The following is a 112,840-nucleotide window of genomic DNA, read 5'->3' on the forward strand; positions in this document are numbered from 1 at the left end:
CATGGCGCGCGACATCCAGGAGCGGATCAAGAAGCTCATCATCGATTCCCGGCTGCCCTCCGGGGCCTCGCTCCCCACCGAGCCCGAGCTGATGGAGCGCCTGGGTGTCAGCAGGAACTCCGTGCGGGAAGCGCTGAAGGCGCTCCAGGCCATGGGGATCGTGGAGATCCGGCACGGTTTCGGTACGTACGTCGGGCCGATGTCGGTCGCGCCGATGATCGAGGGCCTCACCTTCCGCACCGTCGCCGGCCACTACCGCGGCGAGGACAGCCTGCTCCAGCTCCTGGAGCTGCGCGAAGCGGTGGAGACCGGGCTGATCGCGCGCCTCGCCGGCCGGGTCCCGAAGGCCGACCTCGCCGAGCTGGACGCCCTGGTGGACCGCATGGACGCCGAGGCCGCCTCCCCGGAACGCGCCGTGCGCGCCGAGACCGACCGCGCGTTTCACGCCGCGCTCTACCGCGGCCTCGGCAACCTCCTCCTCGGCGAGGTCCTCGAGGCGTTCTGGGATGCCTTCCACAAGGTCCGCACCGATCTGGTGGACGTACCGCAGGATCCCAAGGTCACCTGCCGCCAGCACCGCGAGATCCTGGAGGCGGTGCGCTCGGGGGACGCCGTGCGGGCCGAGCAGGCCATACGGGAACACTTCGGCAATATTCGAACGCGTTTGGGCTCACCTGTCCCAACAGACACCTAAAATCGCTCATATGACCGGTAAACGCCTTGTATCGCTCTTGCGATCATGCTGTAGGGCGTAGAACCCTGTCCTGGAGCCAGTGGCTCTCATGAGGCGGACGATTCCGGGCAGTTGGGGGCTCGCGCGGTCCGCGGCGGGGCAGGGATGGGGGTCCCCGTTCATGAAGCGATGTCGAGGGGGGCATCATGCAACCGGAAGGTTGTCGTTCCATGTCTAAGGGGACGGTGGCCTGGCACTGATGCGTTCGTGAGGGTCGAGGGGGATCCGGGGCGGACGGAACGACCTAAGAACACGCGGGCGACCGCGTGCGGGGGGATGACTCATGACGTCGACGCCGACGGGCGCGCGGCAGAACGACCCGTCACACACGAACGGCCCGGCGCGGACGACCGACCCGTCCCAGACGACTCAGCTGCGGGTGCCCTCGCACACGACGGGCGGTTTCCGCCGGATCAAGAAGACCCTGCCGCGGTACGACTACGAGCATTACAGCCGCCTCGCCGGTCCGCTGACCCAGCCCGACCCGGGCAAGCCCTACAAGGTGCGGTACCGCTCGCTGCTCTCGCAGGAGCCGCACAAGGTACGGGCCGCGCTGATGCTGGGCGCGGCCCCTCTGCTCTCACTCGTCCTGCTCGGCTGGCTGCTCCAGCCCGAGCACTGGACGGAGCGGGACTACGTCGCGAACGAGTGGCTGCCGGTACTCGACGTCGTCATGCTCGTCTCGATCGGCCTGATCGAGTTCTTCCGCTGTATGAACGTGCTCTCCAACGCGCACGCGACGCTGGTGGCCCGTGACCCGATACCCGTGGTGCCCGAGACCGGCACCAGGGTCGCCTTCCTCACCTCGTTCGTGCCCGGCAAGGAGCCGATCGAGATGGTGACGAAGACGCTGGAGGCCGCGGTCAAGATCCGTCACCGCGGTCTGATGCACGTCTGGCTCCTCGACGAGGGTGACGACCCGGAGGTCAAGGAGGTCTGCCTGCGGCTCGGCGTCCACCACTTCTCCCGCAAGGGCGTCGCGAAGTGGAACATGGCCAAGGGCCCGCACCGCGCCAAGACCAAGCACGGCAACTACAACGCCTGGCTGGACGCGCACGGCGACGACTACGACTACTTCGCCTCCGTGGACACCGACCACATCCCGATGCCGAACTACCTGGAGCGCATGCTCGGCTTCTTCCGGGACGAGAACGTGGGCTTCGTCATCGGCCCGCAGGTCTACGGCAACTACGACAACTTCGTCACCAAGGCCGCCGAGTCGCAGCAGTTCCTCTTCCACGCGCTGATCCAGCGGGCGGGCAACGCCTACGGCGCGCCGATGTTCGTCGGTACGAGCAACGCCGTGCGCATCAAGGCCCTCAAGCAGATCGGCGGTCTGTACGACTCGATCACCGAGGACATGGCGACGGGCTTCGAGATCCACCGGGCGACGAACCCCACGACCGGCAAGAAGTGGAAGTCGGTCTACACCCCGGACGTGCTCGCGGTCGGCGAGGGCCCCAACGCCTGGACGGACTTCTTCACACAGCAGCTGCGCTGGTCGCGCGGGACGTACGAGACGATCCTCAAGCAGTTCTGGAAGGCACCGTTCTCGCTGCCCCCCGGCCGTCTCTTCAACTACACCATGATGGTCATCTTCTACCCCATGTCCGCCATGAACTGGATCCTGGCCGCGCTGAGCTGCGCGCTGTTCCTGGGTCTCGGGGCGTCCGGCGTGAACATCGACCCGACCATCTGGCTGATGCTGTACGGCAACGCCTCCGCGCTCCAGATCGGCCTCTACATCTGGAACCGCCGGCACAACGTCTCCCCGCACGAGCCCGAGGGCTCCGGCGGTGTGGCGGGCATGGTGATGTCGGCGCTCTCGGCGCCGATCTACGCGCGCTCACTGCTCGACGCCGCCCTGCGCCGCAAGAGCAAGTTCGTGGTGACGCCCAAGGGAGACTCGGCGAGCCCGGACACGCTGTTCGGGACGTTCCGGATCCACCTGTTCTTCATCCTGGTCTTCGGCGGTTCGATGGCCGCCGCCTTCGTGTACGACCACGCCCACCCCGCGATGATCACCTGGGCGACGTTCGCCCTGCTGATCACGGCGGCGCCGATCTTCGCGTGGCGCTGGGGCATGCGACAGGACAGGAAGAAGCCCAAGCCGCCGGTGCCGGACCTGGTGGTTCCGCACCAGCGTGACGCCACCGCGCCACTGCCGCACACCTCGCACTCGCCGCACGCACCGCACGCACCGCAGCACAAGCCCAGCTGGGCGGCGGCGCCCGATCAGACCATGCAAATTTCCCTTGGGGGACGTAAGAAATGAACGACCGTTCCAGCCGCCGCCGCGCCCGCCGCATCGCGATAGGCGCGGCGGTCGTCCTCGCGCTGGCGGGGATGAACGGACCGTGGCTGTGGCGCGTGGGCTCCGAGAAGTACCACGACTACAAGATCAACAGGCCGGAGTACAAGGCGGACAACGGCCACTGGCAAGTCATCGACTTCCCCGAGGAGTACCGCCAGAACACGATCCACGCGGCGCTCCTGCACACGGGCAAGGTGCTGCTGGTCGCCGGGTCGGGCAACAACCAGAAGAACTTCGACAAGAAGAAGTTCGACACCCGCCTGTGGGACCCGGTGAAGGGGACCATCAAGAAGATCCCGACGCCCACCGACCTGTTCTGCACGGGCCACACCCAGCTGGGCAACGGCAATCTGCTCATCGCGGGCGGCACCCAGCGCTACGAGAAGCTGAAGGGCGACATCACCAAGGCCGGCGGCCTGATGATCGTCCACAACGAGGACCCGGACGAGCCGAAGACGATCCCGGCGGGCACGAAGTTCACGGGCAAGAAGAACGGCAAGACGTTCGTCTCCCAGGACAGCGTCCTGGTGGAGAAGGCGAAGAAGGTCTTCGACAAGCAGACCGGCCGGTTCCTGCGCACCGAGCCGGGCCTCGGCCGTGTCTACGTGGAGGCGGCCGAGAGCGGCGCCAAGTACGAGACGGGCACCCAGGACAACTACCGCGTCCAGGGCCTGAAGGGCTCCGACACCCGCAACGTCTACGGCATGGCGCAGAAGCTCGCCCTGGACAAGAAGGACTTCCAGGGGATCAAGGACAGCTTCGAGTTCGACCCGGTCGCCGAGCGGTACATCAAGGTCGACCCGATGAACGAGGCGCGCTGGTACCCCACGCTGACCACGCTCACCGACGGCAGGATCCTCTCCACCTCGGGCCTCGACGAGATCGGCCAGCTGGTGCCGGGCAAGAACGAGGTGTACGACCCGAAGACGAAGAAGTGGACGTACACGAAGGGGATCCGCCAGTTCCCGACGTATCCGGCGATCTTCCAGATGGCCGACGGCAAGCTCTTCTACTCAGGTTCGAACGCGGGCTACGGCCCCGACGACGTGGGCCGCAAGCCCGGCATCTGGGATCTGAGGACCAACAAGTGGCAGGGCATCCCGGGCCTGAGCGACCAGAAGCTCCTGGAGACGTCCGGCACGGTCGAGCTGCCGCCCGCCCAGGACCAGAAGTACATGGTGGTCGGCGGCGGCGGGGTCGGCGAGTCCAAGCAGTCCAGCGAGAAGACCCGCATCGTCGACCTGAAGGCGGACGAGCCGAGGTTCGTCGACGGCCCCCCGCTGGAGAAGGGCACCCGCTACCCGCAGATCTCGACGCTGCCGGACGACACCGTGCTGATCTCCGGCGGCTCCGAGGACTACCGCGGGCGCAGCGACTCCAACATCCACCAGGCGCGGATCTACGACGCCAAGACGGGCGACATGCGGCGGGTGGCCGACCCCGAGGTGGGCCGCAACTACCACTCCGGTTCGATCCTGCTGCCCGACGGCCGCGTGATGTTCTTCGGCTCCGACTCGCTCTACGCCGACAAGGCCAACACCAAGCCGGGCGAGTTCGAGCAGCGCATCGAGATCTACACGCCGCCGTACCTCTTCCACGGCTCGCGGCCGACGCTCGGCAAGGGCCCGAAGACCATCGAGCGGGGCGAGTCGGGGGCCTTCCCGACCAAGCACTCCTCGGCCATCAAGACGGCCCGCCTCATCCGGCCGAGCGCGTCCACGCACGTCACGGACATCGACCAGACGTCGATCGCGCTCGACCTGAAGAAGGAGAAGGGTTCCGTCACCGTGACGGTCCCGAAGAACCGGAGCCTGGTCGAGTCGGGGTGGTACATGCTCTTCGTCACGGACGACCAGGGCACCCCCAGCGAGGCCCGCTGGGTCCACGTGCCGTAGGGACAGCCCCGTAAGGGGCGTCCGGCTACCCCGCGTTCTTGCTACTCCGCGTTCTTGCTACTCCGCGTTCCTGGCGAGGCCCAATGCGTACTCGGGCCACCACTCGCCGGCCTTCGGGCCACCCCGGCACGTGCCGTCCGACTCACCCGGGCGCTTGACCCAGAGATACGCGTCGACCAGCGGATCGTCCGTCTTGGTCGTGGGCGTCTCGCCGAGCGCCCGGCCCGGCGGGTTGCACCAGGGGTCCTTGCCCTTGGTGTACGCGCCGTTGCCGTTGCGCCCGGTGTCGATGACGAACGGCTTGTTGCCGATCTTCGCCGAGAGCTTCTTGCCGAACTCCGTACTGGCCTCGGTGGTCTGGAAGTTCGAGACGTTCACCGAGAAGCCATCGGCCTGCTCGACGCCGGACCGCTTCAGGGGCTCCCAGAGCGAGTCGGGGTTCTGCCAGCCCGCGTTGCCCGCGTCCAGGTACACCTTGGTGTTCTTCAGGGACTTGAGCTTCTCGATGGCGCCCTTGAGCAGGTCGTACCGCTCCTCGTGGAACTGTTCGGGCGTGCAGTTGTCCACCATGTGGAGCACCGCGTCCGGCTCCAGGATCACCGTGGCGCGGCGGTCGCCGATGCCCTTGGCGACCTGGTCGACGAACGTCCGGTACGCGTTGCCGTCGGCCGCGCCGCCGCCCGAGTACTGGCCGCAGTCGCGGTGCGGGATGTTGTAGAGGACCAACAGGGCGTCGCGGTCGGCCTTCTGCGCGGCCTCGGTGAAGCCGCGCGCCTGGTCCTCCGCGTTCTCCGGGACGATCCACTCGGGAACCGGCTGCTCCGCGATCTTCCGGATCAGCTCGGCGTCGTCCTTCTTGCCGTCCTTCTCATAGGCGGCGACCTGCTTGGCCGCGTTCCCCTCCGGGTTGACCCAGTACGGGTCCCGGTCCTTGGGCTGCTGCTTCACCGGCTGACCCGACGTGTCGTCCTCCGCGTCACCGCCGGAGGAGGAGCACCCGGAAAGGAGCAGCGCGGCCCCCGCGAGCGCCACTCCCGTCCTCACCCCCCTGGCCGCGAAACCATGCCCGCGGCCGGTGCCTTTGCGGTACATCCACTCCCCCTTGGGTGCACTGTCCGGATGTCAATCCTGACATACGCCCACCCTGCCCACGAGGGCCGCCCGTCGTGCGGGAGGAGCTGTAGGAGAGCTGTTACCGAGAGGCGTTACCGCACGCCACGGAAGGGTAGGCGCAGGGCGTTTCGGCGAGGCCGGACCGTGTCTTCCTGAGGGCGCTCATTCGTCCTAGAGTCTGCTGTACGGCCCAAGCCCCCGGCCTTCGCAGCCACCCCCTGCACGCGGGATGGCCTGTGAACCTCCCGCGTCGGCGCCGGGTTCCTCCCGCAGCTCGTGCGCACGCGGTCGAGGAACCGGCCCGATCGGCGGCTCCTGGGGGAGCGGGCCGCCGACCGGGCCGGATGCACCGGGCCGGGCCGGTGCCGTGGACCCGCCGAGGGGTGTTGACAGCCCCCCTGACGTGCTGGGACTCTCCGGGACGACAAGTCCATACATCGAGGCGACGGTTGACAGGAACCCGGTGCGAATCCGGGGCGGTCCCGCCACTGTGACCCGTACGCGACCAGCGTGCGCGGAAGTCAGGAACTGAACCGTCGTCCTCCTGCCATGGGGCGTGGAAACCCCAGAAGGAGGCCCACCGGTATGTCCCTGCACTCCGCAGCGCCGCACACCGACACCACGGCGAGCCAGGCCGCCGTGACCCAGACCCGTGACTGGCTGATCGCGTCCGCCGCCGCGATCCTCGCGCTCGTCGCCCTGTACGCCGTGTTCTTCGACAACGGCACGCTGATCTCGGCCACCGGCGACTATCTCCACGAGTTCGCGCACGACGGCCGGCACCTCTTCGGCGCCCCGTGCCACTGACCCGGCGGACGGACATCAGCACCATGCACTCATCCCCCGTACTCCCCCTGCTCGGACGCGGTCTGGTGGCGGGAGGGGCGGCGGGCCTCGCGGCCGGCCTCTTCTCCCTGCTGCTCGCCGAGCCCCTGATGGACCGCGCGATCCGCGCCGAGGAGAAGCGCTCGGCCGCCGAGGAGCACGCCCACGGCGCGGCGCAGGCCGTCCAGCACCACGAGGAGCTGTTCAGCCGCTCCACGCAGCACGGCGGCCTGGTGGTGGCCGCGGTCGTCGCGGGGCTCGCCCTCGGCGTCCTGTTCGCCGTCGCGTACGCGGCGGTGCACCGCCGCGATCCGCGGGCGACGCCATGGCCGCGCGCGCTGGCCTTCTCCGCCGCGGCCTTCCTCGCCGTCTCCCTCCTGCCCGGCCTGCGCTACCCGGCGAACCCGCCGGGCGTCGGCGACGCGGGCACCGTCGGCAACCGCCAGGCGCTGTGGCTCGCCGCCGTCGTCATCGGCGTCCTCGGCATGTTCCTCGTACGCCAGGTGTACGTGCGTCTGGCCGCGCGCCCCGAACCGGTGCGGCACCTCGCGGTGGCCCTCACCGCGGTCGTCGTCCTCGCGGCACTGTTCCTGCTCCCCGACAACCCGGACCCGGTCCCGGTGGACGCGACGCTGCTGTGGAACTTCCGCATGCTGTCGCTCGGTTCGCACGCGCTGCTGTGGGCGGTGTTCGCGGCGGTCTTCGGCGCGCTGGGCCTGCGCGCCGCGCTCGGCCCGACGGCCGCGGCCCGCACCACGGCGCAGGCCTCTACCGCCGCACTCCCGTGAGGTACGCCGAGACGATCACGTTGGCCGTGTAGGCGCGGGCGGCCTTGTCGAAGGTGCCGCCGCAGGTGATGAGGCGCAGTTCGGCGCGGCCCTCCTCGTGGGGGCCGTACGCCTTCTTCGCGTCGAAGCGGTCGCGGGTGACGACCTGGACGTCGTCGACCGTGAACTCCGCGACCGTGCCGTCGTCGCGGCTCACGTCGACCCGCTCGCCGGGGCGCATCGCGCTGAGGTCGTAGAAGACCGCGGGCTTCGTCTCCGTGTCGACGTGGCCGACGAAGAGGGCCGCGCCCGGGGCTCCGGGGCGGGTGCCGCCGCCGTACCAGCCGACGGTGTCCGGCTGCGCGTACGGCGGTGGGTCGATCGCGCCCCCGGCGTCCAGGCCGCGGGCGGTCACGGGGGCCCTGACCTCCAGGGACGGCACGTCGACGCGGTGCGGTCGCGCGGCGCCCAACGGCTCGTGCGCGGGCGGCAGTTCGATGCCGGGGTAACGACCGACCGCCGCCGCGTCGCCGGTCGCGGGCCCGGACATGCCGCCGCGCAGCTCCGCGATCTCGGTGCCCCACAGCCCGAGGCCCGTCAGGAGGGCCACCCAGGCGACGCCGGTCAGCAGACGTCCTGACCCGGGCGGGCGCGCACCGCCGGACACCGTCTCGCCGCGCCCGTCACTCGGAGCGGCGTCGGCGGACGCTGCGGACCGCGACGGCGACCGCCGCGACCCCGGCGAGGACCAGGCCGGTCACGGCGTGCCGGGTACCGGGGCCCGCCTCGTCGGCGCCGGCGGACGCGACCGAGGTGAACTGCGCGGTGCCGCCGCCTCCGGCCCGTACCGGTGAGACCGGCTCCGGGTTGCGCTGGACCACGCGGACCGTGCCGGCGCGCTGGTGGGGGTGGCCGTCGCAGATGACGGTGACGTCGTACGACCCGGAGACCCCGCCCCGGATCTTGGCCTTGCCGTGCAGGGAGTCCTTGCCGCCGTCACGGGCGGTGAGCTGGGCGTCCCCCTCGAAGGCTCCCGCCCCGGCCGACCCGGTGGTGCCCTCGCAACCGGAGACGCTCACTTCCACGGTGGCTCCGGCCGCGGCGCCCGCAGGGGCGACGGTGGCCCGCACGGCCCCGTCCTCATGGGCCCGCGCACCCCCGACGGGTGCGGCGACGGCCATCACGAGGGCCACCGCACCTCCACGAAGAGCAAGGGAACATATACGCATCGTGAACCTCCTGTCTCACGAGCCTCACGCATACGTCCCCATCGCGCATCCTGAAACGGGCCCTGGACCAGCCCTGGACCAGCCCTAGACCCGGTCCACCAGGTCGGCGATCGAGTCCACGACGGTGGAGGGGCGGAACGGGTACTTGTCGATGTCCCGCCGGGTCGTGAGCCCCGTGAGCACCAGGAACGTCTCCATCCCCGCCTCCAGGCCGGCGAGGACGTCCGTGTCCATGCGGTCACCGATCATCGCGCTCGTCTCCGAATGCGCCCCGATCGCGTTCAGCCCCGTCCGCATCATCAGCGGATTCGGCTTCCCCGCGAAGTAGGGGTTCTTGCCGGTCGCCTTGGTGATCAGCGCGGCGACGGCTCCCGTGGCGGGCAGCGGCCCCTCGGTGGAGGGCCCGGTCTCGTCGGGGTTGGTGCAGATGAAGCGGGCGCCGCCGTTGATGAGGCGTACGGCCTTGGTCATCGCCTCGAAGGAGTACGTACGGGTCTCGCCGAGGACCACGTAGTCAGGGTCGTGGTCGGTGAGGACGTATCCGATGTCGTGCAGGGCCGTGGTCAGGCCGGCCTCGCCGATGACGTAGGCCGTGCCGCCGGGCCGCTGGTCGTCGAGGAACTTGGCGGTGGCGAGCGCGGAGGTCCAGATGTTCTCGACGGGCACTTCGAGGCCCATGCGGGTCAGCCGGGCCTGGAGGTCGCGCGCGGTGTAGATGGAGTTGTTGGTGAGCACCAGGAAGGGCTTGCCGGACTCGCGGAGCTTCTTGATGAACGCGTCGGCACCGGGGATCGGGACGCCCTCGTGAATCAGCACGCCGTCCATGTCGGTGAGCCACGATTCAATGGGCTTGCGCTCTGCCATGGGGTGCACTCCTGCGGTGAACGGGTTGGCTGGGGCGCCGGGACAGCGCTGTGCCGACGCCCCCACCCTACTCAGCCGCCCGTCGCCGACTTCCAGTCCTCCACGTACGTCTGGAGGTTCTCGGAGACGTACTCAGGAATGCGCGCGCTCGGGGTGCCAGAGCGGATCCGGCGCCTGACGCCCGGTCGAGCAGGGGGCGGGGGCGGGCCCTGCCCGTGGTCGGAAGTCCGGCAGGTTCGGCGGGTTCGGCGGCCGGGGGCCCGGGTCGAGGGCCGGGGCGAGTCGGGTCAACGGCCGCCGGCACGGAGACGCCGGTAGCGGGCCAGGAGGGCCGCGCCGCCGACGAGGAGGGCACTGGCGACGGCGCCAAGGCCGAGCAGGGTGGCCCCGCCCGTCTGCGCCAGTTGCTCGATCGACTCGGGCCGGCCGGTGCCGGGCGGCCTCTCGGGGGCGTCGGGCGCGATGGCGAAGGCGTAGTCGTTGGAATCGCCGACCCACTCGCCGTCGTCGTCCCTGCGCTGGACGAGCGCGGCGGACGCCACGGCGCGGGTGGGCCGGGTATCGGCGGCGAAGGCGAGCCGGACCTTGACGGTGAGGGTCCTGCCGGGCCCGACCGAGAAGCCGGGGAAGTCGTCGTCGAAGACGCCGATGTGCTCGTCCTGGTCGGTCTTCTCGAACGGCACGGCCCGCCAGCGCGTCCCGTCGTGGAACTCCAGCCGGATCTGCTCCGGCCGCAGCGGCTGCCGCTGGTCGACGAGGACGAGGATCGGATGGATGCCGGCGCAGGGTTCACCGGTAGCGTTGGTGAGGTCGATCGCCCAGTCCTGCGGTCCGGCGCCAGGACGGTAGGCGGCGGGGCCCTCGTGGATCCGGGTGTCGATGGGGAAGGCGGCGCTGTCGGCGGTGGCGCAGGTGGGCGGGTCGAGGGGGGCGGGCCGCTGCTGACGTACTTGCGGGGCGACGGCCGACGGGCGGCCTGGCGCGGCTGCCGCGGCGAGCGTTCCGGTGGCGGCGGAGGCGAAGGTGGCGGGACGTACCTGCGGGGCGACGGCCGACGGACGACCCGGCGCAGGCGCCGCGGCGGGCATGCCGGTCACGGCGGAGGCAAAGGTGGCAGGACGTACCTGTGGGGCGACGGCCGGTGGACGGCCCGGGGCGGCTGCCGCGGCGGGCGTTCCGGTTACGGCGGAGGCGAGGGTGGCTGCAACGGTCGCGGTGGCGACGGCTGCGGTGGCGACTGTGGTGGCGACGCCGAAGGTGGGGGGACTGCGGAATCGCATGGAACACCTTTGCTGGGCTGAACACCGGCCCGGAGGCCGGACCGAGCGCCGAGCGGCCCGAGTTGCGGGCTACCGGCGCGGAGTTGGCGCCACCGACAAGCCGTGGCGGGCGGCGGGCGGGAGGTGACGGTCGTGGCCAGAGACCCTGCCACGCGGACCCGGCCGCGCGGTGGTGCCACCCCCCGGTAGGCCCGATCGGCCGGTCGAGAACCCCACGTTCAGTCGAGATCCGGTCGATTGCGATTGGCGGGGTGCGCGGCGCTCACTCAGCCGTCCGTCAGGCCGCCGATCCCGCCGCCCTCCGAGGCGCCCTCGCTCTCCGAGAAGCGGCGCCCTCTGAGAAGCGGCCATCGTCGACCCCTCCACCGGTGTCTGTCGTGCCGCCCGCAGGGACACCGACCGCGCGGGCACCGTACGCGCGGGCACCTACCCAGGAGCGCCGCCCGCAGGGCCACCACCTACGACGCCGCCGCCGGCGTAGGCACCGACCACAGGGGCGCGCCCGAACAAGGGTGCGAGAACAAGCTGGGCCGCCCCCTCCGCGACAGCGCGCTCCCCTCCCGGGGCGAGGGCGACGGGCACCTCCGTCGCCCCGCCGCCCCGCCGGACGCGCTCGGCGACGACGGCCCCCACACCCCGTACGAACAGTTCATCGGCGGCGAACACCGTCCGGCCGCCGAGCAGCACACGGTCGATGTCGAGCAGCCCCACCAGATTGCCCGCGGCCGTACCGAGGACCCTCGCGGCCTCGTCCAGTTCGCCCCGGGCGACGGCGGCGAGGCACAGCGCCTCGACGCAGCCACGGTCCCCGCACTCGCAGGGCGGGCCGTCCAACTGGAGCACTTGGTGGCCGAATTCGCCCGCGCCGGTACGGGCACCGCGGTGCAGGGCACCACCGAGCACCAGCCCGGCACCGAGGCCGGTCCCCAGGTGCAGATACGCGAAGGAACCCGCGGCGTCGGCGCCCGCGAGGGCCAGGCCGAGGGCGGCGGCGTTGGTGTCCTTGTCCACGACGACGGGCAGCCCGAGCCGCTCCGCCAGCGCGTCCCGCAACGGAAACCCGTCCCACCCGGGGAACCCGGTCACCCGCCGCAGCACCCCGCCCACATGATCGAGGGGCCCGGGCAACGCAACGCCGACCCCAGAGACACCGCCTACGCCAGGACCGCCGGGAACGTACACATCAGGGCCGCCCACGCCAGGTGCCGCCTCCGGAGGACCCGTACGGCCGGCGGTGGTGACGGCCCCCGCCAGAAGCCCCCGCACCTCCCCCGCCGCCGCCTCCACGACCGCCTCCGCGCCCGCGCCGAAGGCGAGGGGAGCGTGGCGTTCGGCGACCACCGTGCCGGTCAGGTCGACGAGGACCGCCGTCAGCTCGTCGCGGTCCAGGTGGAGGCCGACCGCGTGGCCCGCCTCGGGGACCAGGCGCAGGACCGTACGCGGCTTGCCGCCCGTCGAGGCGCGGCGGCCCGCCTCCGCGGCCAGGCCCTCGGCCCGCAGCCGCGCGGTGATCTTGCTGACCGCCTGCGGGGTGAGCCCGGTGCGCTCGGCCAGCTCCAGGCGGCTGATGCCCGCCTCGCCCGCCCCGCGCAGCAGATCGAGCACCAGCGCGGCGTTGTGGCCGCGCGGCGTCGGCAGGTTCGCTCCGGGGTTCGCCCTGTTCACGTACGACTTCACCTGCCCATTGTCCCCTCCGCTTGCACTTTGGCAACACGGTTGCGAAAGTGGATGCATGACTGCGACAGCGACTGACACAGGCACGGGTACGGGCAATGGCACCGGCTCCCCCCTCCGCGTCGGCCTCATCGGGTACGGCCTCGCGGGCTCCGTCTTCCACGCCCCGCTGATCGCCGCGACCGAGGGTCTCGTCCTCGACACGGTCGTGACGTCGAACCCCGAGCGGCAGGCGCAGGCCCGCGCCGAGTTCGGCGACGGCCTGCGCTGCGCCGAGTCGGCCGACGAGCTGTGGGAGCGGGCGGACGAACTGGACCTGATCGTCATCGCCTCCCCGAACAAGACGCACGTACCGCTCGCCACCGCCGCCCTCAAGGCGGGTCTGCCAGTCGTCGTCGACAAGCCGGTCGCGGGCACGGCCGCCGAGGCCCGCGAGCTGGCGGCCCTCGCCGACGAGCGCGGCCTGCTCCTGTCCGTCTTCCAGAACCGCCGCTGGGACAACGACTTCCGCACGCTGCGACAGCTGCTCGCGGACGGCGAGCTGGGCGACGTATGGCGCTTCGAGTCCCGGTTCGAGCGGTGGCGGCCGCGGCCCAAGGGCGGCTGGCGCGAGTCCGGCGACCCGGAAGAGATCGGAGGTCTCCTCTACGACCTGGGCAGCCACGTCGTCGACCAGGCCCTGGTCCTCTTCGGCCCGGCGGTGAGCGTGTACGCCGAGTCGGACGTCCGCAGGCCCGGCGCGGAGGCCGACGACGACACGTTCATCGCGGTCACCCACGCCAACGGCGTCCGCTCGCACCTGTACGTGAGCGCCACCACCGCCCAGCTCGGCCCCCGCTTCCGCGTCCTCGGCTCCCAGGCGGGTTACGTGAAGTACGGCCTCGACCCCCAGGAGGCGGCCCTGCGCGACGGCAGGCGCCCCGCGACGCAGAGCCCCTGGGGCGTGGAGCCCGAGTCGATGTGGGGCCGGGTCGGCTCCGGGGAGTCCCCGCTGACCGGTGGCGGCCGCCCGCTCCCGACGCTGCCGGGCGACTACCCCGCGTACTACGCGGCGGTCGCCGCCGCCCTGCGCGGCACCGGCGAGAACCCCGTCACCGCGCTCCAGGCCGCCGACGCCCTGGACGTCCTGGAGGCGGCGCGCCGCTCGGCCCGCGACGGTGTGGCGGTGACGCTGTGACCACCACCTCTTCCGACGCCCCCGGCGCCCCCACCATCGACGAACTTGAGGAGCAGGAGCGCCGCCTGGTGCTTCCCCGCTTCACGTACGACGACGCGTGGGCGCTCGGCGGCCTCCTGGTGGAGCTGGCCCGCGAGCGCCGCGCCCCGGTGGCGATCGACATCACCCGCAACGGCCAGCAGCTCTTCCACGCCGCGCTGCCCGGCTCGACCCCGGACAACGACGCCTGGACAGCCCGCAAGCGCCGCGTCGTCGAACGCTACGGCTGCTCCTCCTACCTGGTCGGCTCCCGCTTCCGCGCCAAGGGCACGACCTTCGAGGCCTCCTCCCGCCTCGACCCCGACACGTACGCGGCCCACGGCGGCGCGTTCCCGCTCGCGGTCGAGGGCGCGGGGGTCGTCGGGACGGTGGCCGTGTCGGGGTTGCCGCAGGTGGAGGACCATGCGTTGGTGGTTCAGGCGTTGGAGCGGTTCCTCGCCGCCTGAGGCACCCTGGGCCGAAAGGGGGAGCTCATGACCACACAGGTGCGAGTCGGCGTCCAAGCCATCGTCGTACGAGAGGGTCACGTCCTGTTGGGCCTGCGTGCCACCACATTCGGGGCGGGCACGTGGGGACTGCCAGGTGGCCATCTGGACGTGGGCGAGTCTCTCATCGAGGCGGCCCGCAGGGAGTTGAGGGAAGAGACCGGGCTGCACGCGCTCGAAGCCCGCGTGGTCTGCGTCACCGATCCGGAGCCCGCCGCGCACCATCACATGCAGGTCGGGGTCGAGGTCCTTCGGCACAGGGGCGCTGTTCTGGTGCACGAGCCCGAGCGTTGTCTGTGTTGGCACTACTGGCCTCTGGATGCTCTGCCACAGGCGCTTTTCTTACCTTCGGCCGCTGTACTCCGCGCCTTCGTCAGGGGTTCGCTGCACCTCCCCTAGAGCCACGGCAGCGCACCACCCTCACGCGATCGTGGGCCAATGCCGCCAGTTGTCACGCAGGGCCTGCTTGAACTGCTCCTCCCGAGCCTGGAACTGCTTCCAGGTACTGGACAGCTCCCACTGGGTGCGGAACTCCGCCAGGCTCTCCATGTAGTACACGGTGTCCTCGCGGAACATCATTTCTACGGTGCTCAGTCCGCGCCGGGTGCGCAGGCTCGGATTCGTCGTGATGTACGGCTCGAAAAACCCCACGTTCGAGGTGAGGAACGTCGAACCGGGAATATCTATGGGGCTCAGTCGCAGCTCGATGCGCTCTGCGTATCGTTCATGCAGGTGCAGATAGGCTTCGATGACCGGCAGGAAGGAACGCTGGTAATAGTCACTGCACATGACCATGTCCACGAGACTCGCGAACCCGGGCACTCCTTCTCGCCTCTCGGTCGCCCCCGCTGGAGGTTCGAGAAATACGGCCAGATTGCTCCATGGATTGCTGATGATGACGTGAAAGGTGACGTGCCGCTCCAGCGCATCGATGATTCCGGAGTAGAAGCGGTCCAGTTCCTCGAGCAGGTATGAACCCCCGCCGTGGGCGATCAACCGCAAAGTGTGACGCTCCTCCGTGACAGCGCACAATTTCGCTGCGTTGCGCTTGCCGTTCTCCGTGAGGAGGTACAGGCGGTCGAAAGCTGGCCGGAGATCTCGCTTCGGAAGCACCACCCGCAAATCCGCGAGCGCTGCCCATATCGCCGCCGTCTGCGCGTGCTCCCGCCCGAACACCTCCACCGCCAGCTCCTCCGCGCTCTCCAGCAGCGACACGGCACGCTGCCTGCGCGGCAGGCTTCCCGAGCCGCCGCCGGCCGCCTCGAACTCGGCGACCGCCAGGGCGGCCTGGGCCACGACGGTCTCCCGGTGGGCGCCCCCGAGCAGCGCCGACGCGTTCAGCTTGACGATCTCCAGCTCGCACAGTTCCCGTTCGCCGCGCTCCACGTCGTGCGCGGCCGCCGCCGCCGCGAAGCGGGCCGTGGCCAGGGCGCGCCGGGCCGCGACGGCCGTCGGGTGGGCGCCGCCCTTGAGGCGGATGAACCGCTCCACCGACCGTTCGAACGCGTCGGCCGCGCGGACCAGTTCCTCGAAATCCTTGCGCGCGCTCGCCACGTCGAGCCGCACCCAGTCCGCGGTCAGCCGCGCCTCGGGGTCGTCGTCCTCCCAGCGCGTGTCCATCTCGCGGAGCGCCTTGCCGGCCCAGACGTCGGCGTCGTCGAGGTGGCCCATCCGCAGGCTCACCGCGCTCAGGTTGGTGAGGATCCGGCCCCTTTCGGGTACGAGGCTGCCGCGTTCCGCCCGGCCGAGTGCCCGGCACAGGACGAGCCGGGAGCGTTCCAGATCGCCGTGTTCCGCGAGCAGCGAGCCGAGGCCGTCCCAGACAGAGGCCGCGTACACCTGGTGGTCCGCCTCCGACACCTCCATGTGCCGCAGGGTCATATCGGCCACGGAGAGGGAGAGCGTCTTCATGCCGAGCGCCCCGAGGAGCCGCGCGAGATGGGTCAGCTGCTCGGCGCGCAGCTGCTGGCACTCCTCGGCGGGATCGGGTCCCCGGACGTGTTTGACGTGGTCCGCCAGACGGTTCTTGTCCTGCGGCCGCGGGTCGTCGCGCGCCAGGAGCAGCTTCTCCGCGGCGGCTATGGCGTCGTCGAGGTACTGCGTGGTCGTCATGGTCCCTCCCGGGTGCCGCCGGCCCGATCCGCCGGTGGGCGGGGTCAGCGGCGCGTCCAGTGCACTCTCACCACACGGGGGAAGCCCGCCTTGTCGAGGGCGTCCTCCACCGCGGTCCTGATCAGGATCTCCTTCTCCGTCTCGGTGGCCCCTACGGCGAAGGGCCGCACGGCCAGCGGCGGCGCCGGGTCCCCGGCCAGATCCTCGATCCGGAACCGGAAGCGCTTGAACCGCGTGACAGCCTCCCGGACCGTGCCGGCGAAGAGCGTGCCGTCCGGTGCGCGGCCGCCCGCGCGGTGCTGGACGATCAGGCCGAGGACCACCGGCGGCCGGTACGGATCACCGCGCTCCACCGGGCTTCCGGCGAAGAGCGTGCAGTCGTCCGGGACCCAGTCGCAGTCGAGCCGCAGGGCGTTGATCGTCCCTCCCCTGCCCGTGCTGCCGTACACATACGAGACCTCGGCGACGCTGCCGCGCAAGACGTCGTCGCCGTCCGGCAGTTGGTGCGTGGCCTTCCACGGCTCGTGCGGCCTGGCGTCGTCGAAGCAGACACCGGGGAGCTGGACGTCCTCGTCCTTCTGGAAGATGAGCCTCAGCAAGGCTAGGTCGGACGCCCTGTCGTAGTCCTGGACCTCGCCCGTGGCGTCCTTGCCGTCCGGCAGGCCGAGCCTGACCGCCGCCCTGCCCTCCAGCTCGCGCTCCTCCAGGCAGTGCGCCGCGGTGAGGGCGAAGTCCCGGGTGAGCCGCACGCCTGAGCCAAGTCGGCGGTCGTCCCGGAAGATTTCGATGAAGTACTCGTCGTACACCACGGGCCACCCCCCGGTCCGGCCTGCCCGGAGCGAACCCCCGATTTCGCCCGGAAGACGCCATGGTAGCCAGAAAAGGTTGCCGTGAACCGGGGCGGGAAAAGAAGAAACGAATATGCCGGAGGAGAGGCCGGAATTCACTGCCGCCGGTTCGCCTCACGACTGCCGCCGATTCGCCTCACGACTGCCGCCGATTCACCTGACGCAAACGCAGCCTCTCAGGCAACTTCCGTCGCTTCGGCCGCTGTTCTCTGTGCACTTCCGCCCGCAGCAGATCGAGAACGAGCCCGTCGGCCTCCCGCGCCTTGTCCGCCGCCAGCTCGAATTCCACCCACAGCTCGTCGTCCTCGCCGCGCCGCGGATTGTTGCCCCGCTGGGTACGCCAGGCGCCCCACGCCCAGTTCCACTCGTGCCCCGCCTCGAACGTACCCTTGCAGGCGTCCAGCAGCGGGTCGGTGGCGTAGATCTCCAGGCGGGCCAGGAGCGGGACCACGTCGTCGACCACGGCCGCCTCGCCGTCGCGCCGCTCGGGGAAGACGCCGGTGCGCAGAACGGTCTCACGCAGCTCCGCCATCCGTCTGACGACGATCATCACCTCGTCGTAGACCTGCATCCGCCGGTCCCAGACGCGGTTGTCCCGCTCACGCCTGCTCGTGGCCCGCTGGATGAACCAGGCACTGGAGAACGTGGCGAGGGCGCCCAACGCCGTACCGCAGAGGGCGGCTTCGGCCGGGGTCAGTGCCACCACCCCATCATGCCGTGCCGCCGCCCTGCGGGGCCCGCTTAGGCGTCCTTCAACTGCTGCCGCTGCCGCCCCAGCCCCTCGATCTCCAGCTCCACGACGTCCCCCGCCCGCAGATACGGCTTCGGCTCGGGCTGCCCCATGGCCACGCCCGCCGGCGTACCGGTGTTGATGACGTCGCCGGGGTAGAGCGTCATGAACTGGCTTACGTACCGCACCACTTCGGCCACCGGGAAGATCTGCTCGGCGGTCGTTCCGTCCTGCTTCAGCTCGTCGTTGACCCAGAGCTTCAGGGACAGCGCCTGCGGGTCCGGCACCTCGTCGGCGGTGACCAGCCAGGGGCCCAGCGGGTTGAACGTCTCGCAGTTCTTGCCCTTGTCCCAGGTGCCGCCCCGCTCGATCTGATACTCCCGCTCGGACACGTCGTGCGCCACCGCGTACCCCGCGACATGCGCCAGCGCCTCCTCGTGCGACTCCAGATAGCGGGCCCTACGTCCGATGACCACGGCCAGCTCGGCCTCCCAGTCGGTCTTCACCGAGCCGCGCGGCACCAGGACGGTGTCGTCGGGGCCGATCACCGTGTCCGCCGCCTTGAAGAAGATGACGGGTTCGGCGGGCGGCTCCGCGCCCGTCTCGCGGGCGTGGTCGTAGTAGTTGAGCCCGATGCAGACGACCTTGCCGATCCGCGCGACCGGCGGCCCGACGCGCAGGCCGTCGGCCGCGAGAACGGGCAGCTCACCGGAGTCGGCGGCGGCCCGTATCCGGCCGAGCGCGTCCGCGTCGGCGAGCACCGTCCCGTCGATGTCCGTGACGATCCCGGACAGGCCCCGCAGCACCCCTTCGGCGTCGAGCAGCGCCGGGCGCTCGGCCCCGGCCGTACCGACTCGCAGCAGCTTCATGGTCGAACTCCATTCCTTCGGTAGCCCGGCCGATGGGGTGCGGCCATCGGAGGTTTGGTCGATCGTCCAAGGTCGCCGTCCACTCCGCAATACCCCGTTCACGTACTGGACCCTTACTCGGGGGTAGCCAGGGGGTACTCGGGGGCCGTCTCCAGCCACCCGGACGGCTGTCTCCGTCATCCGGCCGCGGACGCGAGGGGCGCCCCGTTCGGCATGTCCCGGTACAGCGCCGCCCGCTCGACCGCGCTCCAGGTCGTGCTGGTCACCACGTACAGCCCGGCGGCGAGCGGCACGAACGCCACGGTGAACAGAGTCATGAACGACATCAGCGGCATGATCTTGGTGATCGCGCCCATGCCCGGCACCTGCTGGTCACCGTTCTGCACCGGCGGGGTGGCCGCGAGCTGCCTCTTGGTGCGCCCGTAGTTGAACGTGGCGACCGCGGCGACGATCACGAAGAGCACCAGGTAGACCAGACCCTGCGCCCCGAAGAGCCCGCCGTCGGCCAGCGCGTCCGCCCACCGGCCGCCGAGCGGCGCGGAGCCGAGGGTGTGGTCGAGCATGCCCCCGGACTCGCCGTCGCCGGAGCCAGAGCCGGAGCTGGAGAAGAGGTGGTAGAGGAGGAAGAAGGCGGGCAGCTGGAAGAGGCTCGGCAGGCACCCGGAGAGCGGCGACACCTTCTCCTCGCGGTGCAGTTCGAGGACCGCCTTCTGGAACCGCTCGGGGTTCTTGCCGTGCTTCTTGCGCAACTCCGCGATCTGCGGCGAGAGCCTGGCGCGCGCCTTCTGACCACGGGCCGAGGCGCGCGAGAGGGGATGGACGAGGAGTCGTACGCAGGCGGTGAAGAGGACGATCGCGGCGGCGGTCGCCGAGCCGTGGAACAGCGGGTCGAGCAGGTCGGCGAGGTGCGCGACCAGGTCCGCGAACACGGACATGAGTGCGGAGATGAGATCGGACATGGAGAAGCCCTCCGAGGGTTCCGTCGTGCCGGGAGAAGAGGTCGACTCGGCGTGCGGAGTCGACTCGGCGTGACGGCCCACGAGGGGCACGGGTACGGGTGTGCGGGTGTGTGCGGGTCCCCTACGCGGCCGTCAGGAGGGGACGGCCGGGCGCTCGGGGGCGCCTGCGGCCCCGGGCGTCGGGGTCGCGCTGGGGCAGGAAGGCGGTGCGCCGTTCACGGTCGCGGATGGCGGTGCGCACGCGGGTGCGGGGCACGGCGGGGGCGCAGCGCGCGGCGATCACGGAGCAGACGGCGAGCGCGGACCCGGCCGCGGCGGTCGCGGCGAGCGCGACGGCGGCGGTGAGGCCGCCGGTGTCGACGAGGACGACCTCGACGAGCAGGAAGAGGAGGAGCAGGGCGGGGCGCGCGGCGGCTTTCCAGCCACGGATCAGATCGTGCACCGTCGGTCCCCCTCTCGCTCCGATTGTCCGGCGCCGTGCGCCACAGCGACACAGCACCACAGCCGCACGCATGGCTCGTACAGCTGACGTCCCGTACAACTCACGGCCCGTACAACTGTACGTACATCTCGTACCGCCCGTTATACAGGATCGGCCGTGTCCGACTGAAGGAGCGGGCGGGGCTCGGCCGACGGCCCGCCCTCGTACTTGAGCCGCATGCCCGCGTGCCCGCACGACCCCCGTACGACAGGCGCGCCCCTCCTCACAATCCACGGCGTACGCGGCACTGACGGAACGAGCCGGGGCCCTCCTGCAAGTGGCCCGCCCAGCAGTACGGTGTCCCGTATGCGCCCCGACAAGCCTGCCGCCGCCGACCACGTCGAAGCCGACCACATCGCCGAAGCCGCGCGCCTGGAACGCACGGCCGGCCTGTACCCGGAGGACGCCGAACAACTGCTCCTCCAGGCCGCCGCCCACCTCGAACTGGCCGGCGCCCGCGACCGCGCGACAGCGCTCTACGACCGCCTCCTGTCCGCGGACGCCGAGCACCCGCCGGCCTCACCGGTTATGATCCGCGCCCTGAAGGCCTCGAACCTGTGGGAGTACGGCCACGAGGCGGAGGCCCGCGCGATCATCGACGGAGTCCGCGCGACGGCTCCGCGGGACCCCGCGCCGTGGGTGATCGTGGCGGAGTCCCTCGAATCGCACGACGAACTGGAACAGGCACACGCCACGTTCACGGAGGCGGCCGCCCTCCTGCTCCCCCCGGAAACACCGGATCCCCCGTACGCGACGCACCCCCTCCTCTTCGGCCGCCACCGCGTACGCCGCATGCTGGGCATGGACCACGACGCATGGGACGCCCTGGCGGACCGGATCTCCACGTCCCCCGTCCCCCTGGACGAACTGCACGACCCGAAGCGGACGTGGTCCCTGGGCTCGGAGAACCCGGCGGAACTCCGCGCGGAGATCACCCGCCTCCAGGCGGAGTTGGGCTCGTACAGGCAGGCCCTGTCCCGCCCCTTCCCGGTGGCGATCCTGCACTGGCCGGCCCCGGAACTGACAGAACTCCTGACGGCGTACCCGTCCCTCACCGCGGAATATCCCTCCCACGAGGAGCACTTGGCGACCATAGAGTCCTCACTGCGCGAACTCTCCGCGTCCGGAACCCCCAACTTGGGCATCGTCACCGGCACAGTCCCGTCCTACGAGGCCTTCGCCGCCTCAGAGGGCACGTCCCCGGAGGAACCGTCCCTGCTTCCCCAGTACGCGACGACGCTGGCGGCGCGCGGGCGGGCGGCGGGGTGGCCGCCGGAGCGGGGGGCGGAGTGCTGGTGCGGTAGCGGGGCCGGCTACGGCGAGTGTCACGGCGCCGGCGCCTGAACTCCTCGGCCCTCACCCCGTCCCTTGGCCGCCCGCCGGCACAATGTCCACGTGCCCGACGCAGCCCCGTCCTCACCTGCCGTCTCCGCCCGCATGAGTCGGCAGAACTCTCGCGACACCGCCCCAGAGGTCGCGGTCCGCCGCCTCCTGCACGCCGCCGGGCTGCGCTACCGCATCAATACCCCGGTGCCCGGCATGCCGCGCCGCACCATCGACATCGCCTTCGGCAAAGCCAAGATCGCCGTCTTCATGGACGGCTGCTTCTGGCACGGCTGCCCGGAGCACGCAACGTGGCCCAAGGTAAACGCGGAGTGGTGGCGACAAAAGCTCGACCGCAACATCGCGCGAGACCTGGAGACGAAAAAACACTTGGCCGAGGCCGGATGGACGGTTCTACGATTCTGGGAGCACGAAGCGCCCGACGAGGTGGCGAAACGGGTGGCTGAGGCCGTCGCGCGGAAGCGCCGGAGCGAGCGACCTCACAGAGGCGAAGGGACGCAGTGAGCAGCTTGAAATTCGTGGACATCTGCTCGGGCGGCGGAGGCATGGCCTTGGGGCTGGAGCAGGCCGGATTCCACCCCGTTCTGCTTCTGGACGACAAACAGGTCACCTGCGAGACGCTCCGCATGAACAGGCCGACCTGGAACGTGCTTCAAACGGATCTCCTGGGTTTCAAGCCGACCGACCACCGGGAGACCTACGACGTGGACCTGCTCTCCGCAGGGCTCCCACGGGTGAAGTCTTCGGCGACCGCCAAGCGCGTGGAGACCGGAAGCGAACTGCGTCTGCTCGAGGCCGCCGTATACCTGGCCCATGCCGTGCAGCCTCGCGCCTTGTTGATCGAAAACGTCCCGGGCCTCGTCGACAGCGAAGCTTTCCAAGCGGTGCGGACCTTCATCCAGAAGGAACTTGAGCATCTCGGATACGGATTTCACTGGTTCATCCTCAACGCTGAGGATTTCGGCGTCCCGCAGGACCGTAAACAAGGCGTACTCATAGCGCTGAAGCGTCAGTACTTCGACAACTTCCGCCGGCCGGCGCCGATCGACGCCCAGCACACGACAGTGGGTCAGGCGCTTCACGCGTCGATGTCCGCTCGGGGCTGGGCCGGGGCCGACGCCTGGGCAGCCCAGGCGGATCACGTCGCACCGACGCTGGTGGGCGGATCAGAGAAACGGGGAGGTGCCGACCTCGGGCTGACCGGGACCAAGAAGGCCTGGGCACGTATGGGCATCAATGGAGCCGCGTTCGCCGACGAGGTGCCCGGACCGGACGGCGTTCAGGAGTCGGACAAGTCCGGCTCCCCCCTGAAGAAGCTCACGGTGGACCAAGCGGCCATCCTTCAAGCCTTTCCCACCGACTGGATCTTCGCCGGGAAGAAGACGGCCCGCTACCGTCAGATCGGCCACGCCTCACCGCCGCCCGTGGGCAAGGCTCTGGGGCTCGCCATCGCCGCGGCCCTGCGGGCCTGATCGCGCACCACTCGTAGCCTTCCTCCCCCCTGCCCCTGAGTGCGCGCGTGAGCACCCCCCAGTCGCTGACTACACTTCGACCCCATGACCTCTGCGCCTCGTCGACCACCCCTGCCCGCGGATTTCCACATCGTGGATCTATTCGCCGGCCCCGGTGGACTCGATGTCGCAGCCACGGTCCTGGGAGTGGAATCCATCGGGGTCGAGTGGGACGAACCGACGCGTGCAACGCGTGCGGCGGCGGGCCTGCGAACCACCAGCGAGAAGGACGTCGCCGAGCTCGGCCCCTGCGATCCCGAGGTGGCGGACGCGAACGTACTCACCGGTGGCCCTCCGTGCCAGACGTTTTCGGTCGCTGGAAACCGCGAGGGGCACCAGGCACTGGAGGTCGTCAAGCGGCTGGCTTCACGTTTGGGCGGCCACGAGAACGCAGCTTCTTTCGAGGCCGCTTGGAAAGAGGTCAAGACCGAGACCGACGCCATGTCGGACGAGCGCACCGGTCTCGTGCTCCAGCCACTCCGCTGGATCATGGAAGCCAAACTCAAGCGCGAGAAGCCGTACGACGTCATCGTCCTGGAGCAGGTGCCGACCGTTCTGCCGGTGTGGAAGCACTACGTCGAAATCCTCAGGGGATCCGACTACTCGGCTGACGCCCACATCCTGCACGCCGAGGAATTCGGTGTACCGCAGACCCGTCGACGTGCCGTACTGATCGCCCGATATGCCCCAGGAAGCGGCAACAAAAGCGTCGAGTTCCCCCGACCGACTCATCAGCGATACCGCCCGGGGGTCGAGCGGCTACCGGAGTTGCAGACCCCTGAACAGAACGCCCAGGAGGCCCTGTTCGGCAGACCTCGTAGCGACGAGCCGATCAAGCGTTGGACGGCAATGCAGGATGTCCTTCACGAGCGGCCCACCGACTTCGAAGTGGTCTCCAACTACGGCTCGGGCGGCGACCCCAAGAAGCGAGGTCGCCGCACCTCGGAGGAACCGGCGGCAACAGTCACCGGCAAGATCCGACGTAACCGGGTATTTCGCCTGAAGAAGACAAGAGCCGGTACCAAGCAGATCGGCGAGGAGTTGGACCGGCTGACTCTCAAGGAAGCCGGCCTTCTGCAATCATTCCCTGCTGCCTATCCGTGGCGATCGACCGATGTCGCCCAACAGATCGGCAACGCCATTCCGCCGCGTCTCTCCCTCCACATCCTGAGCTCTGCCCTCGGCTTCGGGGAGCCGGAGGAGAAGCTGATCACGCGCCTGGAGGAGTGGCAGCCCCCGGCGGTCGACGACCCCGCCGAGAGCGCCTGAGACCGGCACGCCCGATCACGTCAGGCATTCCTGTCGCCGCTCGGCTCCCGCCCACGTACCGGTGCGTCCTCGAAGAGTTCCGCGAAGTAGTCGGCCAGCGCCTCCACCGAGGTGTCCGGGGCCCGCTCCTCATCCGGCCCCTCGGGAAGCGTCTTGTGAGGCACGGGGCCCGCCCATTCCGAAGCATCGATCCACCGCTGCAACGCATGGCCGTCACGCTCCACGTCCGGAGAGATGACGTCGTACATCAAGGTGGCAGCCGATGCATTGATTGCGCCGGCCAGAGCGTTGATCTCACGCCCGTTCCGCACGACGCCGCGGTCTATGAGACGCACCATCGCTTGGGCCGTGGGCCGATGGTCGATGACATCGAGCCGCAACGCGGTGTTGAGCATGTCCTGGTGAGTACAGGCAGTGACTACCGGACCGTAATCGGGACCGTTCCGGAACAGTTCGGCGGCCCACCACAACCGGGCGAACGTCTGAGTGTAGTGAGCGCCACGGAAGCGACCGGTCGCGACACTGGGCAACTTCCCGTCCTCCTTGGGCTCCGACATGTGGCGCCAGACGACGTAGTCGGGGGCGACGCCCAAGGCCAGGTAGTTCCAGAACCTGCGGTCAGCGGCTTCACCGCGGGTGAGCCGGAGTGTCGCATGCAGCCGCGGAGCAATCCATGCGTCCGCTTTCGTCGGCTTGCCGTCGCACCACATGCGCATGGCCTCGTCGACGAGGTCACGCACGGGACCCGACTCCGTCCGGGCACCGTCACGCGGTAGGGGCTCGGCCCTCTTGTTGAGGGCGATGGCGGGTACATCCTCCTTGCCCGTGAGCAACCCTTCGGTGAGGTACTGGGCGGCGTTGAGGTCCGAGAGCCACGCCAGGCGTTCGGGCAGGTACGCCGGTCGGTCGGTCATGAGTCGTTTCCCCGATGGAGGCGGTCCAGGCCGCGAATGGTGGTGGACAGAGCCTTCGGCACCTCGGCCCTACGGGTGGCAGCGAAATGGATACGAGGCTGAAGGTCGATCCATCCCGAGGTCCCGGTGCGGTGCCGGTGAACCTCGCGCAGCGCCTCCTCGCCGGAACGGCCCGGCACGACGTCCGGCAGCATCTCCCGAAGTACCTCACCCCTCCAGTCGTGCGGAAAGAGGGGCGTACCATCTTCCTCGATCTCCAGGTCACCGATCGCCGTATGGAACACCGCGGTCCATACATCCGTGCACATCTGCGCGAGGAGCAGGTCTCGCACGAGTCCCTCGACCGGTGAACCTTCTCCGCCGACGAGATCGGTGATGCCTTCGAAGTCGGTGTTGACGTGCACCGCGGGTAGCTCACCGGAGGTGTCGACGACCCAGGGCACGTCCCGAAATGGGCGCAGCCACTCCGGCCCTTCGCGGAATCCGATCTCGACGACGTCGAGCTCACGCTGTCGTAGGGGCGCCTCGGCCCTCAGGTCGACGACCCATTCCTTTTCCGGCTCCGACGTGGCGATCACCCGCCCCGGCACACCGTCGGCAGTGGCGACCACATGGACGGACAAGACAGCCCGGTCCACATGGTCGAAACGGCACAGCTCCAGGGTTCCGGTCCACTCCCGACCTCCCTCAGTCCTGGAGTCGAGGCGGGCTGACACCCGCGTATTGGTGGCCTTCTCCGTCAGCACCGCGACGACCGACACATCGGACCAATAGCCGTTGGACTCGGTTGCCTTGCCCGGAATGGTGGCCGACAGCTTCAGACGGGCCTTCTCCCAATCGCTCCGCTCCGCCTGTCCCAGGGCAACCACCTGCTCGACCACCGAGAATGCCCTGGTGTCGAGTTCCTCACGGTTCTCACCCGGCCCCTTGAGACTCACCGCAGTCACACGGAGAGACACCACACCGGAGAGCCGCTTGTACGGGTAAGCCCTCATGCCTTGCCCCCTTTGCCGGCGCTGAGCTCGACCACGAGCCCTGTGAGGGTTGCCCGCACCGGATGGGTGGAGACGTCCGTCACCCCTCGGAAGGTGGCACTGCGCGCACCGGGCGCGAAACGCAGCACCCCGTCGACGACTTCGCAGCTACGTACGGCGACGAGTTCGGCCCATGACACAACGGGCCTCGCACCTGACCGCACGTCCAACTTGGCCACAGGCGTGAGCTGCCAGGAGTCACCTCCGGCCGGAACCTTCACCTCGGCCGTGACACACCACGCGCCGTCGTCGTCGATCCGGGCCTCCAGATCGTCCAAGGTCGGCAAACCCGCTGTTTCGTTGCTGCGGGCCTCCTTCCTGCCACCTACGGTGAGGCGCTTACGCAGGCGATCACTCCCACTGCGCCGTTTCTCCTTGGGAAGAGCGACGAGTTCACGCACAGCCTTGTTGGTGTCACGGGTCAAAGCGGCGATCCGACGGTAGGCGGACGGCGAATACCGCATCCGTAGCTCCTCCGTCTGCCCCCACTTGTTGTGCTCGGGGGGCTCGGAGGCTCGCAGGAACGCCTCGGCCTCGTCGGCGAGGCGGACGTCACCTGCGGCCTGTCCTACGAGAAGGACCGCCTGAAACGGGTTGGTGCCCAGCGCCAGGTCAGGGACCCTACTGGTCTTGACCGTCATGCGGTTGCCTCGCATGGCCACCACCGTGTTCGGCCTGCCGTCGGCGTCGTCAGCCTCTGTCACCAGAAGCACCGCCCGGTGCTCGCCCCCGCCAGGCCCCTCCGCCAGGTCAGGCACCTTCAGCGGCACAGTCGTCATAGCCACCTGACCGGACTCGGTCAGACGCTCCACGGTCGTACCGTCCAGAAACGCCTGAAGCGCGCGGGTGCGAGAGGGCTGGGCAACGCGCGGATCGACTCGTTCCTTTTCGATGATCACTTCGCCGTTACGCAGCGTTCGAACGGATACCTCCAGCAGTGGCTCCCCGCTACCTCCAGGGGTCATGGCGGCCCAGAAATTCCGCCCGAGGGCCTGGACGAGTCGCCTGTGCATGATGTGCACACTGTCCGCGTCGTCGCTCGCGTCGTCCTCGGCCGGGCCGGCTTCGGCCAGGCTCGCCACGTCGTGTGCACCAACAATCAGGAACGATGTGCCCGGCTCCGCGCTTTCCCGTGTGAGGTGGAGCCGCTCGACCGTATCCCGATCGGCCCACCACGAACGCGCCACGTTTGCATCACCCAGGTCGGGATCGGGCCGTCCGAACCAGGCGGGCCCGGCGCAAGGCGTACCACCGACCTCACGCCATGGCAGATCGAGTCGTCCGACAAGCCGTCGTTCCGTACGTCCTTCATGCGGTTCCGACAAGGTGGAATTCATGAGCACAAGGCCGAGTCGACTGGTCGCCCACAGTGTCGCCTTGCCGAGGCCGTACGAACCCCCGGCTCCATTCGTCGACTTGTGACTGTCCAGTTGGCGGCGAACGACGGCTGCGAATCGGCCGGTCTCGTAGTCATCGCCGGTCAGCCCGGAAGCGTTGTAGTCGTCGACCCTCAACAGCACCAGTCGGTCGCGCTCCTCCATCTCGCGCAGCCCCGCGGCAATGACCCGCCCGACCTTCTGGTTTTGCGCGGCCGCGACCTGGTAATGCGGCAAGAGATCTTCCCAACGGAGCGCCTCACGAAATCGGGCCAGCCATTCCCCCGTCAATTCATGCAGTGTGTAGTGGACCCGAACCGGCCTAGAATTGGGCAGACGCTCGTCGAGACTGTTCTGGGTGGCCTCTCGAGCCAGGACCTCGACGTCTGCATCGAAAGCGAAGGCCGCAGCATTTCCGAACTCTCGGCCGCCGTCCTGATGCGCCGGCCGGTGGCGCCAACCAACATTCCCGATGTCGTCCCCCTCCGACGTCCCCGCCTCTGCCTCCTCGAGAACGTCGAAGAGCGCTTCGACCTTCACGCGCATGCCGTCATTCGGAACCGAGCGCCCCTCCAGCCAGGAAGAGATGAGGAATTGAGGAACATCGAGCCGCTGCGCGAGCTCGGCCTCATCTGTCCCATGGTGGACCATTTGCTCCTTGAGCCAATGACCGAATGATCCTTCATCCACTGTCATCGCATTGCCCGCTCTCTCCGCATTCCTGGATCCCGCACTCCTGTTCTCTACCGCTGCACGCCCACGACGGGAAGCCCGGCGGTTGGCTCTCCGCACACGCGACGCAAGCCCGTTTCCCAGCGCCTCCCATTCCCGCTGGGCTCTCTTCATCCGCCCGGCCGCACCCGGCTTGTCCGGCTCGAGGCCGAGGGCGATCCGCATGTCCGACAAGCCCCGGACCTCCAACTGTCGGACCCGTTCGCGTGTGACACCGAAAAGTCGACCGACCTCCTCCAGCGTCCACCGCTCTCCGTCCACCAATCCGTAGCGATACATAATCATCAACAGCGTGCGTTCATTCAACACCGACAGCAACGGCCGAAGTTCCTCCAGTGCGATGTACTGCCGCAGCGAATGGTGTGGGGTTGTCGACGCGCCCCGATAGTCGGAGATGGCGGACTCAGGGAAGCCGATTTCGACAAGAGCATCGAGAGACTTCGTGCGTCGCGACAGCTTCAAGCACGAGGCAACCTTTTCATGAGAGAACCCTGTTGCCTTCTGGAGGTCTACGACATCGGGCTCGATCCCCCTGGCCCGCGAATCCCGCTGAACCCGGGTTATCTTTCTGACCGAGTCACGCACGTGTACGGGCAGCCTGATGGCCGCCCCGAAGTCGGCGACCGCTCTGTCCGCCGACTGTCGGATCCAACTCGTCGCATAGGTCGAGAACTTGAACCCCCGCGCGATGTCGAACTTCTCCACGGCTCGAGTCAACCCAATGACCCCGTACTGCGCCAGGTCGTCGAGGTCGAGGTCGTTGCCATGAGCCATGCCCTTCACTACCGAGTAGACGAGCCGCATGTTGTGAGCCACCAACGCCTCATACGCCTTGCGCGCCTCTCCATCTCTCGGCAGGTCGCGCAGATAGCCTGCGGGAATATCTTCCGCGCACGGCAACCCTTCACGAACGAGGAGGAATAGTCCCACCTCCTCCTCGGCTGTAAGAATCCGTCCGTCCGGGTTCCTGTTCCATCGATCTCCGTCCAGTACTCGTCGTGCGGCGGCGCGAGCGCTGTGGTGATCGACCACCACGCGTCCCTCATGGACGCAGTCAACCCCTGGGGCACTTGCAACCACCTCGCCCGAGTCGGCTTCCTCTTCACTTTCGGGCGTTTCGCGAGACGCCCGTTCGAGTAGCCAGCCCTCGGACCTCATCGCGGCAGCGAGTTCACATGTGGTGCGCTCATCGAGCCCCGCCGCAACAGACACTCGCGAGACTGCGATGTCCGGTTCCGCACCCTCCGCCCGGAAACGCCGCAACAGTCGCACGACTCGACCCCAATCGGCCCCGCGGTCCCCACCGTTGTGCGGGGGCCGACCATCCGTGCTCATCTCACCCCTCCGCGCCGACTTCCGTGTTCGTACTCAATTCATATCGCTATCGTGACCTTGTTGCCGCCGCCACGGGGAGAGTTGATGAGAACCATTCCGAGCGAGATCTCACGGAGGACGCGAAGCCGCGCCGAGCGCAGCGTGTTCGCCGCGCTCAAAGCCATTCCCGACAGCGAGAGCGTGGCGCTGCACTCCGTACACCTGCCGGCGCATCGCTACAAGCGCGTCGGCGAGATCGACTTCGTAGTGGTGACACCGCAACTGATCCTGTTCATCGAAGTGAAGGGCGGGCAGATCTCCCACCACGATGGGGAGTGGCGGTTCGGACGAGGGGACGGCACCGCTGATGTCCGCCGCGAAGGCCCCTTCGCACAGGCCAGTTCAGGGATGCACGAGCTGGAGCGCGAACTGCGGCAGGCCGTCGACGGGCTTCGCGCGCGGCGTGCCGTCGGCGGCTATCTGGTCATCACGCCGGATGTCGACCTCCCACCGATGACCGAATATGACCCGGAGCAGTACCTTGGCCAGAGGGCGTACGACGGGGGACGGGGGCTCGAAGCGGCAATCGAGCGTGCCGGTAAGTACTGGCGAAAAAAGGGCCAAAACCGGTCGGCCATCTCCCCAATCCCCGCTGCCCTGCGGAAGGAGATCGTGCGAGCCATGCGGCCGAATTTCGACCTTGTTCCCAACCTTCGCTCGCGCATCACGGATCTCGAGGCCGAGTTCGAACGTCTGACAGCGGAACAGTACGAGAAAATCGATGCGTTGGCCGAGAATCCGCGTCATGTCTGGAGGGGTGGCGCGGGCACAGGCAAGACCTTCCTGGCAGCGGAGGCCGCCCGCCGCAAGTCGGTCAATGGCAGCGTCCTGTTCACCTGTGCCAGTTCCCCCTTGGCCAGGCACGTGGCTCATGTGCTGTCCGATGAACCGGTCACGGTCCTTCCCTACGAACGACTCCACGAGGTGCGTGGGCGTACCTTCGACCACCTGATCGTGGACGAGGCACAGGACCTGATGAACTTCAAGGCGTTGAACGAACTCGACGAGTTGATCGACGGCGGTCTGGAGCGGGGGCACTGGATCTTCATGCTCGACCAGAACAACCAGGTGCTGTCACCGCAGCACTACGACGACGAGGCGTGGGAATACCTCAGAGGCCTGGGGGTGACGAGTCTCGCGCTCGGCCGGAACTGTCGGAACACCGAGCAGATCGTGACCCAGGTCCAAACATATACAGGTGCCGACCTCGGGGTCGCCAAGGCAGGTCAGGGCGAGCACGTGGTGTTTGCCGATGTCCGTTCACGCGTGCACGAAGCCGAGGCCCTGGACGCCTATCTGGACCGGCTGGCCGCCGAGGGGCTCTCCCCCGGCGACATCACCATCCTGTCGTCCACGGGTGACTGGGAGAACTCATCGGCTCGGTTGTCGCGTCGCTCCGGAAGGATCGAGCCCTACTCCGACCTAGTAGGTACCGGAGCCCCGCGCAGGAGGATCACGTGGTCATCGGTGGCTGATTTCAAAGGGCTCGAGAATCAGGCCGTCTGTGTCATCGACATGGAGCCCGAGGCGCTGGCGGGTCGGCTGGACGCGGTCTATGTCGCTTGGACGCGGGCTCGCGCCCAGTTGTGGATCGCTACCCGGCCGGGAGTCAAACCTCTGCTCAACGACATGTGTCTGGCCTCGCTGAAGCTGAAGAGGAACGGTGCCGCGAAGTGACCACTACCGAGGAGGAGCTGGCGGACCACCGCGACGCATTCGTGGCGTACCTGCGGCAGCAGTTGGTCGGGCCCGCGGGTGGTGAGGACGAGACCCTGGTCGACCCGCCGGACCGTCGCTACCTCATGGGCACGCTCTATCCGCGCGGCACCGACCTCCATATCCACACATCGGCCGCCGGCGAGGAGGAGGACCCGGAGGGTGCGATCGGGCCGGGCGAGGAGGACGGATTCGCCGACGACCCGGTGGCGGAGGCCAATGCCTGGTTGCCGTCGTCGATGGGGTTCTCGTTCTTCACCGACGCCCCGAGAATCGACCTGGTGTGCTCTGCCGCTCGCTATGAGACGTCTCGCGAGGGGCGGCGCAGAGTATGGAAGCGTCGCCCACGTCAGACCGAGGCGATCTCGGTCACCGCGGAATCCGCCGGCGGCGCGTCCGTGCTGGACGGCCACGCCAAGCTGTTCACCCGCTGGCGTCGTCACCGTAACGGTCACCTGGTGACCTGTGTCCTGGCCAACGCGCACCATGAGGACGAAGAGCCGCGAGATGCCTGGAACCTCATGCTCTTCCAGGCCGAGTTGACGGCCGGAACCGTCGGCGGCGAGGTGCTCGAGTACCCGAGCACCCGGCTCAACAGCCGCGACCCCGAAGAGCAGGAGTTGCGGATCCAGTACCGGCACGTCGTGACGCGAGCGATAGGCCATGGGTGCGCCGTCGAATGGGACGACACCAGCAAGCCCGTCACCTCACTCAGTGCCGAGGTCCTACCGCAGAAGACGGTCCCCCACATCCGTCCGGACGGTCCGGCCGACCTGCCGATCCTGAAGCTCGCCGGACTCTCGCGAGCCGACCTCTCGGCAGAGGATCTCCGCGCCGGCCTGACATCCTTCGTCGCCGACTACCGTGCCTGGTACGAGAACCTGGACATCGAGAGGTCCAAGCTTCACGACTGGGCGAAACCCCCAGCGGCGCGCATCCTGGATCGAATCCTGACCGCCGTCGAACGCATGGAGTCCGGGGTACAGGCGCTCACCTCGGATACACCTGCCGGTGAGGATGCGCGCGAGGCATTCCGGCTGGCCAACCGCGCCATGGCCCTGCAGATGCTTCACTCGCGCCGTGAGTTGGCCGGCACCCGTCGTCGGCGGAACGAGGATGTCGTCCACGTCAGCGAACCCGACGGCGATGCCGCCTGGCATCCGTTCCAGCTCGCGTTCTTCCTACTCGTCGTCGAAGGGTTGATGAATCCGAACAGTGACGACCGCGACACCGTCGACCTGATCTGGTTCCCCACCGGCGGCGGCAAGACCGAGGCATACCTGCTGACGGCCTGCTTCGAGATCGCCTGGCGACGCCTGCACCACGGGGCCGCCGGGGGTGGCACGGCGGTCATCAGCCGCTACACACTCAGCCTTCTCACCACGCAGCAGTTCCAGCGGACGGCCACGGCGATCTGCGCCCTCGAGTACATGAGACGCGGCCATGACGGGGACGAGGGCCGTCGGCTGGGGAGCGAACCCATCACTGTCGGTCTCTGGGTGGGCCAGGAGACCACCCCGAACTCCTATGCCAGGGCGACGGTCGAACTCGGCGAACTGAAGCAGCTCACCGAGCCAGACGACCGATTTCTGCTGGAGCGTTGCCCGTGGTGCGGCACCGAAATCGTTCCGAGGCGCTACACGCGCGACAGCGACTACGGCATCTCCGCGGACCATTCCTCCTTCTCCTTCAACTGCCCGCGCGAGACCTGCGTCTTCCACGACCAACTCCCGGTCGCTGTCGTGGACCAGCACATCTACGAGTACCCGCCGACCTTCCTGCTCGGCACAGTGGACAAGTTCGCCCGGCTGGCCTGGGAGCCGAAGGCCGGACGGATCTTCGGCGGCCGCGGTCGGCTGAGGCCCTCCCTGGTGATCCAGGACGAGCTGCATCTACTTGCCGGTCCTCTGGGGACCACCGTCGGACTGTACGAGTCGGCCGTCCTCGCGCTGTGCGGTTGGGAGGGGGCCAGGCCGAAGGTCATCGCGTCGACGGCCACCATCCGGCGGTCGCAGGAGCAGATCCAGAATCTGTACGGGCGCAGCACCCAACTCTTCCCACCGGCCGGCCTCGATGCACGGAATTCCTTCTTCGCATCCACCGATGGCACGCGGCCGGGACGGTTGTACGTCGGTGTCATGGCTCAGGGACACACGCCGGCGACTGCGACAGTCCACACCGGTGCCGCCACGCTCCAAGCCTCGGAGTCCGTCACCGACCGGGACGACCTGCGCGACGCGTACTGGACCGTGGTCGCCTATCACAACAGCCTTCGCGAGCTGGGCCGTACCATCACCATCGCCCGCGACGACATCCCGGCGCGACTCGCACACCTGACCCGTGACGAGGCGTTCCGCCGTGATCTGCCGGACAGCACGGTGGTCGAACTGACCAGCAACATCTCTCGCACCGCCCAGCCCAAGCTGCTCGACCGACTCGGCAGATCTCTCACCGACAAGGAGAGCGTCTCCTTCCTCGCCACCACCAACATGCTTTCCGTGGGCGTCGACGTGCCTCGCCTCGGGCTCATGATCATGAATGGGCAGCCCAAGACGACGTCCGAATACATCCAGGCGACCAGCCGTGTGGGTCGACGGCTGGTTCCCGGCCTGATCGTGACGCTCTTCCGGTCCTCCAAACCTCGCGACCGGTCCCACTACGAGTCGTTCGGGCCCTACCACGCGTCGCTCTACCGCCATGTGGAGCCGACGAGCGTCACACCCTGGTCACCGCCCTCGAGGCAGCGCGCCCTGCACGCCGTGCTCACCATCCTCGTCCGCCATGGTCTCGGTCTCGCTTCCGAGGACATGGCGGGGGATGTGGTGGGCCGTCGTGAGGATCTCGAGATGATCCGGGATCGCCTTCTGAGCCACATTCGCATCTCCGACCCCAGTGAGGCCGGCGCGGCCGAGGATGACCTCAACGCCCGGATCGACGAGTGGCTCCAGGCAGCCGAGTCGGCGCGAGGAAACGGCGGGCGTCTCTACTACAAACCGCAGGGGCGGGGCGACGACGCTCTGCTGACCGACTTCGGGAAGCCCGCCGAGGGACTATGGGAAACGGCTCAATCCATGCGGAACGTAGACCGGGATTGCTTGGTCGCCGTGAGAGGAGCCTGACGCCGTGAAGGACAACACAAAGGACAACAGGCGGAAGATCCGGCGGACCCAGACGGTGTCCCCCTTCGGGGTCGGCGGCATCATCGACCTTCGAGGAGAGTCGTTCGTCGCTGCGGACGCCCGCAGTTGGAGGCGGGGCGAGGTCGTCGAATCCCCCCGCCTCGCCCGCAAACTTGACGTCGCCGGCTTCCGCGCGGCACCGGCGATCCCAGCAGGCAAAGCGCAGTACGTCTCGCGGATCGGCCCCGTGTACGTGCGCTTTCCCCGATGGTTGTTCTGTCCCAAGTGTCGCAGGATGACCTACTGGATCGCCGAGCACGAGGAGCGGGACAAGGCGCCGAGGTGCGGACGCTGCTCCGACTCCCCGCAACTCGCACCCATGCGTTTCGTCCAGGTGTGCCGCGACGGGCACATGGCCGACATCGACTGGCGACGCTGGGCGCACTGGCAGGCCGAGGGCCACGAGCGCAGGCAGTGCCAGGTAAGGCAGCTCACGTTCACGACCTCTCCGGATTCCTCCGGCCTCGACGCGCTCCGCGTCGATTGCTTCGCTTGCGGAGCCGGTCAAACTCTCGAAGGCGTCACCGACAAGAACGCTCTGCTACGGCGCGGCACGTCCTGTTCAGGGACTCACCCATGGCAGGACGCGGGGGACGAGCGCATCGACTGCGAGGAGACGCCCCGCGTCATCCAACGCGGTGCCTCGAACGTCTACTTCCCTGTCGTGCACTCCGCCATCGAGATCCCGCTCCCCGAGGACGGGGACGAGGACGAGGCCGACGCGCTGAAGGTGACGAGCCACGCCCTGTGGCGGAGAGTCGCCGGCGCACCCGACGGGCCCGCCGCGGGCACGCTCATCGAGTACATCGCGGAGGACTGCGAAGTCGATGAGGAGTTCGTCCGGAAGCTCCTTCACGAGGACGCCATCGACAGGTCGGCAGCCCCGGCGGGCACCAACGCCAAGGACGATCTGAGCATCGGCGAATGGGCCGCCTTCACCAGTCACGACCCGGAGTCCGTGTCCTCGCGCGAGTTCCGGATCGCACAGGTGAGCCTCGACTCGAAGCCGGACGATCCGCCCTCGGTCTCACTGTTGCACCAGAGGATCGAGCGCGTGGTCGCGGCCACCCGAATCCGCGAGGTGCGGGCGCTCGAAGGCTTCACTCGCATCGAGGCGGACGATCGTGATCGGCTCGTCTCCGTCAACCCCGTGGCCAGGGCAGAGTGGCTCCCTGCCGTGGAGTCGTACGGTGAAGGAATCTTCATCGCTCTCGACGACGACGCCCTGCGCGCCTGGGAGAACTCCCCGGGCGTGCGCGACTGGGTCGGCCACATGGAGACCAACCTCGGGTCGTCCTTCCAGGAGAACCGCTGCCGCGAGCGGACCGGACCGCGGCTCCTGCCCAGGTACGTCATGCTGCACACGCTGGCACATCAACTCATCCGCCAGCTGTCCTACGAGAGCGGGTACAACGCCGCGTCGCTCAGGGAGCGCGTCTATGCGAGGAGTCACGCACCGGGCAGCCCGCATCCTGCTCAGTCGGGAGTCTTCGTGTACACGGCCGCCGGGGACTCGGAGGGGACACTCGGTGGACTGGTCCGACAAGGACAACCCCCGCACCTGACCGACACCCTGGTGCGCCTGCTGGAATCTGCCCAGTGGTGCTCGCAGGACCCACTCTGCTCAGACTCCACCGGCCGGTCCCTGGCCAACCTCAACAGAGCCGCCTGCCATGCCTGCACCCTGCTGCCCGAGACGTCGTGCGAGATCGGGAACGTCTTGCTGGACCGAACCCTGCTGATCGGTGACGGCCAAGTGGAAGGGTTCTTCCGGCCGGTGATTGCGGCGGCCTTGGAGGAGTCGGCAGCGGCGGTCGAGGCGCCGTGACCCTCCCGACGCTCCTTGAACTGACGCCCGGCCAGGAAGCGGTCATCACCCTGCCTTTCGACGGCCGCCACCTGGTGACCGGGCCCCCTGGCTCCGGTAAGACTGTGACCGCCGCCTATCGCGCATGGGCGCTGGCGACCGTGGGCCGACCCACTGCCCTCGTCACGCACGCCAACCTGTTGAGCCAACACACGGCCCACATCTCGGCGCGCCTGAGCGAGGGGGTCCGCATCACCACCTTCCACCGCTGGCTACGGGCCTTGTGGAACGACAACTTCGCCTGCGACCCGCCGAGTGACGACACCGGCGAGTGGAGCTACGACTGGGCAGCGATGCTCGACAGCTGCATCGACAGGCCTCCGAGCAGAGTCGACGACCTGGTCATCGACGAAGGCCAGGAGCTTCCCCCCGGCTTCTACCGTGTCTGCCGTCTCCTCGCCGACCGGATCACGGTCTTCGCGGACGAAGGTTTGGGAATCGGCGAAGGCCAGACGAGCGTCGAAGCCATCGGTCGTACCCTCAAGGCTGTCGACGGCCCGGTTCAGTTGTCCGGGAACCTGCGCTCAACCCGGGAAATCGCCCGCCTTGCCGACTTTTTTCAAGTCCGCTCGCCAGCAGGTCTCGAACGCCTCTCGCAACGCACCGGAGACAAGGGCGTGCTCCTCCGCTGTCGACACCCGGATGCCTTTCTGGCACAGCTGTCGCAGTTCGTCGCGGCTCAGCCCGACCAACGCATCGGGGTCATCTGCAGAAGCACGGAGCTACAACGCGAGATCCATCGCGGGCTGGCAGAACGCGGTCATGCCGCGTCGGTCGAGTCCTACGTCTCGTCCGACGTCAATCGTTCCGTGGTCGACTTCTCCTCGCACCGCGTGCACATCATTCACACGGCAAGCATGAAAGGGATGGAGTTCGACACTGTCTTTGTCCCCGACCTGGATGCCTATCCGGAAGACCCGACAGGTGCCTCCGCCCGCAGGCGTTTCCACATCCTGTGCACACGTGCACGGAACGCGCTGTATCTCATCCACTACGACGAACGGGAGCCCGAGATCGTCGCCGATGTGCCGCACGATCTTCTGGAAAGGCGCCGCATCTGCACCCGGTTCCACTGAGAACACCGCTTCACGCAACTCCGCTTCGCAGTACTGACACAGTTACGGTGCTTGTGTCTGGATATGTCGATGGAGAGGGAGATCCGTGCCCTACGCCCCCGAAAACGACCACGACCGCAAGTTTCTCGATCTGGCCATCGCCCACTCCCGCCGCTCGCTCACCGACGGCAGTACGAAGAAGCCCTTCGGGGCCGTCGTCGTCGTGGGCGGAGACGTGGTGGGCGAGGGGGCGAACTCCGTCGTCGAGTCGTGTGATCCGACCGCGCATGCCGAGGTCGTGGCTCTGCGTGACGCGGGGCAGCGGCTCGGGACGTACCTCATGGAGAACGGCACGCTGTATTCGAGCAGCGAGCCCTGCCCCATGTGTCTCGTCGCCTGTTACTGGGCCGGGATTCCACGGCTCGTCTACGGCGCCACCAGTCACGACGCCGCGGTCAACGGGCACGAGGATCTGCGGTTCTATCGGGAGCTGGCGCTGCCCAACGCGCAGCGGCGGATGCTGAACGAGGTGGCCGTCGACGGGGCGCCCCGCTCGGCCGCGGTGGACGTTCTCGCCGCGTGGGCGGCCGCGCAGCCGCATCCCGTGGAGCCGAAGCTCTGATGATCCCCCGCCCGGCCGGTTTACGGGCCTGCGCGTTAGCCTCGGGCCGAGAGACATCAGGGACGTATCACCGAGAGGCGGGCAAATTGTGGTGAGGATTCCGGGGGCCGTCGTGGCGGCGAGTGGGCTCATCGGGGGGTACGGCGTCGCCCGGTTCACCAAGAAGCGGCCCCTCGGGGGAATCGTGCTCGCCGCTGCCGGAGGCGTCGCCGCTCGGCAGTGGCAGCAGGCCGCCGGGACGAAGACCGCCGCCGCGCTCAGCGCCGCGTACGTCGCCGGGTTCGCCGGGTCGCACCCCCTGGCCAAGAAGGTGGGCGCCTGGCCGTCCGTCCTCGGGGTCTCGGGGGCGGTCGGCGTCGCCTCGTATCTGCTTGCCGACCGGCGGGGCTGAGGCGACCCCCCGGGGGGGGTGGGAGGAATCAGCGGGCCGAGCCCCTGAACGCCCCCCGGTAGACCCCCGGCGCCACCCCCACCCCCGCCGCGAAGTGCTGTCTCAGGGACGCCGCCGTACCGAAGCCCGACTCTGTCGCGATGCGGTCGATCGTGTGGTCCGTGGACTCCAGGAGTTCGCGCGCCCGGTCCACCCTGCGCTGCGTCAGCCACTGCATGGGCGTCAGGCCCGTCTCCTCCCGGAAGCGGCGGCTGAACGTGCGTACGCTCATCGATCCGACCGCCGCCAGGTCGGCCAGGGTCAGAGGGTCCGCCAGGCGGGTCAGGGCCCAGGCTCGGGCCGCGCCGGTCGACGTCAACTGCGGTTCCGCCAGAGGGCGTTGGATGTACTGGGACTGACCGCCCTCCCTGTGGGGCGGTACGACGGTGCGGCGCGCCACCTCCGCCGCGATCGCCGCGCCGTGGTCGGAGCGGATCAGATGGAGGCACAGATCGATGCCCGCCGCCTCGCCCGCCGAGGTGAGCACCTCGTTCTCGTCCACGTAGAGGACGTCCGCGTCCACCGTCACCTCCGGGAACCTCCGCGCGAAGCGGTCCGCCGAGAGCCAGTGGGTCGTCGCCCTGCGCCCGTTCAGCAGGCCCGCCGCCGCCAGGACGAACGCGCCCGTGCAGATGGATGCCACCCTGCGGCCCTCCCGGAGGGCCAGCGCCGACACCAACTCCGTTGACAGGCCGCCCGGTTCCATTTCCTCGTCGCTCTCGTGCGACGCCGGGACCATCACCGTGTCCGCCGCCGCGACCACGTCCAGGCCGTGCTCCGCGTAGATCGGGAAGTCCGCGTCCGTGCGGATCCTGCCGGGGCGTGGGGCGCACGTGCGTACGTCGTAGAGGAGGTCACCCGACGGCGAGCGGGCCGTGCCGAGCAGTTGGTGGACCAGGCCCAGTTCCATGGGCAGTACGCCGTCCCTCACCAGGACCGCGACCGTCTGCCTCGGCTGCCTCGGCCGCCTCGGCTGCCTCGGCCGCCTCGCACCCGACGCATGCCTCGCCCCCGCCATTGGCCTGGCCCCCGCCTCCCTTCTCGTCACGGCCAAGCCCCGGCTACCGCTTCACCGTCGACAACGGCTCCGCGATGTCCTCCAGCGAACGCCTCTCCGCCTTCACCGCGAACACCGCCGCCACCAGGCCCGCCGCGCACATCAGGCCCGCCCCGATCTGGAACGCGAGCACCGTGTCGCCGACCACGCCCGACTCGGTCAGCTTGGCGAAGATCAGGGGGCCGCTGATGCCGCCGGCCGCCGTGCCGATCGCGTAGAAGAAGGCGATGGCCATGGCGCGGGTCTCCATCGGGAAGATCTCGGAGACCGTCAGATACGCGCTGCTCGCGCCCGCCGACGCGAAGAACAGGACCACGCACCAGCAGGCCGTCAGCGTCGCCGCGCTGAGCGAGCCCCGGTCGAACAGCCAGGCCGTGAGGAAGAGCAGCACGCCGGAGACGATGTACGTCGACGAGATCATGATCCTGCGGCCCACCGTGTCGAAGAGCTTGCCGAGGAAGAGCGGGCCGAGGAAGTTGCCCGCGGCGATGACGGCGAAGTAGTAGCCCGTGCTGCCCGACGGGACGTCGAAGAACTTGGTCAGGATCGCGCCGAAGCCGAACGTGATCGCGTTGTACAGGAACGCCTGTCCGACGAAGAGCGACAGGCCGAGGACCGCGCGCTTGGGGTAGTCGCGGAAGACCGTCTTGGCGATCAGGCCGAAGCCGATGCTCTTGCGCTGGTGGATGGTGATCTCGCGGTCCGGCGGCGGCAGCGGCTCGCCCTTCTCCCGCTCGATCTCGCGCTCCACCGACGAGACGAGTTCCTCCGCCTTCTCCCCGTGCCCGTGGATGAGCTGCCAGCGCGGGCTCTCCGGGACGTGGCGGCGTACGAGGAGGATCACCAGGCCGAGTACGACGCCGAGGGCGAAGGTCAGCCGCCAGCCGAGGTCCTTGGGGAAGATGTCGGTGTTGAGCATGACGACCGAGAGCAGTGAGCCGCCGATCGCGCCGAGCCAGTAGCTGCCGTTGATGACGAGGTCGACACGGCCCCGGTACTTGGACGGGATCAGCTCGTCGATGGCCGAGTTGATGGCCGCGTACTCGCCGCCGATGCCGAAGCCGGTCAGGAACCGGAAGAGGAAGAACCACCAGGCGTCGAAGGAGAGCGCCGTGAGCGCGGTGGCACCGAGGTACACCGCGAGGGTGACCATGAAGAGCTTCTTGCGGCCGTACTTGTCGGTGAGCCGGCCGAAGAAGAGCGCCCCGGCGCAGGCCCCCGCCACGTACAGGGCCGCCGCGATGCCGGTGACCTGCGCCGAGGAGATAGCGAGACCGCTGCCCTCCTCGGAGAGGCGGCTCGCGATGTTGCCGACGGTGGTGACTTCCAGGCCGTCCAGGATCCAGACCGTGCCGAGGCCTACGACGATCATCCAGTGCCAGTGGGACCAGGGGAGGCGGTCGAGGCGGGCGGGGACGGCCGTGGTGACGGTGGCTTCGGGGGCAGTGCCGGAGCCGGGGCCCGAGCCAGGGCCCGAGCCGGGGCCCGAGCCGGGGTCCGAGCCGGGGTCCGGGGGCGGCTCGGAGGACGTGGGCGACGCGGTCATGGCGGGCGGCTCCTTCCGCTGTTCCCACGTCGCCGGCCCGCGGCTCGCGCTGCGCTGGCGACGGCTCTCTCAACGCTGAGAGAACTCCTCCAGAGTGCCCAGCAAACGCCGCCTCACGCGCGCTGGACCCGCCGGACGATCACAGGACACGCCGGGCCGCAGGGCACCCCGGCACCCGGTCTCCGCGAACCCCTACCCCACGAACACCCGCGACACCGCATAGATCGCGAGCCCCGCGAGGGAGCCGACCACCGTGCCGTTGATCCGGATGAACTGGAGGTCCCGCCCGATGTGCGCCTCGATCTTCTTCGAGGTGTGCTCCGCGTCCCAGCCCGCCACCGTGTCGGTGATGAGCGAGGTGATCTCGTCGCGGTAGGTCGTGACCACGTAGACGGCCGCGCCCTCGACCCAGCCGTCGACCTTCTGCTGGAGCCGCCCGTCCTGCGCCATCCGCGAGCCGAGCGAGAGCAGCGAGGCCCGCACGCGCAGCCGCAGTTCGCTGCGCTCGTCCTCGGCGGCGGCCACGATCATGGACCGTACGGCCGACCAGGCGGAGGCGATCAGGTCCTGCACCTCGCCGCGCGCCAGGATGTCCCCCTTGAGGCGCTCCACGCGCGCGCGGGTGTCCGAGTCGGACTGGAGGTCGGCGGCGAAGTCCGCGAGGAAGCGGTCGACGGCGCCGCGCGCGGGGTGCTCGGGCATGTCCCGCATCTCGGTCACGAAGCGCAGCAGTTCCTTGTAGACGCGCTCGCCGACCCGCTTGTCGACGAACCGCGGGGTCCAGCCGGGCGCCCCGCCCTGGACCGCGTCCATCACGGAGTCGGCGTGCTCGACCAGCCAGTCGTGCGCGCGTACGCAGACCAGGTCGACGACCCTGTGGTGGCCGCCGTCGGCGACGATCTTCTCCAGCATCTTCCCGATGCCGGGCGCGATCTCCTGGGCGTCGGCGCGGCGCGTGATGGCCTCGCCGACGACGGCCTGGACGTCCGAGTCGCGCAGGACGGTCAGGGCGCCGCGCAGCGCCGTGGCCAGCTCGGCGGTGACGCGGTCGGCGTGCGCGGGCTCGGCGAGCCAGGTGCCGAGGCGGGCGCCGATGCCGACGGCGTGCAGGCGGCCGCGGACGACGTCGGCGGAGAGGAAGTTCTCCCCCACGAAGTCGCCGAGCGAGGCGCCCAGCTGGTCCTTCTTGTTCGGGATGATCGCCGTGTGCGGGATGGGCAGGCCGAGCGGGTGGCGGAAGAGCGCCGTCACCGCGAACCAGTCGGCGAGCGCGCCGACCATGCCGGCCTCGGCCGCGGCGGCGACGTAACCGGCCCAGGTCCCGGCGCCCGAGTGCTGCGCCCACTTCGCGAGGACGTAGACGACCGCGACGAAGACGAGCAGCCCCGTCGCCGTGATCTTCATCCGGCGTACGCCGCGCCGCTTCTCCTCGTCGGCGGGGCTGTACGTGAAGCCACCCGGAGTCACGGGGGCCCGCGCTGCTCCGAACGGCGTACCCTCACCCGGTTCACGCCCCTTGCCGGGTTCGGAGGTTTTCTCCGCGTTTGCGCTCTCCACTCACTCCACCTGGCCCGTTCGCCTCGTCGTCGTCCTCATGGTCCTCGCGTCCTGTGTTCTCCGTCCCTTCCTCCCTACTCCTGGAACGAACGACAAGTTCCCGGCGTCGATATGAGCAGAGGGGGGCAGTGTCGGCCGCCTCACGGCCCATGCCGCATCATGGGGTGATCACACCGGAGCCTCGGGGCTCCCCCTGCCCGAGGAGAAAGAGCCCGCATGACCAAGCGTCACGGTTATGCCCTTCTCGCCGCGGTCATCGCGGTCATAGTGGTGATTTCCGCCGGTATATACGTCGGCGTCGCCGGCACCGACGACGGCTCGCGCGACACCATCAGCGCGGGCCCGCGAGGCCCCCGCAACTCCGCCGACCCCGCCTCCTCCGGCACCTGGGTCGGCTCCTGGTCCGCCTCGCCCGCGGGGTTCGAACCGGGCACCGAGCGCAAGGGGTTCGCCGGGCGCTCCATCCGCAACGTCGTGCACACCAGCGTCGGCGGCGAGAGCGCCCGCATCACCCTGTCGAACCTCTACGGAACCACGCCGCTGAGCGTCACGCACGCCTCCATCGCGCTGGCCTCCGCGTCGAACGCCCCGGCCGTCGTGCCCGGCACGCTGCGCCGCCTCACGTTCAACGGCAACACCTCGGTGCTCATCCCGCCGGGCGCCCAGGTGATGAGCGACGCCGCCCGCCTGCGCGTCCCGCACGACGCCGACCTGCTGGTCACGACGTACTCGCCGACGCCCTCGGGCCCGGTCACCTACCACCCGCACGCGCGCCAGATCAGCTACGTCGCCGAGGGCGACCGCACCGAGGACCCGGCCGGTGACGCGTACACCGAGCAGAGCCCGTTCTGGCGCTACCTCTCCGCCGTGGACGTGCTCAGCAACGAGACCGACGGCACCGTCGTGGTCTTCGGCGACTCCATCACCGACGGCATCTCGTCCACGATGGGCGCCAACCGCCGCTGGACCGACGTCCTCGCCGACCGGCTGCGCACCGAGTCGGGCGCGCCGCGCTACGGCGTGGTGAACCAGGGCATCAGCGGCAACCGCATCCTCTCGGACGGCCGCGGGCGGCCCGCGGCGAACCCGAGCGGCCTCTCCCGCTTCGACCGTGACGTCCTGAACCGCACGGGCGTCAAGGCCGTCGTCATCGCCCTCGGCGTCAACGACATCCTGCGCAACCCGCACCAGAACAATTCGGACCGCATCGTCGAGGGCCTGCGCGAGCTGACCCGCCAGGCCCACACGCGCGGGCTGCGGGTCGTCGGCGCGACGGTGATGCCGTTCGGCGGGCACCGCGGTTACGGGCCCGCTCTCGAAGCGGTGCGGCAGGGCGTGAACGAACAGATCCGCTCGGGGAAGGTCTTCGACGAGGTCGTCGACTTCGACCGGGCGCTGCGGGACCCGTACGACCCGCGCAAGCTGCGGGAGCGGTACGACTCCGGGGACCATCTGCATCCCTCGGACGCGGGGTTCCGCGCGATGGCGGAGACGTTCAATCCCGCGCACCTGAAGGGTTCGGCGGCGGCCGAGCTGTAGAGCGCCCGAAGGGGCGCCTCAGTCCCGCTCCTTGCGTCGTTCCAGCTTCTCTCTTCGCCGCTCCTCCTTGAGGCGCAGCTTCTCCGCCCTGCGGAGTTTGCGGTCGACGCCCACCCCGCCCATCAGGGCGAAGCCCTTGACGACCACGCGGGGCGAGCCGGGCGTGCCCGGGCCGGTCGCCTTGTCGTCGAAGCCGCCCATGATGCCGAAGCCCTTGACCACCACGTTCAGCTCCTGGGGCACGACGACCTGGAGCCCGCCCATGATGGTGAAGCAGCGGATCTCCACGTCGCGCTCCGCGAAGTAGGCCTCGCGCAGGTCGATCTCGCCGCCGCCCCACATCGCGAACGCGGTGAACTGCCGCCCCACCGTCCAGCCGCCCTTGCGGCTGAAGCCGCTCCAGAAGGCGAAGCCGCCGGTCGAGGTGGGCTCGTGGTCCACCATCCGCGCGGCCCAGTCGATGGCCGCGGGGTCGCCGCTCTCGGGCCGCTTCACCATGGAGACCTTGGCGCCGTGCGCCGGCAGGTCGCGGGTCAGCGGCTCCAACTCGCCGTACGTACGGGCCTTGTACGCGGCGTCGAGGCGCTCCTCGAACTCCGTCATGTCGAGGCGGCCCTCGGCCATCGCGTCCCGCAGCACTTCGGCGACCCGCTCTCGGTCGGCGTCGGAAGCCCGCAGCTCGGGGAGTTTCTCACTCATGGGGGGAAGCCTACGAGGTCGCCTTCTCCGCGTACATCTTGGCGATGACCGCCTCGATGTCCGGCTCCCTGATGGAGAGATCGGCCATCGGGTACCGCGCCGCGATCCGCGCGACAAGCGGAGCCGCCGACTCCGCGGCGGGGAAGGCCAGCCACTGGCGGGGGCCCTCCACCTTCACCACCCGCGCCGACTCCACCTCCATGGGCGGAAGTTCGCGCTCCAGATCCACCACGAGGGTGCGCTCGCTCTCCCCCACCTCGTGCAGACCGGCGAGCGGACCGTCGTACATCAGCCGCCCGTGGTCGATGACCATCACGCGCTCGCACAGCTGCTCGATGTCGGTGAGGTCGTGTGTGGTGAGCAGGACCGTCGTGCCGGACTCCGCGTTCAAGTCCCGCAGGAAACCCCGCACCTTCGCCTTGCTGATGACGTCCAGGCCGATCGTCGGCTCGTCCAGATACAGCACCTCGGGGTCGTGGAGCAGCGCCGCCGCGATGTCGCCCCGCATCCGTTGCCCGAGCGAGAGCTGGCGCACGGGGACGTCAAGCAGGGCGCCCAGTTCGAGGAGTTCCACGCACCGGTCCAGGTTCTCGTGGAAGCGGGTGTCCGGGATGCGGTACATCCGGTGCATCAGGCGGTAGGAGTCGATCAGCGGCAGGTCCCACCACAGCGTCGTGCGCTGGCCGAAGACCACGCCGATGCGCTGGGCGAGCCTCGTCCGCTCCCGCGAGGGGTCGATGCCCGCGACCCGCAGCCGGCCGCCGCTCGGCGTGAGGATCCCGGTCAGCATCTTGATCGTCGTCGACTTGCCCGCGCCGTTCGGCCCGATGTAGCCGACCATCTCGCCGCGCGGCACGGTGAAGGAGATCCCGTCGACGGCCCGCACCTCGTGCCGCTCGCGCCGCAGGAACCCCGTCTTCCTGCGTACGTCGAAGACCTTCTCGACGCCCTCCAGTTCGATGAGGTCGGCTGTGTCCACGGCGGTTCAGCTCCCTGTGCTGCGGTAGGAACGAAGGCCCGCGCGCCAGGCGAGACCGGCGAGAGCGAGGCAGGCGACGGCGACCGACGGGGGCGTGAAGGCCGCCCACACCGGCAGGTCGAGGGGGTAGGGCCGGCCCAGGACGTACAGCACGGGCAGCCAGTTCACGAAGGCCAGCGGCAGCACGAAGGTGACGCCCCGCACCAGGTCCTTGGCGAAGACCGACGGCGGGTACTGGAGCAGCGTCGTGCCCCCGTACGTGAAGGCGTTCTGCACCTCCGCAGCGTCCTGCGCCACGAACTGGAAGGCCCCGCCCGCCACGAACAGGGCCCCGAAGATGCCCGCGCCGCTGACCAGCATCAGCGGCACCATCAGGACCTTCAGCGGGCTCCATTCGATGTCCAGGACCACGAGCGCGTACGCGAGGACGAGCGCGCCCTGGGTCAGCCGCCCGAGCCGGTGCAGCCCGAACCGGTCGGCGGCGACCTGCGCGAGCACCGGGGCGGGCCGCACCAGCAGCGTGTCGAGCGTGCCGTCGCGCACCCGCCTGCCGAGCCGGTCCATGGATCCGAGGGACAGGTCGGCGAGCCCGAACGCGGTGCAGGAGGCGCCGTACAGGAAGGCGATCTCCGGCAGCGAGTAGCCGCCGAGCCGGTCCACCTGGGAGAACATCAGCAAGATCGCCGCGAAGTCGAACGCGGTCACCGCGAAGTTGCCGAGCGCGGTCATCGCGAAGGAGAGGCGGTAGGCCATCAGGGAGCGGATCCACATGGCGGAGATCAGCCGGTAGGCCCGCAGCCCGGAGCGCACCCGCGCCAGGCCGGGGTGCGGGTCGAGGTCAGCCACCCTGGACCACCACCCGGCGGGTCGCCGCGGCCTGGAGCAGCCGCCCGGCCGTCAGCAGCACCGCGGCCCAGCCGAGCTGGAAGACGTACGTCCGTAGCAGGCCGAGGCCCGTGTGCCTGCCCAGGAACACATCGGCAGGCACCTGGAGCAGCGCCGACCAGGGCAGCGCGCGGGCGACCTCGCCGAGCGCTCCGGGGAAGACGTTCAGCGGCAGCAGCATCCCGGAGAAGAAGGTGCCCGCGAGCATCGTCACCTGCGTGACGCCCGCGCCGTCCAGCAGCCAGAACGCGGTCAGCGCCACCAGGAAGCGCAGCGCGAAGCTGACCACCGCGCCGAACACCACGGCCAGCAGGAACGCCGCCCAGCGCAGCGGATCCGCGGGCAGCGCGAGCTGGAAGACGAGCGCGCCGGCCGCCACCGGCACGATGCCGCGCCCGAGCAGCTGGAACAGGGCCCGGCCCAGATCGCTCGCCAGCCACCAGGCCTGGAGGTCCGCGGGCCGGTACAGGTCGACGGCGATGTCGCCGGTGCGGATCCGCTCGATCAGCTCGCCCTCGAAGCCGCCACCCATCAGCGCCATCACCGTGAGCAGCGCCTGCCCCAGCCAGACGAACGTGATCGCCTGCTCCTGGTCGTATCCGCCGAGGCCCGGCCGCTCGTCCCAGAGCGCGATGTAGGTGTACGCGAGGATGAGCCCGAAGACCGTGTTGGTGAAGACTCCCGCCGCGGTCGCGACCCGGTAGGTGGCGTACCGGCGAAAGCTCCCCCGGGCGACGGCCGCGTACAAACGGAACCGTCCTGTACGCACACGCATCCCTTTCACAGTGGGCCTCACCACGCATCGGGCCGAAGCGCAGGATCGTAGTGTGATCGGGGCCACTCACGCCAGGCATTTTCGGTGCGGGGGCGCGTGCCGGGTGCCGACGCGTGGGTGGCAGTGTGCAATGGGGTCTACGAGGCGTACTGGACGTACGACGCTAACCGGGAGTTCCGCAAGACATGAGCGACGAGCCGCAGCAGCAGGGCCCTGCCGGGCAGGGCGGCGGGGCCACCGAGACCGGCAAGGCCAAGAAGCCGGGGCGCCCCAAGCGCAAGGGCTGGCGGCGGATCTTCCCGACCTGGCGCATGGTCCTCGGCGGCTTCATCCTGCTGGTACTGCTGGTCGGCGGCGCCTTCATGGCGGGCTACATGCTGGTCGAGATCCCCCCGGCGAACGCCGCCGCGACCAAGCAGAGCAACGTCTACCTGTACGCCGACGGCTCCGAGATCGCCCGCGACGGCGAGGTGAACCGCGAGAAGGTGCCGCTCAAGCAGATCCCGCTGCACGTCCAGCGCGCCGTGCTCGCCGCCGAGGACCGCGACTTCTACGGCGAGTCCGCGGTCGACCCGAAGGCGATGGTCCGCGCGGCCTGGAACACCGTCACCGGCAAGGGCAAGCAGTCCGGCTCCACGATCACCCAGCAGTACGTGAAGAACTACTACCTGGGCCAGGAGCAGACCGTCACCCGCAAGGTGAAGGAGTTCTTCATCTCCATCAAGCTGGACCGCGAGGTGAGCAAGGACGAGATCCTCTCCGGCTATCTGAACACCAGCTACTTCGGCCGCAACGCGTACGGCGTGCAGGCCGCCGCCCAGGCGTACTACGGCAAGAACGTCAAGGAACTCTCCACCGCCGAGGGCGCCTACCTCGCGACCCTCCTCAACTCCCCCAACGCGTACGACGTCGCCACGCACCCCGAGAACAGGCAGCGCGCGGCGGGCCGCTGGAACTACGTCCTCGACGGCATGGTCAAGGAGGGCTGGCTCGGCAAGTCCGAGCGGGCCGGGATCAAGTTCCCCGTGCCCGACGAGGCCAAGGGCGCGGCGGGCCTGTCCGGGCAGCGCGGCTACGTCGTCAAGGCCGTCGAGGACTACCTGACCGCCAACAAGATCATCGACGAGGAGACCCTCGCCAAGGGCGGCTACCGCATCACCACGACCCTCCAGAAGGACCGCCAGGAAGCCTTCAAGAAGGCCGTCGACGAGCAGGTGATGTCGAAGGTCGACAAGAAGGCCCGCAAGGTCGACCGCAACGTCCGCGCGGGCGGCGCCTCCATCGACCCGGCCACCGGCAAGGTCGTCGCGATGTACGGCGGCATCGACTACACCAAGCAGTACGTCAACAACGCCACGCGCCGCGACTACCAGGTCGGCTCCACCTTCAAGCCGTTCGTGTTCACCTCCGCGGTGGAGAACGGCTCGGTCACCCAGAGCGGGCAGCCCATCACCCCGAACACCGTCTACGACGGCACCAACAAGCGGCCCGTGCAGGGCTGGAGCGGCGGCACGTACGCCCCCGAGAACGAGGACCAGGTCTCCTACGGCGACACCACGGTCCGCGAGGCCACCGACAAGTCCGTGAACTCGGTGTACGCGCAGATGGCCGTCGACGTCGGCTCCGACAAGGTCAAGGACACCGCGGTCGCCCTCGGCGTCCCGGAGTCCACCCCCGACCTCACCGCCTCCCCTTCCATCGCGCTCGGCCCCGCCACCGCCAGCGTCCTCGACATGGCCGAGGCGTACGCGACGCTGGCCAACCACGGCGAGCACGGCACGTACACGCTCGTCGAGAAGATCACCAAGGACGGCGAGAAGATCGGCCTGCCGGAGCAGGACACCAAGCGGGCCGTGACCCGCGAGGCCGCCGACACCACCACCTCCATCCTCCAGAGCGTCGTCCAGGGCGGCACCGGAACCGCCGCCCAGGGCGCGGGCCGGCCCGCCGCGGGCAAGACCGGCACCGCCGAGAACGACACGGCCGCCTGGTTCGCCGGATACACCCCCGACCTGGCGACGGTGGTCGCCGTCATGGGCCAGAACCCGGAGACCGGCGCGCACACCCCGCTGTACGGCGCGCTGGGCGAGTCCCGCATCAACGGCGGCGCCTACCCGGCCCGCGTCTGGGCGCAGTACACCAAGGCCGCCCTGGAGGGCGAGCCCGTCAAGGACTTCGACCTGGAGCTGGCGCAGGGCGCGGACGTGCCGGTGGTGCCGGACCCGGCGACGGGCGGCACCCAGGACCCGGGAACCGACGGCGGCGCCACCACGGGCGACCCCACGGACGGCGGCGCGACGGACGGCGGCCCCACCGACGGGGGCGCCACCACCGGCGGCCAGGACACGGGCGGCACCACCACGGACGGCGGCCAGGACCCCGGCGGGCAGACCGGCGGCCAGACGGGTGACCAGAGCGACGGCGGGGCCACCGCGGACGGCGGCGCCGCCGACGGCGGAACGGTCGATGGAGGCGCCGCCCAGGGCGGCCCCGACGGCGGCGCGACCGACATCGGCGGGACCGACGACGGCGGCGCCTCGGACGGCGGCGAGATCGGCGGCCTGACGGACGGCTAGGGCGGACACCGACCCCGGCCGGGGTCAGTGTCCCGAGGTCGCCTTCAGCCCGATTACGGCCACCAGCAGCAGGCAGACGAAGAAGATCCGCGCGGCGGTGACCGGCTCTCCGAGGACGACCATGCCGAGCACCGCCGCACCGGCCGCGCCGATGCCGACCCACACGCCGTACGCGGTGCCGATGGGCAGCGACTTGGCGGCGTACGACAGGAGCATCATGCTCGCGACGATGCCCGCGCCCGTGAACACGCTGGGCCACAGCCGCGTGAACCCCTCGGTGTACTTCATCCCGATCGACCAGCCCACTTCGAGCAGACCGGCGACGATCAACAGAACCCAGGCCATGACGGCACCTCCGACGAGAAGGAACGCTCAGCGCGTTACCTGATGGGGGTGCGTCGTCTTTGCGATAACCCGGTACGGCGCGTCTCGTCGGGGTGGTTCCACGGTAGCAAACAGGCTGAAGAGGCCGCTTCCTACAGGTACAGGCCCGTCGAGTCCTCGGAGCCCTCGAAGCGGTCCGCGGCCACGGCGTGCAGATCGCGCTCGCGCATCAGGACGTACGCCACGCCCCGCACCTCGACCTCGGCGCGGTCCTCCGGGTCGTACAGCACCCGGTCACCCGGCTCGACCGTACGTACGTTCTGCCCGACCGCGACCACCTCGGCCCAGGCGAGCCGCCGGCCCACGGCCGCGGTCGCGGGGATCAGGATGCCGCCGCCGGAGCGGCGCTCGCCCTCGCTGGTGTCCTGCCGCACGAGCACGCGGTCGTGCAGCATCCGGATGGGCAGCTTGTCGTCGTGGTGGGTCTTCTCGCTCACACCACCGAACCTACCTGCCCCGGGGCCGTATGCGGCCCTCCGGGTCGGGTATGCGCCCCCCGGGTCAGCTGTTGCGCCGCCGCGAGGTGACCACGAGCAGGCCGACGACGCCCACGGCGACCAGGGCCACCGGGACGATCCGCTCGACGCGGGGCGAACCGTCCTCCCCGAGGAACCGGCCCTTCACCTCCGAGACGAATCGGTTCGCCCCGACGTACGCCCGGCCCAGGGAGTTGTCCACGCCGGCGACGACCTTCGCCTTCGCGTCACCGACGACCGTCTTCGGGTGGACGCGCACCCCGATCTCGTCGAGCGTCTCGGCCAGCTGGTCGCGCCGACGCTTGATGTCCGCCTCGATCTGCGCAGGGGTCCTGGCATCCGACACCGCGCTGCCTCCGTGGTCGTATCGACTATGTGGACGTGAACTGTGACCACAGTCTGTCAGCTTCACGCGCGCCGCACCCCACGGCACCCCTATTACGCTCGACTCCGTCACCACACCTTTTGCGTACGCCCCCCGCGAGGAGACCGAAGATGAGCGAGCGACTTCAGCCCGGCGACACCGCCCCCGCCTTCACCCTGCCCGACGCCGACGGCAAGGACGTCTCGCTGGCCGACCACAAGGGCCGCAAGGTCATCGTGTACTTCTACCCGGCCGCCCTGACCCCCGGCTGCACCAAGCAGGCCTGCGACTTCACCGACAACCTCGACGTGCTCGCGGCGGCCGGGTACGACGTCATCGGCGTGTCGCCGGACAAGCCGGAGAAGCTCGCGAAGTTCCGCGAGAAGGAGAGCCTGAAGGTCACGCTGGTCGGCGACCCCTCCAAGGAGACCCTGGAGGCGTACGGCGCCTTCGGCGAGAAGAAGCTGTACGGCAAGACGGTGACCGGCGTCATCCGTTCGACCGTCGTGGTCGACGAACAGGGCAAGGTCGAGCACGCGTTCTACAACGTGAAGGCGACCGGCCACGTGGCCAAGATCATCAGGGACCTCGGCGTCTGAGCCGTTCCGGCCGCCCGAGCCGTGATGTGACGTAAGCCCCTCTCGCGAGGGGCTTTCGTTTGCAACGGCCATCTTCGAGCAAGTGACCACACGGGGAACTTGTACGAAGAACGAAAGGAACCACTCCATGGCGGCCCACGAAGAGCTCGACGCCGAGGCCGACCCGGAGGCGATGAGACGCCACCGCACGCTGTTCCGGGCTGCCAACCGGCGCAAGAACCCTCCCCTGCGCCGCACCGACATCACGGTGACGGACGAGGCCGCGGTCAAGCGGGCCGTCAAAGCGGCCTCGCTCGGCAATGCCATGGAGTGGTTCGACTTCGGCATCTACAGCTATCTGGCCGTCACCATCGGCCACGTCTTCTTCCCTTCCGGGAACGAGACGGCCCAGCTGATCTCCTCCTTCGCCACCTTCGCGGTGTCCTTCCTCGTACGCCCCATCGGCGGCATGGTCTTCGGACCCATGGGCGACAAGATCGGCCGCAAGAAGGTCCTCGCGCTGACGATGATCCTGATGGCGATCGGCACACTCGCCATCGGCCTGATCCCCTCCTACGCCACGATCGGCTTCTGGGCGCCGGTCCTGCTGATCTTCTTCCGCCTGGTGCAGGGCTTCTCGACGGGCGGTGAGTACGGGGGCGCGTCCACGTTCATCGCCGAGTACGCCCCCGACAAGCGGCGCGGCTACTTCGGCAGCTTCCTGGAGATCGGCACGCTCGCCGGTTACACGGGCGCGGCGGGTCTGGTCCTCATCCTGAACACCGCCCTCGGCTCGGACGCGATGGACTCCTGGGGCTGGCGCATCCCGTTCCTCGTCGCGGGCCCGCTCGGGCTGGTCGGCCTCTACCTCCGCCTCAAGCTCGACGAGACCCCCGCCTTCCAGAAGATGGAGGACGCCACCTTCCACTCGGCGTCCGAGGGCGCCGCCACCGTGGAGACCACGGCCAAGGGCGACCTCGCGAAGATCTTCCGGCAGCACTGGCCCACGCTGATCCTCTGCATCGCCCTGGTCGGCGCGTACAACGTCACCGACTACATGCTGCTGTCGTACATGCCGACGTACCTCTCCGACGAACTCGGCTACGACGACTCCCACGGCCTCCTGATCCTCATCGGCACGATGATCGTCCTGATGCTGATCATGAACCAGGTCGGCAGGCTCTCCGACCGCTTCGGCCGCAAGCCGCTGCTGATGACCGGCATGGTGGGCTTCCTGGTCATCTCCGTCCCGGCCTTCCTCCTGATCAAGCAGGGCAGCCTGCTCGCGGTCTCCGCCGGCATGCTCCTCCTCGGCCTCTCCCTGGTCTGCCTGCTCGGCACGATGTCGGCGACGCTCCCGGCCCTCTTCCCCACCTCGGTCCGCTACGGCTCCCTCTCCGTCGGCTACAACCTCTCCGCCTCCCTCTTCGGCGGCACGGCCCCCCTGGTCATCACGTCCCTGATCAGCATCACGGGCACGGACATGGTCCCGGCGTACTACTCGATGGCGGCGGCGCTGGTCGGCATCATCGCGGTGGCCTGCATGAAGGAGACGGCCCAGCAGCCGCTGTCGGGCTCGCCGCCGTCGGTGGAGTCGAAGGAGGAGGCGGCGGAACTGGTGGAGGCCCAGTCCCCGTCCCCCAGGTTCTGACCCGCCCCCGCACCGCGCCACGGCCCGCCCCGCTCGTACAAGTGGGGCGGGCCGTTCTGCATATCGGGCGTGACGGTCCGATAAACGGTTCGTCACTCCGTACGGGCCACGAAGGCGTGGTCGGGAGGAGGGGATGACATGCCGGTTCGCTACACCCGCGAGCTGCTGGAGGAAGCAGCACGGGAGACCAGGACGTGCGATGAGGCGGTGCGGTGGTGTGGGGGTGAGCCGACGCGCTACAGCAAGCGCTACGTACGGCAGGTGATGGTGGACGCGGGCATCGACATCTCGCACTTCCCCCAGCGTTGGGTGCGGCACACCGAAGAAGCGCTGCGAGCCGCTGTGGCGGACTCGTACAGCATCAGGGACGTCGTGCGGCGGCTGGGGATCAGCAACGTCGGCGGCAACCACACACACATCAGCCGTCGGATCGTGAAGCTGGGCATCGACACCTCGCATTTCCGCCCTCCCGGCCCCAGGAGGCCCGGAGCGGCGAGGGACGTCCTGGCACTCCGCGATCCGGACGACGGGCGTGTCCCCGGTGAGCGGCTGCGCCGAGCGCTGCTGCGGACCGGGGTGGCCGAGCACTGCGCCCGGTGCGGGACCGGCACGGAGTGGAACGGGCGCCCGCTCCGGCTGGAGGTCGACCACATCAACGGAGACTGGTGGGACAACCGAGCGGAGAACCTGCGCCTCCTCTGCCCCAACTGTCACGCGGTGACAGACACCTACCGGGGCCGCAAGCGGAGGTCGGCATGAGCAAGTACCCACGTGAGCTGCTGGAATCGGCCGCTGCCGTCTCCACCAGCCTCGTCGACCTGATGCGGCGCGTCGGCGCCCCCATGGGCAGTGGGCCCCAGGGATACCTGCGTTCACGGCTCGGCCACTACGGCATCGACACCAGTCACTTCGCCGCACCGCGCGCCACGCGCGGCGCCGATCTCTTTCCCGAAGAGGAATTCACTCGTGCCGTGGCTGCCTCCCATGGCTTGGCCGACCTGATGCGACGGCTCGGACTGCCCCCGTTGGGCGGAGCCGGGCGTGCCAAGGCCAAACGCAGCATCGATGAATACGGGCTCTCCACGGAGCACTTCATGGGACAGGGTCACAACGCCGGCCGGCGCCCGCCCACCACCAAGGGCGCCGATGAGATCCTCATCCGGCTCGACGGCGGCTCGGCTCGTACGCGCACCCACCTCCTGCGCAGGGCACTCGACGACAGCGGAGTTCCGCACGTGTGCGCCGCATGCGGTCTGGGCGAGATCCGGCAGGGAATGCGGCTGGTTCTGGAGATCGACCACATCAACGGGGACCGTCTGGACAACAGGCGCGTGAATCTGCGGTACCTCTGCCCCTCATGCCACAGCCAGACAACATCTTTCGCCGTTCGCTCCCGTACGCGCCCGTAGGGACAGTAAGCTGTACAGCGACCTGCGCCCGTACGCCAAAGGCTGAGCGGCGTCGTTTAGGTCGACGTGTCTGTCGGTTCGAATCCGACCGGGCGTACCACCAGACCGAAGGCCCGGCTCGCGCCCCGCGAGCCGGGCCTTCGGCATGTGTGGGCCCTCAGCCCAACAACTCCCGCACCACCGGCACCAACCCCCGGAACGCCTCCCCGCGATGGCTGATCGCGTTCTTCTCGTCCGCCGTCAGCTCCGCGCATGTGCGGGTCTCGCCCTCCGGCTGGAGGATCGGGTCGTAGCCGAAGCCGCCGGAGCCCGCGGGGGCCGTGCGCAGGGTGCCGCGCAGCCGGCCCTCCACCACGCGTTCCGTGCCGTCCGGCAGCGCCAGGGCCGCCGCGCAGGCGAAGTGGGCGCCCCGGTGTTCCGGGGAGATGTCGGACAGCTGGGCCAGGAGCAGGTCCAGGTTGGCCCGGTCGTCGCCGTGGCGGCCCGACCAGCGGGCGGAGAGGATGCCGGGGGCACCGCCGAGTACGTCGACGCACAGGCCCGAGTCGTCGGCGACGGCGGGCAGGCCGGTGGCGCGGGCGAGGGCGTGTGCCTTGAGGAGGGCGTTCTCGGCGAAGGTGACGCCGGTTTCCCTGACGTCGGGGATCTCGGGGTAGGCGTCCGCGCCGACGAGGTCGTGGGTCAGGCCTGCGTCGGCGAGGATCGCCCTCAGTTCCGTGATCTTGCCGGTGTTGCGGGTGGCGAGGATGAGGCGGGTCATGCCCCCAGTATCCCGGGGAGCGGACCCGCGCCCGTCACGGCGTGCAGACCTTGGTGAGTTCGCCCGCCGCGTCGGTGACCGGGCTGACGTCGGGGGTGTTGTCGCCGCTCTTGATGGCGTCACGGACGTTGTCGACGGCCTTGTCGAGGTCGTCGACGGCCTTGTTGACGTCGGCGTCGTCGGTCTTGTCGCTGATCTTGTCGAGGTTCTTGCCGATGTCGTCGAGCGCCCGGTCGGCCTCGGCGGGGTTGTCGCCGGCGTTCTCGACGGCCTGTTGCAGGTCGGTGACGCTGTCGGCGATCGTGTCGGCGGTCTGGACGCAGTCCAGGGCCTTCGAGACGGCGTCGCAGCCGACGAGGCCGACGCCTGCCGGTACGACGATCAGGGCTGTGGCGACAGCGGTGGCGATACGACGGTGGCGCGCGGCCATGGTTCGGTCCCTCCCCGGGGTGCGTACGGGCGCCCGGCTTTGTCCGCGCGCCCGTACTCGTAACAACGCCCGGCAGGGGGTTGTCGGTTGCTCCAGTGTCGCTTAAGAGATGCGTGACGTACGTCGCTGCCCGCCCCGCCGGTAACGCCCTAGCGCGTGGCGGCCAGCGCCTCGCGCTGGAAGGCGGCGAGGTCCTCGCAGCCGCCGACGGCGAGGTCGAGGAGCGCGTTGAGCTCCTTGCGGTCGAAGGGCTCGGCCTCGGCGGTGCCCTGGACCTCGACGAAGCGGCCGTCGCCGGTGCAGACGACGTTCATGTCGGTGTCGGCCTTGACGTCCTCCTCGTAGCAGAGGTCGAGGAGGGGCACGCCGCCGACGATGCCGACGGAGACGGCGGAGACGGTGTCGGTGAGGGGCTTGCGGCCCGCCTTGATGAGCTTCTTGCCCTGGGCCCAGGCGACGGCGTCGGCGAGGGCGACGTAGGCGCCGGTGATGGCGGCGGTGCGGGTGCCGCCGTCGGCCTGGAGGACGTCGCAGTCGAGGACGATGGTGTTCTCGCCGAGCGACTTGTAGTCGATGACGGCGCGCAGGCTGCGGCCGATGAGGCGGGAGATCTCGTGCGTGCGGCCGCCGATCTTGCCGCGGACGGCTTCGCGGTCGCCGCGGGTGTTGGTGGAGCGGGGCAGCATCGAGTACTCGGCGGTGACCCAGCCCTCGCCGCTGCCCTTGCGCCAGCGCGGGACGCCTTCGGTGACGGAGGCGGTGCAGAAGACCTTGGTGTCGCCGAAGGAGATGAGGACGGAGCCCTCGGCGTGCTTGCTCCAGCCGCGTTCGATGGTGATGGGGCGGAGTTGTTCGGGCGTGCGGCCGTCGATGCGGGGGGAGGGCGTAGAGGACATGGGCTGAGCCTATCGGGACCCGGGGCATGGGTGAGGGGCCCTTCCCCGGCCGGTGCCTCGGCCGGGGAAGGGCCCCTCACCTGTGCGAGTCAGGAACTCACATCATGTCTTCGATGTCCGCGGCGATCGGGTCGGCGTCGGTGCCGATGACGACCTGGATCGCGGTGCCCATCTTGACGACGCCGTGGGCGCCTGCGGCCTTCAGCGCGGCGTCGTCGACGAGGTCGGGGTTGATGACCTCGGTGCGCAGGCGGGTGATGCAGCCCTCGACCTCTTCGATGTTGTCGATGCCGCCGAGCCCGGCGACGATCTTCTCAGCCTTGCTGGCCATGTGTTTCTCCCTGGTTCCAAAGGACGCGGCCTCAGCAGGCCGTAGGTCCGCTGTGTGACGGTCCGCTCTGTCACGTTAACGCACGGTTGGACCATCTTCGCGGGCGGTCACGGCGCACGCGCCCCATGATGACGATCAAGGTGTCGCCCCCTGCCGGAGGCGGCGCTCCCACCCGTTCCCAACTGGTCTACACCAGTCTAGGGCGACCGCCAAACCAGGCCTGTCCCGGGAGGACGCCGATGAGTTCCGACGCCGCAGCGGTGCCGCGGAAGAAGTGGTGGAACGGCCTGTTCCAGGGCTTGCAGAAGATGGGCCGCAGCCTCCAGCTGCCCATCGCGGTGCTGCCGGCCGCCGGCATCCTCAACCGCCTCGGCCAGCCGGACGTCTTCGGTGACGACGGGCTCGGCTGGACGAACGTGGCCAAGGTCTTCGCCGCGGCGGGCGGCTCCCTGCTCGACTCCTCCCTCGGTCTGCCGCTGCTGTTCTGCGTCGGTGTCGCGATCGGCATGGCGAAGAAGGCGGACGGTTCGACGGCGCTCGCCGCGGTCGCGGGTTTCCTCGTGTACTACGCGGTGCTGCGCGCCTTCCCCGAGGACTGCCCCGCGGATACGACGTTCGGCGCGGCCGGGATGTGGAGCGGCGTCTGTGTCGCGGAGGACGGCACGGTGGCGCAGGCCGCGTACCAGAATCCGGGGGTGTTCGGCGGCATCGTGATGGGTCTGCTCGCCGCGTGGTTCTGGCAGCGCTACCACCGCGTGAAGCTGGTCGACTGGCTCGGCTTCTTCAACGGCCGTCGGCTGGTGCCGATCATCATGGCCTTCGTCGGGCTGATCTTCGCGGGGCTGTGCGTCTGGATCTGGCCGCCGGTGGGTGACGCGCTGACCAGCTTCTCCAAGTGGCTGGTGGATCTGGGCTGGCTGGGCTCGGGCATCTTCGGCGTCGCCAACCGCGCGCTGCTCACGGTCGGGCTTCACCAGTTCCTGAATACGTTCGTGTGGTTCCAGTTCGGCGACTACACGAAGCCGGACGGCACGATGGTGCACGGCGACATCAACCGGTTCCTCGCGGGCGATCCGACGGCGGGCCAGTTCACCTCGGGCTTCTTCCCGATCATGATGTTCGCGTTGCCCGCGGCGGCGCTCGCGATCACGCACTGCGCGCGCCCGGAGCGGCGCAAGGTGGTCGGCGGCATGATGCTCTCGGTCGGTCTGACGTCGTTCGTCACGGGCATCACCGAGCCGATCGAGTACTCGTTCCTCTTCATCGCGCCGCTGCTGTACGCGCTGCACGCGGTGCTGACCGGCGTCTCGATGGCGGTGACGTGGGCGCTGGGCGTGAAGGACGGCTTCAGCTTCTCCGCGGGGCTGATCGACTACGTCATCAACTGGAGTCTGGCGACGAAGCCCTGGCTGATCATTCTGATCGGGCTCGGCTTCGGCGTCGTGTACTACTTCGTATTCCGCTTCGTCATCACCAAGTTCGATCTGGCGACTCCGGGGCGTGAACCACAGGAAGAGGCGGAGGCCCTGGACCGGGAGCAGACCAAGGCCTGACGCGGCGCTGCTGAGCGGCTCCCCGACTTCTTCGCATGGCCCTCGGACCTCGGGTCCGGGGGCCTTTGGCCAGTCATATACGGATATGGCCGAGCCCACAGGAATCGCGGGTTCCTTACGTCACCTTCACCGTGCTACAACAGGTCTACACCACTCAATGGTGTAGACCACGCGGCCTTCTCGTCGCGTCCCCCGGAGACGCCGCCGTCCCCCACTTAACTGTCCCCAGGCGGCGCCTTGCCCACTGGAGGAAGTTGTGTCCACGGCCAGTGCCGCCCCCGCGGCCAAGAAGAAGGGCTCCGGCGCGATGGCTGTCATGCAGCGCATCGGCCGCAGCCTGATGCTGCCGGTCGCCGTGCTGCCCGCCGCAGCCCTCCTGGTCCGTTTCGGCCAGGACGACATGCTGGGCCGGGAGTCCTTCCCGACCTTCATCAACAAGCTCGCGAGCTACATGGCGGCGGGCGGTGGCGCGCTGCTCGACAACATGGCGCTGCTGTTCTGCGTCGGCATCGCGATCGGCTTCGCCAAGAAGTCGGACGGTTCGACGGCCCTCGCCGCCGTGACCGGCTACCTGGTCTTCCAGAAGGTGCTCGCCACCTTCACGGACAAGAACCTGCCGAAGGTCGCCTCCGTCGTCGACGGCAAGATCGTCATGAACGAGGCGCCGGTCAACGCGGGTGTGCTCGGCGGCGTCGTCATGGGCATCATCGTCGCCCTGCTGTACCAGAAGTTCTACCGGACCAAGCTGCCCGACTGGGCCGGGTTCTTCGGCGGCCGCCGCCTTGTCCCGATCCTGTCGGCCTTCGCGGGTCTGGTCGCGGGCATCGTCTTCGGCCTGATCTGGCCGGTCCTCGGCACCGGTCTGCACAACTTCAGTGAGTGGCTGGTCGGTTCGGGCGCCGTCGGCGCCGGTGTCTTCGGTGTCGCCAACCGCGCGCTGATCCCGATCGGCATGCACCACCTGCTGAACTCCTTCCCGTGGTTCCAAGCGGGCACGTACAAGGACGGCGGCACGGACTACCACGGCGACATCGCCCGCTTCCTGCACGGCGACCCGAGCGCGGGCCAGTTCATGACCGGCTTCTTCCCGATCATGATGTTCGCCCTCCCCGCGGCCTGCCTCGCGATCGTCCACTGCGCCCGTCCCGAGCGCCGCAAGGTCGTCGGCGGCATGATGTTCTCCCTCGCGGCCACCGCGTTCGTGACCGGTGTGACCGAGCCGATCGAGTTCACCTTCATGTTCATCGCGCCGGTCCTGTACGCGATCCACGCGGTGCTCACCGGTGTCTCCATGGCGCTGACCTGGGCGCTCGGCATGAAGGACGGCTTCGGCTTCTCGGCGGGCGCGGTCGACTTCTTCCTCAACCTCGGCATCGCCAAGAACCCGTGGGGCCTGGCCCTGGTCGGCCTCTGCTTCGCCGCGGTCTACTACGTGGTCTTCCGCTTCGCGATCACCAAGTTCAACCTTCCGACGCCGGGCCGCGAGTCCGACGAGGAACTGGCCGAGCTCCAGAAGGCCGAGGCGAAGTAGCCTGCGGCCCAGCTGAACGGCGAAGGCCCCGGAACCGGTTCGGTTCCGGGGCCTTCGCCGTGCCCGGAGTCAGACCTCGTACGACGCGCCGGGCGCCGCGAGTTCCACCGGCCCCCCGTACACCGCGCGGGCGTCCGCGAGGTTCACCTGGGGGTCGGTCCACGGCGGGATGTGGGTGAGCAGCAGCCTTCCCGCGCCCGCGCGCTGCGCGGACTCCCCCGCCTCGCGGCCGTTCAGGTGGAGGTCGGGGATGTTCTCCTTGCCGTGGGTGAAGGCCGCCTCGCACAGGAAGAGGTCGGTGCCGGCGGCCAGCTCGTCCAGGGGCGCGCAGGGGCCGGTGTCACCGGAGTAGGTGAGGGTCTTCCCGGCGTGCCCGACGCGGATGGCGTACGCCTCGACGGGGTGGCACATCTTCTCCGTGCGCACCGAGAACGGGCCGATGTCGAACGAGGCCGGCTTGACCGTGTGGAAGTCGAAGACCTCGCTCATCGAGGAGGCCGACGGCGTGTCCGCGTACGCGGTCGTCAGACGCTGCTCGGTGCCCTCGGGGCCGTAGACCGGGATGGGGGCGCAGCGGCCTCCCTCGTGCCGGTAGTAGCGCGCGACGAAGTACGCGCACATGTCGATGCAGTGATCGGCGTGCAGATGGCTGAGGAAGATCGCGTCGAGGTCGTAGAGACCGATGTGGCGCTGCAGCTCGCCGAGGGCGCCGTTGCCCATGTCGAGCAGCAACCGGAAGCCGTCGGCCTCGACGAGGTAGCTCGAGCAGGCCGACTCCGCGGACGGAAACGACCCCGAGCAGCCGACGACGGTGAGCTTCATGAAGCTGGGACCTCCGCGCTGGCGAGGGAGCTGGGGGGTGGGTGTGCGGTCCGTCGAGCGTAAGGCGCGAAAGGCGCGGTCGCTCCTCCGTCGCGGGCCGTTGTGGGGGAACTCACCTGCGGTGTCACCGGTTCGGGTGGCGCACGGGGCGGGTGGTGGAGTGGCGGGCGGTATGGGGAGTGCGCCGGTACCGTCGTGGCTATGGACACGTCCTGGTGGCTGGCGCTCGCCGCCGTCGTGGTGCTCGCGCTGGTCGTCGCGCTGGTGGACGGATGGGGCCGCGGGCCCCGGCGGCGGAGCACCCGTCCGCCGGGCCGGACCCGGCCGCCGCGTGGGCCGCGGCGGCGGCTTCCCGCGCCGCGGCCCGCGGAGATCTGGTGGGCGCGGGTGCCGTTCGAGGACGGCCCCGGCGGGAAGGACCGGCCGTGTCTGGTCCTGTCCGTGCGCGGGGAGAGCGCTCGGGTCGCGAAGATCACCAGCAGGTACCACGACGAGCGGGCGGGTGTGATTCCGCTGCCGCCGGGTTCGGTGGGCGACGCGGAGGGGCGCCCCAGCTTTCTGGAGACGGACGAGCTGAGGGACGTACCGCTGTGGGAGTTCCGGCGCAGGGCCGGGGCGGTGGATCCGGTGGTGTGGGATCAGGTGCGGTACCTGGCGGGCTGAGCGTCGATATGCCGCTGCCCGGGCCGGTGAACCGCCCCGGGCAGCGTGGTTTCAAGCCCGTCCGGCGTTTGAGGACGAACTCGGCGGAGCCGGTGATGAACCGCACCCGGCTAGGCCCACAGCTGGCCCTGGAGTGTTTCGATGGCCGCCTCGGTCGTCTCCGCGGTGTAGACGCCCGTCGAGAGGTACTTCCAGCCGCCGTCGGCGACGACGAAGACGATGTCGGCGCTCTCGCCCGCCTTCACCGCCTTGTTGCCGACGCCGATCGCCGCGTGCAGCGCGGCGCCCGTGGAGACGCCCGCGAAGATCCCCTCCTGCTGGAGGAGTTCGCGGGTGCGCGTCACCGCGTCGGCCGAGCCGACGGAGAAGCGGGTGGTCAGGACGGAGGCGTCGTACAGCTCGGGGACGAAGCCCTCGTCGAGGTTGCGCAGGCCGTAGACGAGGTCGTCGTAGCGCGGCTCGGCGGCGACGATCTTGATGTCCGGCTTCTGCTCGCGCAGATAGCGGCCGACGCCCATGAGCGTGCCCGTCGTGCCGAGGCCCGCCACGAAGTGGGTGATCGAGGGGAGGTCGGCGAGGACCTCGGGGCCCGTCGTGGCGTAGTGGGCGCCCGCGTTGTCGGGGTTGCCGTACTGGTAGAGCATCACCCAGTCCGGGTGCTCGGCCGCCAGTTCCTTGGCGACGCGGACCGCGGTGTTGGAGCCCCCGGCCGCCGGGGAGGAGATGATCTCGGCGCCCCACATGGCGAGCAGGTCGCGCCGCTCCTGCGAGGTGTTCTCCGGCATGACGCACACGATGCGGTAGCCCTTGAGCTTGGCCGCCATGGCGAGTGAGATGCCGGTGTTGCCGGAGGTCGGCTCCAGGATCGTGCAGCCGGGTGTCAACCGGCCGTCCTTCTCGGCCTGTTCGACCATGTGCAGCGCGGGCCGGTCCTTGATGGAACCGGTCGGGTTGCGGTCCTCCAGCTTGGCCCAGATGCGGACGTCGGCCGACGGGGACAGGCGCGGCAGGCGGACGAGCGGCGTGTTGCCGACCGCGGCGAGCGGGGAGTCGTAGCGAGGCATCCGGGATCGGGCCTAGACCATGCCGCCGGCGACGGCCGGCAGGATCGTGACGCTGTCGCCGTCGGAGAGCTTCGTGGAGATGCCGTCGAGGAAGCGGACGTCCTCGTCGTTGAGGTACACGTTCACGAAGCGGCGCAGCTTGCCGTCGTCGACGATGCGCTCGGCGATGCCCGCGTGCCGCGAGTCCAGGTCGGTGAACAGCTCGGCGAGGGTGCCACCGCTGCCCTGGACGGCCTTCTCGCCGTCGGTGTAGGTGCGGAGGATGGTCGGGATGCGGACCTCGATGGCCATGGCTGCGGGCTCCTGTCGGAAGAGTTCAGGTGAGTGGGCGCGCGGCGGCCCGGTCGTGCGCCGATTGCGCGTTCGTACGCGGTGGGGCGCCGCGGCCCTTTTCTCGGCCGTACGGCGGCAGGGGTCAGCGCTGACAGATGGCGCTGCTGAGCCTGCACAGGTCGACGTGCAGACGCGCCACGAGCAGCATGCCCGGCATCTTGTCGCTCACGTCGTGGGAAACCATGCGCTCATCGTATCGATTCCCGGTCCGGGTTCTGGAATGTGATCTCACATGGTGGATACTTTCCGTCCATCACCTGGATGCGCACCTGGATGTGCGCCTGGATGCGGGAGGTAGGTGACTGTCGGCGCCCCCGTCGCCGGGTGCACCGCGACGTCCGCCGTCACGCCGTACACCTCGGCGAGCAGTTCGCTGGTCAGGACCTCCTTGGGGGTGCCTGACGCGACCTGGCGGCCCCCTTGCAGGACGTACAGGCGGTCGCAGTAGTACGCCGCGAGATTCAGGTCGTGCAGGGCGAGGAGATTGGCCGTGCCGAGGCCGCCGACCAGGGCGAGGATCTCCAGCTGGTAGCGGATGTCGAGGTGGTTGGTCGGCTCGTCGAGGACCAGGACCGTCGACTGCTGCACCAACGCCCGCGCCACCAGGGCACGTTGGCGTTCGCCACCGGAGAGCGCCGTGAAGGAGCGGTCGGCCAGGGCGCTCGCGCCGACGCGCCCGAGGGCGGCCCGCACCAGCTCGTCGTCCCGCTTTGTGTCCCCCTCCCAGAAGCGTTTGTGCGGGGAGCGGCCCATCGCGACGACCTGCCGCACGGTGAGGTCGAAGCCCGCCTGGCCGTCCTGCGGGACGGTGGCGATGTGCCGCGAGCGGGCCTTGGCGCCGACCCCCGCCAGGTCGGCCCCGTCCAGCAGGACGCGGCCCTCGGCCGGGGTGAGCGCCCCGTACACACAGCGCAGCAGCGTCGTCTTGCCGCTGCCGTTGGGGCCGACGACGCCGACCGTCTCGCCCTCGGCGACGGCCAGTGAGACACCGTCGAGGAGGCGCAGCCCGCCCGGGGTCCGGTAGCCGAGGTTCTCGACGCGCAGCGTCATGTGGCCATCCCTTCGTGGCTCTGGCCCCTGCGCAGCAGCCAGAGGAAGAACGGTCCGCCGGTCAGCGCGGTGAGCACGCCGACCGGGATGTCCTGCGGCGCGGCGACCGTGCGTGCGGCGAGGTCGGCGACGACCAGGAACACCGCGCCCATCAGCGCCACGACCGGGAGCAGCGGGCGGTGCGCGGCGCCGACCAGCATCCGGGCGGCGTGCGGCACCATCAGGCCGACGAAGCCGATGGCGCCGCTGTACGCGACGAGGACGCCGGTCAGCAGCGAGGAGAGGACGAACACGGCGGCGCGGAAGCGGGCCGTGTCCAGGCCGAGGACGGTGGCGCCCTCCTCGCCGACGAGCAGCAGGTCGAGCGGGCGGGCCAGCGCGATCAGCAGGGCCGTGCCGACGGCGAGGACCACGCAGGGCAGGGCGAGCATGTCCCACCGGGCGCTGCCGAGGCCGCCGAGCGTCCAGTAGAGGACTTCCTTGAGGTGGTCGGCGCTGTCGGCGGTGACGAGGATGAGGCTGGTCAGCGCGGTCAGGATGTACGAGACGGCTACGCCCGCGAGGATCAGCCGCCCGGTGGCGAAGCCCCCGCCGCCGCTTCTGGCCAGGGCGTAGACGAGGGCCAGGGAGATCAGCGCGCCCACGAAGGAGGCCGCGGGGATCGTGACGGCGGTGCTCAGCGCGGTGCCGACGCCGAAGACGCCGCCGAGGACGATCGCCGAGACCGCGCCTACGGAGGCGCCCGAGGAGACGCCCAGGAGGAACGGGTCGGCGAGGGGGTTGCGGACGAGCGCCTGGAGGACGGTGCCGATGACTGCCAGTCCGGCTCCTACGGTGGCGCCCAGCAGGACCCTGGGGAGTCTTACCTCCAGGACGATCGTGCGGAAGGGGGAGGGTTCCGCGCGCCCTGTGAGGATCTCCACGACCTGGCTCGGGGGGATCCTGACCGAGCCCAGAGCCAGGCCGGCGAGTATCGCTGCCGCGAGGGCCGCGGTCAGTCCCGTCAGGATCAGGAGGCGGCGCCCCTTGGAGTTGCGTCTGTCGCCCTTCGGGCTCGTCCTCAACCGCCGGACGGGCTGGGGGGTGCTCACAGCTGTGCCGCCAGCTTCTTCACCGCCTCCGGGGCTCGTACCCCTGTCACCGCGTCCGACAGCGGCAGGACCGCGAACCGCTTGTTCCTGATGGCGGGGACGTCCGCGAGGACCGGGTCGTCGAGGAGCCGGCGCTTCTTCTGGGCGACGGTCGTGGCACCGTAGTCGAGGATCACGATGACCTCCGGCTTGCGTTCGACGACCTTCTCCCAGGACGCGTCGCCGAAGGACTTGTCCACGTCGGCGAAGACGTTGCGGCCGCCCGCCCGCTCGACGATGTCGTTGCCGATGCCCCGGCCGCCCAGCGTGAACGCGGTCTTGTCGCCGCTGTCGTAGACGAAGACGGAGGCCGGCTTCCCGCCCTTCGCCTTCTTCTCGGTGGCGGCCAGTTCCCGCTTGGCGCCGCTCACCCACTTGTCCGCGCGCTCGCGCACCCCGAAGGTCGAGCCGACCTCGCGTACCTCGCGGTAGACGTCGTCCATGGAGATCGCCCGCTTCGCGCAGCCCTCGATGTTGAGGCGGCTCTTGATGCCGGACTTGGCGAGCGCGGAGCGGCTGCGGCCGTCGCCCGCCAGGAAGGCGCTGGCGTAACCGCCGTAGACGAAGTCGGGGTTGGCGGCGAGCAGCTTCTCGTAGGAGGGGTACTCCTTGGCGAGGACGGGGACGGACTTGTACGCCTTCTCGTACTTCGGCAGGACCTTGTCGTCGAGGTAGGCGGTCCCGGCGAGGCGGTCCTTGAGGCCGAGTTCCAGCATCACCTCGGTGACGTGCTGGTTCATGGTGACGGCCCGCTCGGGGGGTGCGTCGTACGTCGTGCGCACACCGCAGTTGGTGACGGTGTACGGGAATCCGGCGGCCTTGGCGGCGGGCTTGCCGGAGTCGGTGGAACCGGACGAGCCGCAGGCGGCGAGCGGGGCGAGCAGGGCCGCGGCGGTGAGGACGCGTAGGGCGCGGGACATGGCTGAACTGCCTCCTTCAGGGGATTTCCGCGTCCCCTGCGTTGCGTGGAGAGAAGGCGGCAGGTCAGTTCCTGACTCCCCCGCGCCCCCGGTGAGGGGGTGGGGTCACAGTGGCGGGACCGTGCCGGGTTCGCACCGGCTTCCTGTCTCCTGCCGCCCAGAAGTGGTCGGGGTCAGTATGCCTGTACGACCCGCACCTCTTCCTCGGTGACCTCGCCCTCGACGATCCGGAACGAGCGGAACTGGAAGGGGCCGGCGTCGTCGGTGTCCGCGGTGGAGACCAGGAGGTAGTGGGCGCCGGGCTCGTTGGCGTAGCTGATGTCGGTGCGGGAGGGGTAGGCCTCGGTCGCGGTGTGCGAGTGGTAGATGACCACCGGCTCCTCGTCGCGGTCGTCCATCTCGCGGTAGAGCTTGAGCAGGTCACCCGAGTCGAACTCGTAGAACGTGGGCGAGCGCGCGGCGTTCAGCATCGGGATGAACCGCTCGGGGCGGCCGGTGCCCGCCGGGCCCGCGATCACGCCGCACGCCTCGTCGGGGTGGTCCTGGCGGGCGTGCGCGACGATCTGGTCGTGGAGGGCCTGGGTGATGGTCAGCATGGCAGTCAGGATAAGCAGAGGGCCCGCGCCGTACCGGAGTGCGGTACGGGCGGGCCCACATGCTGGACAGCGGCTCCAGGGAGCCGGGGTCAGTCCTTGTCGACCGGCTCGGCCTCGGAGGCGACGACGCCGACCTTGCGCTTGTTGAACGCGGCGGCCTGCGGGTTGCGGCTCTTGAGGACCAGGTAGGTGACCCCGAGGATCGCGGCCCAGACCGGGGCGGCGTACAGCGAGATGCGCGCGTCCTTGTCGACGCCCATCATTACGATGACCATGCCGATGAAGAGCAGGGCGAACCAGCTCGTGTACGGGGCTCCGGGCGCCCGGAAGGTGGACTGCGGCAGCTCGCCGCGGTCGGCCTTGCGGCGGTAGCGGATCTGGCAGGCCAGGATCATGATCCAGGCCCACATGCCGGAGATGGTCGCGAAGGAGACGACGTAGTTGAACGCCTCGCCCGGCCACTGGTAGTTGATCCAGACGCCGACCAGCATGAACGCGGCGGAGAACGTGGTGCCGAGCAGCGGCAGGCCGTTCTTCGTGAGCTTGGTGAAGAGCTTCGGGCCCTGGCCGTTGAGCGCCAGGTCGCGCAGCATGCGGCCGGTGGAGTACATGCCGGAGTTGCAGGAGGAGAGCGCGGCGGTGAGGACCACGAAGTTCACGATCGCGGCGCCGACGCCGAGGCCCATCTTCTCGAAGGCCGCGACGAACGGCGAGACACCGGGCTGGAAGTGCGTCCACGGCACGACCGACAGGATCATGATCAGCGCGCCGACGTAGAAGACGGCGATGCGCCACGGCACGGTGTTGATGGCCTTGGGCAGGACCGTCTTCGGGTCCTTGGACTCGCCCGCGGTGACGCCGACCAGCTCGACGGCGAGGAAGGCGAACATCACGATCTGGAGCGTCATCAGCGTGGAGCCGATGCCGTTCGGGAAGAAGCCGCCCTGGTTCCACAGGTGGGCCACGGTCGCGGTGTCACCGGCGTCGGAGAAGCCGATGGTGAGGATGCCGACGCAGATCAGGATCATGCCGATGATGGCGGTGACCTTGACCATCGAGAACCAGAACTCCAGCTCACCGAAGAGCTTCACGGAGATGAGGTTCGCGCCGTACAGGATGACCGTGAAGACAAGGGCGTACGCCCATTGTGGGAACGAGTTGTGTGTCCAGTACTGCATGTACTGGGCGGCCGCGGTGACTTCGGTGATGCCGGTGACGACCCAGAAGAGCCAGTACGTCCAGCCGGTCACGAATCCGAAGAACGGGCCCATGAATTCGCGTGCGTACTCCGAGAAGGAGCCCGACACGGCGCGGTACATGAGGAGCTCGCCGAGCGCCCGCATGATGAAGAAGATGACGAGGCCCGCGATGGCGTACGCCAGGATGAGGCTGGGGCCGGCCTTGTGAATGGCCTTGCCTGCGCCGAGGAACAGGCCGGTGCCGATGGCACCGCCGATCGCGATCATCTGGATCTGCCGGGCCCCCAGACCGCGCTGGTAGCCCTCGCCCTCGCCGGACGGGCCGCCTGCGGCCTGCACGGCACCATTGCCGTCGTGCCCGTCGTGCTGCTCTTCGACCTGCACTGAGGTCATGGTGACGCCTTTCTCCATGCTGATCCGCGCCCGCGTTTCGCGTGATGGCTGCGGACCAGGTCCTGATCCCCCCGGATGTGAATGGAGTGCTTCCGGCGGTCTGCCGGATCGAGCGCCCTCGGCGACATGGGTGGCGTCGACCGAGCGGTCGTGAAGATTTATCACGACCGCAACAGTGCGAGAATCAGCCACGTGTGGCACACACCACAGGGAGAAGCGGACAAACTTCTCTTGGCGCGGTAAATGTGGGCAATGAAGTGACAGGATCGTTATCCGGATTTGAGCGTCCGTTGAGCGAACGGGCCGCCAGGTGAACGGCGGGCGTCCGGGGCGGCAAATCTCGGTGTCATATGCACCGGATTTCAGTCGAGCAACGTCCCGACCAGCGTCTCCTGGAGTCCACCCAACCAGAGGTAGGCCATCACCATCGGCTTGCGGGGGTCGGAGTCGGGGAGCCGGTAGAGCAGATCGGCGTCATCCTCGTCGGTGACCTCAAGGCGCGTGCCGATCGCGAGCCGCAGGTCATTGAGCGCCCCGAGCCACTGCCGGGACTCCTCGACCGACAGTTTCAGGACAGCTCCGCCCTCCCCCGAGGACGCCATCGAGTCGAGCGAGCGGATCACGGCCAGCGCGTCGTCCCGCTTCTTGGCCCGCAGGTCGTTCTCCGTGAAGCGGCGGAACTCCGCCGAATACGCCCGCAGCTCGTCCTCGTCACCCCGCTCACTGCCGGGACCGCCGTAGGCGTCCGGGAGCAGGCGCTGCATCACCGGGTCGGCGGGCGGCTCACTGGGGCCCTCGGCGAAGAGTTCCGCGAGGGGGTCGTCGGAGGGCTCGCCGCCCGGACCCGGGCCGATGAGTTCCAGGAGCTGCACGGCGAGGGAACGGATGATCGAGATCTCGACCTCGTCGAGGGCGACGGCGGCGCCGCCCCCGGGGATCTGTTCGAATTGTCCAGGCATCAGATGCGTCGCTACTTCCGGTCCTGCTGAAGGGTGGCCCACAGCCCGTACCCGTGCATGGCCTGCACGTCGCGCTCCATCTCCTCGCGGGTGCCGCTGGAGACGACCGCGCGGCCCTTCTGGTGCACGTCCATCATCAGCTTGGTGGCCTTCTCCTTCGAGTACCCGAAGTACGTCTGGAACACGTACGTCACGTAGCTCATGAGGTTGACCGGGTCGTTGTGCACGAGCGTGATCCACGGAACGTCCGGCTCGGGGACGACGACCGTCTCTTCGTCCGATTCGGGGCGGGTGATCTCTGCGGGAGCCGTACTCACCTGCCCCATGCTGCCACCCCCGGGGGTCACTCGCACAAACGGGCCCAGGAAATCGTCAAAGTGACGAGATGTGCGGTAGCATCCTTCGTATGAACACAGCGGACCTTGGCCTGCCGGTGGATGTTCCGTCGACGGCGCTCTTCACGGATCAGTACGAGCTGACGATGCTCCAGGCCGCACTGAAGGCCGGCACCGGCGCACGCAGGTCCGTCTTCGAGGTCTTCACCCGCAGACTGCCCGAGGGGCGCCGCTACGGCGTCGTGGCGGGCACGGGGCGGGTCCTGGACGCCGTGGAGAACTTCCGCTTCGACGCCGGGGTCCTCGGCTTCCTGCGCGAGCGGAACATCGTCGACGAGGCCACCCTGGAGTGGCTGTCCGGCTACCGCTTCAGCGGTGACATCTGGGGCTATCCCGAGGGAGAGGTCTACTTCCCGGGCTCGCCGATCCTGCGGGTCGAGGGGTCCTTCGCGGAGTGCGTGCTCCTGGAGACCGTGATCCTCTCCATCCTCAACCACGACTCGGCCATCGCCGCCGCCGCCTCCCGGATGTCCTCGGCCGCCGGGGACCGCCCGCTGATCGAGATGGGTGCCCGCCGCACCCACGAACTGGCCGCCGTCGCCGCCTCCCGCGCCGCGTACGTCGGCGGCTTCGCGACCACCTCGGACCTGGCCGCGGGCTTCCGCTACGGCATCCCGACCGTCGGCACGAGCGCCCACGCCTTCACCCTGCTGCACGACAACGAACGCGACGCGTTCCGCGCCCAGGTCGACTCGCTCGGCCGCGGCACGACCCTGCTCGTGGACACCTACGACGTGACCGAGGCCGTCCGCATGGCCGTCGAGGTCGCCGGGCCCGATCTCGGCGCGGTGCGGATCGACTCCGGTGACCTGCTGCTCGTCGCCCACCGGGTGCGCCAGCAGCTGGACGAGCTCGGCGCGACGAACACGAGGATCGTCGTGACGTCCGACCTCGACGAGTACGCCATCGCCTCGCTCCGGGCGGCGCCCGTGGACGCGTACGGCGTCGGCACCCAGCTCGTCACCGGCTCCGGGCACCCCACCTGCTCCATGGTGTACAAGCTGGTGGCCCGCGCCCACTCGGCGGACCTCAAGGCGCCTCTGGAGCCCGTGGCGAAGAAGTCGCTGGGTGCCAAGAGCTCCATGGGCGGACGGAAGTGGGCCGCGCGGCGGACCGACGCGTACGGCGTCGCCGAGGCCGAGGTCGTCGGCACCGGGGCCGTGCCGCCGGAGCTGGCCGACCGACAGCTCCTGGTCGAGCTGGTCAAGGGCGGCCAGGTGGTCGCCCGCGAGCCGCTGGACGCGGTCCGCGACCGGCACGCCGCGGCGCGCGCAGGCCTGCCCCTCTCGGCGACGCAGCTGTCGCGGGGCGAGGCGGTCATCCCGACGGAATACCTCTGAAGGACCCGGGAAGACGCCCCCTCCCGTAACGCGCGTGAAGTCTCTACGCTCGTAGTCACCCCACCAAAGGACACCGCCCATGCGCCGCGCACTGATCGTCGTAGACGTGCAGAACGACTTCTGCGAAGGGGGCAGCCTCGCGGTCGCCGGCGGAGCGGACGTGGCCGCCGCCATCACCGAGCTGATCGGCCAGACTCCCGCCTGCTACCGCCACGTGGTGGCCACCCGCGACCACCACATCGATCCCGGCGCCCACTTCTCCGACCGCCCGGACTACGCCGACTCCTGGCCGCCGCACTGCGTGGCGGGCACGGAGGGCGTCGGCTTCCACCCGAACTTCGCCCCGGCCGTCGCCTCCGGGGCCATCGACGCGGTCTTCGACAAGGGGGCGCACTCGGCGGCCTACAGCGGCTTCGAGGGCGTCGACGAGAACGGCCTCTCCTTGGCGGAGTGGCTGCGGGAGCGGGAGATCACGGAGGTGGACGTGGTCGGGATCGCCACGGACCACTGTGTCCGCGCCACCGCTATGGACGCGGCCCGGGAGGGGTTCAGGACCACGGTGCTGCTGGAGCTGACCGCAGGGGTCGCCGCGGCGACCACGGAGCGGGCCATGGCCGAGATGCGGGCGGCCGGGGTCGAGCTGGCAGGGAAGCCCGTCGTCTGAGGCGTCCCGTCGGGCGCGGGGCCTCAGGGCCTGCCTTTCAGCGTCTGAGCGCCCTGATCGGATGCCACAGCTCCCGCACGTCATCGGGTGCCGTCCGCCATATCAGCCCGTCGGGGTGGTGCAGCACCGCCGTGACCTCGTCCGGCGTGGGCGGCTCCGCGTTGCCCCGCAGATACACCGCCCGCAGGCCGAGGTTCCGCACCCGCGTCAGCGCCCTCGCGCGGTTCACGGCGTGCGCTATCACCCTGACCGCGCCGCCGCCCGGCGACGGGCTCGGCAGGGTCAGCGCCACCACCACGCTGCCGTTCGGCAGCTTGCAGAAACCTCCTGCGGACATACGTCGTCACACCCCCGTGAGACATCGCGCGGGGCCCCTGGCCGGACCCCGCGTCAATAAGAAGTACACAGCACGCACCTAAACACGATCGGCCGCCGCCCGCTAGAGGGCGACGGCCGATCATGGTTTGACCTGCGGAAACGCTGGGTTACTTCTTGGAGGGGCCCACCTGAACCGTGATCGAAGAGCCGTCCTTCGGCTGCTTCAGGATCTGGATCTTGGTGTTGGTGTCAGTGACCTTGACGCTTCCGGTGGGGTTGGACGCGTACCAGTAGGTGCCCTTGCGGTCGTCGAAGACCGAGACGCCCTTCTGGGACTTCAGCTTCGTCGCGACGTCCGCGTTGTGCAGCGTGAACTTGTCCGTCGCGTACTTGCTGAACGGGGCGTCGAACGGCTGGATCTTGTTGCGCATGAGCGAGCCGTCCTTCCACTTCAGCGGCTTGGCGTGCGCGTCGACCGGAAGGATCAGACCCTCACCGGGGTGCTGGCTGGTGTTGTTGTCCTTCTGGGAGGTGTCCCACTGCCAGACCATCAGGCCGGTCTGGTACGGGTAGTGCTCGACCCAGTCGGGACGGGTCCGCGAGAAGCCGAAGTTGTACGGGCCGACCTTGAGGGTCTTGTCGTACGACACGTACTGGCGGTTCTCGGCCAGGTAGTACTGGTCGTACTTCTTGGTGAAGGACTCCGCGATGCGGGAGAAGCCCTTCGACTTCCAGCCGTTGTCGCCGCCCTCGGCGCCGTCCTCGAAGACCTTGGCGCCGTCCGCGGTGATCGCGAGCGCGTCGGCCGCGAAGCCCTTGCCGCCCGCGCCGCCGTCCGTGGCGTAGCGGAAGCGGATGTCGATCTTCTTGCCCGCGTAGGCGTCGAGCGGGAAGACCAGCTTCTTGTACGCGCCCGAGACACCGGTCAGCGCGGGCTTGTCACCGGCGTCGCGGGTGATCGGCCTGCCGTCCGCGGTGCCGTCGACCGGCGTGTAGGTGGCGCCGCCGTCCGTGGAGACCTCGGTGTAGAGGTAGTCGTAGTTGGCCTCGATGTCCCACCAGCCCTGGAGGGAAAGCTCGGCCTTGGTCTTGCCGGTCAGGTCGACGGAGCGCGTCAGGGTGTTCTTCAGGTCGTCGCCCTGGTCGCTCCACCACTGCTTGGCGCCCTCGGCGGGCTTCACGATCTTGGTGGTGACGGCCTTCTTCGGCAGGTCGACGACGAGCGCCTGGCGGTGGCGGGTGTTGTACTCCGCGACGCCCAGCTTGTGCTCGGAGGTCGTGGCCGCCTTCGCCTTGGCGTAGTCGAGCCAGCCCAGCTGGAACTTGTCCCAGGCGGTCATGTCGCCCGGCAGGTCACCGATCGAGTCCTTGCCGGTACCGAGCCACGAACCGGCGGACATCAGCGACCAGAAGCCGACCGAGTTCTCGCCCTTGCCCGTGGTGTCGTACAGGTCCGGCAGACCGAGGTCGTGGCCGTACTCGTGGGCGAAGACGCCGAGTCCGCCGTTCTCCGGCTGCATCGTGTAGTCGCCGACCCAGATGCCCGAGTCGCCGATCTGGGTGCCGCCGGCCTTGTTGTCGCCGGGGCCGGTCCTGCCCGCGTCGTTGCCGTACGCGTACCAGCGGTGCGCCCACAGGGCGTTCTCGCCCTCGGCGCCGCCGCCGGCCGACTCGTCCTCGCCCGCGTGGACGATCTGGAAGTGGTCGATGTAGCCGTCGGACTCGTTGAAGTCGCCGTCGTTGTCGAAGTCGTAGCGGTCCCAGAGGTCGTACTTGGCCAGGTCCGCCTTGATCTGCGCGTCGGTGCGGCCCTGGGCCTTCTGGTCCTTGACCCAGGCGGTCACACCGTCCTTGACCGCGTCCCAGACGTTGGCGCAGTTGGTGTCGCCGCAGTAGTTCGAGCCGTAACGGGCCTCGTTGTAGTCGACCTTGACCCAGTCGGAGACTCCGCCGTCGACCGAGTAGCGGCCGGAGGAGGTCTTCTCGTAGTAGGTCTTCAGCGAGTGCTTGGTCTTGCCCTTGCTGTCCTTGCCCTCGCCGAAGTACAGGTCCTCGAAGTGCTTGCGGTTGTAGTCCTTCTGCCAGGCCGTGCTGTTGTCCTTGGCACGGTCCGGCTTGACTATCTTGTTGTGCAGCGGGCCGGGCTTGCCGCCGTACTTCTTGACGGGCTGCTGCGGGCCCTCGGGGCCGTCCGGGTCGTACATGGTCGTGTCGTCGACCTTGTTCCCGAACTCCACCAGGATCGTGAAGATCTTGTCGGTCTTCTCGCGGCCCAGCTCGACGTACTTCTTGTCGTCGAGCTTGACGACCTTCGAGGCGCCCCGCTTCTGCACCTTGGCGTCGCCCGCGACGACCTGCTGGAGGGCCGCCTTGCGCTGCTGCGCCTGCTGCTTGCTGAACGGACCGTCGAGGTCGTGGTCGGTGTGCGCCTTGGGCCGCGACGGGTCCTGCCGGTCGACGACCGGTGCCCCGGCCGGGGCACCGTCCCCGGGAGCGGCCGTGGCCGTCGCCGCCGAGTAGGTGGCGGCGGCAGCGGCCACCGCCACAGCCACGGCCGTGGCTCTGAACGTGCGTGTTCTGGCTGTCACTTGATGAATATCCTCCCCACGCGCCCGCGCGAATGGCGGACCGAGATCCCGGTCGGAGGAGGTCCGCGCGCGATGTACGCGTCACAAGTGACGACATTCGACCGGAAGTACGGGAGAAAAGACAGTCCTTGACTTGAACAGGCCAAGTGCACTATGCGACCCGCGGTTCCGCTATCCGAACGCGGGGCACATCCTCATGGAGAAGCCCAACGGGCGCTCCGCACCGTCCACTTGGTGGACGCCATGAACCCGTGCGCCCCCTGTGCTGCGGCACCGTGGGTTAGGTCACGCTTACCGCCCGTTCCCGTCGGGCATGCAGCGTCATAGAGTCAATCGACGGTGCGCAACCGCGCGAGGCGACACATCCCAAGTCACCGCCGTCAGGCACCCTTTGATTCGTATACAGCCGATACAGCCGATTCGTATACAGCTGCCCATACATCCGCATCCGCCCCCGTGGCCAAGAGCGCGGGGGGATCACTGCCGAGGACGGATCACGTCATGCCTCGACCCATGCCACGTCCGACCACCGCACAGATCGCCTACGGTTCGGTGACCGTCGTCTTCTCCACCCTCGCCATGCTGCTGCTCTCCCGGACCGCTTCGGGCGTCGGCGTCGCGGTGATAGCCGTGGCCGCGCTCGGCCTCGGCTTACTCGTGGCGATGACGGTCCCGACCCCCGAACCGGCCGCGCCCGCCGCGCCCTCGCTGCCTGCCCCGCCCATCACCCCGGAGCGCGTCCCCGCCCAGCGCGCCGCGCTCGCCGAGCCCGTACGCGAACCGGCGGGCCCGTGAACCACGGACCCGCCGGTACCGGTGCCGCCGCACCAGCCCTCACCCGAACCTGCCGGGCGTCGTCCTAGACGCTGACCACCACCGTCTTGGCGGCCTTGTCGTGCAGGCCCTGCTTGTAGGGCTTGTCGAAGAAGCTCCACCCGCCGCAGATGGCCGTCCAGATGCAGGCGCAGCAGAAGGCGAACGGCAGCCAGAGGACGGCCGCGCGGGCGAGTGCGGTCTGCATGCTCGGCGTGGCACCGTCGTTGAGGTTCGCGACGCGCATGCCCAGCCACTTCTTGCCGAGCGTCTGGCCGGTTTTGGAGATCATGAAGGTGTCGTACGCGATGTAGAGCACGGCGGCCAGCAGGGACTGTCCGAAGGACTTGCCCGTGTTCACCTTGTCCGGGTCCACGTCGTATTCGGACGTGTTGAACAGCCACGACAGCAGCCAGACGACGATCCCGATGAGGATCATGTCGACGATGCGGGCGAGGACGCGTTTGCCGCTGTCGGCGAGCGGGGGCATGCCGGCGAGGGGATCCTGCCCGCCGTAGCCGCCCGGACCGCCGCCGTAGGGGTCGCCGCCGCCTCCGTAGGGTCCCCCGGCTCCGCCGCCGTAGGGGTCGCCGCCCTCGGGCGGGGGCGGGACGCCGTAGGGAGAGCCGCCGCCCGGTGGCGGGGTGTCGTAGGGGGACCCGCCGCCCTGCGGGGGCTGCTTCTTGAAGGGGTCGTCGTCCGGGGGCGGGTATTGCGGCGGTTCGGTGCTCATGGCCCGAGTCGACCGCGACGGCCCCCGCTCCGCATCCGGCGAGCGGCTGACCGGGTTACCCGCCGCCTTGTGCAGGCCCTACTCCACGACGTACGTATGCACGGTCATCCCGCCACGAACGTGCCCGCCGCCTTGTCGTGCCAGCACTGCCGCCACGGCCTGTCGAAGAGGCACCACAGCACGCCGACGACGCCGATCACCAGGAGCCCCGGCACGCTGTAGGCGAGCCAGCGGCGCAGGGCCGCGCCGAACGTGGGCGTCTCGTGCTCCTCGATGTCCCGTACCTCGATTCCGCACACCTTCTTGCCCAGGGTGCGGCCCCACTTGGCGGTGGGCAGCGCCTCGTACACGACGCCGAAGAGGAGCAGGACGGCGAGGACGATGCCGAGGTAACCCGCGGTGGTGCCGTCGAGCAGCCAGACCGTGGTCTTCTCGCCCGACAGCTTCGCCGCGTCGATCTTGCTGTCGACGTGGTCGGCGGCCTCGGCTCCGAGCGGCAGGGCGGCGGCCCCGGTGACCGCGACGAGGACGGCCGTGTCGATGAGCCGTGCGGCGAGGCGCCTGCCGAGTCCCGCGGGCCTCGCCGAGGCCTGGGCTCGCGCGGCCGCGAGGAACGGGTCCTCGGTCACCGGCTTCCACGGCACGACGGGCTGCCCCTCGCCCTGCTGCTGCGGGACCGGGGAGGCCCCCGCGAGCTGATGCACCTGCTGGGCCCAGGAGGGCGAGCCACCGCCGGGCCCGGAGGTGAGGGGCGCGGCGCTCGGCTGGGGCTGTTGCATCTGCTGGGGTTGCTGGGCCTGCTGGGGCGCAGGGGCCTGTCCGGGCGCGGACGCCTGCGGCGGTACGGAGGTCTGCGCGGCGGCGGTCTGCCCGCCCCGCTGCCCGGACGCGGGCCGGATGGCACGGATCGCCATGGTGCCGTCGCTGCGGGGCGTGGGCGTGGGCGTGGGGGAGGCCGACGCGGGCGTGGTGGCGGGGGCGGGCGCGCCGCCCCGCGCCGAGGCGGCCCCGGCGGACCTGTTCGTCCCGGCACCGGTCGCGCCGGCTCCGGACCCCGCAGACCCGGCGGACCCCGCGCCCCCGCCCCCGGCGACCGGCTTGACCGGACCCGTCGGGCGGCGGAACGTCACCGTCCCCTCGCCGGCGGCCGGTTTCGGCGTGCTCGGCTTGATGGCGCGGATCGTGACCGTGCCGGGGTTGCTCTCGTCCCGCGCGGGTTCGGGCGAGGCCCGCTGCTCGGGGGCCGCCGCCTCCGCGCGCGGCGCGGCGTCCTCGCTCGGCACGCGCGGGTCCGCCTGCCCCGGGGCGCCCCACGAGATCCGGCGCTCCTGCTCGCCGCCGAGGCCGGTCTGGCGGCCCGCGTCGGCCTGCCAGGCGGAGGCGGGCTCGGGCCTGGCGCCGTGCTGGTCCACCGCGGGGCCCGCCGGGGCGGCGTCCGCCACCGGTTCCTCGTCGAAGAAGTGCGGCCCGGTCTCCTCCACGGGAGGCGCCACCACTGCGCCCGCACTCGCGCCGGGAGGAGCGGGCAGCGGTTCGCCGTCGGACGGCGCGGGACGGCTCGTACCGGGCACCCAGGCGGCGCCGTTCCAGTACCGGACGTATCCGGGAATGGACGGGTCGGGGTAATAGCCTTCGCGGGGCCTGTCGTCGCCTGGGGCCGGAGTTGGGGCGCTCATGTCCGTCGTCCCGTATCTGCTCGGGGGTCTTTTGAGGGGTCCACATCTATCAGACCTCCGTGTGCCACCGGGCGGCTCCCGCCCTTCGGACCACTTTCCGGGCACGCTCCCCACACATTCCCCGCGAACCCCACGCCCCCGCCGGTCACCTCTCCGAAGCCGCCCGGAGAAAGTTTCCCGAACCCGCGTAATGCTCCGGGGATCCCGCGCTCTCCACTCGTACGGGTCCGCTCCCAGGGCCCCTACGAGGAAGGAAGCACACCGACATGCACTCCGTGGTGGAACGCGAGCTTGAGCTCAAGCTGATCCTCTCGCCGGAACGGGTCATCCCCGTCCCGGCCCGCCTCACCTACCGCACCGCCGATCCCTACGCCGTCCACATCGCCTTCCACATCGGCTCGGCGCACCCCGTGCACTGGACGTTCGCCCGAGAGCTGCTGGTCGAGGGGGTGTTCAGGCCGTGCGGTCACGGTGATGTGCGGGTCTGGCCGACGAAGGTGGACGGCCGCGGCGTCGTCCTGATGGCGCTCAGTTCACCGGACGGCGACGCCCTCCTCGAGGCACCGGCCGCCGCGGTGTCCGCCTGGCTGGAGCGGACCCTGCGGGTGGTCCCTCCGGGTTCTGAGGCCGAGCAGCTCGGCATCGACGACGGCCTCGCCGAGCTGCTCGCCCCCGCCGCGGGCCGTTTCGGCGCCGCCGACGAGCTGTGGCTGCGCGACCCGTGGCCCTCGGACGAGTCCAAGGACGGTGAGTGAGCTGTCTCAGAACAGCTTGCCCGGGTTGAGGAGCGAGTGCGGGTCGAAGGCCGCCTTGACGGCCCGCTGCATCTCCATCCCGACCGGGCCGATCTCGCGCGCCAGCCACTCCTTCTTGAGGACGCCGACTCCGTGCTCGCCGGTGATGGTGCCGCCGAGTTCCAGACCGAGGGCCATGATCTCGTCGAAGGACTCGCGGGCGCGCCGGGCCTCGTCGGGGTCTGCCGCGTCGAAGCAGACGGTCGGATGCGTGTTGCCGTCGCCCGCGTGCGCGCAGACCCCGATGGTCAGCCCGTACCTGGCGCCGATGCGCTCGACCCCGTCGAGCATGTCCGCGAGCCTGGAGCGCGGCACGCACACGTCGTCGATCATCGTGGTGCCCTTGACGGCTTCGAGCGCGGTGAGCGACAACCGCCTCGCCTGGAGCAGGAGTTCGGACTCGGCGGCGTCCTCGGCCGGGACGACCTGGGTGGCGCCCGCGGCCTCGCAGAGAGCGCCGACGGCGGCGAGGTCGGCCGCCGGTCCTGGGGTGTCGAAGGCGGCGAGCAGCAGGGCCTCGGTGGTCTCGGGCAGACCCATGTTCGCCAGCGCGTTCACGGCCTTCACGGTCGTACGGTCCATCAGTTCGAGCAGCGACGGGACGTGACCGCCTTCCATGATCTTGCATACGGCGTCGCAGGCGGCCTTGGTGGAGGCGAACTCGGCTGCCAGCACGAGCTGTTGGGGCGGCTTGGGCCTCAGCGCGAGGACGGCGCGGACGACGATGCCGAGGCTGCCCTCCGAGCCGACGAACAGGCGCGTGAGGTCGTAGCCCGCGACCCCCTTGGCCGTGCGCCGGCCGGTGCTCATGAGCCGCCCGTCGGCGAGGACGACGTCGAGCCCGAGGACGTACTCCGCGGTGACCCCGTACTTCACGCAGCACAGGCCCCCGGAGGCGGTGCCGATGTTGCCGCCGATGGTGCACATCTCCCAACTGGAGGGATCCGGCGGGTAGTACAGGCCGTGCTCGCCGACCGCGCGGGAGAGCGTGGCGTTGACGACGCCCGGCTCGACGACCGCGATCCGGTCGACGGGGCTGATCTCCAGGATGCGGTCCATCTTGACGAGGGACAGCACGATGCAGCCCTCGCTGGCGTTCGCGGCGCCGGACAGGCCGGTGCGGGCGCCCTGCGGCACCACGGGGACGCGCAGCTCGGTGGTGGTGCGCATGACGTGCTGGACCTGCTCGACGGTGCGGGGCAGCACCACGACGGCGGGCACGCCCGCCTCGCAGAAGCTCGCCATGTCGTGGGAGTACGCGGACGTGACGTCGGGATCCGTGAGGACCGCCTCGGCGGGAAGGCCCTCGTGGAGGAGTTCGATGAGGGTGCGGCTCATGATCACAGCCTCGCACCCGGGGCCATCGGTGTGAACCCGTGTACGACGCCCGGCCCGTGCCGGGATGTGCTCTTCGTATTGACGCACAGTGAGCGGCATGAAGCGTTACAGGTCCTCCGCGAAGTCCTACGGGCCCCCCATGGGGTCCTACAGGTCCCAGATGGGGTCCTACGGATCCCCGATGGGGCCGTACAAATCCCCCGTGCGGCGTTCGGTGAAGCGGGCACTGGTCGCCTCCGTCGCGGGGGCCGTGGTGGCCGGTGCCGCGTATGTGCTGGTGCCGATGGACCGCGGGGACGGGAGGCCGCCCGCGCTCGGGCCCGCGGGGCGTGCGATGGCGGCCGTGGGGGCGGGGGCGCCGGCCTCGCTGCCGGATCTGGCGGCGCTCATCGGGGAGCGCGAGGCGCATCTGCGAGCGCACCCCGGCGACGACCACTCCTGGGCGGTGCTCGGCTCGGCCTATGTGGCGCGCGGCGCGCGCACCGCCGACTTCGCGTACTACCCGAAGGCCGAGCAGGCGCTGCGTACGTCGCTCAAGGCGAAGCCCCGGGGCAATCCGGAGGCCCTGACGGGGCTGGCCGCCCTGGCGAACGTCCGGCACGACTTCCGCGCGGCCCGCACGTGGGGCGAGCAGGCGGCCAAGCAGGCGCCGAAGCGGTGGACGGTGTATCCCGCGCTGATCGACGCCTACACCGGCCTCGGTGACGCCAAGGCCGTCGGCAAGGCCCTGGCGTCCCTCCAGAAGCTCGGCCCGGCCCCGGCGGTCAAGACGCGTACGGGGCAGGTGTACCGCGACCGCGGGTGGCGCGAGGACGCCAACGCCGCCCTCACCGACGCGGCGGCGCTCGCTCGGACCCCCGCGGAGAAGGCCGCGGGCCTGCACCGCGTCGGGGAGCTGGCGTGGGAGCGGGGCGAGCCCGCCCAGGCGCTCCGCTACTACGAGGCAGCGCTCGGTGCCGACCCCGACCACCACGCCTCGCTGGCGGGCAAGGGCCGCGCGCTCGCCGCCCTCGGCCGCACCTCGGAGTCGCTGCACGCCTACCGCTCGGCGCTCGCCAGGCAGCCGCTGCCCGAGTACGCCCTGGAGCTGGGCGAGCTGTACGAGTCGCTGAAGCTGCGCCCGGCCGCGCGCGCCCAGTACGACATGCTGCGGGCGCGGGTGAAGCAGGAGAGCGCGGGCGGCGTGAACAACGAACGGGTCCTCGGCCTGTTCGAGGCGGACCACGGTGACCCCGAGGCGGCGGTGGAGCGGCTGAGGGCGGAGTACAAGCGGCACGGCAATCCGCAGACGGCGGACGCGCTGGGCTGGGCGCTGCACCTCTCCGGGGACGGCGAGGCGGGCCTGAAGCTGGTGACGAAGGCGATGAAGGACGGTCCGCGCAGCGCGCTGTTCGCCTACCACCGGGGGGAGATCGAGCGGCAGCTCGGCTGGTACGGGGCGGCGCGACGGCACATCGGGGAGGCCCTGCGGATCAACCCCTACTTCTCGCCGCTGGCCGTGCGCGAGGCGAAGCAGGCCATGGAGGCGCTGGGCGAGCCGCCGGAGGGCGGGCCCGCGCAGATGTACGCGCCGGTGGAGCCCGCCCCGGCCCCGGCGGCGGCGCGGTGGACGAGCCCGCGCCAGCTGACACCTCGCGGCTCCTCGTCGCGCCAGACCACGCCGCGCCAGTCGACGACGCGCCGCGGAACACCGAGCACGCCCCGGCAGTCCACGCGGACCGCCCCGGCGCGCACGGCGTCACCGGGGAGCTGAGAGCCTGCGCCGCTGGTGACGGCGCGAGCCCCCAGATCGACGATCCGAAGTAGGCGTTCAGCGCGGGACCGGGCCCCACGGTGTCTCCAGGGCCGTGCGCAGGGCACCGGTCAGCTCCTCGCCGATGCGTTCGGCGAGCTGTTCCTCCAGGCGGGCGATGGCCGCCCTCGCCCGGCGGTGGGCGCGCTCGCCCTCGGGGGTGCGCCGGATGAGCCGTTGCCGGGCGGACGCGGGGTCCGGGACCTGTTCGAGGATTCCGGCAGCGACCAGGCCGTGCACGGCCTGGTGGGCGGTCTGGCGGGTGACGCCCATGCGCCGCGCCAGTTCGGAGACGGTGGTGCCCTCGTCGTCCAGTACGGAGCAGAGCTGCACCTGCGTCGGGGAGACCGGGGTCTCGCCGGCCGCGGCCATGGCCGCGGAGAGTCCTTCCTCGAACCAGCGGCGGGCCTCGCCGAGGAGTTGGGTCAGGTCGCGCTGATCGGACGGCATTCTTCCTCGCTGCTGTGCTCACCGGCTTGCTCACCGGCACTCGTTAATGTCAGGCTACCTGACATTTCTGTCGCCCCGAGGAGCACCCATGACCATCGAGTACGCCACGCGGTACCGCCCCGCCTCCCGCATCCCCGCGGAACCGGGCAAGCCCTACTTCATCGAAAAGGGCGAGGGGGACCGCGCCCATCTGTTCGGCGATCTGATCACCGTCTACGCGGGCGGCGAGCAGACCGAGAACACCTTCAACTTCTTCACCGTAGAGGGCCCCAAGGGCGACCTCATCCCCGCCCACGTGCACGCCGACACCCACGAGGTCTTCTACGTCACCCAGGGCGCCGTCCGCCTCTTCGTCGAGGACACCGAGGGCCTCCAGCAGGAGAAGCTGCTCACCCCCGGCGACTTCGGCTTCGTACCGAAGAACTGCGCGCACGCCTACCGCATGGAGCGCCACCACAGCCAGGTCGTCGGCGTCGCCGCGGGCCCCGGCGGCACCTTCGAGCGGTTCTTCGAGAACCTCGGCGCGCCCACGCAGGCACACGGCCTGCCGCACCGGCCGCTGATCCCCGAACCCCACACGTTCGGCACGGTCCCCGAGCGGTACGACGTGAACTTCCTGCCCGACCACCAGTGGCGCACCCGGTGACCGGGCCCGCGCTGCGAGAGCTGATCGCCTCCCCCCACCCGGACGTGGCCCCCCTGCCGCCCGCGGCCCCGCGCGAGCCCGGCGTGCGCGAGCTGCGCGGTGTGCCCTACTTCCAGGCCGACGGCAGCCGCCCCCTGGAACTCGACCTGTGGCTGCCCGGGGCCGCCGCCGGGGACGGTCCGGCCCCGCTGGTGCTCTTCGTGCACGGCGGCGCCTGGCGCATGGGGCGCCGCGACGACATGGGCCTGCGCACCCGGCAATGGTCGCCGGGGCCCCTCGCCCGCATCGGCCCGCTTCCCCGCCCCGCTGGACGACCTGCGGGCAGCCCTGCGCTGGCTCGCCCTGCGCGACGGGGAACTCGGCGTCGACACCGGGCGGACCGTGGTCTGGGGCGACTCCGCGGGCGGCCACCTCGCCTCGCTCCTCGCGCTGGGCGAACCGGGCCCGGCGGGCGCCGTGATCTGGTACGGCCCGAGCGATCTGACCACCCGGCGGGGTCACTTCACCCCCGAGGACCCCGCCACTCCGGAGGCACGCCTGCTGGGCGCGGCCCCTGCGGCCGTCCCGGAGCGGGCCGAGGCGGCCAGCCCACTGGCCCAAGTCGCCTCGGGAGCCCCGCCGTTCCTGCTCGCCCACGGCGACGCGGACACCCTGGTGGACCACTCGCACAGCGCGTCGCTGGCGGCCGCGCTCCAGCGGGCGGGGGCCGGGGCGGAACTGTGGACGGTGCCGGGGGCGGGCCACGCCTGGGGCGGTCTTGACGATGCGGAGGTGGAGAGCATCTTCACGCGCTCGCCGGATTTCGCCCGCGGCCGCGCGGGCCTCTGAGACGCCCGATCGCCGGACAGGCAGGGGTACTTGAGCCTGTCCGGCGATGGAGGACGAGCTGGGCGCAGCCCGCGGTCAACCCCGCTTACAGGTTGCCCCGCTTCTCCTGCTCCCGCTCGATCGCCTCGAACAGCGCCTTGAAGTTGCCCTTGCCGAAGCCCATCGACCCGTGCCGCTCGATCATCTCGAAGAACACGGTCGGCCGGTCCTGGACCGGCTTGGTGAAGATCTGGAGCAGATAGCCGTCCTCGTCGCGGTCGACGAGGATCTTCAGCTCGCGCAGGGTCTCCACGGGCACCCGGGTCTCACCGGCCCACTCGCCGAGGGTGTCGTAGTACGAGTCCGGGGTGTCCAGGAACTGCACGCCCGCCGCGCGCATCGTGCGCACGGACTCGACGATGTCGTTCGTGGCGAGCGCGATGTGCTGGACGCCCGCGCCGCCGTAGAACTCCAGGTACTCGTCGATCTGCGACTTCTTCTTGGCGATGGCGGGCTCGTTGATCGGGAACTTGACCTTCAGCGTCCCGTCGGCCACCACCTTCGACATCAGCGCGCTGTACTCGGTCGCGATGTCGTCGCCCACGAACTCCTTCATGTTCGTGAAGCCCATGACCTTGTTGTAGAAGGCGACCCACTCGTTCATCCTGCCGAGTTCCACGTTGCCGACGCAGTGGTCGATCGCCTGGAAGGTCCGCTTGGCCGGGGGCTCGACGAGGGGCTTCGCGGCGACGAAACCGGGCAGATAAGGACCGTCGTAGTCGGTGCGCTCCACCAGCGTGTGGCGGGTCTTGCCGTAGGTGGCGATGGCGGCGAGGACGACCGTGCCGTTCTCGTCCTTCTCCTCGTACGGCTCGGTGATGCCGCGCGCGCCGTGCTCGACGGCGTAGGCGTACGCGGCGCGCGCGTCCGGCACCTCGATGGCGAGGTCGACGACGCCGTCACCGTGCTCGGCCACGTGGGAGGCGAGGAACTGGCCCCGCTCGGTGGAGGCCTTGATGACGGAGGTGAGGACGAAGCGGGCGGCGCCGTTCGTCAGCACGTAACTGGCGGTCTCGCGGCTGCCGTTCTCCGGTCCGGAGTAGGCCACGAGCTTCATGCCGAAGGCGGTGGAGTAGTAGTGCGCGGCCTGCTTGGCGTTGCCCACGGCGAAGACGACCGCGTCCATTCCCTTGACCGGGAAGGGGTCTGCCTCGCGCGCGGTGTCCGGGGTTGTGTGGGTGGGGTTCGTCGAAGTAGCTGCCATGTGCTGAGGCTCCCGCCGATTGACAAGGTGCGCAATAGTTGGCGTTTTCAGTGGTCAAACTGCCCAGTGGTTGGCGAGGATGGCCGGGCTATCTGTACATGATGACCACCCCGGAGGGCGTATGGCGATCGATCATCTGGACGGCAGGCTCATCGTGCTCCTGGCGCGGGAGCCGCGTATCGGGGTTCTTGAGGCGTCCCGCAGGCTCGGTGTCGCGCGCGGCACGGTGCAGGCGCGGATGGACCGGCTTCAGTCCAATGGAGTCATCCGCGGCTTCGGCCCGGAGGTCGATCCGGCGGCGCTCGGCTACCCCGTCACCGCGTTCGCGACGCTGGAGATCAAGCAGGGCCAGGGCGCGGACGTACGGGCCCACTTGGCGACCGTCGCCGAGGTGCTCGAACTGCACACCATCACGGGCCACGGCGATATGCTCTGCCGCCTCGTGGCCCGGTCGAACGCCGATCTCCAACGTGTGATCGACCGCGTCGTGGGTTTTGATGGCATCGTCCGGGCTTCCACGGCGATCGTCATGGAAAACCCCGTTCCGCTGCGGATCATCCCGCTCGTGGAGCAGGCGTCCGAAGACCCCTGAGTCGACGACCCCTGAGCGCTTCGCCGAGCGAGGCGCTCCGGGAAAGGCGAGGTGAGCACTTCAGTGAACTTCTGGGACTACCTCGGCAACCGGCACCAACAGTTGCTGACGGACGCGTACCAGCACGCGAGCGCCGTCTTCCAGTGCATGGTCGTGGCGACCCTCATCGGCGTGCTGATCGGCGTCCTCACCTACCGCAGCGAGTGGGCGGGCAACCTGGCCACGACCACCACCTCCACCATCCTCACCATCCCCTCGCTCGCCATGATCGGTCTGCTGATCCCGGTGGTCGGGCTCGGTGTCGCGCCGACCGTCATCGCGCTGACCCTCTACGGCCTGCTCCCGATCGTGCGCAACGCCATCGTCGGCCTGCGCGGCGTCGACCCCTCGCTCGTCGACGCGGCGAAGGGCATCGGGATGTCGAGGATCGCCCGGCTCTTCAAGGTCGAGCTGCCGATCGCCTGGCCGCCGATCCTGACCGGCATCCGGGTCTCCACCCAGATGCTGATGGGCATCGCGGCCATCGCCGCGTACGCGTCGGGGCCGGGCCTCGGCAACGAGATCTTCCGCGGCATCGGCTCGCTCGGCAGCAAGAACGCGCTCAACCAAGTGCTCGCGGGCACGCTGGGCATCATCGTCCTGGCGCTGCTCTTCGACGCCGCGTACGTCCTGATCGGCCGGCTGACGATCTCAAGGGGTATCCGTGTCTGAGACCACCGCCGCCGCCACCTCCGGGGCCACGATCGAGCTGGACAACCTGACCAAGCGCTACCCCGGCAGCCACGAGCCGGCCGTGGACAGCGTCAGCATGGAGATCAAGGCGGGCGAGACCGTCATCTTCGTCGGCCCGTCCGGCTGCGGTAAGTCGACGACCCTGAAGATGATCAACCGCCTCATCGAGCCGACCAGCGGCCGCATCCGCATCGACGGCGAGGACGTCACCGACATCGACCCGGTGAAGCTGCGCCGCAAGGTCGGGTACGCCATCCAGTCGTCCGGCCTCTTCCCGCACATGACAGTCGCCCAGAACATCGCACTCGTGCCGAAAATGATCGGCTGGGGGAAGGCGCGGATCGCGTCGCGGGTGGAGGAGATGCTCGATCTGGTCGGCCTCGACCCGGGCGAGTTCCACGGCCGCTATCCGCGCCAGCTCTCGGGCGGCCAGCAGCAACGGGTGGGAGTGGCGCGGGCGTTGGCGGCGGACCCGCCCGTCCTCCTGATGGACGAGCCGTTCGGCGCGGTCGACCCGATCACCCGCGACCACCTCCAGGACGAGCTGATCCGGCTCCAGCACGAGCTGCACAAGACGATCGTCTTCGTCACGCACGACTTCGACGAGGCCATCAAGCTCGGCGACCGCATCGCCGTCCTGCGGGAGCGCTCGCACATCGCGCAGTTCGACACCCCCGAGGCGATCCTCACCAACCCCGCCGACGACTTCGTGTCCGGCTTCGTGGGCGCGGGGGCGGCCCTCAAGCGCCTCAACCTCACGCGCGTACGCGATGTGGAGATCGCCGACATCCCGACGGTGACCGTCGACGACCCACTCCAGACGATCTTCGACAAGCTGCGTGTGAGCGGCGTGAACGAACTGCTCCTGCTCGACAAGCGCGGCCGCCCCTACAAGTGGCTGCGCCGCGGCGACCTGATGCGCGCCAAGGGCTCCCTGGCCCGCGCGGGCACCCTCGTCCACGACACGGTGACCCGCGACGCCACGCTGCGCGACGCGCTGGAGGCGGTCCTCACGGACAACGCGGGCCGGGTCGCGGTGACCGGGCGGCGCGGCGAGTACACGGGCGTCGTCGACATGGAGACGCTGATGAACTCCGTGCACGAGATGCTGGAGGCCGACCGCCTCGATGCCGTCGAGCACCAGCACGAACTGGAGGAGCAGCGGGCCCGGCTGACCCACGAGGAGCAGGAGGGCGCGGGCCACGGGGACCTCGGAGGGGCGGCGAAGGCATGAGTGCCGACGAGCGCCGCCCCGAGGGGGAGGACCCGCCGCCCCGGGAGCCGGACCGGCAGCCGCGCCGGGTCACCTGGCAGAAGGTGACGTTCCTGCCCGCCGTGCTCGCGGTGGTCCTGCTGCTCACCTGGTGGTGGTTCCAGCAGGCCGAGCTCGACTCCATCTCCAAGAACGCGCTGGCGAACGGAAACGTGTGGCTGAGGCTGCGCCAGCACATCGAACTCACCGCGATCTCCACCTTCTTCGTGCTGATCATCGCCATTCCGCTCGGCATCCTGCTGACCCGGGGGAAGCTGCGCAGGGCGGCGCCCGCCGCGATGGCCCTGGCCAACATCGGCCAGGCGACGCCCGCGATCGGCCTCCTCGCCCTGCTGGTGATCTGGCTGGGCATCGGCGAGAAGGCGGCCCTGATCGGCATCATCGTCTACGCCGTGCTGCCGGTGCTGTCCAACACGATCGCGGGCCTGAAGGCGAACGACCCGACGCTGCTCGAAGCGGCGCGCGGCATCGGCATGTCCCCGCTGGGCGTTCTCGGCAGGGTCGAACTCCCCCTCGCCGTCCCGCTGATCCTCGCGGGCGTGCGCACGGCCCTCGTCCTGAACGTCGGCACGGCCACCCTCGCCACCTTCGGCGGGGGCGGCGGCCTCGGCGACCTGATCACGACGGGGATGACCAACCAGCGCATGCCGGTCCTGATGCTCGGCTCGATCCTGACGATCGCGCTCGCGCTGCTGGTGGACTGGCTGGCCTCGCTGGCCGAACTGGTGCTGCGTCCACGGGGGTTGGAGGTGCGGTCATGAGGGTTACGTGGCGTACGGGTGCGCTCGCCGTGATGGCGGGGGCCCTGCTGATGAGCTGCGGTCTCACCAGCGGCAGCCCCATGGTGGACGACGTGCGGCCCGGCTCGGTGGGCCGGGGCCTGCCCCTCAAGGGCGCCGATCTCACCGTCACCTCCAAGGAGTTCACCGAGCAGCTGATCCTCGGCGCGATCATGGGCATCGCCTTCCAGGCGGCGGGCGCGGACGTCCTCGACCGCACGGGCATCCAGGGTTCGATCGGCGCGCGCGAGGCCGTCAAGGGCGGTGACGCGGACGCCATGTACGAGTACACGGGCACCGCCTGGATCACGTACCAGGGCAACACCGAGCCCATCGACGACCCCCGGAAGCAGTGGCGGGCGGTGCGGGACGCCGACCTGGAGAACGGCATCACCTGGCTGGAGCCGGCCACCCTCAACAACACGTACGCGCTGGCGATGAACCGGCGGAACGCGCAGAAGTACAAGACGAAGACGCTCTCGGACGTGGCGGACCTCGCCAAGTCCGACCCGAAGGCGGTCACGCTCTGCGTGGAGAGCGAGTTCTCGTCCCGCGAGGACGGGCTGCCCGGCATGCAGAAGGAGTACGGGATGAGCGTCCCGTCCGCCAACATCACCAAGATGGACACCGGCATCATCTACACGCAGGCGTCCAAGGGGACGTGCACGTACGGCGAGGTCTTCACCACCGACGGCCGCATCAAGGCGATGGACCTGACGACGATGGAGGACGACAAGCGCTTCTTCCCCAACTACAACGCGGCGCCCGAGATCAACAGCGAGTCCCTCAAGGAACACCCCGAGATGGCGGAGGTGCTGGCCCCCATCACCAGGAAGCTGAACAACACGGTGGCGCGGGACCTCAACTCCAAGGTGGACGTGGAGGGCCAGGATCCGCACGCGGTGGCGAAGGAGTGGCTGATCCAGGAGGGGTTCGTGAGGGAGTAGACCTCCCGGAAGTTGCAAAGACTCCGTTGCAAAAACCGTTGCAACGGAGTCTTTGCATGCCTACGCTGACGGTTATGACAGCACCCAAGGCGCGCAAGCTGGTCACGCTGGACGCCCGCTCTCTGCGCGGGCTCGCTCATCCGCTGCGGATCCGCCTGCTGGGTTCGCTGCGGCGTGACGGCCCCGCCACCGCCTCCCAACTGGGCGTCCGGCTCGGCGAGTCGAGCGGGTCGACCAGCTACCACCTGCGGCAACTGGCGGCGCACGGGTTCGTCGAGGACGCCCCTGAGCGGGGCAAGGGGCGGGAGCGGTGGTGGCGGGCGGCGCACCAGGGGACGAGTTTCGACGACGCGCTGCTGCGTGACGCGGACCCGACCGTGCGCGGGGCTGCCCAGCTCTACCTCCACGAAGTGGCGTCCCTCTACATCGAAGCGCTGTCCACGTGGGTCGGCACGCGCCATGAATGGCCCGAGGAGTGGATCGCCGCCTCGGACATGAGCGACTTCCTGCTGCACCTGACCCCCGAACGGACCGCCGAGCTGAAGGACAGGATCCACGAGGTCATCGAGGGCTACCGCGAGTCGGCGAGCGACAAGGACGACCCACGAGCCGCCCCGGTCCGCCTCCAGACACAGCTCATTCCGACGCGCCCCACCGACTGAACGGCGGACGACCATGCACTCCGACCTGCACCTGAGGCTCCACCACGACCGCGCCGCCGACTTACGGCGAGCCGCACCCCCGCGGCAGAGGCGCCCCCAGCTGCGTACTCAACTCGGCTGGACCCTCGTCGAGTTGGGCCTGCGCCTGGTCAGCAGCTCGGGACCTCGCCGCCCTTGTTCAGCGCCCGCAGCGCCTCGACCGTTCCCTTCAGCGTCGTGACGGGGACGAGGCGCAGGCCCTTCGGCAGCTCCGCCCCGGCGTCCGCGCACTCGGCCTTCGGGACCAGGAAGACCGTCGCACCGTCGCGCCGCGCAGCCTTGGTCTTCAGGGCCACTCCGCCGACCGGGCCCACCTCGCCGGAGGCGGTGATCGTGCCGGTGCCCGCGATGTCCCGGCCGCCCGTGAGATCGCCGCCGCTGCCGTCGCCGTCCAGCTTGTCGATGATGCCGAGCGACAGGAACAGGCCCGCGCTGGGGCCGCCGATCTTGCCGAGGTCGGCCTGGACCTTCACCTTGCCGGTGTCGTCCGAGCCGGTCGCCTTCAGATAGGCCAGCGCCGCCTTCGTGGCGTCGTCCTGCGACTTCTTCATGTCGCCGAGGTTGTGCTCGCGGACTTCCTTCACGTTGTCGCCGGTCGGATAGACGGAGTCCTTCGGCATCACGGCCCGGTCGGTACGGAACCACCCGTCGACCACGTCACCGAGCCGCACGTCCATCTGCGGCCCCGTCGCCACGATGGTCGTCATGCGCAGGACGCCCTTCGGCTCACGGGTGGGCACGCCGGTGATCGTGAGCACCGGTTTGCCCTCGTGCTTCCCCAGGACGTTCGCCGTGCCGCCGGGCTGAGCCACGGCGAACGGCAACGGCGCGACCGCCGCGACGGCGACCAGGGCCACGACGGGCAGGGCGCAGACGGTGAGGGCCTGGGGCCGGGTGAAGTGAGGGAAGGAGAAAGCCACGGGATCAATCTAACGCGACGAAAAAGGTACCGGCCCGGCGGTCAAGGACGAGCGCGCGGAATATCCAGCCCGTCCGGCGATTGAGGACAAGCTCGGCGCAGCCGGCGGGATCAAGCCCGTCCGGCGTTTGAGGACGAGCCAGGCGCAGCCGGCGACAAACCCCGCCCCAGCTCAGCGCAGCGCGTCCGCGACCTCACGAGCCGCATCCACCACCCGCGGCCCCACCCTCTCCGGCACGGAGTCCGCCAGCATCACCACGCCCACGCTGCCTTCGATGCCCGTCACCCCGACCAGGGGCGCCGCGGCCCCGCTCGCCCCGGCCTCCAGCTCGCCGTGGGTGAGCGCGTACCCGGGGTCGGTCACCGGGCTCTGCCGGGCCGCGAGGATGGCGCGCCCGGCGGCGCCCCGGTCCAGCGGGTGGCGGAAACCCGTGCGGTACGCCACGTGATAGTCCGTCCACGTCGGCTCCACCACCGCGACGGCGAGGGCTTCCGTCCCGTCGACGAGCGTCAGATGCGCCGTCGCCCCGATGTCCTCGGCCAGCGACCGCAGGGCCGGCAGCGCGGCCTCCCGCACCAGCGGGTGCACCTGGCGGCCGAGGCGCAGCACACCGAGGCCGACGCGGGCGCGCCCGCCGAGGTCACGCCGGACGAGCGCGTGCTGTTCGAGCGTGGCGAGCAGCCGGTACACCACGGTGCGGTTCACGCCGAGCTTGTTGGACAGCTCGGTGACCGTGAGGCCATGGTCGGTGTCGGCCAGCAGCTTGAGGACGCGCAGTCCTCGATCCAGCGTCTGGGATGTCTCCGCGGTCACGACGCCCACTCCTTAAGTGAGGGTCGGCGGCCCCTTTACGCGGCGGTTGCGCCGCCGGTCCCGTGTGGCGACGCGCGTCAGAGGCCGCCGGTCGGAACACCGGCTGCGCTCCGCGGCGGCGCTGCCACGGGGCGTGTGCGTTGCGGGGACAGTAGCGAGGCCGTCCCGCTCAGCGGAAGACTCCGTCCAGAATCCGGTCAGGGAGACGTCCCGGGCGCCCCCGATTGCCCCGTTACGCGGGGGGTGTCACTTCATGCGGGTGGCCCATTCCTGCACCTTCTCGATGCGCTGCCGCAGCTGCCCCGCCGTGGCCTCCGCGCTCGGCGGCCCGCCGCAGGTGCGCCGCAGCTCGGTGTGGATCACGCCGTGCGGTTTGCCGCTCTGGTGGACGTACGCGCCGACCATCGTGTTGAGCTGCTTCCGCAGTCCGAGCAGCTCCTTGTGGGAGACCACCGGCCGCCGCTCGGCGGGCAGTTCGAGCAGGTCGGCCTCCTCGTCGGGCTTCTTCCTGCTGTGCGCGATCTGCCGGGCCTGCCGCTTCTGGAGCAGCATCTGCACCTGGTCGGGTTCGAGGAGACCGGGGATGCCCAGGTAGTCCTGCTCCTCCTCGCTGCCCGGGTGCGCCTGCATGCCGAACTCGGCGCCGTCGAACAGCACGCGGTCGAAGACGGCCTCGGACTCCAGCGCCTCGAAGGAGAACTGCTCCTGCTCGCCGGTGTCCTCGTCCTGCTCCTTGTTCGCCTCGTCCATCTCCTGCTCGGACTCGGCGTAGGGGTCCTCCTCCCCCTCCTTCTTCGGCTTGTCGAGGGCGTGGTCGCGCTCGACCTCCATCTCGTTGGCGAAGGTCAGCAGGTCAGGGACGGTCGGCAGAAAGACGGACGCGGTCTCGCCGCGCCGCCTGGACCGTACGAAGCGGCCGACGGCCTGCGCGAAGAAGAGCGGCGTCGAGATCGTGGTCGCGTACACACCCACCGCGAGGCGCGGCACGTCGACGCCCTCGGACACCATGCGGACGGCGACCATCCACCGGTCGGTGCCCTCGCTGAAGTCGTCGATGCGCTTGGAGGCCCCGGCGTCGTCGGAGAGGACGACCGTCGCCTTGGTGCCGGTGATCTCGCGGATCAGCTTGGCGTAGGCGCGAGCGGAGTCCTGGTCGGAGGCGATGACGAGGCCGCCCGCGTCGGGGATGGCCTTCCTGACCTCGGTGAGCCGCTTGTCGGCGGCCTTGAGCACGTTCGGCATCCAGTCGCCGCGCGGATCGAGCGCGGTCCGCCAGGCCTGCGAGACGGCGTCCTTGGTCATCGGCTCGCCGAGCCGGGCGGCGATCTCGTCCCCCGCCTTCGTACGCCACCGCATGTTGCCCGAGTACGACAGGAAGATCACCGGCCGCACGACGCCGTCGCCGAGCGCGCTGCCATAGCCGTAGGTGTAGTCGGCGGAGGACCGCCGGATGCCGTCATTCCCTTCCTCGTACGTGACGAAGGGGATGGGGTTGGTGTCGGACCGGAAGGGCGTACCGGTGAGCGCGAGCCGCCGCGTGGCGGGCTCGAACGCTTCGAGGCACGCCTCGCCCCAGGACTTCGAGTCACCGGCGTGGTGGATCTCGTCGAGGATGACGAGCGTCTTGCGCTGCTCGGAGCGGTTGCGGTGCAGCATCGGCCGCACGCCGACGCCCGCGTAGGTCACGGCGACGCCGTGGTACTCCTTGCTGAGCGGCCCCGCGCTGTACTCCGGGTCCAGCTTGATGCCGATACGAGCGGCCGCCTCCGCCCACTGCTTCTTCAGGTGCTCGGTGGGCGCGACCACGGTGACCTGCTGTACGACGTGGTGGTGCAGCAGCCAGGACGCGAGCGTGAGCGCGAACGTCGTCTTGCCGGCGCCGGGGGTGGCGACGGCGAGGAAGTCTCGCGGCTGCTCCTGGAGGTACCGCTCCATCGCGCCCTGCTGCCAGGCACGCAGCTTGTTGGCGGTGCCCCACGGCGCACGGCCGGGGAAGGCGGGCGAGAGGTGGTGGGAGGAGTTGGCGGCGGCGCTGGTGGTAGTCACGGTCTCCGGGATTTTGCAGCTCGGGTACGTACGACAACCGGGCCACCTTACCGGTGGGCCGCCACCGGGAACCCGTCAACGGCCCCCCGCGCCTCGATGTGGGAGGCGGGTCACAGAGCCCCGCCCCACCCCGGCCCCCCGCACCTGGCCCGGGGTTCGATGTCCGATTTCCGCGAGCGGGACGCGCCGCCGCTGATCATGCTGGCGGCATGACGATTCCCTCCAGTACGGACGCGGCGACAGCGACGGAGACCGTCCTCACCGGCATGTACGCGGCCGAGGCGGAGTACCTGGCGGCCGGGGGCCCCGGCGAGGCCTCCTTCGACCTGCTCGCCCCCTTCTTCGCGCCGGATGTCGAGCTGCGTCAAGCGGACTCTCTGCCCTACGGGGGCACGTGGCGCGGCCACGACGGCATGACGCGCTTCTTCCTCGCGATGGGGCAGGCCTGGGAGACCTTCGACATGGTGGAGCAGGAATTCCTCGCCACCGGTGAGACGGCGGTCGTGCTGACCCGGATCCGCGCCCGCGCCCGTGCGACCGGCCGCGAACTCGGTTTCCCGCTCCTACAGACGATCACGGTGAAGGAGGGCCGGATCACCGAGGTCCGCCCCTTTTACTGGGACACGCAAGCGATCGCCGAAGCCTGTGCCATGCCCCTTAGGGGCGGGCGGCGGTGTACGTGAGGAAGCGGGACCAGGTGGCGGGGGTGACGGTGAGGTGGGGGGCGGCGGGGGTTTTGGAGTCGCGGATGTGGATGGTGCGGGGGGTGGGGGCGGCGACTTCGACGCAGTCGTCTGTTTCGCTGCTGCTGCTGTAGCTGCTTTTGTGCCAGCCCTGCGCGACCTCTACGCAGTCGCCCGACTCGTTGCTGCTGCTGTAGCTGCTCTTGCGCCAGTCCAGGGCGACTTCGACGCAATCATCACCCTCACTGCTGCTGCTGTAACTGCTCTTGAACCACTCAAGCTCAGAGGCAACTCCGGCAGAGGCCTTGCGGATCATGTCTCTCCCAGCACTTGCTCGATGAAGGCCAGCGACTCCCGTGGCGTGAGAGCCTGAGCCCGGATCATCCCATAGCGCAGCTCAAGGAGCCTGAGCCGCTTCGGATCGGAGACGGGGTGGCCGTTGAACGCCCCTTCGGACCGCCCAATTGCCGTACCGTCACGGAACTTCAGCACTTCGATCAGGCCTCCCATTCCGGCGTGGGCCTCACAGTCGAGCGGCATCACCTGGAAAGTGACGTTGCGCAACTGAGCTACCTGGGCGAGATGTTCAAGTTGTCGCCGCAGCGCCATTCTCCCTCCGATGGTGCGTCGCAGTGTCGCCTCTTCCTGGACGAAGTTGAGAGCTGGGGCAGGATCACGCTCAAAGATCACCTGCCGGGCCATGCGAGCCCCGACATATCGCTCCACCTGGTCCTGCGAATACGACGGCTGCCGCATCTCGAACAGCGCCAGCATGTGCTCTGCCGTCTGTAGCAGCCCATGGATGTTGTGGTTGCTGTACAGCCCGATCTCAACCGCCCGGCCCTCCAGCTTCGCCAAGTCCCGCGTCTTCTTCGGATACCGGGCCTCCCGCATCTTCTCCTTCATGGCGGAGACGAGCCCATTGGCCCCCAGCACCTCATCGGTCTTGTCCAGATACTCGGGCCGGGGAATCCGCGCCCCGCGCTCGACCTTCCGGACCATGTCCTCCCCGTAGCCGACCGCGTCGGCGAACTCCGCGACGCGGAGCCCCGCCGCCTCCCTGCGCAGCTTCAGGTGCTGGCCGACCATCTCGACCGCCGCGCTGATCTCGTCCTCGGGGTCGACATCCCAACCGGGTTCATCCACACCGTCGTTACGTTCCTCCACCGCCACCGCGCCCACCTCCGACGTCCGACCAAGTCCAACGCGCACTCGTACCCGTACGTCACCCAAGACAGCCGAGACAACGCGGGACAAGTACGGGACAAACGCGGTACGCACAGCCCACAGCCCTGTTCACGGCGCACCCGCACCGCCACGCTGAGTGACGTGAACCAAGAAACCGCCGGGGTACACACCCCGTCCCCCACACACCAGTTCACGGTCCTGCTCTCCGCCACGCGCAGGGGCGCCGGCCTGGCCAGGCTCCTCGCGCGGGAGCAACTCCGCAGCTGGGGGCGTCCGTACGAGGCCGCGGAGCACATCGTCGCCGAGCTGGCGAGCAACGCCGTGCTGCACGGCCACGTGCCCGGCAGGAGCTTCCGGCTGGTGCTGACGGTCTCCGCGACGGACACACTCCGTATCGAGGTATCGGACACGCGGGCGGACCGAAGCCCGCCGTTGCACCCCCGGCGCCCCTCCTCCGAGGAGGAGTCGGGCCGGGGCCTGCTCCTGGTCGAGGCCCTGGCCGACCGCTGGGGCACGGACCTGCGGCCGCCCTCGTACGGCCCGTGCAAGACGATCTGGGCGGAGCTGGACGCGCCGACGTAGCTCAGGCCATGCTGAGGGCACCGTCGAGGGACTCGCGGATGATGTCGGCGTGGCCCGCGTGCTGCGAGGTCTCGCCGATGACGTGCAGCAGGACGCGCCGGGCCGTCCACGACCCGCCGGGCTCCCACCAGGGAGCCGCGGGGAGAGGATGGGAGACGTCGAGGTCGGGCAGCGCCCGTACCAACGCGTCCGTCGCGGCGGCGACTTCGGCGTAGGCGGCGAGGACGCCCGCCAGTGTCTCACCGGGCAGCATGCGGAACTCGTCCGCGCGCTGGGCCAGGTCCTCGTCGCTCATGGCGGTGAAGTCGCCGAGGGCCGCCGGGCCGTCCTGGATGAAGGCGGCCCAGACCCGCTCGACCGCGGTGACGTGCTTGATGATCCCGCCGATGCACAGCTCGCTCGCGGTGGTGCGCAGGCCGGCCTGCTCGTCGGTGAGGTCGCGTGCGGTGCGGCGGAGCATGTCCCGGTGGTGGTCCAACGACTCCAGCAGGTCGGCGCGCTCGCCGGTGGTCGCCGCCTGGTCGAAGGCCGTGGTGTCGGTTCCGGGCATGGTGGTGCCGCCTTCCTTGGGTACCGCTCCGTAAGGACAAGCACCACGCTAGAAGGCATATAGGTCAGCTGCTGACCTAGTGCTTCATGAACGGCACATGGCAGTCCCGTTGCGGCACCCCGTGACCGCTTGAGGTGTCCGCAGAGCCACGGCTAACTTCAGGGAGTCGATTCGACGAGACGACACCTCGACGACTCGACGTCTTGGCCGTGTGCCCGAGTGGCTGAGGGGCTGGACTGCAAATCCAGTAACGCGGGTTCGATTCCCGCCACGGCCTCCACGGCGAGGGTTCAGGCGACCCGCGCCTCTTCCAACCGCCCCAGAATCGCGTCCACGGTCTCCCCGACCGACATCTCCGAACTGTCCAGCCAGAGGCCGAGCCGCGGGGTCGTCTCGCGCAGGCCCGTGTCCAGGTCCTGGACCGTCCACGCGCCGTAGCCCGTCTTGCCGCGGCCGGCCTCGCGGGAGGCGACCACGTCGGGGCGCGGGGCGAGCACGATCACGTACAAAGGGCGCGTGCGGACGAGGTCCACGTACGCCTTCAACTGCTCGCCCAGGATGACGTCCTGGACGATCACCGTGAAGCCCGCGCTCGCGTACTCGTCCGCCGTGGACGCCGACAGGCCGTACCGCAGGCGGAGTTGGGCCTCTGCCTCTTCCCCCGCGCCGGGCTCGAACTCCGCGCCGCCCGAGACGATCATCCGTCGGTAGACGTCACCGCGCACATGCGCGGCCTTCGGCAGCCGCTCGGCCAGCGCCTGCGCCACCGTGGACTTTCCGGACGCCATGATGCCGGTGATGACGATGACACCGGTGGGGTGAGGGGTGGTAGTCATGGCGTCCATCGTGCCACCGGGGGTGTCCCGGCGGCTCCCGGTTATTGCGGTGCCGCCACCGCCGCCTGCGGGCGGATGGGGAGGCGGTTGACCGGGCGGCCCGTCGCCGCGCGGACCGCCGCCGCGATCGCCGCCGGGGACGTCACGACCGGGACCGCGCTGGCCGCCTTCGCCCCGAAGGGAGCGACCACGTCCCGCTCCTCCACCAGCTTCACGATGCGGATGTCGGGGGTGTCCAGGGCGGTCGGGAGGGCGTATCCGGTGAGGTCGGGGTGGCGGACGATGCCGCGCGGGGTGCGGAGGTTCTCCGTGAGCGCCGCGCCCACGCCCTGCGTGACGCCCGCCTCGATGCGGGCCCTCAGCTGGGTCGGGTTGAGGATGCGGCCCACGTCCTGGGCGACGGCCAGTTCGACGACCCGTACGGAACCGATCTCGATGTCGACGTCCACGACCGCGCGGATCGCGCAGAACGCCATGCCCACGAACGCGTCGCCCTGCCCGGCCTCGTCCAGCGGCTCGGTCGGATGCGGGCGGCACTGGGCCGTGGCCCACAGCTCCTTGCCGTCCAGCGCCTCGGTGACCGTCGTGGAGAGCACGCCGTCGTACGAGGTGATCTTGCCGTCGGTGATCTGGAGCAGCTCGGTGGACATGCCGAACTTGTGGGCCAGCGGCTGGAGCAGCTGGGTCCTGACCATCTTCGCCGCGCGCTCCACCGCGCCGCCCGACACCCAGGTGTGGCGGCCCCGGCAGCTCGGACCCGCTGGGGGCTGGTCGGTGTCGACGGGGGCGACCCGGACGTCGTCGATGCCCAGGGTCTCCTGGACGATCTGGCGGGCCAGCGTGGTGAAGCCCTGGCCCGTCTCGACGGCCGCGCAGATCACCGTCGCCACGCCGTCGTGGACCTTCACGGTGGCGGTGGAGACCTCGTCCGTGCCCTCGGCACCGAGGAGCTGGACCATGCCGAGGCCGTAGCCGACACCGCGCCGCACGGCGGCCGGTTCGCCCGCGCCCTCGGGGCCGCCGGGCAGCAGCCACTCGTCCTCGGGGGTGTCCTTGGGCAGCTCCGGCAGCGGGAAGTCCCGTACGGCGGCGAGGAGTTCGGCCACCGGCGCCGGGCACGTCACCGTCTGGCCGGTGGGCATGATGTCGCCGGTCGCCATGGCGTTGCGCAGCCGCAGCTCGGCCGGGTCCACGCCCAGCTTATTGGCGATCTTGTCCATTTGGGCCTCGTACGCGGCGCACACCTGCATGGCGCCCTCGCCCCGTACGTGCCCGGAGGGCGGGTTGTTCGTACGGACCGCCCAGCCCTCGATGAAGGCGTTCGGCACGACGTAGGGGCCGCAGGCGAAGGAGACGGCCGCGGCCAGGGCCTCCGACGAGGTGTCCGCGTACGCACCCGCGTCGAGCAGGATCTGCGCCTCGACCTTGACAAGCCGGCCCTCGGCGTCGGCGTGGTGGCGGTAGCGCAGGAGCGTGGGATGGCGGTGGGCGTGCCCGAGGAAGGACTCCTCGCGGGTCGCCGTCAGCTTGACCGGGCAGCCGGTCCGCAACGCGAGGAGGCCGAGCGGGAGTTGGAAGCTCGCGTCCTCGCGGTCGGCGGTCGCGCCCGGCACGCCCGTGACGACGACCTTGACCCGCTCGGGCGCCAGGCCGTAGCAGGAGGCGGCGCGGTCGCGGTCCGCGTGCGGGTCGGTGGAGGCGATGTACAGCTCCACGCCCCCGTCGGGGCGCGGCACGGCGAGGCCCGCCTCGGCGCCGATCGGCGCGGGGTCCTGGCGGCCGATGCGGTAAAGCCCCTCGACGACGATCTCGCCCGCCGCCTCCGGGTCGCCGTGGCGCAGCGGGATGTGCCGGATCAAGTTGCCGTCGGGGTGCAGCGGTTCGGCCTCGAAGGCCTTCTCCGGGTCGGTGACCGGTTCGAGCACCTCGTACTCGACGATGACGGCGGCGGCGGCCATCCGCGCGGTGTCGGGGTGGTCGGCGGCGACGGCCGCGATGGGCTCGCCGTGGTGGCGTACGACATCGGAGGCGAAGACCGGCCGGTCCGGCGTCCTGCGCCCGTGCGAGGCGTCACCGGGCACGTCCTCGTGGGTGACGACGGCCCGCACGCCCGGCATCTCACGCGCGTGGCTGGTGTCGATGGAGACGATGCGGGCGTGCGCGTGCGGGGAGCGCAGGACCGCCGCCCAGAGCAGGCCCTCGGCCCACAGGTCGGAGGCGTAGGGGAAGGTGCCCTCCGTCTTGGCGCGGCACTCCGCCGGCGGCAGGGACGCGCCGATGCCGTGCGGCAGCGGCTCCGGTCCCGGCGCGGTGGCGGCGGGCGTGGCCGTGGTGGTGGTCTCGTCGCTCACGCCTGGCCTCCGTCCTGGCCGTAGGGGCCGTGCGGTCCTTCGTACGTACCGTCGTCGTACGCGCTCTGGTGGACGCCGCCCGCGCCCGGGCCCGCCTGGTGCGGGATGCGGGCCTCGTCGGTCCGCTCGTCCGGCGCGGGGGCCGACGCCTCGGCCGCGGCGGACGCCTCGCGCTCGGCGACCACCTCCTGCACGGCGTCGAGCACACCGCGGTAGCCCGAGCAGCGGCAGAGGTTGCCGCACAGCGCGCGGCGGGTCTCCAGCTCGCTGGGGGCGGGGTTGCCCTCAAGAAGGTCGTGCACGGTCATGGCCATGCCCGGTACGCAGAAGCCGCACTGCACCGCGCCGCACGCGGCGAGCGCGCGCTGCACGTCGGAGGGCTGCCCGTCGGCGGCCAGGCCCTCGACGGTGCGGATCTCACTGCCCGCCGTGGTGGCGGCTGGCACCAGGCAGGAGGCGACGAGACGGCCGTCCACCTGGACGTTGCAGGCCCCGCACTCCCCCTGCGAGCAGCCGTCCTTGGCGCCCGCGAGACCGAGCCGCTCCCGCAGGACGTAGAGCAGGGACTCCCCGATCCAGGCGTCGGTGACGGGACGGTCGGTGCCGTTCACGCGCAGGACGTAGGAGCCGAGGGGGTGGTCGTCGTGGAGGGGGTTGGGGGCGATGACGGGGGCGTCGGTGCCGGTCGCCTCCACCAGTTCTTCCGGCTGGCCTACTTCACCCACTTCGCCCGCCGCGTCCGGCTCGTCCTGCTCCTCCGCTTCGCCCGGCTCGGGAGCGAATTCGGCCGATTCGGCGTGCTCAGCAGGTGTTTCGGGCGCTTCGGGCACTTCAGCTGCTTCGGGCACGCCGAGCACCTCAGGCGCCACGGACGTTTCAGCCGTGAGGGATACGTCGATGGGGGTGCCGAAGGCGTCCACGGGCCCGGGGGCCTCGTACGGCGGTTCCGGAACCGTCAGGGCATCAACGGCCTCGACGACCTCAATGGCCTCCTGAGCGGCCTCGACGGTCTCCTGCGCGGCTTCGACGGCCTCCGCGGCCTGCGCCGCCTGTGCCGCCTGCGCCGCCTCGACCCCCGACTGCCCGGCGGGCGGCACCTTGACCGCCCGCAGCAGCGTCGTCTGCTCGAACCGGCTCTCCCGCGGCTCCTCCTGAGAGGCCTCCTCCTGGATCTCCGGGGCCTGCGCACCCCAGGGCGCACCGGCCCCCGCACCCGTCGCCCAGGGCGCGGGCGCGCCGCCCGGCAGCGTCGCGGGAGGCATGCCGCCCCCGGGCCAGGAGTTCAGCTGCGTACGAACGGGGTAGCCCCCGCCCTCGGTCAGCGAGGAGGCGGTGAACTCGCCCGATTCGTCCGGGAGATCACCTTCGGCGACCGGGATCGACCACTGCCCCGTGATGTCGGACGAGGGAGCGGCGCCCCCCTGCCCGTACTGCTGCCCGTAGCCCTGGTCGTGCCCTTGCCCGCCGTACCCCTCGCTGAAGCTCCACTGCCCGGTCGCCCGGGGGTCGTAACCGTGACTCTCCGCCGGCTGCTGCTCCGGCTGAGGCTGGGAGGGCTGGGGCGCCTGCGCCGTGCCCGCGTCGGGCCACCGCACCGTCCGCCCGCCGTCGGCCGCCCCCGTCACCTCGGGCGGCATGACCCACGCGCCCGTGGCCGCCGGGTCGGTGGCATCGGCGGTGGTCGGGGTGACCGTTATCTGCGGCGGCACATAGCCGTGGCCGGGCGCGGCGAGCGGGGCGTCCAGCATGCCCTCGGGGAGCTGCACGAACGCCGTGGCGTCCGAGTCGTACTCGCCCTGCGGGTGCGGCTGCCAGCCGCCGCCGTTGTGGGTGTTCCGGTCGTCGCTCACGACAGCGCCCTCCCCAGTGCTCGTCGGGCCAGCGCGGCGACGGTGCGCCGCAGGTGCAGTACGCCGGGCGGCAGCGGCTGTTCGGTGCCGTCGGCCGCCGGGGGCTGGTCGGGGACGCAGGCGGCGGCCACGTACTCACCGAAGGCGGTGACCGCCTCCGGGACGAGGCTGCCGCGCTCGCCGTCCCAGTCGATCAGCGAGGCGACCCACTGCTCGGCCTCCAGGGGCCGCAGCGGCATCGGCGCGATGGCGCCGACCGCGCACCGCACAGCGCGCCGCGCGGGGTCGAGGACGAGCGCGACGGACGCGATGGCCCGGCCGGGGCCGGTGCGTCCGGTCGCCTTGAGGAAGACCTGGGGGGCGTGCAGCAACGGCACGCGCACGAAACCGATCAGCTCGCCGGGGCGGAGCATCTCCCGGCCCGCGAGCAGGTGCGAGACGGGGATCTCGCGGCGGGCGCCACCGGGCCCCGCGATGATCAGGACGGCTTCGAGGGCCGCGAGGACGGGCAGCGCGTCGCCGGTCGGCGCGGCCGATGCGATGTTGCCGCCGAGGGTGCCCGCGTTGCGGATCTGGGGCGGTCCCGCGGCGCGCGCGGCGGCGGCCAGGGCGGGGAACAGGGCGGCGAAGTCGGGGCGGCCCATGCGGGCGTGGGTGAGCCCGGCGCCGAGCAGGCCGTGCCCGTCCTGGTACTGCCAGCCGCGGATCTCGCTGATGCGGCCGAGGCCGACGAGGGCGGCGGGGCGCAGCTGTCCCGAGTTGACCGAGGCCATCAGGTCCGTGCCGCCGGCGACGGGTACGGCGGCGGGCATGGCGGCGAGTGCCGCCACGGCCTCGTCGAGCGTGGCGGGCAGCTTCACCGACTGCGGTGTCTGTGCCGCCTGCGGTGCGTGCGTGGTCAAAACCGGCTGCCCCTTCCCGATGCCCGGCCGCGTACTTCACCTACGTCGCGTACGTGAAGCGCTCGCCGTTCGCGACGTGTCGCCGTTACGCCTGTTCCGCCGTACGGTACGTGCTCCCAACCCGGACGTGGCAACTCTGGCACATTCTCCCCGGGCCCCGACGCGGGGGTCCGCTAGGAGGCATTCGTCCCCAGACCAGGGGGATATGCCGTTTTCGCACGGCTTCCGGCGGCCCGTGCGCGGGGCACTGGGCGCGGGCCGCCGGGTCCGGTCCGCGGCGGCCCGGCACTCGGACGGGACCTCACACGTTCGGGGGCGGCCCCTCGATCGGACGGCCGAGGTCACTGTCCGTCAGCCCTTCGGGGGCGGGCCGCCGCTGCCGGGGCAACGGGCCGCCCGGCGGCCGGTAGTCGACGCCGAGGGCGTCAAGTCGCGCGTAGTGAGCGGTCATACGCCGCTCGAAGTCGGCGAAGTCGCGCTCGGCGGGGGCCGGGAGCCTGCGCCAGGCGACCTCGCAGAACGCGGCCAGACGCGGGAACACCTGGTAGTCGACGCGTCCCTGGTGCTCCATCACCTCGGTCCACACGTTGGCCTGGGTGCCGAGGACGCGGGCGGCCTCCTCCTCGGTGAGTTCGGCGGGGACGGGCTCGAAGCGGTAGACGTCCTCCAGGGTGCGGACGAAGCCGATCGGCATCGGCTCGTGGGGGCCGCCGTCCTGCCGGTGGTCCAAGTACACGTGCTGCTCGGGGCACATGATGACGTCGTGGCCGGACTTGGCGGCGGCGATGCCGCCGCGATAGCCGCGCCAGGAGGAGACGGTGGCCCCCTCGGCGAGGCCGCCCTCCAGGATCTCGTCCCAGCCGATGAGCCGCCGCCCGCGGGCCGAGAGCCACTGGTCGAAGTGGCGGATGAACCAGCTCTGGAGCCCGTCCTCGCCCTCGACGCCCAGCTCCTTGACGCGGGCCTGCGCGGCGGCCGAGGCCTTCCACTGGTCCTTGGGGCACTCGTCGCCGCCGACGTGGACGAAGGTGGACGGGAAGAGGTCGAGGACTTCCTCGAAGACACCTTCGTAGAACCGGAGTACGTCCTCGGTGGGGGCGAGGACGTTCTTGCTGACGCCCCAGGTGTCCCAGACGGTCAGCGCCTCGGTGTCGACGACGTCCGCGTTGCCGAGGTGCGGGTAGGCGCTGATGGCGGCCTGCGAGTGGCCGGGGATGTCGATCTCGGGGACGACGGCGATGTGCAGGGACTCCGCGTACGCGACGATCTCGCGGATGTCGTCCTGGGTGTAGAAGCCGCCGTGCGGGCGCTCCTCCCACAGCGGCGAGTTGCGGTGCCCCCACTTGGAGCGGGCCCGCCACGAGCCGGCCTCGGTGAGCCTCGGGTGGCGCTTGATCTCCACGCGCCAGCCCTGGTCGTCGGTGAGGTGGAAGTGGAAGACGTTGAGCTTGTGGGCGGCGAGCAGGTCGAGGTAGCGCAGGACGCCTTCCTTCGGCATGAAGTGCCGGGCCACGTCCAGCATCATGCCGCGCCATCCGAAGCGGGGGGCGTCCTCGACGACGCCCGCGGGGACGGAGCGCGGCACGTCCGGGCGCAGGGGCGCCCGCCGGAAGGCGTCGGGGCCGAAGAGCTGGCGGAGCGTCTGGGCGCCCCAGAAGACGCCCGCGGCCGCGCCGCCGCGGATCTCGACGCGCTCCTCGTCGATGGTGAGCCGGTACGCCTCCGCCTCCAGGGAGCCGTCGAGGAGCAGGGAGACGGAGCCGCCCGCGCCCTCGGGCCCGGACGGCAGCGGCAGACCGAGGGCCGCGCCGAGCGTGGCGCGCAGCCAGCGCTCGGTGGACTCGGTGCCGGGGCCCGCCCACAGGGTGGTGGAGGGTCCGGCGGCGAAGGAGGAACCGGGCACGGCCTCGGCGCGTGCGGGCGCCGGGATGAGCTGGTCATGGGTCATGCCGCGCAAGGCTGTCACGCGGGGGCACATCGCAAAAGGGGCGTTGCGGTACACGCAACGCCCCTCGGGCTACGGGACGGTAAGCCACGGAGAAGTGGCCCCGCGAGGGTTACTTCTTGCCGTCCTTGCCGCCCTTGTCCTTGTCGCCGCCGGCGCCCATGGACTCGTAGATCTCCTTGCACATGGGACAGACGGGGTACTTCTTCGGGTCGCGGCCGGGGACCCACACCTTGCCGCAGAGCGCGACGACGGGGGTCCCGTCGAGCGCGCTCGCCATGATCTTGTCCTTCTGGACGTAGTGCGCGTAGCGCTCGTGGTCGCCGTCACCGTGCGACACCTGCGGCGTCGGCTCTACGAGGGTCCCCGTACCTGCCCCGCGCTCGGGCTCGGGCTCAAGAGTGCTCATAGGGGCCAAGGGTACTCACGCGCGGCGCGTCCCGGCAGCGGCTGGGCCCCGCCGGGTGCCCGTTCGGATCGTGCGGACCGGTGGGGGCTGAGCGCGCAGTTCCCCGCGCCCCTGGGTACGACCCCTGCACCCGCACCCAAACGCGAGGCCGCACCACGGGCCCGTCAGGGGCGCGGGGAACTGCGCGACCAGCCCCCACCGGCCCGCAGACCGAAGGAGTCGCTGCGGCCCCGCGCCGCGGACATGTGCAGAACGAGCCCCGCGAAAGCCACCCCCGCCGCCGCCCAAGGCAACGCACGGGCCGCGAGACCCACCGAAAGAGCGAGCCCCGCCAGCGCGGAGCCGACCGCGCTGCCCAGGTAGAGGGCGGAGTTGTTGAGCGCGAGGGCGACGGTGCCGCGCTCGGCGCGCAGCGCGAGGAGGCGGTGCTGCTGCGGGACCTGGAACGCCCAGCCCGCGGCGCCCCAGACGACGAGCGCGGGGAAGGCGGCGGCGCCGAGCAGCGGCAGCACGCCGATCGAGACGACCAGGGTCGACACGATCCCCGTAATGAGGAGAACCACCCGGCCCGTGCGGTCCACCAGCGGCCCGGCGACCACACTGCCCAGCACACCGCCGATCCCCCACGCCCACAGGTACGGCGCCACATCGCCCGCCCCCACACCGCCCGCCGAGGCGAGCACCGGCGCGAGGTAGGTGTAGAGGCCGAGGCTCGCCACCGCGCCCAGGAAGGAGACGCTCACGATGGGCAGCACCTTCCGGTCGGCGAGCGCCCCGAGCCGCGCCCGCACCGGCACCGGCGGCGCGGCGGGCACCTCGGGCAGCCCCACCGCGAGACCCAGGAGCGCGACCGCGCCGAGGCCCGTCACCAGCCACATCGTGGCCCGCCAGGACGTGTGGTCGGCGAGCAGCACCCCCAGCGGAACACCGAGGACCGTGCCCGAACTCATCCCGCCCATCACCAGCGCGAGCGCCCGCCCGCGGCGCTCCTCCCCCGCCAGCGAAGCGGCGGCCGCCGTGGACAGCGCCGAGTAGACCCCGGCGCCGACACCCGCCACCGCCCGCGAGACGAGGAGGACGCCGAGGCCGGGCGCGAGCGCGGTGAGGCCGTTGCCGAGCGTGAAGACGGCCAGCGCGGCGACGATCAGCACGCGCGGCCGCACGCCGGACAGCAGCCCGGTGACGAGCGGCGCGCTCACCGCGTACGCGAGGGTGAAGACGGTGACCATCTGCCCCGCGAGCGAGACGGTGGTCCCCAGATCCCCTGCGACGACGGGCAGCAGGCCCGCCATCACATAGGCGTCGAGCCCCAGAGTGAAGGCCCCCACCATCAACAACCACACCTTGCGCACGCCGCTCAACTCCCTTGTCTCCCTCGTCGGTCCTGCTCGGGAGAGGGAAACGTAGGCACCCTCCGCATCCCGGGGGAAATGCCCGGCGACCGGCATTTATGCTGGGGCGGCATGAATGACGTACGGCCTCAGGAACCCTTGGACGGCGTGGAGCTGCGGCACCTGCGCGCCTTCCTCGCCGTCGCCGACGAGCTGAACTTCACGCACGCCGCGGCCCTGCTCCGCATCGGGCAGCCCGTGCTCACGCGGACCGTGCGGGCCCTTGAGGACGCCCTCGGGACGCGTCTGCTGGAGCGCACCACGCGGCGCGTCGAACTCACCGACGCCGGATGCCGGCTGCGCGAGGAGCTGGCGCCGCTGCTGTCCCGGGTCGACACCGCGCTGCGGTCCGCGGGCAGCGAACCCCCGGTCCTGCGGCTCGGGTTCACCTCGGTCCTGCCCCAGGCCTGCGCGGAGTCCGCCCACGCCTTCAAGGCGGCCACCGGCGCGGGCGTGCGCCTGGTGCGCAGCGACACCCCGCTGGCGGGCCTGACCTCGGGCGCCTGCGACATCGCGGTCGTACGAGGTGACATCCCGCCCGGCGCCGCGGTGCGCTCACGGCTGCTGCTGCACGAGCCGCGGATCGCGGTCCTCGCCCGTGACGCGCCCGAACTCGCGGGCCGCCGCGTCGTGGACTGGCCGGACCTCGCGGACCTTCCCCTGGTCGTCAACACCGTCACCGGCACGACCGGCCCCGAGCTGTGGCCCGAGGACCGCCGCCCGCGCCTCGCCTGCACGGCCGACAACTTCGACGAGTGGCTGGAGGCGGTCGCCGCGGGCCACGGCGTGGGTGTGGCCCCGGAACCGGTGGCCCGCAGACACTCCCACCCGTCCCTGCGCTACGTACGCCTGAAGAACGCCCCGCCCGTCGCCGTGCGCCTGGCGGTTCCGGCCAGGGACGCGCATCCCCTGGCCGAGCGCTTCCTCGGTCAGTTCAGGGAAGGGTCGTCCGGATAGGTCGCCACCATCGCCAGCTCACTGCGCTGGCGTCTGAGCACCGCGCGCCACAGCCGCTCCGGATCCGGCGAGGAGACATCGCCCGGCTCGGACTCGACCACGTACCAGGCGCCGTCCGCCAGCTCGGTCTCCAGCTGGCCCGGACCCCAGCCCGAGTACCCCGCGAAGATCCGCAGACTGCCGAGGGCCGGGGAGAGCAGCTCCGGCGGGGCCTCCAGGTCCACGAGGCCGATCGCGCCGTGCACGCGGCGGAAGCCGACGGGGTCGACGCGGCTCGTGCGGAAACGGATGCCGGACGGCGTGCCCTCCTCGCCGGGGACGACCGCGACCCCCAGCGCCGAGTCCAACGACACCGGGCCGCCCTGGAAGACGACGCCGGGCGCGCCCGCCAGATCGCCCCAGCCCTCCAGGATGTCGGCGACGCCCACGGGGGTCGGGCGGTTCAGGACCACGCCGAGGGAGCCCTCCTCGTCGTGGTCGAGGAGCAGCACCACCGCACGGTCGAAGTTCGGGTCCGACAGGGCGGGTGTGGCCACGAGCAGCCGCCCTGTGAGCGAGGACACCTCGGTCATGGACCACATGATCCCGCATCTTCGCCGTGAGCGGGGAGGTAATGGCCGTACGTGAACCGACGCAGATCAGGGCGCATGAGTGCGACCGGAGCGCACGCCGCGGCCGGTGACCCGGAGTGCCCGGTTCCGCACGGTTCGTGTTGTGGCGAACTCATGACCTGTTTTGCGTGCCCTTGGCCTTACGGAAGGGGGGTACGCGGCCATTACGCTTGCCCTTTGGTCCCCCCGTCCATCCAATCGGAACGCGAGATTCATGACCGTCACCGACGATGTACTGCTTGTCCACGGCGGAACCCCGCTGGAGGGCGAGATCCGTGTCCGCGGCGCGAAGAACCTCGTGCCCAAGGCCATGGTCGCCGCGCTGCTCGGCAGCGCTCCGAGCCGGCTGCGCAATGTCCCCGACATTCGCGACGTCCGAGTCGTACGCGGCCTGCTCCAGCTGCACGGCGTGACGGTCCGCCCCGGTGACCAGCCGGGTGAGCTGATCATGGACCCGTCGCACGTGGAGAGCGCGAATGTCGCCGACATCGACGCCCACGCGGGCTCGTCGCGCATTCCGATCCTCTTCTGCGGACCGCTCCTGCACCGCCTCGGGCACGCCTTCATCCCCGGTCTCGGCGGCTGCGACATCGGCGGCCGCCCGATCGACTTCCACTTCGAGGTGCTCCGCCAGTTCGGCGCGACCATCGAGAAGCGCGCCGACGGCCAGTACCTGGAGGCCCCGCAGCGCCTGCGCGGCACCAAGATCCGCCTGCCGTACCCGTCCGTGGGCGCCACCGAGCAGGTCCTGCTCACCGCCGTGCTCGCGGAGGGTGTGACGGAGCTCTCGAACGCCGCGGTCGAGCCGGAGATCGAGGACCTGATCTGCGTCCTGCAGAAAATGGGCGCGATCATCGCCATGGACACCGACCGGACCATCAGGATCACCGGTGTCGACAGCCTCGGCGGCTACAACCACCACGCCCTCTCGGACCGCCTGGAGGCCGCCTCCTGGGCTTCCGCGGCCCTGGCGACCGAAGGCAACATCTACGTCCGCGGCGCCCAGCAGCGCTCGATGATGACGTTCCTGAACACCTACCGGAAGGTGGGCGGTGCCTTCGAGATCGACGACGAGGGCATCCGCTTCTGGCACCCGGGCGGCTCGCTCAACGCGATCGCCCTGGAGACGGACGTGCACCCGGGCTTCCAGACCGACTGGCAGCAGCCGCTCGTCGTCGCCCTGACGCAGGCCGCGGGCCTCTCCATCGTGCACGAGACGGTCTACGAGTCCCGCCTCGGCTTCACCTCCGCGCTCAACCAGATGGGCGCGCACATCCAGCTCTACCGCGAGTGCCTGGGCGGCTCCGACTGCCGCTTCGGCCAGCGCAACTTCCTGCACTCGGCGGTCGTCAGCGGCCCCACGAAGCTCCAGGGCGCCGATCTGGTCATCCCGGACCTGCGCGGCGGCTTCTCGTACCTCATCGCGGCTCTCGCGGCCCAGGGCACGTCCCGTGTCCACGGCATCGACCTGATCAACCGCGGCTACGAGAACTTCATGGAGAAGCTCCAGGAGCTGGGCGCGAAGGTCGAGCTGCCGAACGGCAGGACGGCCCTCTAAAGAGCCCGGCCGGCGTTTGAGGCCATCTCCTGCACAGCACGCGAAAGGGGCGGTCACCCACTGGGTGACCGCCCCTCTTCGCTGCTTGGGGCTTACTTGCCCTTGGCCGCTTCCTTCAGCTTGGAACCAGCCGAAACCTTGACGCTGTAACCGGCCGGAATGTTGATCGGCTCGCCGGTCTGCGGGTTACGGGCGGTGCGAGCGGCACGGTGGGTGCGCTCGAAGGTCAGGAAGCCGGGGATGGTGACCTTCTCGTCGCCCTTGGCAACGATCTCGCCGACCGTCTCGGCGAACGCGGCCAGCACGGCGTCGGCGTCCTTGCGGGTCACCTCGGCGCGGTCGGCCAGCGCGGCCACCAGCTCACTGCGGTTCATGTTTGTACTCCCGTGTTCTTTTGCCGTTGAGGCGTGATCGAAGCCGATGCTGCCAGGGTCCTCGGACAGTCCCCGGACCCGGGTCTTGCGTCAGACCCTCGCGCCCGATTACGCATCCTGCCCCCACCTGCGGCGGGAAAGCCAATCCGGCACCCTCCGAAGGGCCGCAGGGCCATGGTCCGCCACCCTAAAGGGGCGTTTACGACCGGGTGCCCCGCGACGCGCCGAGGGTCAGGCGGACGTGGGACCCGTCACAGCGGCCCCCGCGGCCTTCGCGGCGGTGCGCACCGCCCCGGCCACGGCGCCCGCGACCTTGTCGTTGAAGACGCTGGGGATGATGTAGTTGCGGTTCAGCTCGTCCTCGGCGACGACGTCCGCCAGGGCGCCCGCGGCGGCCAGCATCATCTCCGTGTTGACGGTGCGCGACTGGGCGTCGAGCAGGCCGCGGAAGACGCCGGGGAAGACCAGGACGTTGTTGATCTGGTTCGGGAAGTCCGAGCGTCCGGTGGCCACAACTTCCGCCGTCTGACGGGCGATTGCCGGGTCGACCTCGGGGTCCGGGTTCGCGAGCGCGAACACGATGGCGCCGTTGGCCATGGCCGCCACGTCGTCGCCGTTCAGCACGTTCGGAGCCGAGACGCCGATGAAGACGTCGGCGCCGACGACGGCCTCCTTGAGGGTGCCCGTGAGGCCCTCGGGGTTGGTGTTGTCGGCGATCCAGCGCAGCGGCGAGTCGACGTCGTGGGAGACCAGGTCCTCGCGGTCGGCGTGCACGACGCCGTGGATGTCGGCCACCACGGCGTTCTTCACACCGGCGGCCAGCAGCAGCTTGAGGATGGCCGTACCGGCCGCGCCCGCGCCGGACATGACCACGCGCACGTCGCCGATGCCCTTGCCCACCACGCGCAGCGCGTTGGTCAGCGCGGCCAGGACCACGATCGCCGTGCCGTGCTGGTCGTCGTGGAAGACGGGGATGTCCAGGGCCTCGCGCAGCCGCGCCTCGATCTCGAAGCAGCGGGGGGCGGAGATGTCCTCCAGGTTGATGCCCGCGAAGCCGGGGGCGATCGCCTTGACGATCTCGACGATGGCGTCGGTGTCCTGGGTGTCCAGGCACAGCGGCCAGGCGTCGATGCCCGCGAAGCGCTTGAAGAGGGCCGCCTTGCCCTCCATGACCGGCAGCGCGGCCTTCGGGCCGATGTTGCCGAGACCGAGAACGGCCGATCCGTCCGTTACGACCGCAACGGAATTGCGCTTGATGGTGAGACGCCGCGCGTCCTCGGGGTTCTCGGCGATCGCCATGCACACGCGGGCCACGCCCGGGGTGTAGACCATGGAGAGGTCGTCACGGTTCCTGATGGGGTGCTTGGACTGCATCTCGATCTTGCCGCCGAGGTGCATCAGGAACGTACGGTCGGAGACCTTGCCGAGGGTCACGCCCTCGATGGTGCGCAGCTGTTCGACGATCTCGTCGGCATGCGTCGTGGAGGACGCCGCGATCGTCACGTCGATCCGCAGCATCTCGTGGCCTGAGGCCGTGACATCGAGGCCGGTGACCGAGCCCCCGGATGACTCGACGGCCGTGGTGAGCTGGGAGACCGCGGTTCCGCTCGCGGGCACCTCCAGCCGGACCGTCATCGAGTAGGAGACGCTGGGCGCCGTTGCCATGGCCGACTTCCTCTGCTTTCACCTTGTAACTCTTGCCGTCCGATGGTCCCACCTACCGCCGGGTACGTGGTAGCCGCCCCGGATTGAGAACGTTTTGTTCACCGCCGGTACGGGAAGCCATCGGATCCTTCAGAACGCTTTTCGGAAACTTCTTTCCACCATACGAGAAGTCAGGGAAAACAGAAAGAGGCCCACGTCACTGGGTGACGTGGGCCTCTCCCGTACGTTCATGACACCGGCCCGCCATGCTCGCCTCGCGGCAAGTGGTCGCTCGTAGCGACGAAGGTTGGGCCCGGGGGCTTGGATCGAGCCGGTGCCACATCCAAGGTAACAAACGAATCCCGCAAGGCAATTCCGTCCCGGGAACTCAATCCCGGAGCAGATCCGGCACGCCCCGTCCGTCCGGGTCGTCCCGCTCTCCCGACAGGACCGTGAGCTGCTGGGTCGCACGCGTCAGCGCCACGTACAGGACCCGCAGGCCCGCCGGGGACTCGTCCGCGATCTCCGCGGGCGAGACGACGACCGTCGCGTCGTACTCCAGGCCCTTGGCCTCCAGGCTGCCGAGCGCCACCACGCGCTCGCCGAGCCCGTCGAGCCAGCGGGCCGCCTGCTCGCGGCGGTTCATCGCGACGACCACGCCGACCG

At 70.0% G+C, this 112,840-nt stretch carries 107 protein-coding genes, 2 tRNA genes, 2 pseudogenes and 3 riboswitches (1 of these 114 only partly in view); of the genes and pseudogenes, 46 read left to right on the forward strand and 65 right to left on the reverse strand.

The annotated features are described in order from the left end of the window. The first annotated feature begins 1 nt into the window (after position 1). The 3 genes from CP975_RS12730 (at position 2) to glxA (ending at position 4,942) form a co-directional block, all read left to right on the forward strand. Complete coding sequence (locus CP975_RS12730; protein WP_055531969.1) at positions 2-694, forward strand: FadR/GntR family transcriptional regulator; 693 nt, start codon at positions 2-4, stop codon at positions 692-694. A 322-nt stretch (positions 695-1,016) separates the two neighbouring features. Then, the gene (locus CP975_RS12735) at positions 1,017-3,008 is read left to right on the forward strand and encodes a glycosyltransferase family 2 protein (RefSeq protein WP_150476880.1); all 1,992 of its coding nucleotides are present in this window, start codon (positions 1,017-1,019) and stop codon (positions 3,006-3,008) included. Continuing rightward, on the forward strand, positions 3,005-4,942 hold the full coding sequence (gene glxA, locus CP975_RS12740; RefSeq protein WP_055533980.1) for a radical copper oxidase GlxA: 1,938 nt from the start codon (positions 3,005-3,007) through the stop codon (positions 4,940-4,942). Before CP975_RS12735 ends, glxA begins: the two co-directional genes overlap by 4 nt. A 57-nt stretch (positions 4,943-4,999) precedes the next feature. Here the strand turns inward: glxA and CP975_RS12745 are convergent, their stop codons facing one another. Then, on the reverse strand, positions 5,000-6,034 hold the full coding sequence (locus tag CP975_RS12745) for a glycoside hydrolase family 6 protein (protein WP_055533982.1): 1,035 nt from the start codon (positions 6,032-6,034) through the stop codon (positions 5,000-5,002). A 451-nt stretch (positions 6,035-6,485) separates the two neighbouring features. Next, positions 6,486-6,606: riboswitch (cobalamin riboswitch) on the forward strand. Positions 6,607-6,640: 34 nt separating this feature from the next. Between CP975_RS12745 and CP975_RS12750 the strand changes: the two genes are divergently transcribed. Both CP975_RS12750 and CP975_RS12755 read left to right on the forward strand, forming a co-directional pair. Next, entirely contained in the window at positions 6,641-6,862 is a 222-nt protein-coding gene (locus CP975_RS12750) for a CbtB domain-containing protein (protein ID WP_055533984.1), read from the forward strand. Positions 6,863-6,885: 23 nt separating this feature from the next. Beyond that, positions 6,886-7,668, forward strand: a complete 783-nt coding sequence (locus tag CP975_RS12755) for a CbtA family protein (protein ID WP_055533997.1) — start codon at positions 6,886-6,888, stop codon at positions 7,666-7,668. On the opposite strand, the gene CP975_RS12760 is transcribed toward CP975_RS12755, so the two are convergent. From CP975_RS12760 to CP975_RS12780, 5 genes are all read right to left on the reverse strand, one after another. Beyond that, entirely contained in the window at positions 7,649-8,314 is a 666-nt protein-coding gene (locus CP975_RS12760) for a class F sortase (protein ID WP_055533986.1), read from the reverse strand. The two genes, CP975_RS12755 and CP975_RS12760, sit on opposite strands and share 20 nt — an antisense overlap. 16 nt (positions 8,315-8,330) lie before the next feature. Then, positions 8,331-8,840 (reverse strand): hypothetical protein, encoded by a 510-nt coding sequence (locus CP975_RS12765; RefSeq protein WP_246201488.1) that lies wholly within the window; start codon positions 8,838-8,840, stop codon positions 8,331-8,333. A 120-nt stretch (positions 8,841-8,960) separates the two neighbouring features. Beyond that, entirely contained in the window at positions 8,961-9,740 is a 780-nt protein-coding gene (locus CP975_RS12770; RefSeq protein WP_055533995.1) for an HAD-IIA family hydrolase, read from the reverse strand. Between the two features lie 287 nt (positions 9,741-10,027). After that, entirely contained in the window at positions 10,028-11,020 is a 993-nt protein-coding gene (locus CP975_RS12775) for a hypothetical protein (protein WP_208835558.1), read from the reverse strand. Between the two features lie 426 nt (positions 11,021-11,446). Beyond that, a complete protein-coding gene (locus CP975_RS12780) occupies positions 11,447-12,697 on the reverse strand; it encodes an ROK family transcriptional regulator (RefSeq protein ID WP_246201489.1) in 1,251 nt (416 codons plus the stop codon). A 55-nt stretch (positions 12,698-12,752) separates the two neighbouring features. Between CP975_RS12780 and CP975_RS12785 the strand changes: the two genes are divergently transcribed. The 3 genes from CP975_RS12785 to CP975_RS36595 are packed head-to-tail and all read left to right on the forward strand — an operon-like array spanning position 12,753 to position 14,794. Beyond that, positions 12,753-13,871, forward strand: a complete 1,119-nt coding sequence (locus CP975_RS12785; RefSeq protein ID WP_055534764.1) for a Gfo/Idh/MocA family protein — start codon at positions 12,753-12,755, stop codon at positions 13,869-13,871. Then, entirely contained in the window at positions 13,868-14,356 is a 489-nt protein-coding gene (locus CP975_RS12790) for a heme-degrading domain-containing protein (protein WP_055534762.1), read from the forward strand. Before CP975_RS12785 ends, CP975_RS12790 begins: the two co-directional genes overlap by 4 nt. A gap of 27 nt (positions 14,357-14,383) precedes the next feature. Beyond that, the gene (locus CP975_RS36595; RefSeq protein WP_055534760.1) at positions 14,384-14,794 is read left to right on the forward strand and encodes a nucleotide triphosphate diphosphatase NUDT15; all 411 of its coding nucleotides are present in this window, start codon (positions 14,384-14,386) and stop codon (positions 14,792-14,794) included. A 21-nt stretch (positions 14,795-14,815) separates the two neighbouring features. Here the strand turns inward: CP975_RS36595 and CP975_RS12800 are convergent, their stop codons facing one another. The 6 genes from CP975_RS12800 to CP975_RS12825 form a co-directional block, all read right to left on the reverse strand. Continuing rightward, positions 14,816-16,507 carry an ATP-binding protein gene (locus tag CP975_RS12800; RefSeq protein ID WP_055534758.1) on the reverse strand — a complete coding sequence of 564 codons (1,692 nt, stop codon included), beginning with the start codon at positions 16,505-16,507 and terminating at the stop codon, positions 14,816-14,818. A gap of 44 nt (positions 16,508-16,551) precedes the next feature. Further along, a complete protein-coding gene (locus CP975_RS12805; RefSeq protein WP_055534756.1) occupies positions 16,552-17,316 on the reverse strand; it encodes a S1 family peptidase in 765 nt (254 codons plus the stop codon). A gap of 175 nt (positions 17,317-17,491) precedes the next feature. Further along, positions 17,492-18,058, reverse strand: coding sequence for a hypothetical protein (locus CP975_RS12810; protein ID WP_055534754.1), 567 nt, complete (start codon positions 18,056-18,058; stop codon positions 17,492-17,494). A 38-nt stretch (positions 18,059-18,096) separates the two neighbouring features. Then, positions 18,097-18,954, reverse strand: coding sequence for a fumarylacetoacetate hydrolase family protein (locus CP975_RS12815; protein WP_055534752.1), 858 nt, complete (start codon positions 18,952-18,954; stop codon positions 18,097-18,099). Between the two features lie 176 nt (positions 18,955-19,130). Further along, positions 19,131-19,901 carry a YidC/Oxa1 family membrane protein insertase gene (locus CP975_RS12820; protein WP_055534773.1) on the reverse strand — a complete coding sequence of 257 codons (771 nt, stop codon included), beginning with the start codon at positions 19,899-19,901 and terminating at the stop codon, positions 19,131-19,133. A gap of 133 nt (positions 19,902-20,034) precedes the next feature. Then, on the reverse strand, positions 20,035-20,355 hold the full coding sequence (locus CP975_RS12825; protein WP_055534750.1) for a DUF6412 domain-containing protein: 321 nt from the start codon (positions 20,353-20,355) through the stop codon (positions 20,035-20,037). A 345-nt stretch (positions 20,356-20,700) separates the two neighbouring features. Here CP975_RS12825 and CP975_RS12830 point away from each other — a divergent pair, with 345 nt between their 5' ends. The 4 genes from CP975_RS12830 to CP975_RS12845 all read left to right on the forward strand — a co-directional run bounded on the left by CP975_RS12830 (position 20,701) and on the right by CP975_RS12845 (position 24,518). Beyond that, the gene (locus tag CP975_RS12830; RefSeq protein ID WP_055534748.1) at positions 20,701-21,738 is read left to right on the forward strand and encodes an SEC-C domain-containing protein; all 1,038 of its coding nucleotides are present in this window, start codon (positions 20,701-20,703) and stop codon (positions 21,736-21,738) included. A 93-nt stretch (positions 21,739-21,831) separates the two neighbouring features. Beyond that, on the forward strand, positions 21,832-22,242 hold the full coding sequence (locus tag CP975_RS12835) for a very short patch repair endonuclease (protein WP_055534746.1): 411 nt from the start codon (positions 21,832-21,834) through the stop codon (positions 22,240-22,242). Then, the gene (locus CP975_RS12840; RefSeq protein ID WP_150476883.1) at positions 22,239-23,210 is read left to right on the forward strand and encodes a DNA cytosine methyltransferase; all 972 of its coding nucleotides are present in this window, start codon (positions 22,239-22,241) and stop codon (positions 23,208-23,210) included. Before CP975_RS12835 ends, CP975_RS12840 begins: the two co-directional genes overlap by 4 nt. A gap of 84 nt (positions 23,211-23,294) precedes the next feature. Beyond that, the gene (locus tag CP975_RS12845; protein ID WP_150476884.1) at positions 23,295-24,518 is read left to right on the forward strand and encodes a DNA cytosine methyltransferase; all 1,224 of its coding nucleotides are present in this window, start codon (positions 23,295-23,297) and stop codon (positions 24,516-24,518) included. A gap of 20 nt (positions 24,519-24,538) precedes the next feature. Here the strand turns inward: CP975_RS12845 and CP975_RS12850 are convergent, their stop codons facing one another. The 4 genes and pseudogenes from CP975_RS12850 to CP975_RS36230 all read right to left on the reverse strand — a co-directional run. After that, on the reverse strand, positions 24,539-25,432 hold the full coding sequence (locus tag CP975_RS12850; protein WP_055534744.1) for a DUF6339 family protein: 894 nt from the start codon (positions 25,430-25,432) through the stop codon (positions 24,539-24,541). Then, positions 25,429-26,427 carry a hypothetical protein gene (locus CP975_RS12855; RefSeq protein WP_199783160.1) on the reverse strand — a complete coding sequence of 333 codons (999 nt, stop codon included), beginning with the start codon at positions 26,425-26,427 and terminating at the stop codon, positions 25,429-25,431. The genes CP975_RS12850 and CP975_RS12855 overlap by 4 nt, the downstream gene beginning before the upstream one ends. Further along, the gene (locus CP975_RS35730) at positions 26,424-28,538 is read right to left on the reverse strand and encodes a helix-turn-helix domain-containing protein (protein WP_425474316.1); all 2,115 of its coding nucleotides are present in this window, start codon (positions 28,536-28,538) and stop codon (positions 26,424-26,426) included. Before CP975_RS35730 ends, CP975_RS12855 begins: the two co-directional genes overlap by 4 nt. Before the next feature lie 207 nt (positions 28,539-28,745). After that, positions 28,746-29,909, reverse strand: a pseudogene (locus CP975_RS36230) (sigma-70 family RNA polymerase sigma factor); the annotation flags it as partial. 84 nt (positions 29,910-29,993) lie between these two features. Here CP975_RS36230 and CP975_RS12865 point away from each other — a divergent pair. The 6 genes from CP975_RS12865 (at position 29,994) to CP975_RS12890 (ending at position 38,778) form a co-directional block, all read left to right on the forward strand. Then, complete coding sequence (locus CP975_RS12865; protein WP_055534742.1) at positions 29,994-31,625, forward strand: NERD domain-containing protein; 1,632 nt, start codon at positions 29,994-29,996, stop codon at positions 31,623-31,625. Further along, positions 31,622-34,783: a helicase-related protein gene (locus CP975_RS12870; protein WP_055534740.1), complete on the forward strand. Its 3,162-nt coding sequence runs from the start codon at positions 31,622-31,624 to the stop codon at positions 34,781-34,783. The genes CP975_RS12865 and CP975_RS12870 overlap by 4 nt, the downstream gene beginning before the upstream one ends. Positions 34,784-34,787: 4 nt before the next feature. Then, on the forward strand, positions 34,788-36,671 hold the full coding sequence (drmB, locus tag CP975_RS12875; RefSeq protein WP_055534739.1) for a DUF1998 domain-containing protein: 1,884 nt from the start codon (positions 34,788-34,790) through the stop codon (positions 36,669-36,671). Beyond that, positions 36,668-37,786: a DEAD/DEAH box helicase gene (locus CP975_RS12880; protein WP_055534737.1), complete on the forward strand. Its 1,119-nt coding sequence runs from the start codon at positions 36,668-36,670 to the stop codon at positions 37,784-37,786. Before drmB ends, CP975_RS12880 begins: the two co-directional genes overlap by 4 nt. A gap of 85 nt (positions 37,787-37,871) precedes the next feature. After that, on the forward strand, positions 37,872-38,387 hold the full coding sequence (locus CP975_RS12885; RefSeq protein ID WP_055534734.1) for a nucleoside deaminase: 516 nt from the start codon (positions 37,872-37,874) through the stop codon (positions 38,385-38,387). Between the two features lie 88 nt (positions 38,388-38,475). Beyond that, entirely contained in the window at positions 38,476-38,778 is a 303-nt protein-coding gene (locus CP975_RS12890; RefSeq protein WP_150476886.1) for a hypothetical protein, read from the forward strand. A gap of 28 nt (positions 38,779-38,806) precedes the next feature. Here the strand turns inward: CP975_RS12890 and CP975_RS12895 are convergent, their stop codons facing one another. From CP975_RS12895 to CP975_RS12905, 3 genes are all read right to left on the reverse strand, one after another. Next, positions 38,807-39,727, reverse strand: a complete 921-nt coding sequence (locus CP975_RS12895) for a GlxA family transcriptional regulator (protein WP_246201769.1) — start codon at positions 39,725-39,727, stop codon at positions 38,807-38,809. Positions 39,728-39,878: 151 nt separating this feature from the next. Then, positions 39,879-41,420 (reverse strand): MFS transporter, encoded by a 1,542-nt coding sequence (locus CP975_RS12900; protein ID WP_150476888.1) that lies wholly within the window; start codon positions 41,418-41,420, stop codon positions 39,879-39,881. A 192-nt stretch (positions 41,421-41,612) separates the two neighbouring features. Next, complete coding sequence (locus CP975_RS12905; RefSeq protein ID WP_246201491.1) at positions 41,613-42,887, reverse strand: DUF445 domain-containing protein; 1,275 nt, start codon at positions 42,885-42,887, stop codon at positions 41,613-41,615. Positions 42,888-43,193: 306 nt separating this feature from the next. On the opposite strand from CP975_RS12905, the gene CP975_RS12910 reads away from it, so the two are divergent. Next, positions 43,194-44,516 (forward strand): SGNH/GDSL hydrolase family protein, encoded by a 1,323-nt coding sequence (locus tag CP975_RS12910; RefSeq protein WP_055531348.1) that lies wholly within the window; start codon positions 43,194-43,196, stop codon positions 44,514-44,516. A gap of 18 nt (positions 44,517-44,534) precedes the next feature. On the opposite strand, the gene CP975_RS12915 is transcribed toward CP975_RS12910, so the two are convergent. Genes CP975_RS12915 through CP975_RS12930 form a run of 4 tightly spaced genes read right to left on the reverse strand, consistent with a single transcriptional unit; the run spans position 44,535 to position 47,854 of the window. Next, on the reverse strand, positions 44,535-45,215 hold the full coding sequence (locus CP975_RS12915; protein ID WP_055531346.1) for a DUF1707 SHOCT-like domain-containing protein: 681 nt from the start codon (positions 45,213-45,215) through the stop codon (positions 44,535-44,537). A gap of 10 nt (positions 45,216-45,225) precedes the next feature. After that, positions 45,226-46,194 carry an ABC transporter ATP-binding protein gene (locus CP975_RS12920; protein ID WP_055531344.1) on the reverse strand — a complete coding sequence of 323 codons (969 nt, stop codon included), beginning with the start codon at positions 46,192-46,194 and terminating at the stop codon, positions 45,226-45,228. Positions 46,195-46,200: 6 nt separating this feature from the next. After that, on the reverse strand, positions 46,201-47,040 hold the full coding sequence (locus CP975_RS12925) for an ABC transporter permease (RefSeq protein ID WP_055531342.1): 840 nt from the start codon (positions 47,038-47,040) through the stop codon (positions 46,201-46,203). Further along, on the reverse strand, positions 47,033-47,854 hold the full coding sequence (locus tag CP975_RS12930) for an ABC transporter permease (RefSeq protein ID WP_055531339.1): 822 nt from the start codon (positions 47,852-47,854) through the stop codon (positions 47,033-47,035). The genes CP975_RS12925 and CP975_RS12930 overlap by 8 nt, the downstream gene beginning before the upstream one ends. Before the next feature lie 185 nt (positions 47,855-48,039). On the opposite strand from CP975_RS12930, the gene CP975_RS12935 reads away from it, so the two are divergent. Continuing rightward, positions 48,040-50,430 carry a transglycosylase domain-containing protein gene (locus CP975_RS12935; protein ID WP_055531337.1) on the forward strand — a complete coding sequence of 797 codons (2,391 nt, stop codon included), beginning with the start codon at positions 48,040-48,042 and terminating at the stop codon, positions 50,428-50,430. 24 nt (positions 50,431-50,454) lie between these two features. On the opposite strand, the gene CP975_RS12940 is transcribed toward CP975_RS12935, so the two are convergent. The 3 genes from CP975_RS12940 to CP975_RS12950 form a co-directional block, all read right to left on the reverse strand. Next, a complete protein-coding gene (locus tag CP975_RS12940) occupies positions 50,455-50,775 on the reverse strand; it encodes a DMT family transporter (protein WP_055531335.1) in 321 nt (106 codons plus the stop codon). Positions 50,776-50,822: 47 nt separating this feature from the next. Then, positions 50,823-50,888: riboswitch (guanidine-III (ykkC-III) riboswitch) on the reverse strand. 18 nt (positions 50,889-50,906) lie between these two features. Next, complete coding sequence (locus CP975_RS12945; RefSeq protein WP_030793504.1) at positions 50,907-51,251, reverse strand: GroES family chaperonin; 345 nt, start codon at positions 51,249-51,251, stop codon at positions 50,907-50,909. A 64-nt stretch (positions 51,252-51,315) separates the two neighbouring features. Continuing rightward, positions 51,316-51,636, reverse strand: coding sequence for a DUF3618 domain-containing protein (locus CP975_RS12950; RefSeq protein ID WP_055531333.1), 321 nt, complete (start codon positions 51,634-51,636; stop codon positions 51,316-51,318). Positions 51,637-51,785: 149 nt separating this feature from the next. On the opposite strand from CP975_RS12950, the gene bcp reads away from it, so the two are divergent. From bcp to CP975_RS12975, 5 genes are all read left to right on the forward strand, one after another. Next, positions 51,786-52,253: a thioredoxin-dependent thiol peroxidase gene (bcp, locus tag CP975_RS12955; protein WP_030793501.1), complete on the forward strand. Its 468-nt coding sequence runs from the start codon at positions 51,786-51,788 to the stop codon at positions 52,251-52,253. 127 nt (positions 52,254-52,380) lie between these two features. Continuing rightward, on the forward strand, positions 52,381-53,883 hold the full coding sequence (proP, locus tag CP975_RS12960; protein WP_055531331.1) for a glycine betaine/L-proline transporter ProP: 1,503 nt from the start codon (positions 52,381-52,383) through the stop codon (positions 53,881-53,883). A gap of 138 nt (positions 53,884-54,021) precedes the next feature. Then, positions 54,022-54,642, forward strand: a complete 621-nt coding sequence (locus CP975_RS12965; protein WP_055531329.1) for an HNH endonuclease signature motif containing protein — start codon at positions 54,022-54,024, stop codon at positions 54,640-54,642. Next, on the forward strand, positions 54,639-55,292 hold the full coding sequence (locus tag CP975_RS12970) for an HNH endonuclease signature motif containing protein (protein ID WP_070321221.1): 654 nt from the start codon (positions 54,639-54,641) through the stop codon (positions 55,290-55,292). The genes CP975_RS12965 and CP975_RS12970 overlap by 4 nt, the downstream gene beginning before the upstream one ends. A 24-nt stretch (positions 55,293-55,316) precedes the next feature. Then, positions 55,317-55,392, forward strand: a tRNA-Leu gene (locus CP975_RS12975). Positions 55,393-55,449: 57 nt separating this feature from the next. Here the strand turns inward: CP975_RS12975 and rdgB are convergent. The 4 genes and pseudogenes from rdgB to CP975_RS12995 form a co-directional block, all read right to left on the reverse strand. Further along, on the reverse strand, positions 55,450-56,052 hold the full coding sequence (rdgB, locus tag CP975_RS12980; RefSeq protein ID WP_055531327.1) for an RdgB/HAM1 family non-canonical purine NTP pyrophosphatase: 603 nt from the start codon (positions 56,050-56,052) through the stop codon (positions 55,450-55,452). A gap of 34 nt (positions 56,053-56,086) precedes the next feature. Further along, positions 56,087-56,482 (reverse strand): hypothetical protein, encoded by a 396-nt coding sequence (locus CP975_RS12985; protein ID WP_030793493.1) that lies wholly within the window; start codon positions 56,480-56,482, stop codon positions 56,087-56,089. Positions 56,483-56,631: 149 nt separating this feature from the next. After that, positions 56,632-57,378, reverse strand: a complete 747-nt coding sequence (rph, locus tag CP975_RS12990) for a ribonuclease PH (RefSeq protein WP_055531324.1) — start codon at positions 57,376-57,378, stop codon at positions 56,632-56,634. A 97-nt stretch (positions 57,379-57,475) separates the two neighbouring features. Then, positions 57,476-57,712, reverse strand: a pseudogene (locus CP975_RS12995) (PTS sugar transporter subunit IIB); the annotation flags it as partial. A 236-nt stretch (positions 57,713-57,948) separates the two neighbouring features. Here CP975_RS12995 and CP975_RS13000 point away from each other — a divergent pair. After that, positions 57,949-59,262 carry a PTS transporter subunit EIIC gene (locus CP975_RS13000; protein ID WP_055531322.1) on the forward strand — a complete coding sequence of 438 codons (1,314 nt, stop codon included), beginning with the start codon at positions 57,949-57,951 and terminating at the stop codon, positions 59,260-59,262. Between the two features lie 256 nt (positions 59,263-59,518). After that, on the forward strand, positions 59,519-60,793 hold the full coding sequence (locus CP975_RS13005; RefSeq protein ID WP_055531320.1) for a PTS transporter subunit EIIC: 1,275 nt from the start codon (positions 59,519-59,521) through the stop codon (positions 60,791-60,793). 69 nt (positions 60,794-60,862) lie between these two features. On the opposite strand, the gene CP975_RS13010 is transcribed toward CP975_RS13005, so the two are convergent. Beyond that, positions 60,863-61,615 carry an MBL fold metallo-hydrolase gene (locus CP975_RS13010; RefSeq protein WP_055531318.1) on the reverse strand — a complete coding sequence of 251 codons (753 nt, stop codon included), beginning with the start codon at positions 61,613-61,615 and terminating at the stop codon, positions 60,863-60,865. Positions 61,616-61,816: 201 nt separating this feature from the next. Between CP975_RS13010 and CP975_RS13015 the strand changes: the two genes are divergently transcribed. Then, on the forward strand, positions 61,817-62,278 hold the full coding sequence (locus CP975_RS13015; RefSeq protein ID WP_055531316.1) for a type II toxin-antitoxin system PemK/MazF family toxin: 462 nt from the start codon (positions 61,817-61,819) through the stop codon (positions 62,276-62,278). Between the two features lie 110 nt (positions 62,279-62,388). On the opposite strand, the gene CP975_RS13020 is transcribed toward CP975_RS13015, so the two are convergent. From CP975_RS13020 to clpS, 10 genes are all read right to left on the reverse strand, one after another. After that, entirely contained in the window at positions 62,389-63,342 is a 954-nt protein-coding gene (locus tag CP975_RS13020; RefSeq protein ID WP_055531314.1) for a PLP-dependent cysteine synthase family protein, read from the reverse strand. Between the two features lie 12 nt (positions 63,343-63,354). Then, the gene (locus CP975_RS13025) at positions 63,355-63,633 is read right to left on the reverse strand and encodes a MoaD/ThiS family protein (protein ID WP_055531313.1); all 279 of its coding nucleotides are present in this window, start codon (positions 63,631-63,633) and stop codon (positions 63,355-63,357) included. Positions 63,634-63,757: 124 nt separating this feature from the next. Further along, positions 63,758-63,859, reverse strand: coding sequence for a putative leader peptide (locus CP975_RS36380; RefSeq protein ID WP_324615449.1), 102 nt, complete (start codon positions 63,857-63,859; stop codon positions 63,758-63,760). A 44-nt stretch (positions 63,860-63,903) separates the two neighbouring features. After that, complete coding sequence (locus CP975_RS13035) at positions 63,904-64,725, reverse strand: ABC transporter ATP-binding protein (protein WP_055531312.1); 822 nt, start codon at positions 64,723-64,725, stop codon at positions 63,904-63,906. After that, positions 64,722-65,738 carry a FecCD family ABC transporter permease gene (locus CP975_RS13040; protein WP_150477872.1) on the reverse strand — a complete coding sequence of 339 codons (1,017 nt, stop codon included), beginning with the start codon at positions 65,736-65,738 and terminating at the stop codon, positions 64,722-64,724. The genes CP975_RS13035 and CP975_RS13040 overlap by 4 nt, the downstream gene beginning before the upstream one ends. A 74-nt stretch (positions 65,739-65,812) precedes the next feature. Beyond that, a complete protein-coding gene (locus CP975_RS13045; protein WP_055531305.1) occupies positions 65,813-66,775 on the reverse strand; it encodes an ABC transporter substrate-binding protein in 963 nt (320 codons plus the stop codon). A gap of 45 nt (positions 66,776-66,820) precedes the next feature. Further along, positions 66,821-66,944, reverse strand: a riboswitch (cobalamin riboswitch). A gap of 4 nt (positions 66,945-66,948) precedes the next feature. Next, positions 66,949-67,371, reverse strand: a complete 423-nt coding sequence (locus CP975_RS13050) for a M67 family metallopeptidase (protein ID WP_055531303.1) — start codon at positions 67,369-67,371, stop codon at positions 66,949-66,951. A gap of 89 nt (positions 67,372-67,460) precedes the next feature. Continuing rightward, entirely contained in the window at positions 67,461-68,963 is a 1,503-nt protein-coding gene (locus CP975_RS13055) for an amino acid permease (protein WP_055531301.1), read from the reverse strand. 362 nt (positions 68,964-69,325) lie between these two features. Then, entirely contained in the window at positions 69,326-69,922 is a 597-nt protein-coding gene (locus CP975_RS13060; protein ID WP_030793454.1) for a DUF2017 domain-containing protein, read from the reverse strand. Positions 69,923-69,933: 11 nt separating this feature from the next. Further along, positions 69,934-70,248 carry an ATP-dependent Clp protease adapter ClpS gene (gene clpS, locus CP975_RS13065; RefSeq protein WP_055531299.1) on the reverse strand — a complete coding sequence of 105 codons (315 nt, stop codon included), beginning with the start codon at positions 70,246-70,248 and terminating at the stop codon, positions 69,934-69,936. 80 nt (positions 70,249-70,328) lie between these two features. Here clpS and CP975_RS13070 point away from each other — a divergent pair, with 80 nt between their 5' ends. Then, the gene (locus CP975_RS13070; protein WP_055531297.1) at positions 70,329-71,657 is read left to right on the forward strand and encodes a nicotinate phosphoribosyltransferase; all 1,329 of its coding nucleotides are present in this window, start codon (positions 70,329-70,331) and stop codon (positions 71,655-71,657) included. Positions 71,658-71,736: 79 nt separating this feature from the next. Continuing rightward, a complete protein-coding gene (locus tag CP975_RS13075; RefSeq protein WP_055531295.1) occupies positions 71,737-72,321 on the forward strand; it encodes an isochorismatase family protein in 585 nt (194 codons plus the stop codon). A gap of 37 nt (positions 72,322-72,358) precedes the next feature. Here the strand turns inward: CP975_RS13075 and CP975_RS13080 are convergent, their stop codons facing one another. Both CP975_RS13080 and CP975_RS13085 read right to left on the reverse strand, forming a co-directional pair. Beyond that, a complete protein-coding gene (locus CP975_RS13080; protein ID WP_055531293.1) occupies positions 72,359-72,658 on the reverse strand; it encodes a hypothetical protein in 300 nt (99 codons plus the stop codon). A 148-nt stretch (positions 72,659-72,806) separates the two neighbouring features. Beyond that, complete coding sequence (locus CP975_RS13085; protein WP_150476890.1) at positions 72,807-75,227, reverse strand: immune inhibitor A domain-containing protein; 2,421 nt, start codon at positions 75,225-75,227, stop codon at positions 72,807-72,809. A gap of 513 nt (positions 75,228-75,740) precedes the next feature. Between CP975_RS13085 and CP975_RS13090 the strand changes: the two genes are divergently transcribed. Next, a complete protein-coding gene (locus CP975_RS13090) occupies positions 75,741-76,022 on the forward strand; it encodes a hypothetical protein (RefSeq protein ID WP_150476891.1) in 282 nt (93 codons plus the stop codon). A 64-nt stretch (positions 76,023-76,086) separates the two neighbouring features. Here CP975_RS13090 and CP975_RS13095 read toward each other — a convergent pair whose 3' ends face one another. Both CP975_RS13095 and CP975_RS13100 read right to left on the reverse strand, forming a co-directional pair. Next, on the reverse strand, positions 76,087-76,773 hold the full coding sequence (locus CP975_RS13095) for an RDD family protein (RefSeq protein ID WP_150476892.1): 687 nt from the start codon (positions 76,771-76,773) through the stop codon (positions 76,087-76,089). 104 nt (positions 76,774-76,877) lie between these two features. After that, positions 76,878-78,449: an RDD family protein gene (locus tag CP975_RS13100; protein ID WP_150476893.1), complete on the reverse strand. Its 1,572-nt coding sequence runs from the start codon at positions 78,447-78,449 to the stop codon at positions 76,878-76,880. A gap of 266 nt (positions 78,450-78,715) precedes the next feature. On the opposite strand from CP975_RS13100, the gene CP975_RS13105 reads away from it, so the two are divergent. Then, on the forward strand, positions 78,716-79,204 hold the full coding sequence (locus CP975_RS13105) for an SsgA family sporulation/cell division regulator (RefSeq protein WP_055530505.1): 489 nt from the start codon (positions 78,716-78,718) through the stop codon (positions 79,202-79,204). Between the two features lie 6 nt (positions 79,205-79,210). Here the strand turns inward: CP975_RS13105 and CP975_RS13110 are convergent, their stop codons facing one another. Beyond that, positions 79,211-80,581 (reverse strand): FAD-binding oxidoreductase, encoded by a 1,371-nt coding sequence (locus CP975_RS13110; protein ID WP_055530509.1) that lies wholly within the window; start codon positions 80,579-80,581, stop codon positions 79,211-79,213. A 181-nt stretch (positions 80,582-80,762) separates the two neighbouring features. Between CP975_RS13110 and CP975_RS13115 the strand changes: the two genes are divergently transcribed. Further along, positions 80,763-82,334 carry a tetratricopeptide repeat protein gene (locus CP975_RS13115; RefSeq protein ID WP_246201492.1) on the forward strand — a complete coding sequence of 524 codons (1,572 nt, stop codon included), beginning with the start codon at positions 80,763-80,765 and terminating at the stop codon, positions 82,332-82,334. Positions 82,335-82,391: 57 nt separating this feature from the next. Here the strand turns inward: CP975_RS13115 and CP975_RS13120 are convergent, their stop codons facing one another. Next, complete coding sequence (locus CP975_RS13120; RefSeq protein WP_055530503.1) at positions 82,392-82,823, reverse strand: MarR family winged helix-turn-helix transcriptional regulator; 432 nt, start codon at positions 82,821-82,823, stop codon at positions 82,392-82,394. Between the two features lie 88 nt (positions 82,824-82,911). Between CP975_RS13120 and CP975_RS13125 the strand changes: the two genes are divergently transcribed. Together CP975_RS13125 and CP975_RS13130 are read left to right on the forward strand one after the other, a co-directional pair. Continuing rightward, complete coding sequence (locus tag CP975_RS13125) at positions 82,912-83,469, forward strand: quercetin 2,3-dioxygenase (protein ID WP_055530500.1); 558 nt, start codon at positions 82,912-82,914, stop codon at positions 83,467-83,469. Between the two features lie 99 nt (positions 83,470-83,568). Further along, positions 83,569-84,297, forward strand: coding sequence for an alpha/beta hydrolase (locus CP975_RS13130; protein ID WP_246201493.1), 729 nt, complete (start codon positions 83,569-83,571; stop codon positions 84,295-84,297). Positions 84,298-84,382: 85 nt separating this feature from the next. Here CP975_RS13130 and hppD read toward each other — a convergent pair whose 3' ends face one another. Beyond that, positions 84,383-85,540, reverse strand: a complete 1,158-nt coding sequence (gene hppD / locus CP975_RS13135) for a 4-hydroxyphenylpyruvate dioxygenase (protein ID WP_055530498.1) — start codon at positions 85,538-85,540, stop codon at positions 84,383-84,385. A 121-nt stretch (positions 85,541-85,661) separates the two neighbouring features. Here hppD and CP975_RS13140 point away from each other — a divergent pair, with 121 nt between their 5' ends. The 6 genes from CP975_RS13140 to CP975_RS13165 all read left to right on the forward strand — a co-directional run bounded on the left by CP975_RS13140 (position 85,662) and on the right by CP975_RS13165 (position 90,525). After that, on the forward strand, positions 85,662-86,132 hold the full coding sequence (locus CP975_RS13140; protein ID WP_030794967.1) for an Lrp/AsnC family transcriptional regulator: 471 nt from the start codon (positions 85,662-85,664) through the stop codon (positions 86,130-86,132). Between the two features lie 63 nt (positions 86,133-86,195). Beyond that, entirely contained in the window at positions 86,196-86,843 is a 648-nt protein-coding gene (locus tag CP975_RS13145) for an ABC transporter permease (RefSeq protein WP_055530496.1), read from the forward strand. Continuing rightward, complete coding sequence (locus tag CP975_RS13150) at positions 86,836-88,098, forward strand: betaine/proline/choline family ABC transporter ATP-binding protein (protein WP_055530494.1); 1,263 nt, start codon at positions 86,836-86,838, stop codon at positions 88,096-88,098. Before CP975_RS13145 ends, CP975_RS13150 begins: the two co-directional genes overlap by 8 nt. Next, complete coding sequence (locus CP975_RS13155) at positions 88,095-88,898, forward strand: ABC transporter permease (RefSeq protein ID WP_055530492.1); 804 nt, start codon at positions 88,095-88,097, stop codon at positions 88,896-88,898. The genes CP975_RS13150 and CP975_RS13155 overlap by 4 nt, the downstream gene beginning before the upstream one ends. After that, positions 88,895-89,863 carry a glycine betaine ABC transporter substrate-binding protein gene (locus CP975_RS13160; protein ID WP_055530489.1) on the forward strand — a complete coding sequence of 323 codons (969 nt, stop codon included), beginning with the start codon at positions 88,895-88,897 and terminating at the stop codon, positions 89,861-89,863. Before CP975_RS13155 ends, CP975_RS13160 begins: the two co-directional genes overlap by 4 nt. Before the next feature lie 74 nt (positions 89,864-89,937). Further along, positions 89,938-90,525, forward strand: a complete 588-nt coding sequence (locus tag CP975_RS13165) for a winged helix-turn-helix domain-containing protein (protein ID WP_055530487.1) — start codon at positions 89,938-89,940, stop codon at positions 90,523-90,525. A gap of 149 nt (positions 90,526-90,674) precedes the next feature. Here CP975_RS13165 and CP975_RS13175 read toward each other — a convergent pair whose 3' ends face one another. From CP975_RS13175 to CP975_RS13185, 3 genes are all read right to left on the reverse strand, one after another. Beyond that, the gene (locus CP975_RS13175) at positions 90,675-91,484 is read right to left on the reverse strand and encodes a S16 family serine protease (protein WP_055530485.1); all 810 of its coding nucleotides are present in this window, start codon (positions 91,482-91,484) and stop codon (positions 90,675-90,677) included. A gap of 171 nt (positions 91,485-91,655) precedes the next feature. Continuing rightward, on the reverse strand, positions 91,656-92,297 hold the full coding sequence (locus CP975_RS13180; RefSeq protein ID WP_030794946.1) for an IclR family transcriptional regulator: 642 nt from the start codon (positions 92,295-92,297) through the stop codon (positions 91,656-91,658). Positions 92,298-92,543: 246 nt separating this feature from the next. Next, positions 92,544-94,343, reverse strand: coding sequence for a DEAD/DEAH box helicase (locus CP975_RS13185; protein WP_055530483.1), 1,800 nt, complete (start codon positions 94,341-94,343; stop codon positions 92,544-92,546). A gap of 209 nt (positions 94,344-94,552) precedes the next feature. Between CP975_RS13185 and CP975_RS13190 the strand changes: the two genes are divergently transcribed. Continuing rightward, complete coding sequence (locus tag CP975_RS13190; protein WP_167532691.1) at positions 94,553-95,026, forward strand: nuclear transport factor 2 family protein; 474 nt, start codon at positions 94,553-94,555, stop codon at positions 95,024-95,026. On the opposite strand, the gene CP975_RS13195 is transcribed toward CP975_RS13190, so the two are convergent. Next, on the reverse strand, positions 95,001-95,342 hold the full coding sequence (locus CP975_RS13195; RefSeq protein ID WP_150476895.1) for a DUF397 domain-containing protein: 342 nt from the start codon (positions 95,340-95,342) through the stop codon (positions 95,001-95,003). The genes CP975_RS13190 and CP975_RS13195 overlap by 26 nt on opposite strands. Next, on the reverse strand, positions 95,339-96,199 hold the full coding sequence (locus tag CP975_RS13200) for a helix-turn-helix domain-containing protein (RefSeq protein WP_055533426.1): 861 nt from the start codon (positions 96,197-96,199) through the stop codon (positions 95,339-95,341). Before CP975_RS13200 ends, CP975_RS13195 begins: the two co-directional genes overlap by 4 nt. A gap of 156 nt (positions 96,200-96,355) precedes the next feature. Between CP975_RS13200 and CP975_RS13205 the strand changes: the two genes are divergently transcribed. Continuing rightward, positions 96,356-96,796, forward strand: a complete 441-nt coding sequence (locus tag CP975_RS13205) for an ATP-binding protein (protein ID WP_030794504.1) — start codon at positions 96,356-96,358, stop codon at positions 96,794-96,796. Between the two features lies 1 nt (position 96,797). On the opposite strand, the gene CP975_RS13210 is transcribed toward CP975_RS13205, so the two are convergent. Continuing rightward, positions 96,798-97,346 carry a DinB family protein gene (locus CP975_RS13210; protein WP_055533424.1) on the reverse strand — a complete coding sequence of 183 codons (549 nt, stop codon included), beginning with the start codon at positions 97,344-97,346 and terminating at the stop codon, positions 96,798-96,800. Between the two features lie 205 nt (positions 97,347-97,551). On the opposite strand from CP975_RS13210, the gene CP975_RS13215 reads away from it, so the two are divergent. After that, positions 97,552-97,626, forward strand: a tRNA-Cys gene (locus CP975_RS13215). 10 nt (positions 97,627-97,636) lie between these two features. On the opposite strand, the gene CP975_RS13220 is transcribed toward CP975_RS13215, so the two are convergent. The 7 genes from CP975_RS13220 to CP975_RS13250 form a co-directional block, all read right to left on the reverse strand. Further along, positions 97,637-98,191 (reverse strand): AAA family ATPase, encoded by a 555-nt coding sequence (locus CP975_RS13220; protein ID WP_150476897.1) that lies wholly within the window; start codon positions 98,189-98,191, stop codon positions 97,637-97,639. A 32-nt stretch (positions 98,192-98,223) separates the two neighbouring features. Beyond that, positions 98,224-100,533 carry a xanthine dehydrogenase family protein molybdopterin-binding subunit gene (locus CP975_RS13225; RefSeq protein ID WP_055533422.1) on the reverse strand — a complete coding sequence of 770 codons (2,310 nt, stop codon included), beginning with the start codon at positions 100,531-100,533 and terminating at the stop codon, positions 98,224-98,226. Continuing rightward, positions 100,530-102,383, reverse strand: a complete 1,854-nt coding sequence (locus tag CP975_RS13230; protein WP_150476898.1) for a (2Fe-2S)-binding protein — start codon at positions 102,381-102,383, stop codon at positions 100,530-100,532. Before CP975_RS13230 ends, CP975_RS13225 begins: the two co-directional genes overlap by 4 nt. Continuing rightward, on the reverse strand, positions 102,380-103,285 hold the full coding sequence (locus tag CP975_RS13235) for an FAD binding domain-containing protein (protein WP_030794515.1): 906 nt from the start codon (positions 103,283-103,285) through the stop codon (positions 102,380-102,382). Before CP975_RS13235 ends, CP975_RS13230 begins: the two co-directional genes overlap by 4 nt. A gap of 301 nt (positions 103,286-103,586) precedes the next feature. Beyond that, positions 103,587-105,233 (reverse strand): beta-N-acetylhexosaminidase, encoded by a 1,647-nt coding sequence (locus CP975_RS13240; protein ID WP_150476899.1) that lies wholly within the window; start codon positions 105,231-105,233, stop codon positions 103,587-103,589. 109 nt (positions 105,234-105,342) lie between these two features. Continuing rightward, entirely contained in the window at positions 105,343-105,639 is a 297-nt protein-coding gene (locus CP975_RS13245; RefSeq protein ID WP_033263869.1) for a DUF3039 domain-containing protein, read from the reverse strand. A gap of 164 nt (positions 105,640-105,803) precedes the next feature. Beyond that, positions 105,804-106,991 carry an MFS transporter gene (locus CP975_RS13250; RefSeq protein ID WP_055533313.1) on the reverse strand — a complete coding sequence of 396 codons (1,188 nt, stop codon included), beginning with the start codon at positions 106,989-106,991 and terminating at the stop codon, positions 105,804-105,806. Positions 106,992-107,102: 111 nt separating this feature from the next. On the opposite strand from CP975_RS13250, the gene CP975_RS13255 reads away from it, so the two are divergent. Beyond that, on the forward strand, positions 107,103-107,987 hold the full coding sequence (locus CP975_RS13255) for a LysR family transcriptional regulator (RefSeq protein ID WP_055533307.1): 885 nt from the start codon (positions 107,103-107,105) through the stop codon (positions 107,985-107,987). Here CP975_RS13255 and CP975_RS13260 read toward each other — a convergent pair. Next, positions 107,960-108,559, reverse strand: coding sequence for a YqgE/AlgH family protein (locus tag CP975_RS13260; RefSeq protein WP_055533311.1), 600 nt, complete (start codon positions 108,557-108,559; stop codon positions 107,960-107,962). The two genes, CP975_RS13255 and CP975_RS13260, sit on opposite strands and share 28 nt — an antisense overlap. 253 nt (positions 108,560-108,812) lie before the next feature. Between CP975_RS13260 and murA the strand changes: the two genes are divergently transcribed. After that, the gene (murA, locus tag CP975_RS13265) at positions 108,813-110,156 is read left to right on the forward strand and encodes a UDP-N-acetylglucosamine 1-carboxyvinyltransferase (RefSeq protein ID WP_055533305.1); all 1,344 of its coding nucleotides are present in this window, start codon (positions 108,813-108,815) and stop codon (positions 110,154-110,156) included. 92 nt (positions 110,157-110,248) lie between these two features. Here the strand turns inward: murA and CP975_RS13270 are convergent, their stop codons facing one another. The 3 genes from CP975_RS13270 to CP975_RS13280 form a co-directional block, all read right to left on the reverse strand. Beyond that, entirely contained in the window at positions 110,249-110,530 is a 282-nt protein-coding gene (locus CP975_RS13270; RefSeq protein ID WP_016645140.1) for an HU family DNA-binding protein, read from the reverse strand. A gap of 231 nt (positions 110,531-110,761) precedes the next feature. Then, positions 110,762-112,195, reverse strand: coding sequence for an NAD-dependent malic enzyme (locus tag CP975_RS13275; RefSeq protein ID WP_055533302.1), 1,434 nt, complete (start codon positions 112,193-112,195; stop codon positions 110,762-110,764). Positions 112,196-112,562: 367 nt separating this feature from the next. Then, positions 112,563-112,840, reverse strand: the 3' end of a protein-coding gene (locus CP975_RS13280) for a HelD family protein (protein WP_055533309.1). Its footprint extends 2,125 nt past the window's final position; 278 of the gene's 2,403 nt are visible here — the last part of the coding sequence; the start codon falls outside the window, past its right edge; its stop codon occupies positions 112,563-112,565.

The sequence above is a fragment of the Streptomyces alboniger genome, from assembly GCF_008704395.1.
In the GTDB taxonomy this organism is placed as follows: Bacteria; Actinomycetota; Actinomycetes; order Streptomycetales; family Streptomycetaceae; genus Streptomyces; species Streptomyces alboniger.

Excerpts from the sequence above, each read along its gene's own strand:
- CP975_RS12775 (WP_208835558.1), bottom strand. The coding sequence starts at position 11,020 with ATGCGATTCCGCAGTCCCCCCACCTTCGGCGTCGCCACCACAGTCGCC.
- CP975_RS13165 (WP_055530487.1), top strand. The coding sequence starts at position 89,938 with ATGACAGCACCCAAGGCGCGCAAGCTGGTCACGCTGGACGCCCGCTCT.
- CP975_RS13110 (WP_055530509.1), bottom strand. The coding sequence starts at position 80,581 with ATGAGCCGCACCCTCATCGAACTCCTCCACGAGGGCCTTCCCGCCGAG.
- glxA (WP_055533980.1), top strand. The coding sequence starts at position 3,005 with ATGAACGACCGTTCCAGCCGCCGCCGCGCCCGCCGCATCGCGATAGGC.
- CP975_RS13190 (WP_167532691.1), top strand. The coding sequence starts at position 94,553 with ATGACGATTCCCTCCAGTACGGACGCGGCGACAGCGACGGAGACCGTC.
- CP975_RS13010 (WP_055531318.1), bottom strand. The coding sequence starts at position 61,615 with ATGAAGCTCACCGTCGTCGGCTGCTCGGGGTCGTTTCCGTCCGCGGAG.
- CP975_RS13270 (WP_016645140.1), bottom strand. The coding sequence starts at position 110,530 with ATGAACCGCAGTGAGCTGGTGGCCGCGCTGGCCGACCGCGCCGAGGTG.
- CP975_RS13275 (WP_055533302.1), bottom strand. The coding sequence starts at position 112,195 with ATGGCAACGGCGCCCAGCGTCTCCTACTCGATGACGGTCCGGCTGGAG.
- hppD (WP_055530498.1), bottom strand. The coding sequence starts at position 85,540 with ATGGCAGCTACTTCGACGAACCCCACCCACACAACCCCGGACACCGCG.
- CP975_RS13075 (WP_055531295.1), top strand. The coding sequence starts at position 71,737 with ATGCGCCGCGCACTGATCGTCGTAGACGTGCAGAACGACTTCTGCGAA.
- CP975_RS13045 (WP_055531305.1), bottom strand. The coding sequence starts at position 66,775 with ATGTCCCGCGCCCTACGCGTCCTCACCGCCGCGGCCCTGCTCGCCCCG.
- CP975_RS13070 (WP_055531297.1), top strand. The coding sequence starts at position 70,329 with ATGAACACAGCGGACCTTGGCCTGCCGGTGGATGTTCCGTCGACGGCG.
- CP975_RS12970 (WP_070321221.1), top strand. The coding sequence starts at position 54,639 with ATGAGCAAGTACCCACGTGAGCTGCTGGAATCGGCCGCTGCCGTCTCC.
- rdgB (WP_055531327.1), bottom strand. The coding sequence starts at position 56,052 with ATGACCCGCCTCATCCTCGCCACCCGCAACACCGGCAAGATCACGGAA.
- CP975_RS12735 (WP_150476880.1), top strand. The coding sequence starts at position 1,017 with ATGACGTCGACGCCGACGGGCGCGCGGCAGAACGACCCGTCACACACG.
- CP975_RS13020 (WP_055531314.1), bottom strand. The coding sequence starts at position 63,342 with ATGCCTCGCTACGACTCCCCGCTCGCCGCGGTCGGCAACACGCCGCTC.
- CP975_RS12855 (WP_199783160.1), bottom strand. The coding sequence starts at position 26,427 with ATGAGGGCTTACCCGTACAAGCGGCTCTCCGGTGTGGTGTCTCTCCGT.
- CP975_RS13105 (WP_055530505.1), top strand. The coding sequence starts at position 78,716 with ATGCACTCCGTGGTGGAACGCGAGCTTGAGCTCAAGCTGATCCTCTCG.
- CP975_RS13060 (WP_030793454.1), bottom strand. The coding sequence starts at position 69,922 with ATGCCTGGACAATTCGAACAGATCCCCGGGGGCGGCGCCGCCGTCGCC.
- CP975_RS12800 (WP_055534758.1), bottom strand. The coding sequence starts at position 16,507 with ATGACGACCACGCAGTACCTCGACGACGCCATAGCCGCCGCGGAGAAG.
- CP975_RS13120 (WP_055530503.1), bottom strand. The coding sequence starts at position 82,823 with ATGCCGTCCGATCAGCGCGACCTGACCCAACTCCTCGGCGAGGCCCGC.
- CP975_RS12750 (WP_055533984.1), top strand. The coding sequence starts at position 6,641 with ATGTCCCTGCACTCCGCAGCGCCGCACACCGACACCACGGCGAGCCAG.
- CP975_RS12915 (WP_055531346.1), bottom strand. The coding sequence starts at position 45,215 with ATGAGTGAGAAACTCCCCGAGCTGCGGGCTTCCGACGCCGACCGAGAG.
- CP975_RS13195 (WP_150476895.1), bottom strand. The coding sequence starts at position 95,342 with ATGATCCGCAAGGCCTCTGCCGGAGTTGCCTCTGAGCTTGAGTGGTTC.
- CP975_RS13080 (WP_055531293.1), bottom strand. The coding sequence starts at position 72,658 with ATGTCCGCAGGAGGTTTCTGCAAGCTGCCGAACGGCAGCGTGGTGGTG.
- CP975_RS12785 (WP_055534764.1), top strand. The coding sequence starts at position 12,753 with ATGACTGCGACAGCGACTGACACAGGCACGGGTACGGGCAATGGCACC.
- CP975_RS12755 (WP_055533997.1), top strand. The coding sequence starts at position 6,886 with ATGCACTCATCCCCCGTACTCCCCCTGCTCGGACGCGGTCTGGTGGCG.
- CP975_RS13140 (WP_030794967.1), top strand. The coding sequence starts at position 85,662 with ATGGCGATCGATCATCTGGACGGCAGGCTCATCGTGCTCCTGGCGCGG.
- rph (WP_055531324.1), bottom strand. The coding sequence starts at position 57,378 with ATGTCCTCTACGCCCTCCCCCCGCATCGACGGCCGCACGCCCGAACAA.
- CP975_RS13095 (WP_150476892.1), bottom strand. The coding sequence starts at position 76,773 with ATGAGCACCGAACCGCCGCAATACCCGCCCCCGGACGACGACCCCTTC.
- CP975_RS12815 (WP_055534752.1), bottom strand. The coding sequence starts at position 18,954 with ATGAAGCTGCTGCGAGTCGGTACGGCCGGGGCCGAGCGCCCGGCGCTG.
- clpS (WP_055531299.1), bottom strand. The coding sequence starts at position 70,248 with ATGGGGCAGGTGAGTACGGCTCCCGCAGAGATCACCCGCCCCGAATCG.
- CP975_RS36595 (WP_055534760.1), top strand. The coding sequence starts at position 14,384 with ATGACCACACAGGTGCGAGTCGGCGTCCAAGCCATCGTCGTACGAGAG.
- CP975_RS13210 (WP_055533424.1), bottom strand. The coding sequence starts at position 97,346 with ATGCCCGGAACCGACACCACGGCCTTCGACCAGGCGGCGACCACCGGC.
- CP975_RS13015 (WP_055531316.1), top strand. The coding sequence starts at position 61,817 with ATGGACACGTCCTGGTGGCTGGCGCTCGCCGCCGTCGTGGTGCTCGCG.
- CP975_RS12940 (WP_055531335.1), bottom strand. The coding sequence starts at position 50,775 with ATGGCCTGGGTTCTGTTGATCGTCGCCGGTCTGCTCGAAGTGGGCTGG.
- CP975_RS13025 (WP_055531313.1), bottom strand. The coding sequence starts at position 63,633 with ATGGCCATCGAGGTCCGCATCCCGACCATCCTCCGCACCTACACCGAC.
- CP975_RS12935 (WP_055531337.1), top strand. The coding sequence starts at position 48,040 with ATGAGCGACGAGCCGCAGCAGCAGGGCCCTGCCGGGCAGGGCGGCGGG.
- CP975_RS13155 (WP_055530492.1), top strand. The coding sequence starts at position 88,095 with ATGAGTGCCGACGAGCGCCGCCCCGAGGGGGAGGACCCGCCGCCCCGG.
- CP975_RS13035 (WP_055531312.1), bottom strand. The coding sequence starts at position 64,725 with ATGACGCTGCGCGTCGAGAACCTCGGCTACCGGACCCCGGGCGGGCTG.
- CP975_RS12770 (WP_055533995.1), bottom strand. The coding sequence starts at position 9,740 with ATGGCAGAGCGCAAGCCCATTGAATCGTGGCTCACCGACATGGACGGC.
- CP975_RS12910 (WP_055531348.1), top strand. The coding sequence starts at position 43,194 with ATGACCAAGCGTCACGGTTATGCCCTTCTCGCCGCGGTCATCGCGGTC.
- CP975_RS13055 (WP_055531301.1), bottom strand. The coding sequence starts at position 68,963 with ATGACCTCAGTGCAGGTCGAAGAGCAGCACGACGGGCACGACGGCAAT.
- CP975_RS13100 (WP_150476893.1), bottom strand. The coding sequence starts at position 78,449 with ATGAGCGCCCCAACTCCGGCCCCAGGCGACGACAGGCCCCGCGAAGGC.
- CP975_RS12745 (WP_055533982.1), bottom strand. The coding sequence starts at position 6,034 with ATGTACCGCAAAGGCACCGGCCGCGGGCATGGTTTCGCGGCCAGGGGG.
- CP975_RS13240 (WP_150476899.1), bottom strand. The coding sequence starts at position 105,233 with ATGACCCATGACCAGCTCATCCCGGCGCCCGCACGCGCCGAGGCCGTG.
- CP975_RS13050 (WP_055531303.1), bottom strand. The coding sequence starts at position 67,371 with ATGCTGACCATCACCCAGGCCCTCCACGACCAGATCGTCGCGCACGCC.
- CP975_RS12830 (WP_055534748.1), top strand. The coding sequence starts at position 20,701 with ATGCGCCCCGACAAGCCTGCCGCCGCCGACCACGTCGAAGCCGACCAC.
- CP975_RS13000 (WP_055531322.1), top strand. The coding sequence starts at position 57,949 with ATGAGTTCCGACGCCGCAGCGGTGCCGCGGAAGAAGTGGTGGAACGGC.
- CP975_RS12930 (WP_055531339.1), bottom strand. The coding sequence starts at position 47,854 with ATGCGTGTGCGTACAGGACGGTTCCGTTTGTACGCGGCCGTCGCCCGG.
- CP975_RS12850 (WP_055534744.1), bottom strand. The coding sequence starts at position 25,432 with ATGACCGACCGACCGGCGTACCTGCCCGAACGCCTGGCGTGGCTCTCG.
- CP975_RS12730 (WP_055531969.1), top strand. The coding sequence starts at position 2 with ATGGCGCGCGACATCCAGGAGCGGATCAAGAAGCTCATCATCGATTCC.
- CP975_RS13090 (WP_150476891.1), top strand. The coding sequence starts at position 75,741 with ATGCCACGTCCGACCACCGCACAGATCGCCTACGGTTCGGTGACCGTC.
- CP975_RS12965 (WP_055531329.1), top strand. The coding sequence starts at position 54,022 with ATGCCGGTTCGCTACACCCGCGAGCTGCTGGAGGAAGCAGCACGGGAG.
- CP975_RS36380 (WP_324615449.1), bottom strand. The coding sequence starts at position 63,859 with ATGGTTTCCCACGACGTGAGCGACAAGATGCCGGGCATGCTGCTCGTG.
- bcp (WP_030793501.1), top strand. The coding sequence starts at position 51,786 with ATGAGCGAGCGACTTCAGCCCGGCGACACCGCCCCCGCCTTCACCCTG.
- CP975_RS35730 (WP_425474316.1), bottom strand. The coding sequence starts at position 28,538 with ATGACAGTGGATGAAGGATCATTCGGTCATTGGCTCAAGGAGCAAATG.
- CP975_RS12900 (WP_150476888.1), bottom strand. The coding sequence starts at position 41,420 with ATGACCGCGTCGCCCACGTCCTCCGAGCCGCCCCCGGACCCCGGCTCG.
- CP975_RS13160 (WP_055530489.1), top strand. The coding sequence starts at position 88,895 with ATGAGGGTTACGTGGCGTACGGGTGCGCTCGCCGTGATGGCGGGGGCC.
- CP975_RS12835 (WP_055534746.1), top strand. The coding sequence starts at position 21,832 with ATGAGTCGGCAGAACTCTCGCGACACCGCCCCAGAGGTCGCGGTCCGC.
- CP975_RS13125 (WP_055530500.1), top strand. The coding sequence starts at position 82,912 with ATGACCATCGAGTACGCCACGCGGTACCGCCCCGCCTCCCGCATCCCC.
- proP (WP_055531331.1), top strand. The coding sequence starts at position 52,381 with ATGGCGGCCCACGAAGAGCTCGACGCCGAGGCCGACCCGGAGGCGATG.
- CP975_RS12895 (WP_246201769.1), bottom strand. The coding sequence starts at position 39,727 with ATGGAACTGGGCCTGGTCCACCAACTGCTCGGCACGGCCCGCTCGCCG.
- CP975_RS13245 (WP_033263869.1), bottom strand. The coding sequence starts at position 105,639 with ATGAGCACTCTTGAGCCCGAGCCCGAGCGCGGGGCAGGTACGGGGACC.
- CP975_RS13115 (WP_246201492.1), top strand. The coding sequence starts at position 80,763 with ATGGGGCCGTACAAATCCCCCGTGCGGCGTTCGGTGAAGCGGGCACTG.
- CP975_RS12845 (WP_150476884.1), top strand. The coding sequence starts at position 23,295 with ATGACCTCTGCGCCTCGTCGACCACCCCTGCCCGCGGATTTCCACATC.
- CP975_RS12865 (WP_055534742.1), top strand. The coding sequence starts at position 29,994 with ATGAGAACCATTCCGAGCGAGATCTCACGGAGGACGCGAAGCCGCGCC.
- CP975_RS13255 (WP_055533307.1), top strand. The coding sequence starts at position 107,103 with ATGAATGACGTACGGCCTCAGGAACCCTTGGACGGCGTGGAGCTGCGG.
- murA (WP_055533305.1), top strand. The coding sequence starts at position 108,813 with ATGACCGTCACCGACGATGTACTGCTTGTCCACGGCGGAACCCCGCTG.
- CP975_RS13220 (WP_150476897.1), bottom strand. The coding sequence starts at position 98,191 with ATGGACGCCATGACTACCACCCCTCACCCCACCGGTGTCATCGTCATC.
- CP975_RS13260 (WP_055533311.1), bottom strand. The coding sequence starts at position 108,559 with ATGACCGAGGTGTCCTCGCTCACAGGGCGGCTGCTCGTGGCCACACCC.
- CP975_RS12985 (WP_030793493.1), bottom strand. The coding sequence starts at position 56,482 with ATGGCCGCGCGCCACCGTCGTATCGCCACCGCTGTCGCCACAGCCCTG.